The following is a 115,343-nucleotide window of genomic DNA, read 5'->3' on the forward strand; positions in this document are numbered from 1 at the left end:
CCTTCAGCACCGTGATCTCGCGCGGCGGTTCCCTGACTTTCATGGGAGGCGGTTCGGGGGCTTACACCACCCTCCTGCCCGGTGGCACCATGAATATCGGATCGGGCACGATATACGACAACCAGCACCAGACGTCCCTGGTCGCAACCTCGGGTGCCAGCTTCAATGTCTTCTCCGGTGGTGTCCTGTCGCGTGCCGATATCGGGGATGGAGGCACCTTGACGGTCAGTGCCGGTGGCGTTCTCCATGACGTCAATGTCACGAATGGCGGGGCCCTTTCCGTGAACTCGGGCGGAACACTCTCGGGCGCGACGATCGATACCGGCGGCACGGCCATTTTTGCCGCAGGCGCAGACGAGACGGGCGTGACGCTCAATGGCGGAACGATCAGCGCCTTCAATTCGCCGCCTTCCGTAATCTGGGGCAGTGGCGGAGGAACGCTGGTTCTGGAGAGCGGGTCGGTCGATAACGAGGAAAGACCGCTGGCAGGCGATGCCAGGATCGTGGTCAATTCAGGGGCAAGGCTTTCCAGCGCCGTCCTGCAGTCAGGCAACTCACTGATCGTCTCGGCTGGTGCCAGTGTCGCAGAGGCGAGCGTGTCCGGCGGAGCCACGTTCTCCGCAGCCAGCGGTGCCTCCCTTACCGGAGTCGTCACGCTCCAGGATGGCGGCACTGCCACGATCTGGGGCACCACGGGCGGCGCAATCAATCTGGTTGGCGATCGCAATAACGGCCTGACGATCTCGGGAATGGAAAACGGCGGCACGGTGGGAACGGCCATCATCGGCTGGAGCGGCAGCGGACCCGGAAATTCGGACCGGATCGCCCTGGCAGGCGTCTCCCCCGCAGGGGCGATCTATACCTATCCCTCCAACGATCAGGTCGTCATCACGCTGGGTAATGGCAAGACCGTCACCCTCACGATCCCCGGCGTCAGGAGCACCGGCTTCCTTCTCGTTTCCGACGGTTCGGGCGGCGCCTTTGCCGAGGTGTGTTTTCTCGCGGGCAGCATGATTCGCACAGAGGAAGGAGATGTACCGATCGAGACGCTCCGGATCGGTGACACCATCACGACCCATGACTGGCGCACGAATCGCCCCGCAACCCGCCCTGTCGCCTGGATCGGAAAGGCACGCTGCCAGATCCGCCCGCATCTTCCCGAAAATGCCGCCGGCTATCCCGTGCGCGTCCTGAAAGATGCCATTTCAGACGGCGTCCCTTACAAGGACATGCTGATCACGGCTGAGCACTGCCTCTTCTTCGAGGGGAAATTCATCCCTGTACGTATGCTCGTGAATGGCCGGTCGATCTTCTACGACACGTCGATCACCGCTTACGACTACTATCATGTGGAAACGGAAGATCATGCCGTCATCATGGCAGATGGCATGCTGACGGAAAGCTATCTCGATACCGGAAATCGCTCCGCCTTCCGACAGGAAAGAAAGATCGTCGCCTTCCCCGGACATGCGAAAACATGGGACAGGGATGCAGCCGCACCGGTCGCCGTCTCCCGTCCGGAGGTCGAGCCGCTTTTTCGCCGTCTGGAAAACAGGGCTCGCGATGCCGGTCTGGCGGCGGTCGCAGAGAGGCCGGAGCTCACGGATGACAGCAATCTTCATCTCGTGACGGAGGGCGGCGTCGTCATCCGACCGGCGCGCGAGTCGAACGGACGGGCAATCTTCCTGATTCCGTCGGATCTCGGAAGCGTTCGCATCGTCTCCAATGCGAGCTGCCCCAGCGACGCCATCGGCCCCTTTGTGGACGACCGGCGAACCCTCGGCGTCCTGATCGGTGAGATCACTCTGTTCGAAGGCGCAAGCGCGCGCAGGCTGACGGCACATCTGACGAATCCCGACCTCGCCGGATGGGAACGTGTCGAATCGCAAACCATGCGCTGGACCACGGGTTCCGCCTTGCTGCCGCTCGGACCTCGTTCGTGCAGCGACATCGCGGCTCTGGCGGTCGAGATCAGGGCTGCGGGCCCGTATCTCATTCAACCGGCCCGGGAGATGCGGAGGAAGGACGTCTCCTGAAGCTGCGCCCGGAGTCGAATGCCTCGGGAGCGGGCGCCTCCGGGCGAGGGGGAGGTTCTCCCTCGGGAGGGCGCCGCGTTCGTCACCCGGACAGGCGGATGGGTGCATCGCACCTCCGCTTTCCCGCCCCATCCCGTCAGGCACGACCGATCGGCCCGGATCGGATCGGGTCGGACAGTTCCGGCAAATTCCGTGACATTGCAGCCGGGCCCGACAGCGGAAACAGAAAAAGGGGGACGTTTCCGTCCCCCTTTTCCCTCGTCGATGACAGGACCGATCAGTTGCCGGACGCATCCTTCTCGGCGGCGGCTTCTGCGCTCTTCTTGTGATGCTTGTGCTTGTGCTTATGCTTGTGCTTGCCCTTGTGGCCGTGCTTGCCCTTGGAGGACATGGCCTTCTCCTCAGGCTGGGCGGCGGGTGCAGCCTCGGAAGCGGGCGCAGGCGGTGTCGCTTCCGGCGTGGCTGCCGTCGGCGCAGCGGCCGCGGGCGCCGGATCCTGTGCGGTCTGGGCGAAAGCGGGGGCGCTCAGCGACATGGCGAGTGCGGTGACACCGGTGAGAAGCCGACGATTGAAAACGAGCATGGAACGCGCTCCAGAAAAAAGATTCGGAAAGTCACAGCCTGCATCCCGACCGTAATCCGGAGGGGCGTTCTAATGACCGACCTGACGATATCAGTCTTTTTTCTTGCCGTCTCGAGGGAAAATTTGATGAAATGACGGTAATTACACAGTAAAGGCGCCATTTTGCCCTAATGCCGACATGTTGACGAAAAGGGCTGCCGGATCACTCCGGCAGCCCTTTTCGTTGAACACGGATATCGACAGGATCAGTTGTCGCTCTTGACCTTGGACATACGCTTGCGCTCGTTCGGGTCGAGATAACGCTTGCGGATACGCACGGCTGAGGGCGTGACCTCCACCAGCTCGTCATCCTCGATATAGGCAATGGCCTGCTCGAGGCTCATCTTGCGCGGCGGGATCAGCAGAAGCGCGTCGTCCTTGCCGGCAGCGCGGATATTGGTCAGCTTCTTTTCACGGATGGCATTCACTTCGAGGTCGTTCTCTCGCGAATGCTCGCCAAGGATCATGCCCGTATAGATCTTCTCGCCTGCCTCGACGAAGAGCGTGCCGCGATCCTGCAAGGAGAACAGGGCATACTGCGTGGTCGCACCGTCTTCCGCCGAGATCAGCGAGCCGTTGCGACGGCCGTCGATCGTGCCTGCATAGGGCTTATAGCCCGCGAACAGACGGTTCATGATGCCGGTACCGCGCGTATCGGTCAGGAACTCACCGTGATAGCCGATCAGGCCGCGCGACGGGATGAGGAAGGTCAGGCGCACCTTGTCGCCGCCCGACGGACGCATGTCCTGCATCACGCCCTTGCGGATCGACATCTTCTCGACGACCACGCCCGAATAGGGCTCGTCGACATCGACCAGAACCTCTTCGTAGGGCTCTTCCCGCTCGCCGGTTTCTTCGTTGTTCCGGAAAAGAACGCGCGGACGCCCGATGGTCAGCTCGAACCCTTCGCGACGCATCGTCTCGATAAGGACGCCGAGCTGGAGTTCACCACGACCGGCGACCTCGAAAGCCTCGCTTTCGGCGCTCTCGGTCACCTTGATGGCGACATTGCCTTCGGTTTCCTTGAACAGACGGTCACGGATCTGGCGCGACGTTACCTTCTTGCCTTCGCGACCGCCCAGAGGGCCGTCATTGATGCGGAAGGTCATCGACAGGGTCGGCGGATCGACCGGGGTCGAGGGCAGAGGCGCATCGAGCGACGGATCGGCGATGGTGTCGGGAATGGTCGCGTCGGACAGACCGGCCACGGCCACGATGTCACCGGCTTCGGCTTCATCCACCGGCACGCGGTCCAGACCGCGGAACGACAGCAGCTTGGTCAGGCGACCCGTCTCGACTATCGTGCCATCGGGACGCAGCACGCGCACCGGCATGTTCACGCGGGCGCGCCCCTGCTCGATACGTCCCGTCAGGATGCGGCCAAGGAAGTTGTCGCTTTCGAGAATGGTCGAAACCATGCCGAAAGGCGCATCCTTGTCGAGGCCCGGCGTGGGCACATGGCGCAGCACCAGATCGAACAGCGGCGACAGATCCTTGCGGGGGCCGTTCATTTCCAGATCGGCCCAGCCCTGACGGCCCGAAGCGTAGAGCATCGGGAAGTCGAGCTGATGCTCGTCGGCGCCCAAAGCTGCGAACAGGTCGAAGATCTCTTCATGAACCTCGTCGGGGCGTGCATCGCCACGATCGATCTTGTTCACGACCACGATCGGACGCAGGCCGCGGGCCAGTGCCTTGCCCAGCACGAACTTGGTCTGCGGCAGAGCGCCCTCGGCCGAGTCGACCAGGATGATCGCACCGTCCACCATGCTCAGGATACGCTCGACCTCGCCGCCGAAATCGGCATGGCCCGGGGTATCGATGATGTTGATGCGCGTCTCGTTCCAGACGACCGAGGTGCATTTGGCAAGAATGGTGATGCCGCGCTCACGCTCGAGATCGTTGCTGTCCATGGCGCGCTCGGCGACATGCTGGTTTTCGCGGAACGAGCCGGATTGCTTGAGAAGCTGGTCGACAAGGGTGGTCTTGCCATGATCGACATGCGCGATAATGGCGATGTTACGGATTTCCATGAAGCGGTCCTGATCGGGCTTGCAGGGTCGTGCCCTGCCGGATCGCTCCCTGGGAACGATACAAAGCCGGGACTGACGGATTGGCCGTGTTCTGCACAATTTCGCGGCGCAACGCAATCGAAGGTTCGATTACAACGCCGGGGAAGCGGCCAGGGGATGGATCGGATGGTCGATTATTCCCCTTTTGCGGAGGGAAACGCAAAGGCGACCGAAGCGGCGCGGATCGGGATCGCGACCGGGTCGACCCGACAGGATCGAACCCGGACACCGCATGCATTCCGGCCCGCAAGGCCTGCGTCAGCCCGTTGCGGACCGTGCGTCTTCAGACGCGCAGAGTGAATGTTTCCGACGGGCGGGCGCCCATATGGGTGATGATCGCGGCAGCGGCGCGATTGCCGAGCGCGGCGCAGGCCTCGAGCGTATGCGCGTTTGCCAGGGCGGCAAGGAAGCCCGCCGCGAACGCATCTCCGGCACCTGTCGTGTCCACCACCGCCACGGAATCGGTCGGCACGGCGCGGCTTTTCCCTTCCGAGATCACGACGGCGCCTTTCTCGCTGCGGGTGAGCACGACGAGCGCTGCATCCCGACCCGCCGCTTCTGCGGCGACATCGAAGGACTCGGTCTCGTACAGCGCGCAGATTTCTGCCTCGTTCGCAAAAAGGATATCGATATGACCGGCCACGAGCGCACGGAAGGCAGCGCGGTGACGCGCCACGCAGAATGTGTCGGACAGGGTCAGGGCAACGCGACGCCCGGCAGCATGGGCGGTTCTGGCAGCGAGAACGAAGGCCTCCTGGGCGCGCTCCTTGTCGAAGAGATAGCCCTCCATATACGTCACCGCAGCGCTGGAGACGGCATCGCGATCGACATCCTCGGGGCCGAATTCCGTGCAGATCCCGAGATAGGTATGCATGGTGCGCTGGCCGTCCGGCGTCACGAGAATGATACAGCGGGCCGTGGGACGATCGGCATTCTCGACCGGCACGGACGGATAGGCCAGCCCCTGGGCGGAGAGATCCGCTGCATAGCCGAGACCGGCCTCGTCTGCCGCTACCTTGCCCAGATAGCCCACCCGGGCTCCGAGACGGGCGGCGACCACCGCCGTATTGGCGGCGGAACCGCCTCCCATCACCTCTTCCGGCACGATCCGCGCCTCGATATCGGCGGCCTGCGCGGCGTCGATGAGCGTCATGCTGCCGGCAGGCGAGCCGAGTGCCGCCAGGGTCTCGTGCGAGACCGGCGCAAGGATATCGACGATGGCATTTCCGATGCAGAGAAGGTCGAGAGTTGGGGCTGTCATGAGGTCTCCGGAAGAGGGAAATTTCGACGTGGAACGGACATGCACGCCATGAAATCAACACGATCGCGCCGGAATGTTCCGGGTACGTGAATGACGGGTCCGGTGCCGATCGGAACAGGCCATGACACAAGACGCAGCCAGGGTCAAAAAACCGCGGGAAACCGCAGGAAACCGGCTTGTCGGTCCCGTCCCTTAACGTGTAAGCCGGGTTGGGGTGAAAATTGTTTTCACGATGATTTCACTCCGTAATCCAAGCCGCCAGCGGCACCCGAACCGCCAACACTCAAAGAACGCGCAGCGGGGTTAACTTGTTCAAAAGACGCAAACCAGAAGAGACAGCCCCTCCGGCCTCATCCGCCGGATCGATGGCCGGTGCCGGTCAGAAACCCTCCGCCTCAGGCCCGGGCGGCTCCTCGATCTTTCCCGAACGTCCGAACCAGTCGACGGACGCCTCTTCCCCCTCTCTCGCCAAGGACTCCGCCGCGATGGGTCGTACGCCGTTCCCTGCCCCTCCCTCTCCTGCCACACCGGCCACGCCAGCCCGCCCGGCGGCCTCGGCCCCCGCATCCGCCGCGCGGCGCGATGCAACGGAACGCCGGACACTGGTCGTCGGACGCGGCATTTCCGTCCAGGGCTCGATCCAGGACGCCGAACGGCTCGTCGTGGAAGGAACGGTCGAAGCGACCCTCCTCCAGGCCACCGAGCTCTCGGTAACCCAGGGTGGCGTCTTCCGTGGTGAAATCGAGGTCGAGGACGCCGATCTGGCAGGCACGATCGACGGTACGCTGACCGTTCGCGGCAATCTGACCGTTCGCGCCACCGGGCGCCTGATCGGCAAGACGCGCACCCGCCGCCTTCAGGTCGAGGATGGCGGTCAGATCACGGGTCATCTCGAAATGATCACGGGCGACATGCCGGAACGCGCCAAGCCGGTCGAGCCGGGCCTCGCTGCCCCGCATTCCGGCGCTTCGGAACCCGCCGAGGAAAAGACAGCCACCGCCTGATCCGGCCTCACACGAAGCACGAAAAAAAACCCGGCCTCGAACAGGACCGGGTTTTTTTTCATCTTTCGATCGGAACGATCCTGCCGGTCCCGGCCCCCGCTGGAGGCGCCGGAACGGGATCGCCTTTTCAGCCGTTGCTTTCGCGCCGATCGCGCAACTTCACATAGGCGATCGCACAATGCTCGGCGCAATACGGCTTGCCCGGCACGGGCCTCGCACCGCAGAAATGAAAACCCGGCGTGCCCGGATCCCCGTTCGGCCAGCAGCAGGAGGGACCGCGCCTCGGTGAGGTCTCTGTCGTGAGCGGACGGAGAAGAGGACGGAGCATGAGATCTGGCGCCATGGTCTTGGTCTCTGCTGGTTTGCGGGTCTGTGCGGCTTTGGGGGCGGTCGGCGCGGAGGAAGAGGCCGGTGCGGGCTGATCCTGAGCCGCGGCTGTGCCTGCGGCGGAGGGCGAACGTCCTGACGGCTCGGCAGAAGCGGCGTGCCCGGACGCCGGAGCCGTCTCGGCGGCCACCATCGGCTCGGCAGGGGCCATGACCGGCGCGCTCTCCCGGACCGGCGCCGTCATGACGGTTTCGGGCAGCTCCGTCCGGGCCTGGGGCGCGCCGGAAGCGTCTTCGGAGGCGACGGCATCCTGAGAAGGCGACGCAGCCCCTGCGTCCTTGCGGCTCTTTGCCATTGCCCGGATCGGCGAAGGACGGGGCGGAAGACCGAGACGATGGGCCTTGCCGACGACGGCGTTCTTGGTGATCGAGAGCTGACGACCGATTTCGGCCGTGGACAGTCCTTCCTGCCAAAGCGTCTGAAGACGGGTAATTATTTCGTCAGTCCATTCCATCGCCCGTGCTCCTCACTCAGTCCCGTATCGTAAAAACTGGGTCTCTCGACGCGTTGCGCAATCCGTCTCGCGGATTTTTCTTTACTGAGACTGGCCGATAAACACACAGCTCTTGTCCAAGTCAATCTGAACCCGCAAGAATTACCGCTTTATGAAGAAAATCTCAGTCATCGCGCCGGTCACTGCGGATCAAACGCACCGATCGCCCATCGACGGCCAGATGGATCTCTCCGCGGAGCAGGGCAAGCGCATCCTCGCCGAAGACCGCGCGCCGCCATCCCTGGAGTACCGCACCGTCGGTTTCTCCCAGTGCGAGGGCATCGAGATCCTCTCCGGTCGCGACGAGCTTGGGTGCCACGCGGTTGGCTTCGCAGGCGGCGGCAAGCACCACCTTGAGCAAGGCGACCAGAGCCGCTGACGGCTTGGCGCCCTCGGGTTTGCGCGGGGGGCGCGGAAGCTCTTTCTCGTCCAGCGCGAGACCGGTCTGGACCGCGGCGAGAAGACCGGGCGCAGCCTTGCCTTCGGCAAAGCCGCGGGAAACACCCCGGACCCGAGCGAGCGCTTCGGCATCCTGCGGACGCACGGCCGCGATTTCGAGCAGGCTCTCGTCGCGGATCAGGCGCTGGCGGGGGATGTCGAGGGCTTGCGCCTCCAGCTCGCGCCAGGCCGCGATCTCGCGCAATATACCCAGCATACGACGGTTGTTGGTGCGGGCCTTCAGTCGCTCCCACTGGCGGCGGGGATCGGGACGGAAAGTGGCCGGATCGTTCAGGATCGCCAGTTCGGCATCGGCCCAGTGCAGGCGGTTCTGCTTTTCGAGCTCCTGCCTCAGGGCGAGATAGACATCGCGCAGATGCGTGACGTCGGCGGCGGCATAGGCGATCTGGGCCTTCGAGAGCGGGCGGGCAGACCAGTCGCTGAAGCGGTGGGTCTTGTCGATCGTCGCGCCCGTAATGGCGCCGACCAGCGTGTCGTATCCCACCTGATCGCCATATCCGCCCACCATGGCAGCGACCTGCGTATCGAAGATCGAACGCGGCAGGACATCGAAGAGATGGAGGAAGATCTCCAGATCCTGCCGCGCTGCGTGAAAGACCTTCGTGCAGCTTTCCGTCGCCAGCAGATCGGCCAGAGGCGCAAGATCGAGTCCGGGCGCCAGCGTGTCGATGACCGCGACATCCTGAGCGCCGCCGAGCTGAACGAGGCACAGTTCCGGCCAGTATGTATGCTCGCGCACGAATTCGGTGTCGATCGTAACGAACGACTCCTGCTTGAGTCGCGCGCAGAGTTGCGCCAAATCCTCGGTAGAAGACACGATGGCTGGGGCTGGGAAACCGGCTTTGGTCAGTTGCATTTTCCTTCCATACATCAGGGCGGACCCTCATGACCACATCAGAGAACGATCTCGCCGGGCTGAGTCAGCTCGGCCGTCATACCGTGCAGCCGGACAATCCCGAAACCGCGACGCTCGAGAAGGTTCCGAGCCCGCATCGGGGCCGCGACTATGTCGTGCGCTTCACGGCGCCCGAATTCACCTCGCTCTGTCCGGTGACCGGCCAGCCCGATTTCGCCCATATCGTCATCGACTACATTCCTGACGAATGGATCGTCGAGAGCAAGTCGCTCAAGCTCTATCTCACGAGCTTCCGCAATCACGGAGCATTTCACGAGGATTGCTCCGTCAGCATCGCGACGCGGCTCGTCGAGGTCCTGAACCCGAAATGGCTGCGGATCGGCGCCTACTGGTATCCGCGCGGCGGCATTCCGATCGATGTGTTCTGGCAGACGGGAAATGCGCCGGAAGGCGTCTGGATTCCGGCACAGGACGTTCCCGGTTATCGCGGTCGCGGCTGAGACAGGCCAGAAAAAACCCGGCCTCCTTGCGGAGCCGGGTCTTTCGGGTCGGTGGGCCAGGATGACCCGGGCGGCCTGATAAGATCGATCCTGCGGGGCTGTCCCTGTCGGTCCCTGCCCCGCCCGGACGCGTCAATGCGTCGGGTGACTGATCTCGGCCGCCTCGATCTCCGCACGGGCGGACTGGATGCGGCGGGACAGGCTGTCCTGATGGGAGATGTCGTCGGCAGCCACATTGGTGAACTGCGTCTCGAGCCTCTCGAGCCGTTCCTGCGCCTCGCTGAGAACGATCTCGGTCACCGGGAGGGCTTCATCGGCCAGAATGGTACAACGCTGCGACGTGATGTCCGCAAATCCCCCGGAAACGAAAAAGCGCTCGGTGACCTGGCCGTTTTCATACAGGGAGACGACACCGCCGCGCAGCAGGAGCATGATCGGCGCGTGATCGGGCATTGCCGCGATATCGCCGTCCTCGCCCGGGAGCACTGCCATCTCGACTTCCTTGCGGAAGAGCAGCTTCTCCGGGCTGATGATTTCGACCTGGACCGGCATGATGTTACGCCGACTCCTTCATCTTTTCGCCCTTGGCAACCGCTTCCTCGATCGGGCCGACCATATAGAAAGCGCTCTCCGGCAGATGGTCATATTCGCCCGCCACGATCGCCTTGAAGCTGCGAACCGTGTCGTCCAGAGCCACCAGCTTGCCCGGAGACCCCGTGAAGACCTCGGCCACATGGAAGGGCTGCGACAGGAAGCGCTGGATGCGACGCGCGCGCGCCACGACCTGCTTGTCCTCTTCCGAGAGCTCGTCCATGCCGAGGATCGCGATGATATCCTGCAGACCCTTATAGGTCTGAAGGATACGCTGCACGTCGCGGGCCACCTGATAATGCTCCTCGCCGACGATCTTGGGATCGAGCGAACGCGAGGTGGAGTCGAGCGGATCGACCGCCGGGTAGATGCCCATTTCCGCGATCGAGCGATTCAGCACGGTCGTGGCGTCGAGATGGGCGAAGGTCGCGGCAGGCGCCGGATCGGTCAGATCGTCGGCAGGCACGTAAACGGCCTGGACCGAGGTGATCGACCCCTTCTTGGTGGAGGTGATGCGTTCCTGCAGGGCACCCATCTCGGTCGCCAGCGTCGGCTGGTAACCCACGGCGGAAGGAATACGACCCAGCAGGGCCGAGACTTCCGAACCGGCCTGGGTGAAGCGGAAGATGTTGTCCACGAAGAACAGCACGTCCTGACCTTCCTCATCGCGGAAATACTCTGCGAGAGACAGGGCAGACAGGGCAACACGGGCGCGGGCGCCCGGCGGCTCGTTCATCTGGCCATAGACCAGCGCCACCTTGGAACCGGCCGTCGAGCCGTCTTCACCGATCTTGATCACGCCGGCATCCTGCATTTCGAAATACAGGTCGTTGCCTTCACGTGTACGCTCACCGACACCGGCAAAGACGGACACGCCGCCATGGGCCTTGGCGATATTGTTGATCAGTTCCTGGATGATGACGGTCTTGCCGACGCCAGCGCCGCCGAAGAGGCCGATCTTGCCGCCCTTGAGATACGGGCAAAGCAGATCGACGACCTTGATACCGGTCACGAGAATCTCGGAAGCCGCTGCCTGATCCTCGAAAGACGGCGCCTTGCGATGGATCGGGTAATGCTTGTCGGACACAACCGGACCGCGCTCGTCAACCGGCTCGCCGATGACGTTGAGGATTCGACCGAGCGTTGCCGGACCGACCGGCACGGTGATCTGCGCGCCCGTATCCTTGACCTCGGCACCACGGACGAGACCGTCCGTGCTGTCCATGGCGATGCAGCGCACTTCGCGCTCACCGATTTCCTGGGCCACTTCGAGCACCAGGGTCTGGTCGCCGATCCGGACATGCAGCGCATTGAGAATATGCGGCAGCGTGCCTTCGAACTGGACATCGACCACGGGACCGCGGACCTGCGTCACGCGACCCACGACGTTGCTGCTGGCAGACGACAGAGTTTCGGACATCGTATTTCGGCTCCTGCGTAAAGGTCTCAGACGGCTTCAGCGCCGGAGATGATCTCGATAAGTTCTTTGGTGATATTGCTCTGGCGGCTGCGGTTGTAGCGCTGCGACAGATCGTCGATCGCCTTGCCTGCATTCCGTGTCGCGTTGTCCATGGCGGTCATGCGCGCCCCCTGCTCACCGGCCGCACTCTCGAGAAGCGCTGCGTAGAACTGGACCTGGATGTTACGCGGCAGAAGGCGAGCGAGCAGCTCCCCTTCGTCTGGCTCAAACTCGTATTGAGCGGTATTTTCGGTCTGGTTGTCGTTTTCCGGCACGGGAAGCGGTACCAGCGGCGCCTCTGTCGGCGTCTGGGTCATCGCATTGACGAAGCGGTTATAGACCAGCGTCACGCGATCGATCTCACCGGCTTCCAGCATCTGCGTCACGCGCGCGCCCAGATCGGCCGCCGTCTGGAAATGGACCTCCCGCCCTGCCGTTCCGGGCAGACGCTCGACCAGCTTCGTCGGGAAGAGACGCGCCATGGCATCGCCTCCCTTGCGCCCGACGGGCAGAACCTGAACGATCTCGCCGTCAGCCTCGAGCCGGGACACGATCTGGCGCACGCTGCGCACGAGATTGGCATTGAAGCCGCCCGCAAGGCCGAAATCGCTCGTGAGCAGCACGACGAGATGGGTCGAGCCGGAACCGCCCTGCATGAGACGCGGCAACTCGCCCTGCCCCGCCGTGGCGGCCGCGAGCTCGGACAGCATCCGGCGCATCGCATCGGCATAGGGACGCGAGGCCTCGGCGTGTTTCTGAAAACGGCGCAGCTTGGATGCGGCAACCATTTTCATCGCGCTCGTGATCTTGCGCTGCGATTTCACGCCCGCGATCCGGGCGCGCAGTTCCTTCAGCGAGGGCATGATCCGTCCTTAGGCTTCGAAGCGCTTGTTGAACGTCGTGAGCAGCTCGGTCAGCTTGGCTTCCGTTTCCGGCTTGATCTGACGATCGTTGCGGATGGCATCGAGAATGGGCTTGCCCGAGCTGCGCATCTCGGCCAGCAGGGCCGCCTCGTAGCGGACGACCTGATCGACCTTGACCACATCCACGAAACCGCGCGTTCCGGCAAAGAGAATCACGACCTGCTCCTCGACCGGCAGCGGCGAGGTCTGGGGCTGCTTCAGCAGTTCCGTCAGGCGGGCACCACGCTCGAGCTGCTTGCGCGTGGCGGGATCGAGATCGGAAGCGAACTGCGAGAACGCCGCCATTTCGCGATACTGGGCAAGGTCCAGCTTGATCTTGCCAGCAACCTGCTTCATCGCCTTGATCTGGGCGGCAGACCCGACGCGCGACACCGAACCGCCGACATTCACGGCCGGACGGATGCCCTTGTAGAACAGATCGGTCTCGAGGAAGATCTGGCCGTCGGTGATCGAGATCACGTTGGTCGGGATATAGGCCGCGACATCGCCAGCCTGGGTCTCGATGACCGGAAGGGCCGTGAGAGAACCGCCACCGAATTCGTCGGACATCTTGGCAGCGCGCTCGAGCAGACGCGAGTGCAGATAGAACACGTCACCCGGGAACGCCTCGCGGCCCGGCGGACGACGCAGCAGCAGCGACATCTGGCGATAGGCCACGGCCTGCTTGGACAGATCGTCGTAGCAGATCAGGGCGTGCATGCCGTTATCGCGGAAGAACTCGCCCATCGAGCAGGCCGAATACGGTGCGAGGTACTGCATCGGAGCCGGATCGGACGCGGTGGCGGCGACGACGATGGAATAGTCCATCGAGCCTTCTTCCGTCAGCGTGCGAACGAGATTGGCCACCGTGGAGCGCTTCTGGCCGACGGCGACATAGATGCAATAGAGCTTCTGCTTCTCGTCACCCGTGGCGTTGACGGGCTTCTGTGCGACGATGGTGTCGATCAGGATCGCGGTCTTGCCGGTCTGGCGATCGCCGATCACCAGTTCGCGCTGGCCGCGCCCGATGGGCACGAGGGCGTCGATCGCCTTGATGCCGGTCTGCATCGGCTCGCAGACGGACTGACGCGGCATGATGCCCGGCGCCTTCACCTCGGCGCGCTTCATCACGACATCGGTCAGCGGCCCCTTGCCGTCGATCGGGTTGCCGAGCGCATCAACCACGCGCCCGAGAAGCCCCTTGCCGACAGGCACCTCGACCACGGCCCCCGTGCGAGTGACGGTGTCGCCCTCGCGGATGCCGTCGCCGTCACCGAACACGACGATGCCGACGCTGTCCTGCTCGAGATTGAGCACCATGCCGCGATCGCCGGTGGCCTCGAAGGAGACCATTTCGCCCGCCATGGCATTGCTCAGACCGTAGACGCGCGCGATGCCGTCGCCGATCGACAGGACGCTGCCCGTCTCCGAGACCTGCGCTTCGTCATTGAAGGACGCGATCTGCTGCTTGAGGATGTCCGAAATCTCTGCGGGACGGATATCCATCACGCGGCTCCCTTCATGGCATTCTGGATGCGGGCCAGACGCCCGCGAATGGAGGTATCAAATAGCTTCGCGCCGATCTGCACGACGAGGCCGCCGATCAGCGCGGGGTCAACGTGCTCGACCATGGCGACACGGGCATAGCCCGCTTCGGCCAGACGGGCCTGCAGGGCGCTGCGCTGGGCAACGCTCAGCGGCTGCGCGCTGCGCACTTCGGCCACGGTCTCGCCACGACGCTTCGCGTCGAGGGCCAGAACGGCACCGAGGATTTCGTCGAGACGGGACAGACGACGGTTCTGTGCGATCACGCCGACGAAACGCTGGATGCTCTCGCCGAAGCCCTGGGCACGGAGAACGGCATCGAACGCCTTTCCGGCCTGACGCGATTCGAGGCTCTGATCGCCCAGAAAACGGCGGAGCTCGGCGCTCTCGGCCAGAAGCTTGCGCAGGGCGCGCACCTGATCCAGCACCTCGGGGAGCGCCGACCGGTCCCCCGCATATTCATAGAGGGCCAGAGCATAACGATGCGCTACACCGCCTGCCGCATTCGAGCTGACCTGCGGCGCTTCGGCTGTTTCGACCACTGTCACGTCCGGCGTTCCCACCCCAATTACACAAACTTCCTGATGACCACCCACGCCTGTCGGGCATGGCGCCCGTCACGGGACAACCGGTCATGACTCAGGTAACGAGACTGTTCGTCCCGATTCCGCAATAACGGATCAGGCCTCGCGGCGCGTCTAGCACGCAGGGCTTATCGAGCGCAACTGACACTGCCAGGAGCGCGCCGCAAATCCTGCGATCCGCGATCACGACCGTCGCCACGGGCGGACATGTCGGGCCGGACGGATGGAAGCGCCCTTGCGACTCCCGTCCGATGACAGCAATCCGGCCGCTGCCGGGCCAAAGACCGGAACAGAAACCAGGTCAGAAACCGGTACAGAAACCCGGGGATTTGCTTTTCGCGAGGCTTTTTTGGCAGAAGAAGCCCGCTCCTGAGAAAAACCATCGAAACAGAAAGCAGGTTCGACGCATGACCTTCCGTTCACGCGCCTTTCTTCTCCTTGCCCTGACCGGTCTCGCAAGCGCGACTCCGCTTCACCAGGCCCGCGCGGAAACCGATCAGCCCCAGCCGCCGAGCGTCTCCTACTGGGACAGCTGGACCGACACGCACGGTGTCACGCATCTGACGAAATGCAAGCTGAGCAATTTCTCGCTCTCGCGTCTCTCCCCGCATACGGACCCGCTCTGGACCAACCACGCCCAGAAGGGCATGGCGCGCATGGTGACCAGCGTCCAGCCGGCCCATTGGGAGGGAGGATGGCATGCCCCGGAGAACGTGCAGTGGATCATCCCGCTCATGGGGATCTGGTACGTCGAGACGATGGATGGAACGCGCGTCGAGCTGAATCCCGGAGACGCATTGCTGAGCGAGGATGTGAAGGCGATTGCCGACAGCAAGGGTCATGTCGGTCATCTTTCGGGCAATGTCGGAGACGGTCCCGTGGCGCTCATGATCACGCAATTCGCTTCGGCACATGCGCGCAACAAACCCTGCCTGACCCGCTAGAGCCAGGATACCGACGGTGGATTCGGCACGAATGGCGCCCTTCCGGCGGCGCCCCGCCCGCCGGTGCAGGACGCCACGTGTCCGGGGCGCGCGAAGCCGATCGTGTCGGAGCCGGGCGTGATGGAGCCGGGCGTCATGACGCCGACCGTCACGGGGAGCGCGTTGCGCGCAGGATGCAATATCGGAAATTTTCGGGGGAAGATCGACTGGAGCGGGCGAAGGGAATCGAACCCTCCTCAGAAGCTTGGAAGGCTACTGCATTACCACTATGCTACGCCCGCGCTCTGTCGATGGCTTTCCCTAGCGCCGATCGCATTCCGAGGCAAGATGCAGTTTCGGCAAATCGGAATGAAATGAGCTCTTGACTTCATCTCGATAGGGACGCATTACGCCGCAAGTGGTCTCGTCACGAGCCAGTCGCCCCGGTCCAAGGTCCGGATGGCTGGAATGGAGATGATGACTTCAGGGGTGTAGCTCAATTGGCTAGAGCGCCGGTCTCCAAAACCGGAGGTTGAGAGTTCGAGACCCTCCGCCCCTGCCACCACGCCGCAGCCGCTGGCCTTTGCGCCAGCGAGCGGAGTCGGGCGCGGTCCTCCGCCACGCGCGGCTTTTCACAGCATAGATGAGGATGACGGTGTCGGTCACACCCCCAAAACACGGGTCGCAGCAGTCTTCGCCCTCCAAGGGTGGCGCATCGAAAGAGACGCCCAAGCCGTCCTCCAAATCCGGCCCACGCTTCAATCTGGTCCAGTATCTCAAGGATGTCCGGACCGAAGCGACCAGGGTTACCTGGCCGACGCGTCGCAACACGCTGGTCACCACGGGCGCCGTGCTTGCCATGGCCGCCCTCACCTCTGTTTTCTTTTTCGTCGTCGACCAGGTCATCGGGCTTGGCGTTCGCGAACTTTTTGGCGTTGGAGGCTAGGACGAACAACCATGGCTAAGCGTTGGTACGTCGTACATGTCTATTCCGGATTCGAGAAGAAGATCGCGACCCATATCAAGGAACAGGCAGCCCAGAAGGGCCTGACGGATCAGTTCGAGGAAGTTCTGGTACCGTCCGAGGATGTCACCGAAGTGCGTCGTGGCCGCAAGGTGAATGCGGAGCGCAAGTTCTTTCCCGGTTATGTTCTGGTCAAGATGGAACTCACCGACGATGCCTGGCATCTGGTCAAGGACACACCGAAGGTCACGGGATTCCTCGGGACGCGCAATCGTCCCTCCCCCATCACCGAGGCCGAGGCCGAGCGTATGCTCAAGCAGGCGGAAGAGGGCGTCGAGCGTCCGCGTTCCGCGCTCACCTTCGAGGTCGGCGAGCAGATCCGCGTGGCCGACGGTCCGTTCACCTCGTTCAACGGCGTGATTGAGGAAGTGGACGAAGAGCGTACCCGCCTCAAGGTCAGCGTTTCGATCTTCGGTCGCTCGACACCGGTCGAGCTCGACTACACCCAGGTCGAGAAACTCTGAGCGATCCGTTCAGGGGCCTGTGTCGGGCCCGGTCGCATCTCCAAATAAAAAACCCGCCTTCGAAAGGCGGGTTTTTTTGTGCCTGTCTGCCGGATCGGGGCCATCCGGATCTGGCAAGGAAGAGGAAGAACGCCCCTGGAAGAAACGGAGCCCCCGATGAGCCCCCTCCAATGGTCGGAAGGGGATCCGGAAGCATCAGGGCCGGGAGCAGCAGGGCAGAACGGGCAAGGCCCGCAGTTTCGCCGCGGCCTGATCGGCCAGCTGGCCGGTAAGACGGCTGAGAGCCGCCACGAGCGTGTTGGTCCTGGCATCGGGCAGATGCGTCCGGAGCTGAACCGGATAAGCGAGATTCGGTCCTATACCGGATTTGTCTCCATGAACCGAGAGCGATCCGACGAGCGCGGCATTGCCGTTCTGGTCGGCATTGAAGGCAGTGACCGTCAGCTCGACATAAGCGCGCGGCTTTGTCGAAACGGCATCGTTCTGGGCGAAGACCGTCGTGCCCGGCAGACGTTGCGCGAGATCCTGCGTGAGAACCCGGCCGATCATATCGCCGATCGGTTCGCTCCACGCGGTCCCGTGTGCGATCCCGAGCTTGTAATCCTTGTCCTGCCGGACGATCTCGTCCCGGTCGAGACTTGCGGTCACGACAGGCGTACGCACCTCCACCACGACAGGACCGCCCGGCTGAACCTGGCCGGATACGGGCTGGATGGCATACAGCGTCGGATCGCTGCCGCACCCTCCCAGCCCTGCCGCCACGAGAACGGAAAGACCGAGAAGCGCTGCGTAGCGACGGGGCCGGTTCAGGCCGGCAGGGAGAAACATCTTCACGTCAGTGGCGTCCCGTAATCAGTGCCGAAGGGTGATGGTTGAGATAATCGGTGAGGAAGCGGATAGAGCGCGCGGCCTGACCCAGCTGCGTGATCATGGCCTGGAGATCCCGATGGAAATCGGTATCGCCGCCATAGCTCGCAAGCACGGTCTGCGCGTTCCTCAGCGTTCCCTCCAGCGCATCGCTCATGGCGGGAAGCTTCTTGAGGAAGGGCTTCATGCCCTGATCGGCGTTTCTGGTCAGCGCGGAAATATGGCGCAGCGAATCGCGCAGGGCGACAATCGACTGCTTTACCTCCGGGCTGGACAGGCGCTGGTCGGCATGGGCGAGGAGCCCGTTGAGATGCTCGCCGATCTGGGTCAGCGGCATGGCGGCGACCTTGTCCATGGTCGTGGCCGCCGAGGCCATGATCCCGTCGAGACCGCCCGGCTGGCTGGGCAGGATCGCGACATCCCCTTCATAGGTCAGCGTCGCGGGTTTCGCATGTTTGACGAACTGGAGACCGATCATCGATTCCCCGGTCAGGAAACTCGCGCTCTCGACCGAGGCGCGCATCCCCCGCTGCACGAAGGCGGTGAGCAAGGCGTGCTGCGACTCGCGCGACACCTCGTCGGAATTCATCACGCGTTCCGGCTCGAGTTCCATCTCGACGCGAACCCTGGCCGAACCCTCCTTCTCGTTCACCTTGAGAGAGACATCCGTCACGGTTCCGACCTGGATGCCGAACATGCTGACCGTGGCGCCCGATGTGAGCCCCTTGACCGAGCTGTCGAGATAGGTCGCCGCCTTGACGCGCTGATGATAGCGCGCGTTATCGGCATCGGCCTTGCTCGCATAGAGCCTGAAAACGGAATTTGCCGGTGCCTGCGGGGCGTCGATTTTCAGGCGACGGGCGGGCAGACCGAAGGCGACGCCTCCCGATAGCAGCGCCTGCAGCGAGGTGAGCTGGACCTTGAGTCCGCCGGCGCCGAGCCCGACCTGCACGCCGGAGACGTTCCAGAATCGCGTATCGGTCCGCAGATAGTGATCGTAGGGGGATTTGACGAAGACCTGCACCATGATCGGGCCTTCGCCCCCGGGTGGCATGGTGTAGCCCAGAACCTCGCCCACCGACATGTCGCGGAAGAAGACCGGCGCGCCCTCGCCGATCGAGCCGAGCGTCGGCGTCACCAGCATGAACGTCGAACCCGGCTGATCCGAGCGGACGCCGGGAGCGGTCTCGAGCCCGGTGAAGTTGCTCTCGTAGCGCCCGCCCTTCTCGCCGGGATCGATCGCGATATAGGCGCCCGATAGCAGGGTTTCGAGACCGGTGATGCTGGCACCGTTGATCCTCGGACGCACGACCCAGAAGCGGGTATGCTCGGTCAGGATATCCTCGGTATCGGCATTCATGCGGACATGGACGATCACGCGCCGCATATCGGGCGTGAGGCTGATATCCTGCACCGTACCCAGCGTGACCGCCTTGTTCTTGACCTGGGTCTGTCCTGCAGTCAGACCCGAAGCGGTATCGAAGGTGATCGTGATATCCGGCCCACGATTGGCAAGGCTGCGCCAGGCCAGCCATCCCGCGATGACGATGGCGAGAATCGGGATCAGCCAGATGATCGAGAAACGGGTCTTCCTGATCCCGGCCTTCTTCGGCGCAGGCGAGGAACTCCGGGATTGATCGTTTTGGTCGCTCACGCGCGCTCAGGCTCCATATCGTGAGGAGGAAAAGGATGAGAGGGCCGGGAGATGCCTCCCGCTTCGGAATTATCCTGCGCCTCGAGAGGGGCGTCCACCGGTCCGTTCTGGCCGGCAGCATCCCACATGCTTCTCGGATCGAAGCAATGCACCGCAAAGATCGTCACGATCACCACGATGGTGAAGAATACGACACCCGGATCGGCCAGGACATTGGCGAGAAAATTAAAATGTACGATGGCCACGAGAATCGAGATCATGAACACATCGATCATCGACCAGCGTCCGATGATATCGATGATCCGGTAAAGCTTCGTCAGGGGACGCAGGCCGCGCTTCTGCCCGAACCAGGTGCCGAGCACCATGACGGCAAGGGAGATGATCTTGAGCACAGGAACCGTGATCGATGCGAACAGCACGAGAAGGGCCAGAGGCACGAGCCCTGACTGCCAGAGCTCGATCACGCCATGGATGATGGTGCTGGTGTCCGGCTGACCCATCTTCGTATAGGTCATGACCGGCAGGAGATTGGCCGGAATATAGCAGATGATGCCGGCCACCAGCAGAGCCGCCGCATTGGTCAGGCTCTTCGTCTTCCGGCGCCGGAGAATCTGATGGCAGCGCGGGCAATCTCCCATATCCGCCTCACGCGGAACGACGTGATCGAACGCCATCACGAGGCCGCAGGCATGACAGGACAGCATATGCGTCACGGACGGCATGGTCTCGTCCGTCGCCGTCACATGCTCGACCGGCAGTTTGCGTCCCTGGCCGTCCTCCATCTCCTCGCGGATATCCCGGTTATGCCAGACGCGTTCGACATCCAGCGTCGAATCGGTTGCCGCCATGGTGATCATGAGTGCCGCGATGAGAAACACGCCCGCCTGGAGATCGACGATCGCGAGATCGATCAGCTTGGTATAGGCGACGAAAACGCCGAGAATATAGACCTCGATCATGGACCATTCGCGCAGACGCTCGTACCAGGACATCAGACGGGGCGTCCAGTCGGGCATGTGCCGTTTGCTGGCACCGAACAGGATCGCTCCCATCAGCGCTATCACCACGCCCGGCATGACGAGTGTCGTCAGTCCGACGATCAGCCCGATCTCGCCGAAGCCTTCCCGCGCGAGTTCGATCGGCCCGGTCAGGATGGTGACGGTATTGACGCGCCCGTGCACGTTGATCGTCAGGAGCTGGGTCAGAAGCAAGGCGAGATACAATGCCGCAGAAGCGATGCAGAACGCGGCCGGTGCTGCAATGGGCGCCGTACGTCGCCGACGCGCCAGCTGCGCATCGCATCGCGTGCAATACGCCACATGCCCGGGCTTGAGCCGGGGCACCGTCTGGAAGAGACCGCAACAGGGACATTCCCTCAACCCCTCGACGATCTGGAGCGTCGGGGTCGATGGCGCAGGCGAGGCCATCGTGACGGCATTGCGCCACAGACGCTTGTGGAAGCGATCAGACATGGAGACCAGTGTAGCCGGAGAATCGGGGAAGAGATAGGTGTTTGACCTGTTGCAGTCTCGGCCAGTCTCGGCTATAGCACCGCGCCAAGGACGCCGACATAGCTCAGGGGTAGAGCAACTGATTCGTAATCAGTAGGTCCTCGGTTCAATTCCGAGTGTCGGCACCATTCTCCCCACCCGAAGCGGTCACTTGCCGGAAAAGACGACGCCGCTGGAATATCGGCGTTCTCCGTCCGCGATGTACTCATGGCGGAGGAACGGCTGGCGGAGGAACGGCAGAACGGGTCCGTTTCCTACGCGGGATTGCCGGAAAGCGCCCCCTCTCACAATCCGTTCACGGTGAAGTCGCGACTGCCGTTCCACTCGAGCTCCCATTTTGCGCCCGGTCGTACATTCTGGATTGCCGAAGGATCGAACGCCACGAGGCACTGGCCGCCGGAATGGCGGACCGAAGGATAAATCAGTCCCCGCGCGCCCTCCCGTTGCAGGTCCAGGGCAAGCTTCTGACCGGCAGGATACCCCGTCCTTGCGTCCGGGGAGAGGCAGGGCGTATCGCGCTCATCGGTGATATCGGGAAACTCACCGATGAAATCGGCCAGAAGCTCGACATAACGGGTTTTGTCCCTGAAGACATTGATATGGGCGAGCTCCCTGGTCTTGTGGAAAGCGACCTCCTCGATGGCGGTCGGAAGGGTCCAGGCGCAATACCAGGCGCCGCGATCCTCCGCATTGAACCGGCTTCCGCCTGCCCGCGTGTATGTGAATGCCGCGTTGATATGACTGACTCCATACACGCGCAGGTCGTTGGCCCGACGCTGCCACGCAAGCTCCCGGCGATCCAGATGCCGGTTGCGTCCTGCCTCGGCAATCAGCCTGCCGCTGGTCATGGCCTCGATTTCTGTCAGAAGATCTGCCTCCGCATCCGTATCGACCAGCCCCCGGAGGATCGGCGGCTTGTGACAGGTGGCCGGTATCAGACGGATCAGACCGCGCTCGCAGATCGCGGTCGTCTTCATACGCCGCCCCTCAGGGCATCGAGATGACCGCGCACGCTCAGGAAATGCGGCAGACCGTATTCGATGAGCGAATCGACCGGGGCGCTGCCACCGAATAGCGGCCCTCCGTTCGGAAGCCTGATCCAGGACAAGGCCAGCTCGTCATCGAAATACAGCCTCAGCGATTTATAGATGCCGATGAGCGCGCTCAGCCTGAGCATCTGGTCGCGCGTGAGCTCGCCTGTGAAACCGGGTTTGCGTGCACGCTTCCACGTACTCTCGGACATGTCGCATAACTGCGCCGCCTTCGAAACGGGCATAGCCCACTCGGTCATGATGCGATTGACCGCCTTGAGGGCAACGCTGGTCAGGTCCCCGGCAGGGGCGGGAAGGGACAGGGCCGTCTGCATGAGAGCTCCTTGTGTCATCGGCCTATACTTCGGATCATATGGACCGGTTGACAAGTCCATATGATCCGAAATGCCGAAACGTTGTCGTTGTGCAGGGTTCGGGATGCAAAGTCTGTATCGCGTCGTCAGCGGATATCGGAACCGCCGCCGGTCGGAACGACCGCGCGCAGTGCCGGAGACAGCGCCAGGGACAGCGCCAATCATGAGCACCGGGAAAACCGATATCAGGGAAAAAAACGAGGACGCATCACTCTGATATATCTTCTAGCATGAAACGCCGTTTCTGGCACGTTCGGCCATGCTCCGGGATCCGGGGGCGGCATCGCAGACGCTGCGGTTGCGCCCCCGCTTCGGGATATGCGAGGTATGACCCTGCCTGCCGGATCCGTCGGGAAAGGAACGGCCAGTCCCTGTGCCCGCCTCGAGCTGCCTGCGATCGCCCTCTGTGCCGACGAGGCACGTCTCATGACGAACGAGACGGGACGCACGAAACAGGAAGAGACGCCCGTGACCTTCGGTACGAATGCTTTCACCCTGCTCACCCGCTACGCACTCTCCTACCAGATCGACGAATACGGATGGCGGATCGGTGCGCATAGCTACGGGACGCCACGCGTTCTGGAATCGGGAGAGGCCGGGCTGGAAATCGGCGATTACTGCTCGATCGGCCCCGAGGTCACGCTCATTCTCGGCAATCACGCCACCGATCTCATCACGACCTATCCTTTCCGCACCCTCTCCCGGTTCTGGCCTTCGGCCGCCTCGGGCGCGCCCGACCATGCGAGCCGGGGCGCACTGGTCATCGGAAACGATGTCTGGATCGGCGCAGGCGCGACGATCATGCCCGGCGTCACGATCGGTGACGGAGCCATCATCGGCGCGGCAGCGGTCGTCACGCGTCCGGTGCCGCCTTATGCCGTCATGGGGGGCAATCCGGCCCGGATCATACGCTATCGTTTTCCGGAACCCGTCATAGCGCGGCTTCTTGCCCTGGCCTGGTGGAACTGGCCCGAAGCGCTTCTCGAATCGCGCCTTCCCGATTTGCTGAGCGGCGACGTCGAGGCATTCCTGTCCCGCTACGAGGAGGCTCCTCCCGGCACCTGACCGGGCTTTCCTCTCCCCCGTATCGGCCCCGTGCCGACCGGTCCGGCGTCATCCGGGCTTACCTCCGGGCAGCGCTCACCCGAACTCGGCTCAGCGCGGCAGGCGACGCCACAGCACGCCCCCCGCGAGGCAGTAGAGCGCGAGAAACGACAGGGGGATCCAGTCTCCCCCGAGACACTGGGTGACCAGATCGGTCAGAACCGTGCCGAGATTCACGAGACAGGCCAGAATCGAGAGCACGGGAACCAGTCCGATCCAGTATTGGCCGAGAACGATCCCCGGGAAGGGAACACGGAAACGCGATGGCGGGCGTGTCGTCTCACGACGCAGTCGCATGACAGCCACCGCTATGAACAGAAAGCCGATCATCGTCCCGATACTCACCAGATCGGCCAGCAGCGTTATGGGCAGGAACGCGGCTGTCAGAGCCGTCAGCGCAGCGATCGTCACGATGGCCGGGACCGGCGCGCCGCTTCCGGGATCGACCTGCGCGAATCGTGCGGCGATCAACCGGTCCCGTGCGAGAATATGGCAAAGACGCGATTGCCCGTAGAGGCTGACGAACAGCACCGAGGTCAGCCCGATGACAGAGCCGAATTGCAGTACGAGACCGAGAAAGGGCATTCCGAGCGCCTGCACCGCGAGAGCGACCGGGCTTGCCACGCCGAGCTGACGGAACGGCACGAGGCCCGTCATGACCAGAGACACGGCGACATAGAGAACGGCGCTGGTGGCCAGGGCGCCGATGAGGCCGAGCGGGACATCCCGCCCGGGATTGCGTGCCTCGGATGCGGCGATGGAGATGGAATCGAAGCCAAGATAGGCAAAGGACACCACAGCGACTGCACGGAGCAGACCAAGCCAGCCGAAGGAAAACCCACCCTCGGAAGGCGGTAGAAACGGATGCCAGAGTGTCGGATCGACATGGCCGCAGCCGACGAGAACGAAAACGAGAAGAACGGCAAGCTTCAGCAGGACGAGACAGCCATTGGTCCAGCTGGCCTGACGGATCCCCCGCGTCAGTACGATCCCGAGAGAGACAACGAGCAGAAACGCGACGAGATTGACCTGGGGAACGAGATGGAATGCGCCACCCTGCCACTGGATCGTCGCGTTGATGAGACGCGCGGGCAATACGAGGCCGCATGACGCAAGAAAGCCGGAGAGATACCCGGTCAACCCGACCGATACGGCCGACCCGGCCAGGGAATATTCCAGAACGAGCATCCAGGCGACCCACCACCCGGCCCCGATCCCGAGAATGGCACGCGCATAACCGTAAGCGCCTCCCATCGCATCGGGCAGGGCGGAAGCGAGTTCGGCGTAGCACAGCCCGGTGAAGCCGCAGCTGATCGCAGCAAGAACGAAGGAGAGAGAGACAGCCGGTCCTGCGAAATGTGCCGCAGCGATTCCGGGCAGAACATAGATACCCGCGCCGACGACGCTTCCGATCCCCATGAGCAGCAGGCTGACCGGGCCGAGCTGACGGTGCAGGTCGCGGGACTCACCATTCGCCATCGTAAAGCGCACCTCTCTGAAAAACGACCGACGCGTGCCGCAAGAGCCTCTCGCCCTCCAGACGGAGAGACAAGGTAAGGATCTGATGCGACTCGGCAACGACGACCTCGCCGTCGGGGCAAGAGACCGCGTGTGCATTGCCTGCCACACTATCGTCTTTTGTTTTTTCGGATGATTTTCGGAAAACGCCGCTCCAGACATCCTGTGTGTCTGGAGCGGGCGATGGGATTCGAACCCACGACCCCAACCTTGGCAAGGTTGTGCTCTACCCCTGAGCTACGCCCGCGTTCCGTTGGACGGGTGAATACTGCCTGAGGCGCTGCGGTGCAAGGGGGTTTTTTGAAAAAAATCCATTTCTTTTCATATTCCTTGCCGCCCGGATGCGCGGGCTTGCGCGCGCACCGCTTCGGAACGATCTTGTGGGCATGATCGAAGACGGCAGCGCTTCGTCACGTCGCTGCCTCGGGACACCGCCTCAGGACAGGGAAACCATGGAATACATCATCGGCCAGAACCGCCCCGCGCAGAATCAGACCGCCCCCCGGGGATCGGGCGCCGCTCCGATCGTGAACGGGGCGGAACCCCACGGTCTGCAAAATACCGGTCCGGGGAATGCCGGTCTAGGGAATGCCGGTCCACGGGAAGGCGCCCTCATCGTGGATGCCGACCAGAGAAGCTTCATGCCGGAAGTTCTCGAGGCGAGTCGCCAGATCCCTGTGCTCGTCGATTTCTGGGCTCCATGGTGCGGCCCCTGCAAGCAGCTCACTCCGGTGCTCGAGCGTGTCGTGACTGCGGCAGGCGGTCGGGTGAAGCTCGTCAAGGTCGATATCGAAGCCAACGCCGCCCTCGCGGCCCAGCTCGCCCAGATCGGCCTGCCGATCCAGTCCATCCCGCTCGTGGCCGCGTTCTACAAGGGCCAGATCGTCGATATCATGCAGGGCGCGCAACCCGAGAGCGGAGTGCGTCGCTTCGTCGAGCAGATCGTCAAATCTACGGGCGCCTCGCTCCCGAGCGCGGATATCCTTGCCGCGGCTCATGCAGCATTTCAGGACGGACAGACGGAAGAGGCAGCGGGTCTTTATGCGTCTCTCCTTGAGATCGAGCCGGAAAATGCCGAGGGCTGGGGAGGAATGATCCGCGCCCTGACTGCCCTCGGTGATACGGAAGGTGCCGAGGAAGCCCTGAGTCAGGTGCCGCCGAAACTCGCCGGGCATCCGGCCATTTCGGGCGCCCGCGCCGCACTCGCCCTGCAGGGGGAAAGTGCTGCCGCAGCTGCCGCTCTGGACGGATTGCGTGCTGAGGCCGCCTCTGCCCCCGACGATCTCTCAGTTCGCCTGCGTCTCGCAGGGGCGCTCAACGGGGCAGGCCACAGGGAAGAGGCTGCGGAAACGCTGCTATCCATCATCAGGGCCGAGCGCGACTGGAACGAGGGCGCCGCCCGCGCGGAGTTGCTGCGGTTCTTCGAGGCCTGGGGACATACGGATCCCGTGACCCTTGCAGCCAGACGCAAGCTCTCCGCCCTTCTCTTCTCCTGATCCGGTCGTACCGGATCCCCTTGTTTCTGCACGCGAGATCGAGAACGACATAATGGCCCAGGACATCGACCCCCGTCTGCTTTCCATGCTTGTCTGCCCGGTAACCAAGGAGGCCCTGATCTACGATCGGGACGCCCAGGAGCTGATCAGCAAATCGGCGCGCCTCGCTTTTCCCGTTCGGGACGGCATCCCCATCATGCTCCCAGAAGAAGCACGAACCCTCACCGATTGAGTATCGGCGCCCCGGCGTTATCGCGATCCGGGCGCGCCGTATGAGACTTCTGCATCCGGCACGGCATATTCGGGCTTGACCTCGCGTGTGACCGTCTCTGTGGCGAGACCGGGCAGGGTCGGCGGTCCGAACTGCCCGTCAGCGCCGGGCATGGCCGGAGGCAGGAACGCATAGGCGCGCGCCCCGCGATCCCGCCCGGGAGGACGACCCGGAGGATGACCGGGCGGCCCGTCGACGGCGAGATCCGCTTTGGGGGGGCCGAAAGCCTCTGCGGAGCAGGCGGTCAGAACCGTCAGGGCGACAAGGATCAGGCTTCGGCGCATGAGTCTTTCTTAACAACCCCCTTTCCCGGCGGCAATTGACGGATGCAAGCGTGTGCGGCAGGCAGCTCCGGTCGTCTCAAGGAGCATCAGCCGTGTTCGAAGGTCCTCTCGTTTCTCCCCGTGACCGCCGGAAGGCATGGATCGACAGCCTGTTCGTCGATCATGCGATTTTCCGTCTTCCCTGGACCAATCTCGCTCCGGTGGTGCCCGGGAAAGTCTGGCGGTGCAACCATCCGACCCCGGCGCGTCTGGCACGGCTCAAACGTCGTCTGGGCCTCAGAACGCTCGTCAATCTGCGCGGCCATCGTCGTTGCGGGTCGGATGCACTCTCCCGCAACGCCGCGGAAAAACTGGGGCTCGCCCATGTGGATATGGCATTCGAGAGCCGCGGCGCCCCGCATCGGGACCGGATCCTGCGTTTTTTCTCCCTGTATCGCCAGATCGAAACGCCGATGCTGATGCATTGCAAATCGGGCGCGGATCGTGCCGGGCTCGCCTCAGGCCTCGTTCTCATGTTCGAAGGCGGACGCGCCGAAGACGCGCTGCGGCAGCTGCACTGGCGGTTCGGCCATTTCAACCGCTCGCGAACGGGCATACTCGACGCGTTCTTCCTGCGTTACCAGACCGATGCGGAGGACAGAATGGGTTTTCTCGACTGGGTCGAGAACGAATATGACGAATCCCGCCTCAAGGCCGATTTCGTCGCGGGCAAGCTCTCTTCCTTCATGACGGATCGCGTGCTGCGCAGGGAGTGACGCTCTCCTGTCGCCCCGGGCCGTTACCGGAGAGGCGCCGCGTTACGCAGCCCCCGAGAGTGTCCGGACGAGATCGAGGATCTGGCGCTTGATACGGGGATCCTCGATGCTCCGGTAAGCGCGCAGAAGCTCGAGCGTGTCGTCATCGAGCTGCGCCTCGGGATCGTAAAGATCGTGCTTGCTGCCCGATGGCTTGAGCAGGCCGAAACTCGGGACGATCTCTGCGAAACCCGTCGGCTGCCCGCCGACGCGCGCACCCGCACGCCCGGCGATATCGTCGAAAAAGAAACCGATCGGAACATCGAGAACCCGGGACAGCTCGTAGAGGCGGCTTGCACCGACCTTGTTCGTGCCGCGCTCGTATTTCTGCACCTGCTGAAACGTCAGCCCGAGCGCTGCGCCCAGCTTCTCCTGGGACATGCCGAGAAGAGTCCGGCGCAACCTGATTCTCGCCCCGACATGGGCGTCGATCGGGCCTGCCGCCGAGGCGCTTTTCGCAACGCTGTTCATTTATGTGGACTCGCAAAGGTTTATTTCGAGAATCGAAAGCAGAAAATTAACCTTCTATTATCATCCGACGCCGACGCCCAAGCGAAACCGTCACAAGAACGACCACCATACACAGAGAAAAAGGCACGATACGACCGAGGCGTGAAAAAACGGTGGGCACGCGAGGCGGAGGAACGGAAAGAACGAGGCTGTCCGGCTTGCCCCAGGGCAGACGCGCGAGTTCGTGTCCGGACGAGTCGAAAGCTGCCGTTATCCCCATATTCGCCGCCTGGACGACCGGCAGCCCCTCCTCGACCGCACGCATCCTGACGGTCGCAAGATGCTGTCGCGGCCCCGCACTGTTCCCGAACCAGGCATCGTTCGTGATATTGGCGAGCCAGTCCGGGCGCTTCTTCCCGGTCACATGGCCCGAAAAGATGATCTCGTAACACACCATGGGCCCGACCGAGCCGAGGGCGGGAAGCGTCCAGGTTTCAAGCCCCTTCCCGGGAGTCAGCTGTTCGGGCAGCAGATTGAACGGTATGAAACGCGGCTGATATTCGCCGAATGGAACCAGAGTGGCCTTGTCGTAGGTCGCCCGCACCCGTCCCGATTCGTCGAGTGCCATGATGCTGTTATAAAAACGCCCCTGCGCGTCCCGTCTGTCCGAGCCGATCATTCCCCAGCTGCCATCCGCGGCCCGGGCGATCAGATTCCGCGCCGCCTCGTCCTCGTCGAGCAACCCTGGGAAACCCGATTCGGGCCAGAGATAGACGACATTCCGATCGGGAGCGTCCTCCCGCGCCTTGGCGACCCCCTCGGCCGTCAACCGCAGATACAGACGGAACGCCTCGATGGCGCCCTCTCGCGACAGAATATCCTGTTCGCGGATATCGCCCTGGATCAGGGCCACTTCCGGATTGACGACAGGCAGAAGATCCGGATGGTCGAGCCGGAACCAGCCCCCCGCACCCCAGGCCAGAAGACCGAGCGCGACCGCGACCCGGGCACGATGGCCATGCCAGACGAGAAGCCCGAAAAACACGACGAGAAAACCCAGACCGTCGACACCGATCAATGCGGCAGGCTGTATCAGGATATCCCCGGCCAGACCCGGGAGTTCGAGCGTACTCCCTGTCGGGTTCCAGGGAAAACCGGTGAAGATGAAGACGCGCGCCATGTCGGCCAGCGTCCAGCTTGCGGCAAAAAGCCCCATGCGCGCGATACCGGCCGGCACGAGAGCCGCAACGAGCACGGGTACCATGATGAACGGCGCCAGAATCAGCGCACAGCCAGGGGCTGCGATCGGCACGGCCCACCAGAAATCGTGAGCGCGCGTCAGTATGGCGTTGGTCAGCCAGGAAAGAGCGGCCGTATGATAGCCCAGGCCGAAAAAGAAGGCATGTATGCCACGTTCGCGCGCGCCCGAGGCATCGTCGATACAGCGATAGAGATAGAGCAGTCCGACAGCCAATGCGGGAACGAAACAGACCGGCGGCAGGGCAAGCGTCGAAAACGCGCCGATGACGAGATCGGCCAGGACCATCTTCCAGAAGGAAAGCGGAAGCCGGCCCGGCGAGCCTGATCCTCTCCGAAGCCGGAACATCACATTGTTCTCCCGATGATTCGAGGGGTTCTCCCGATTATTCGAGGGCGTCTCTCAGACGACGCTCGTAATGCCGATAATACTTGTCGGCCAGCAACTCGCTCTTCACGAGGACAGCGACATCGGTCGTGTTGAACTGCTCATCCACGACCGCCCCGTCACCGATGAAGCCGCCCAGGCGCAGATACCCCTTGATGAGGGGCGGCAGGCGGGAGAGGCATTTCCGGTGATCGAGCTGATGCGGATCGCTGCGCTGCATGTCGACATAGCGATGCGGCAGTGCCCGGATACGCAGCGCGGGCGGTGCGAGATGGTTGTGATAGAGATAGGTGAGTTCATCGCCCATCGCTTCCGGATCGGTGCCCGGCAGGCTTGCACACCCGAAAAGAACGTCGATCCGGTGGAGGAAGATATAGGACGCGATTCCCCGCCAGAGGAGCTGCATGGCGGAACGACCGCGATACCGGCGATCGACACAGGAGCGACCGACCTCGAGCAGGCGTCCCGGAAACTCGGTCAGCGCGGAGATATCGTATTCGTTGGAGGTATAGAAGCGGCCGATCTGGGCCGCCTTGTCGCTTGTCAGCAATCTGTATGTGCCGACCACGCCCTCAGCCCCCGAGGACACGGCGTGATCGATGACCAGAAGATGGTCGGCAATCTCGTCGAACTCGTCGCAATCGCGTTTGAGCCGTGCGGTTTCCTGATCGGCATGGGCGCCCATCTCCTCGAAGAAGACACGGTAGCGCAACGCCTGGGCTGCTTCCCTTTCCGCCTTCGTGGTCGCGATGCGCACCCCGAGCTGTCCGCCCCTGAGCTCGGGGAAGCGCTCGCGTGCCAGTTCGAGCGTCGAGAGGGACTGCCCGCTTTGCGTCGGCTCGGCACCGTCGGTAACGAGAAGGCGGAAGATATCTGCGTGAGAGGGTTTGGTATTCATCCGTCCTGACCTGTCGGTTCCCCCGCCTTGACGGGCAGCCGACGACCGAAGAGTTCCAGACGATGCGAAACGAGATCGAAACCCAGACGACGCGCCAGGGTCTCCATCAGGGCGGCGTGGTCTTCGTCCTCGAATTCCACGACATGCCCGGTCTCGACATCGATGAGATGATAATGATGCTGATGTCCCGGCTCGCTGGCCTCGTAGCGCGCGCGTCCGCCACCGAAATCACGACGCTCGAGAATGCCTTTCTCCTCGAGCAGTCTGACGGTGCGATAGACGGTGGCGATGGAGATGCGATGATCGAGGGCGGAGGCTCTCCGATAGAGCTCCTCCACATCGGGATGATCCTCCGCATCGGAAAGCACGCGCGCGATGACACGGCGCTGCCCTGTCATTTTAAGGCCCCGTTCGATGCATAATTGTCCGATACGGGACTCTTCCTGAGCCCGCCCGCTTCGCCTTGCGTCAGCTTTCGCTTCAGATACCATGAAAGATGGCGTAGCCGAAAAAACGACGTTTTGCCAACGCAAAGTCGCGAACGGAAACCGGGTTTCTCACCTGATGCCCTTCAACGCCGATGACCGAGGCCGATCTTGCGCGCGAGATTGGAACGGTGGCTCGCATAATTCGGTGCCACCATCGGATATTCAGGCGGCAGATCCCAGCGCTCGCGATATTGCTGGGGGGTCATATCATAGACCGTCTGCAGGTGACGGCGCAGCAATTTGAGCTTTTTTCCATCCTCGAGACAGATGATATAATCCGGAAACACCGATTTCTTGGGGGGAACGGCCGGGACGGGCTTGGTCGCTTCGGGCTTGGCGGAAGCAACGCTGGAAAGGGTCTGATGGACGGTACGAATAAGATTGGGCAGATCCTGACCCGTTACTTCATTATGCGCGACATAAGCGGAAATGATCTGCGTCGTCAGCTTCTGCAGGACCAAATTATCGGGTTCGTCAGACATCTATTATTCCCCAGCTGGATGAATCCCGTCTTATATATAATGATATTTCAATTTTTCTCAAGAAGTATGTCAATGATTCCCAGTCGAGGAGAAGCATAGTTTTGCATACCGTCGATATAACGCAACAGACATGCCCCATGACCACGGTATATGTTCGCCTTGCGCTCGACAGAACGCCGGTTGCCCAGACTCTCGAAATCGTTCTGAAAGGAAAAGAGCCGCATGACAATGTCATCCGGCTTCTCAAAACATTGCAGCAAGAAATCGTGCAGGAAGCCGTGCTCGACGAGCAGGAACTTCTTTATCGTATAATAGTTAACAAATCGTAGCGGAGAAGTCTAGCATCGCTGCCATCCGGATAATAATGTCGCCTTATCCCGCAGGACATGAATCCCGCCCGCTCATACAAGGAACAGGCCGGGCGATTGTTTACCGACACTTCAAGAAAAAGAGATGTAGCATCCTGCTCTTTCAGCGTCCTTATACAGGCGTCAAGGAGATGTCGGGCGATCCCTTTCCGGCGCGCATCGGGATGCACCGTAAGCGTCAGGATCTCCGCTTCGTCGAGACAGAGCCGCGCCATCAGGAAGCCGACCGGTACGGAACCGCAGCAGGCCATCGTGACCTGTGTGCCGTTCATTGCCATGAGCGCGCGGAACGCTTCCACGTCCCATCGCTCCCCGATGGGGAAACCGGCCTCGTGCAGGGCCGCGAGAATGTCCAGATGGGCCATTCCGGCGGGATGCAGGGTGATCGGCCCGCTCATACGGGCGACGGGCGCAACCCCTGCGACGGGAGCCTGGCCTCGGGCGCGTCGATATAGAGCGGCTGCAGCGAGGGCCGATCGTCGGCGTGACATGCCGCGCGATAGATATCGCGCGGATCGGGAGAGGTGCAGTCCGCACGGATGAGCGTCTCATGCTGCGGCAGATCCAGCATCGAGACCCCGTTGCCCACGACGAAAGCCCGCGCCGGAAGGGCGATCGCTCCGGAAGGCCCTGCCCAGACTGTGCCGTCCGGCCGCTCCATGAAGAGACGATCGCGACGCGCCCGGGTGATGCAATAGGCCTCGCTCCACCCCTCCCGGGCCCGGTAGGCCTGACCGAGCGTGACCCCGCAAAGGGAGGCGGAATAGCCCAGAGCCAGGCCCTGGGCGAGAGCGAGGGTCGCCCTCAGCCCCGTGAAGGAACCCGGGCCGGTAACCGCGACGATACGCCCGGGTCCGTCTTCCCACCCTGCTTGCTCGAGAAGCACGCGACAGAGCGAGGCCATTCCGGCCGTGGCGGAGAGGCCCTCGAGCGCGGCTGACGAGAGCGGATGCCCGCCGGAAAACAGGGCGAGCACGCCCGAACCGGTCGCGCCGAGCGTTGCACCGTTCAACACGAGGCAGCGGGCTCCCTTGTCCACCGCCATCACAGGACCAGGCAGGCTTCGTCGAAACCCAGACGCATGGCACGGGGGGGCGAAGGGCCCTCTTCCGGATAGCCGAGCCCGACGATGAAATTGATGCGCCAGCCCGTCTCTTCGAGGAAGGTCTCTTCCACCGCAAACGAATCGAAACCGGAGAACGGCGCGACCCCCAGACCGAGCGCGCGCGCGGCCATGATGAGATAGGCGCCCTGGAGCGTTCCGTTACGAAAGGCGGTCTCATCCGAAAGCCCGACATCGGCAGCGAACCAGTCCCTCAGGCCCGGCTCGCTGTTCAGCCGTGGCAGATGTTCGAAAAACAGGGCATCGTGACAGACGAGCGCAATGACAGGCGCGCTGAGACACGGCTCCAGATTCCCCTGGGACAAGGCGGGACGCAGACGCGCCTTCATGTCGTCGGAGGTCAGGAAGACGAAGCGCGCGGGCGTGGTGTTGCCCGAGGTCGGCCCCAGCTTGACGAGATCGTAGAGAGAGGCGAGCAGGGCTGTCCCGACCGGACGCGACGACCAGCGCCGGGTCGTACGAGCCTCGCGGAACAGGCGATCGAGTGACGCTTCATCCAGGGCTTCGGGGATATTCTGCTCTGGAGAAGGGTCACTCACGTCTCAATCCTCGACCTGTTCGACTGCGACGACTTCGGGAACGTAGTGACGCAGCATGTTTTCGACACCGTGCTTGAGCGTTGCGCGGGAAGACGGGCATCCGGCGCAGGCTCCCTGCATGGTCAGGCGCACGACGCCATCCCGATACCCCCTGAATACGATATCCCCCCCGTCACCCGCAACGGCAGGTCTCACCCGGGTGTCGAGCAATTCGCGAATCTGGGCCACGACGGCTTCGTCTTCAGGCGCGATCGTCTCTTCTCTCGTCTCTGTCGCGAGATCGAGGCAGGGACGCCCGGATTCGAAATGGGCCGTCATCGCCGCGAGGAGGAGAGGCTTGAGCGCGGGCCAGCCGAATTCGTCGTTCTTGGTGACCGATACGAAATCCGATCCGAGAAACACGCCAACGACGCCATGCACGTCGAAAAGTGCCGCCGCCAGAGGCGAGCGGGCCTCGGCCGTACGGGAATCGGCGAAATCCGCCGTTCCGCGATGCCCTGTCACGGCACGGCCGGGCAGGAATTTAAGGGTGGCGGGGTTGGGGGTATCCTCGGTCTCGATGAACATCACGGCTCTCAGCATTCAGTTATGGCCTCGAGATGTGCCATCAATCGCGACTGCGCAAGTCCCTATTGCTGAAAACTGCGCCGCCGTTCAGCCCTGTGCGGCACCGAGCGGCAGGGAAACCCTCACTCTCAGGCCACGCCCGGGAACGTTGTCGAGCGCAACCTGACCGCCTGCCCGGGCGACCTCTCGCGTGACGATGGCCAGCCCGAGCCCCATGCCGCCGGTCGCACGCGAACGCGACCCCTCGACGCGGTAGAAGGCGGAGAGAACCTTCTCGAGCTCGGCTTCCGGGATGCCGGGGCCGTCATCGACGACGGAAATCACCGCGTTGCCGTCCTTCGCCTCGAGCGTGACATGCGCATCGCCCCCGTAATTGCAGGCATTGTCGATGAGGTTGGCAAAGACGCGCTTGATGGCAAGCGGACGCACGCGGGCCTGACACCGGTCGGGGCCGGTATAGCTGGTTTCCCTGCCGCGGTCGCTCTGCGAGTCCAGCAGGGTGTTCAGGATGGCCACGAGATCGACCTGTTTGATGGGCTCCGGATCGAGATCCCCCGCCAGATAGGCGAGCACGCCGGTCACCATGGCCTCCATCTCGGTGATGTCGTCCTCGATAGCCGCCTGGGTTTCTGCATCGTCCATGAAACCGGCCCGCAGCCGCAGCCGCGCCAGAGGCGTACGCAGATCGTGAGACACCGCCGCGAGAATCTCGGTCCGGTCGTTGATGAGGCGCTTGATGCGATCCTGCATCGCATTCAGGGCACGGGCGAGGCCACGGACTTCGCGCGGGCCACGCTCGTCAAGGACGGTCCATCGCATATCGTCGGATTTGGCGATGCTGTCGGCAACCTGGGCCAGGGCACGCAACGGCGTGGACAGCGATCGCACGATCATCGCGGCAGCGAGAGCTACCGCCCCGGCCGTGATCGCAGCGGAGGCGAGCCCGCCCGTCATGTGCCGGTGCTTGAGAATGCCCGGCACGCTGAAGGCGAGACGACTGCCATCGGCCAGAAGCAGGGTGCCGTGAATGCTCGACGAATCCGCCCGGTCGGCCCAGACCCTGATATCGGCCCGACCCAAATCGCGATCGTTCAGGACCAGACTGTCCTCGACATGGCGGAGCCGATGCGGCTGCTCGAGATCGACCGGCTGATTGGCCGGACGCCATGAAACGGTAATGCCGTTATCGGAAAGCAACGCGCCCAGAAGCCCACGCTGGCTGATCGGCGTGGTCCGCAGGACGCGAAGATCCGTGCTCAGCTCCTCGGCGAGCTGGGTGATACGGGTATCGTCGTCGATATAGGTCTCGGCCTCCTCGTAGAAGAAGGCGCTGGCCAGGAAGACGAGCACCACCGCCGCGAGAAGAACCATGCTGACCCGCCCGACCAGCCCGACAGGCCACAGGCGGATCGTCCGCGTATGCGCCTTGCTCCCGATGGTTAACGGCATGATATGCCTAGACGCGTTCGACTTCGGCGACGAAAATGTAACCGAGACCGCGAACGGTCCGGATGAGCGAATCGGCATCCGCGCCGAGCTTGCGACGCAGGCGGCTGACGAGCACGTCGATGCTGCGATCGGACACATCGCCAAGACGCGTACGGGACAGCTCGAGCAGACGGTCGCGCGCAATCACGCGCTGGGGATTGTCGAGAAAGCTCGTGAGAAGATCGTGCTCGGCCCCGGAGATATCGACCACGGCCCCCGACGGGTCGGTCAGCTCCCGACGACGGAGGTCGAGCTTCCAGCCTGCAAACAGGATCGTCTCCTTGCGGGAGACTTCGGCCGCAGGGGCGGACTGACCGCGGCGCAGGACGGCTCGGACGCGCGCCAGCAGCTCGCGCTGTCCGAACGGCTTGGCGACATAGTCATCGGCGCCGATCTCGAGCCCGAGAACCCGATCGCGCTCCTCGCCACGGGCAGAGACCATGATGATCGGCGTCTGGGCGAGCGGCAATTCGCCGACATGGTTCGTGCCCTGACCGTTGCGTATCGCACGGCAGAGCTCGATACCGCTGGTCTTCGGCAGCATGACGTCCATCACCAGCAGATCGACGGGTCCGACTGCGAGGGCATCCCACATCTCATCACCCGAAGCGACGCTGCGGACGCGGAACCCGTCACCCTGGAGCGCGCGCTGGATCAGGGTGCGCATGCCCGGGTCATCTTCGACTATGAGGATACGGGCAGGCAGGTCAGGCGTGGTGTTTGCTGTCGTCATCATCCCATCGATCATGCTGTAGTAAACCAGATTTGATACAATCTATGTCTGGTTGGAAGCAAGAACAACGATTTCAGCAACGTCCGACGCCAGATTACCTCATTTTGATGGTTTCGTTATGAGAAGGGTCCAGAGCTGGGCGAGATCCTGCGAACCGTGATCGCCATGGACGGTCTCGAGGGTCTTGACGGCGTCGCTCTTGCGCCCGCCATCCATCTCCGCCATGCCGTACTGGAGCTTCGCCCCTTCCGGCGCGGTCGGATGTTTCGCGAGCCCCTCGCGCATGAGAGCGAGCCCCTCATCCACCTTCCCGTCGAGCACGAGATTATATCCTGCGGTGAGCGACGGCGCCGCATTGGGCATCTTGCGCGCTGCAGCGGCTTCCTGGGCAAGCTTCGCCCTGGTCTCGGCCACGCGCTTGACCACGAGCGCCTTGAGGCGGGCCTCTCTTGCCGCACCGGCATCCTTGCCGAGGGCGCCGGAGGCATAGGCCTGGTTCATCAGGTTCAGCCCGAGCTGGGGCAGACCGGCCTGAACCGCGCGCTCGACCATGTCCATGTAGTCGGACGGGTCTTTCAGCACGCCCGTCGCCATGCGCAGACGCTCGAGGTTGAACTGGAGGGAATCCGGCATCTGGTTGTCGGCGGCCAGATTATGGATCAGCATCGCCCAGTAATTCGGCTTCGAATAATATTTGGCCAGAAGCACATAGGCGTGCGTCTCGTTGGCCGTGTCCTTCATCTCGTGATAGCAGGTGGCGAGAAACTGCAGCTGGTTCTCGCTCGGGACCTTCTTCGCCTTGATCTCGGCGTTGATCTGGTCCTGCTGCACGCGTGCCGCGTTCTTGTAGTCCTTCTGCAGATAATAGGACTGCACGAGCAGTGCCTGCATCTGCGCATTGGGGCCCGCCGCCTTCAGGTAACGTTCGATCGCGGGGACAGCGCGCGCGTAATCCTTGGCGTTGTAGGCCATGGTCGCATTGGCCATCATCATCTGATGCTTTGCCGCACCTGGTGTGCGCGGTGAGGCGATCAGCACGTCATAGGCCTTCGACGCAGCCGCGACATCGCCGGATTGTGCCGCAACGGCCGCGCGCATCTGCGCCACGGTATAGGTCTCGTAATCGGTCTTCCCCGAAACCGCATCGGCCGCGTTGACCGCGCTCATGGCCTTTGCGTAGTTCTTCGCGCTCAGAGCCGACTGGGCCTGCTGAAGAGGCTTGCCTACCTTGGCGCTGAGTTCGTCGGCCGCATGGGCGGCAGGAAGGACGAACGGCGTCAGAGCGGGAACGGAGGAGGAGATCGCCAGCAGGGAGCCGGCGACGAGGAGGGCGCGAGGACGACGGGGAAAACGCACTTATTGTCCTTCCATGAACTGGTCTTGGCCGACAATGCCGAGCTTCGTGATACCGAGACGCTGCGCGTCGGCAAGCACGTGGGCAACAGTCTTATAATCCGCCAGTCGATTGGGGTGAATATGCATCTCGGGCTGATCGGGCATGTTGGCGGCGTTCATGAAACGCGCCTGAAGATCGGCCTCGGAAGAGACGGGCTCGCCATTCCAGCTGATGGAGTTGTCGAAATCGACCGCAACGGTCACGACTTTGGGCTGTTCGGTGCTCGGTGGAGGATTGCCCTGCGGCAGATCGAGCGCGACGGAATGGGTCTGCAACGGAATTGTGATGATCAGCATGATCAGCAGCACGAGCATGACGTCGATCAGGGGCGTCGTGTTGATATCGACGATGCCCTCGTCTTCATGCGTGCTGTCGGATCCGACGCTCATGGCCATGAGAGAACTCTCCAGCAGGCGGAAGGCCGGCGCGTGCCGGCATCCGGAAAAAAGGAGCCGGAGCCTCCTGCCGTCACGTGGCGGCAGGAGGCTCCTCGACTGGAATCCTGACCGGGATCAGGAGTGGGGCTGCTCGGTGATGAAATCGATGCGATAAATGCCAGCTTCCTGACATGTCGCAACGATCTTGCCGACCGCCTCGTACCGGGCCTTGCCGTCACCCCGGATCTGGATCTGGGGCTGAGGCTTGATGACTGCGATCTTCTCGAGACGATCGAGCAGATCCTGGTGACCGCGCAACGGAATCTCGTTCCAGTATGCCTGACCGTTCGCCGTGACCGCCAGGACGACATTGCCTGGCTTGGTCTGGGTCGGCTGGTTGGCATCGCGCGGCAGCTGCACCTTCACGGTATGCGTCGCAACCGGGATGGTGATCAGGAAGATGATGAGGAGAACAAGCATCACGTCGACGAGCGGCGTCGTGTTGATCGCCGAGACGACTTCGTCCTCTTCACCACCCCCACCGACGTTCATTGCCATGATCAGGCAACTCGCGAGCTGGTGGTCGTGGTCGTCGGGCTGTTGTCGGGCGTCACGGTCGGCGCGACACCATGGCGGAAGCCACCCAGAAGGACCGACTGGACGTCTGCCGCAAAGTTGCGCACGCGATCCATCGCGCCCTTGTTGCGGCGGACCAGCAGGTTGTAGCCGAGCACGGCCGGAACGGCGGTGGCGAGACCGATAGCCGTCATGATGAGCGACTCACCGACCGGACCGGCAACCTTGTCGATCGATGCCTGGCCGGCAATGCCGATGGCCGTCAGAGCGTGATAGATACCCCAGACGGTGCCGAACAGACCGACGAACGGCGAGGTCGAACCCACGGTGCCGAGGAAGGCAAGACCGCCCTGCAGACGCGTGTTGATGGTGTCGACCGAACGCTGAACGGACATGGCGGTCCAGCTGTGCAGGTCGATCGAATCGCGCATCGATCCTTCATGATGCTCGGCAGCGACGATGCCCGTCTCGGCAATATAGCGGAACGGCGAGGCAGGCTTCAGCGCAGCCGCACCTTCCTGCACCGTCGGCTTCGTCCAGAACTCGCGAGCGGCTTCCTTGGAGGCAGCAAAGACCTTGGACTGCTCGAGGAACTTGGTGACCATGATGATCCAGGTACCGGCGGACATGATCACCATGATCAGCAGAACGCCGCGCGCGATCGCATCGCCGTTCGACCAGAGCGCGCTCAGGCCATACGGGTTTTCCTGTGACTTGGTCGCAGGCGCTGCATCGGCGGCAGGCGCGGCAGCCTCGCCCTGATCGGCCGCGGGAGCCGCCGCGTCAGGGGCAGCTGCATCGGGAGCTGCGGGCGCTGCCGCATCCGGGCCGGCCGGCGCAGAGGCATCGGGGGCGGCTGCGTCGGGGGCAGCTGCATTCGGGGCGGCGGCATCCGGGGCCGGAGCGGCCGCGTCAGGAGCAGGGGCATCCGGTGCGGGCTGCGTAGCCTGCGCTTCCTGGGCAAGAGCAACGGTCGGCACGACCACACCTTGCGCCACGGCAAGCGTGACTGCCAGGGCCGGGGCGGCGAGAGCGGGAAGGCGGAACAGTCTCGTCATTAACTCCAAATCCTCTGAAAAAGAGCCCCTCGAAACGTAACAGGACTCTGGCAGTACCGCCCCGCTTGCGGGCGAGGTCGGCTTGGTTTTCGGTCTCGTCGCGATCGTACAGACTGCCTGCCTGACGATCGCAACCGGGAAGACCGCCTTCCGGCGGAGCCTCCCCTCTTGTCTGGTTCCCCCCCTCCCGGAAGAGGAGCGGAGACTCACATCAATCGTCACCCAGGGTGAAGTTGATGTGCAGCGTATGGTGATGCTCGACCACAGCCTGACCGTTCTGGACCGCAGGCTGGTAACGTGCCTTGCGCAGGAACTCCATGGCTGCCTCGACGAAAGCGTGGCCACCCGAGGAATTCGTGACGTTACAGTTCGAGGTCCTGCCATCGGTTCCGATATCGCAGGCCACGGTCACGCTGCCTTCACGGTTCTCCTCGAGCATCTCTTCCGGGAAGACCGGTCGAGCCCCGTTGATCGGGGTTGCACCGGCCGAGTGATCCGGCACCGGAGGACCCTTGGGCGCAGCAGGAGCCGGCGGCGCATTATTGGCCGGCGGAACGGGTGCGGGCGGCTTCTCGTGCGTCACCTGCTTGATCACATGCTTCTGCGGCGGCGGCTGAATCTGGATCTTCGGCGGCGGGATATACGGCGGCGGCGGCGTCGTCATCTGCGGCGGCGGCGGCGGCGGCGGCGGTGGCGGCGGCTTCTTCGGCTCCGTTATGATCTTCGTCTTGATCGGCGGGTGGAACTGCTCGACGATCTTCGAGCCCAGCCCGTTCACCAAGGCCCAGATCACAACGACATGGAAAACCACAGCGATCGCGATGCCGACGATGTACTTCGTCGGGCGTCGCTCCTGCTCGGCGTAGTTCATCGGTTGTGTCACTCCAAACCCTCTGTCCTGTGCCCCACCCCTCTCATGGAGAGGAGGCGGACCGACTTGAAATATTCGCAACCGCCCCATGCGACTTGCGTTCCGGTCAGGCGTCAGTCTGGCCGACACATCCCGAAATGTTTACCATGCTCCCAATGCATGGCACCCGTGCAAATTGGGCAAAGGTAGGGCATCTCTGTCAAGTCAGTTTCGTTTCAACTCTGCCGTTTTCAGGGGGGAGCAACACTGCGTCCCGTCGCACGGCACCGTCGCCCACACTGAAACGGAACATTAATTCACTGCAAGAGTAATATTTGTGAAAGCGGCAAAAACCCTCCTCGCCGCGCTGCGGGAGGAGGGAAAACAGGTAACGATCTCCGTCGCTTACTGAGCCGTGGCGCTGGCCTCCGACCGCGTCGCCCCCACACGCTGGGCCAGGGCCGCAGACATGAACTCATCCAGGGCACCATCGAGAACCGCATCGGGGTTGCCCTTCTCGACGCCGGTCCGCAGATCCTTGACCAACTGATACGGTGCCAGAACGTATGAACGGATCTGATGCCCCCAGCCGATATCGGTTTTCGCCGCCTCGGTCTGCGCGGCAGCCGCCTCGCGTTTCTGGAGCTCCGCCTCGTACAGCCGCGCCTTGAGCATCTGCATCGCAGTCGCGCGGTTCCGGTGCTGGGACCGGTCGGTCTGGCAGGCCACGACGATCCCGGTCGGGATATGCGTGATGCGAATCGCCGAATCGGTCTTGTTGACGTGCTGACCGCCCGCGCCGGAAGCCCGGAACGTATCGACCTTCAGATCGCCGTCATTGACCTCGATCTCGATCGTGTCGTCCACGACCGGATAGACCCAGACGGAAGCGAAAGAGGTCTGACGCCGTGCCGCCGCATCGAAAGGCGAGATACGCACCAGACGATGCACCCCCGCCTCGGTCTTGAGCCAGCCATAGGCGTTCGCCCCGCTGACGAGAAGCGTCGCGGACTTGATGCCCGCCTGCTCTCCTTCGCTGGTCTCCATCATCGTGACCTTGTAGCCGCGCTGCTCGGCCCAGCGCGTGTACATCCGCAGCAGCATCTCGGCCCAGTCCTGAGCCTCGGTCCCGCCAGCGCCCGCATTGACCTCGATATAGCAGTCATTGCTGTCGGCCTCACCCGAGAGCAGGCTCTCGATCTGGCGCGCATGAGCCTGCTCGGCCAGCTTCCTGAGTGTCGCGACGATCTCGGCAATGGTGTCCTGATCCTGCTCGGCCTCCGCAAGCGCGACGAGCTCGATCATATCGGCAGTATCCTGCTCGATCTTCTCGACGCCCTCGATCTGGGTGGCCAGAAGCGTACGCTCGCGCATCAGCTTCTGCGCGGCCTCCGCGTCGTTCCAGAGATCCGGATCCTCTACGCGGTGATTGAGCTCCGCAAGACGTGTCTGTGCAGCATCCCAGTCAAAGATGCCTCCTCAGCAGTGCCACCGACTGCTTGATCTGCTCCGATAGGGCCTCGGTTTCGGCCGACATGTTTCATGCTCCTGCGTGTTCGTTGCGTCTCAATAAAGCCCGCCCATGCCGATGTCACCCTGTGGCTGCGCATTCGGGGCCTGAAGTTTCTTCGAGTCCCCGGATGTCTCGCCACCGGAATCCGTGGACATGGCGGTACCGGATCCTCCTGCCATATCGCTTTCCGAATCGTAGAGATCCGTTCCCGTATCGGCGGCGGTCAATGCCTCGGTGCCTGCACCGAAGCCATGAAGCGCGATGCTCATGCCCGGAACCTGATCGGCCTTGAAGCCATCGACCGCCATGAGGCGTCCGGTGTCGTAGCGGGCGAGGGTTATTCCCTCCGGAACCCGGAAATGCAGCTCAGGACGTCCCGCCAGCGCCACTTTCATGAAGCGGTTCCAGATGGGACCTGCGATTCGCCCACCCGTCTCGCTCTTGCCCAGGGATTGCGGCGTGTCGAAACCGACCCAGACCACAGTCACGATATCGGGAGAGAACCCGGCGAACCAGGCATCCCGGAAATCCTGGCTCGTTCCGGTCTTGCCGGCGATCTCGCGCGTGATGTCCTTTCCGGCGATGGAACCGGTGCCACGCTTGATCACGTCCTGCATCATCGCGACGATCTGATAGGCGCTGTCCGCACTGGCGACCTGACGTCGCCCGTCGATCAGACGGGGCACCTCGATGCTGCCCGGAACCGGCTGGGCCTGAACGGGCTGAACCTGAGCGGGCTGAGTCCGGGAGCCGATGGGAGATGCCGGAGATGCTGCGGATGCGGGCTCCTTGCCGGGAGACGCCGGATCGCCTGCGCCCGGCTCTCCCGGGCGGGGGGCTTCCTCCTGCGAGGCCGGGGGCGGCTGCATCGCCGTCCCGAGCGTCAGCCCCTCCGGCTTCCACAGGACCGAGCCGTCCCGGTCGAGCACCGTGTCGATGAGGGAGGGCGTCACGAGATGCCCTCCCGAGGCGATCGTGGCATAGGCCGCCGCTTCCCGAAGCACGGTCGTTTCCACCGCGCCGAGTGCGGCGGGCAGAACATGCGGCATCTTCTCCACGAGGCCGATCGAGGTGGCCATGTCCGCAACCGATTTCATACCCAGATGCGCGGCAAGACGGATGGTCACGAGATTGCGGCTCTCACGCAGCGCGTCATGCAGCGTCGTCGGCCCCCAATTGTCCTTTTCGTAGTTTTTCGGATGCCAGTCGCCATAGGAAACCGGAGCATCGTCGAATTTCTCGGAAGGAGGGATCCCCTGCTCCATGGCATCGAGATAGACGAAGGGTTTGAAAGACGATCCGGGCTGACGCAGCGCCTGGGTCGCGCGGTTGAACTGGGATTCTTTGAACGACCAGCCCCCGACCATGGCCAGGACGCGCCCCGTTCGCGCATCGAGACTGACGAGCGCCCCCTCGACCTTGGGCACCTGACGCACCGCAACGCGATCCGATCCCGCCTGGGGTTCGATCATGACGACTTCCCCGGTCGAGATGGCGCCGTGTCCGTGCAGCCAGCCCATATCCTTCGCCAGAATCTGCCCTTCCCGCGGCGTTTTGCCCTCGAGCCAGCCGACACGGCCCTGACCGGGAGACAGAACGACCGCAAGGCGCCACTGATCGATCATCCCCGCAGGCGCTTTGACACCGGCCAGAGCGGTCGCCCAGTCCCCCATCGCATCTGCGGGCAGCGTGGCCACAGGCCCGCGCCAGTGCGCATGGCTGCGATCGTATTCCATCAGGCCCTGACGCAGGCTCTGGGTCGCGGCATCCTGCAATCTGCGGTTCAGACTCGTATGGACCTCCAGCCCGCCCTGCATGGCCTGTTCCGGCCCGTAGCGATCGATCAGCTGGCGCCGCACCTCGCTGCCGAACCATTCGGCATTCGCCAGCGGGCCGAATCGCTTCGCGTCGTGCGGAATGAGCGGTTCTTTCTGCCCGGCCTCCGCTGCCTCGCGGGAAATGGCATGAATCTCGGCCATGCGATCCAGCACCCAGTTGCGTCGTTCGATCGCGCGTTCGGGGTGGCGGTAGGGGTTGTAGTTTGCGGGCGATTTCGGCAGGGCGCCGAGAAAGGCCGCCTCGGCATCCGTCAGCTGGTCGAGACGCTTGTTGAAATAGGTCTGGGCCGCAGCAGCCACACCATAGGCGCCGTTCCCGAGATAGATACCGTTCAGATAGATCTCGAGAATCTTGTCCTTGCTGAGCGTCTGCTCGATCCGGAGCGCGAGAAGCGCCTCCTTTTCCTTGCGTTCGAGAGTCCGCGCATTGCTGTTGAGCAACATGTTGCGCGCGACCTGCTGGGTAATGGTCGAGGCGCCGAGCGCCCTGCGCCCGCGATGCGTCAGATTGGTCAGTTCGGCGCGGAGAATCGCCAGAGGGTCGAGCCCCCCATGGGTATAGAAGTTCTGGTCTTCCGGCGCGATGAACGCATTCTTGACCCGCTCGGGAATCGCCGAGATCGGGATATAGATCCGCCGCTCGGCGGCCAGCTCCGCCATGAGCCGGTCATCCGCGGTGTAGATACGGCTCACCGTGGGCGGCTGATAGGTCTTGAGCGTCTCGACGCTCGGCAGGTCCGAGGCGATCCGTTCGTATTCGTGCCAGAGGAACAGCCCTCCTCCGGCCGCGCCGATCAGGACGAGACCCGCCGCCACGGCAAGCCCCTGGCGCCAGCGGCGATATCGCGGGCCGCGGGGCGGACGGGCGCCACGACCGGATGACGACCCGCCTCCCCCTGCAGGACGGCCGGCACCGCCGCCATCCGACGCGGCGGAGAACCAGACGAGGGGAGAATCTGCTGTCGAAAGGGCAGTAGAGGCGCGGATCATGACGTCCTCTCTAGCATTGTCCTTTCAGCACGTCGCCCCCGCAATCGCGTCCCGGGATTTCGGGCGGCAATCGCGCTTCCGCAGGCGGACCGCCCGCCTCACGAGGGCGCGGCCCCCTGCACGCCGACCTGGAGCATGAAAAGGGACGACCCTGCACACATCACGATGTGATCCCGCTTGGGACCGGCGAAGGTGAGATTGGAGCATCCCTGCGGCAGGCGTATGCGTCCGATCAGCACGCCCCGCGGATTGAAGACGAAAACACCGCAAAGCCCGAGAGGACCGGTCACGCCACACCACAGATTGCCGAACACGTCCGCCCGGAAGCCATCCGGATTCATCTGGGCGCCCTGAAAGCGCATATCCGCAAATATCCGGCCGTTCGTCAGCGTATCGCCCTCTACGTCGTAGACATGGATCGCCTGATCGCCGCCCTTTTTCTGACCCGGCCCCGCAGGGGTCGACGCGATATAGAGCTTGCGGAAATCGGGCGAGAAAACGAGACCGTTCGGACAGGCGAGCGCGCGCTCGTCCAGAACGGCCTTCAATGTTCCGTCGGGCGCGAGGCGGAACACATGATCCTGCTGACGCCGTACGCCGCCGATCGCCCCGATCAGCTCACGCCCCACCTGCCACCTGATCCGGCCATCCGGATTGGTCGGCCCTCCCGGCTCGTCGGCATGACCTTCGCTGATATTCGTCCCGTAACCGGGATCGGTAAACCAGACGCTGCCATCGGGATGGGGCACGACGTCGTTCGGGGAATTGAGCCCCTTGCCCTCGTAACGATCCGCCAGGACGGTGACGCTGCCGTCATGTTCCCAGCGCACCAGACGACGGAAAAAACCCTCGCAGGTCAGAAGTCGCCCCTGATAGTCGAAGCAATTGCCGTTGGCAGAATAGCTGTCGGGACGGAACTGTGTGACCTCTCCCGTCTCCCATATATAGCGCAGCGCCCGGGACTGCACGACATCGCTGAAGACCAGATAGCGTCCCTCGCTGCTCCATGCCGGCCCTTCGGTCCAGTCTCCCTTGTTCCAGATGCGCCGTATGGGTGCCGCGAAATAGGTCAGATCGCGAAAGGCCGGATCGAGCGCGATCACATCGGGATCGGGAAAAAAAGCGGGTCCGGCCTGCGCGCCCCATTGTCGCGGCGGCTGGCTGATCACGGTCGGCGGACTGGCGCGCATTGTCTCCGTTGCCGCTTCCGCGTGCCTGACGGGGCCGAGAACACGGCCCACAGTCCCGCCGAAGGCACCTCCGAGGGCGGCAGTCAGGAGCTTGCGACGACGAAAGACCGATCCGCCTGGCGGATCCTGCGGAACAGGGGATGTCATGACTGTATCTCCGGAAAGCATAACCCTGCCATCATGCGCCAGCCGCAGCCGACCGACGATCAAGATTCTGTCAGAAAGTTCATCCCTGCCTCAAATCGACCGCCTTCATGGGTCATCTGACCGAAACCCCGGGATTGACTCGCCCTTTCGCAGCGGTTTCACCTGAAGAGATCCCACCGTTTTTCGATCGAGGACCGTGTTTCCATGACTTCCGTAAGCCCTCTCGCCGGCAAGACACTGCCACCGTCCGATCTTGCGGATATTCCGGCCCTGATCAGCGCGTATTACAACCGCAAGCCGGACCCGGCCATCGCGACCCAGCGTGTCTCGTTCGGAACGTCGGGGCATCGCGGCTCCTCGCTCCATACCAGCTTCAACGAGAACCATATTCTCGCCATCTGCGAGGCAATCTGCCGCCATCGCAAGGAACGGGGCATCGACGGGCCTTTGTTCATCGGCATCGATTCCCATGCCCTGTCCGAACCGGCGCAGCGTTCGGCGATCGAGGTCTTCGCCGCGCATGGCGTGGAGGTACGCATCGATGCCAACGGGCGTTTCACCCCGACCCCGGTCGTCTCGCATGCGATCCTCTCCTACAACAGGGGGCGCGATACGGGTCTGGCCGACGGCGTGGTCATCACCCCGTCGCATAATCCGCCAGTCGATGGCGGTTTCAAATACAATCCCCCCCATGGCGGTCCCGCCGATACCGACATCACGGGAACCATCCAGACCATGGCCAATGCGTTCCTGACGTCCGGCCTTCAGGATGTCCGCCGCCTGCCCTATGAGGAGGCGCGCCGCGCCGATTGCGTGCAGGGCCATGATTTCATCACGCCCTATGTCGAGGATCTGGGCGCAGTGATCGACATGGAGGCGATCCGCAACGCGCCGATCCGTATCGGCATCGACCCGCTGGGCGGTGCCGCTCTGGATTACTGGCCTGCGATCATCCGGCGCTACGATCTGAAGGCCACGATCGTCAGCGATGCGCTCGATCCGGCTTTCGGATTCATGACGGCCGACTGGGATGGACAGATCCGCATGGATTGCTCCTCCCCCTATGCGATGGCACGTCTGATCGGCATGGGGTCGCAATTCGATGTCGCTTTCGCGACCGATACCGATGCGGATCGGCACGGCATCGTCGCCCGTCCCGACGGGTTGATGAACCCGAATCACTATCTGGCCGTGGCCATCTGGTATCTCTTCACCCATCGCAAGGCCTGGCCCGCGACCGCCAGGATCGGCAAGACGCTGGTCAGCTCGGCCCTGATCGACCGCGTCGCGAACAGGATCGGACGCTCTGTCGTCGAAGTGCCGGTCGGGTTCAAATGGTTCGTCGACGGTCTTTATGACGGCACGCTCGGTTTCGGCGGCGAGGAGAGCGCAGGCGCCTCTTTCCTCCGGCAGGACGGCAGCGTCTGGTCGACGGACAAGGACGGGCTCATTCTCGGCCTTCTCGCTGCCGAGATCACCGCAGTCACGGGAAAGACGCCGGCAGAGCATTATCATGCCCTGACGGCCGAACTGGGCGCCCCCTTCTACCAGCGGATCGATGCGGCGGCGAACCCGGCACAGAAAGCCATCCTGTCGAAGCTCACCCCGGAGCAGCTTCCCATGACCCATCTGGCCGGAGACGCGGTGACCGCCAAGCTCACGCGTGCGCCGGGCAACGATGCGCCGATCGGCGGTCTCAAGGTCACCACGGAAAACGGCTGGTTTGCCGCGCGCCCCTCGGGGACGGAAGATGTCTACAAGATCTATGCCGAGAGCTTCGTCAGCGAGGCCCATCTGCGTCAGATCCAGACCGACGCCCAGTCGGCCATTTCCGCATTGTTCGCGCAAAAGACCGATGCGCGCCCGGAAAACTGACGCGCGCCCGGGGCGCCCTCCTTGCGCGCCCCCCTCCCGGCCTTCTCACCCGGGGGTTTTCGCAACCAGCGGATGACGAAAACCCCGGGAAGACAGAAGGCACGGGACAACGGACAGAAAGGGTCGGTATGCGCTTCTCGCGACATCTCGTCACGCTCACGGTACTCTCGCTTTTCGGCGCCCTGCCTCAGGGGCGAACCACAGCCCTCGCAGCCGTTGCGCCGCCCGGGCGGACGGACGGGCAATTACCGGGCCCGACGTGTGATAAAGAGATCGAGATCGACACGCGCGCCGCCGGGTCGCCCTTCGTTCACAGCTGGGAGAAAAGCTTCGGATCGGATCGCGCGGATATGGTCCTGACGGAAGGCTATCTCAGGAATGCCGACCGCGCGCGTGCAGCCACGGGTTTCGGTTATGTGCGGTTCCACGGGATTTTCGATGACAGCATGGGAATCGTGATACCGGACGGAACCGGTGGCGTGCGCTATAATTTCCGCAAGATCGATGCCGTCTATGACAGTCTCCTGCGCCATCATCTCCGGCCTTATGTCGAGCTTTCCTTCATGCCCAGCCTGCTCGGCAGCAATCCGCTTCGTCGCAATGGCGGTCTGGAACCGCTCACGAAAACCGGCGAGAACGAACCCGCAAGACCGGTCACCGATTTCAGCAAGGGAACGCTCTGGTATCGGGCCAATGTGACGCCCCCGGCACGCATGGCGGAATGGAACGCCCTCATCCATGCCTTCGTCACCCATCTCGAGACACGATACGGTCGGGAGGAAATCCGGCGCTGGCCGTTCGAGGTCTGGAACGAGCCGGATCAGGCGACATGGACGGGCACGCCGCGCATGGCCAGCTATTTCGCCCTGTATGACAATACGGCACGCACCATCAAGAGCGTCGATCCGGCCCTGAAGGTCGGCGGCCCCGCAACCGGGGCAATACACTGGGTCAGGGAATTCACCGACCATGTGGCCCGGGCGCATGTTCCCGCAGATTTCGTCTCGACCCATATCTATGCGAACGATCCGCCCGCTCTGCTTCGCCTCCCTTCCTCGCCCCGGAATACAGGCAATACCGTCTGCGATGCGACGCGCCACGCCCGGGAGATCGTCGATCGTTCCGCCCGCCCCGGCCTGCCGCTCTATATCTCCGAATTCGGTGCCGACTGGGACATTCACAACGGCAGCGCGGATCGTCCCTGGATCGCTCCCTGGCTGGCCGAGACGATCCGGGACTGCGACGGTCTCGCTCCCCTCATGTCCTACTGGACGTTTTCCGATGATTTCGAGGAGCAGGGCATCATGGAAAACGAGCTGCCCGGGGCCTATGGCCTGCTGAGCACGCATGGCATCCCCAAACCCGCTTTCAACGCTTTCGCCCTGCTTCACCGTCTGGGCACGCAGCGCCTGAAGACCCCCTCGAATGCCGATATTCTCGCAACGCGACGCAGGTCGGGCACACTCGCCCTGGCCTTGTGGAACCGTGACAACGCGCGAGAAAAGACGGTCGCCCTCAGGCTCGAGGGCGTGTCGGACACCACGCAGGCACGGATCGTGATTCTGGATCGCGATCATGGAACGGCCACTGCACGCTTCGACGCCATGGGGCGCCCCGACACCCCGACAGAGGCTCAGGCCCGAGCCCTGAGATCGGCAGCCCGTCTGCCGTCACCCCGGACCGCCCCCGAATGCAGGGCGGCGGATCGCTGCGTCGTGACCCTGCCACCGGAGAGCCTCGCCCTGCTTGAGATTCCCGCGCAGGGTTCTCGCCGGAACGTGTCCTCGCCTGACGCGACCGATCACTCCCGGGCCGATCACTCATAGGTTGCGGACAGACCGACGATCGCCGCGAAACCGGAGCCGATCTCATAGGTCGGCTGCGACCCGGCAAGCCGACTGCCGAACACGCCGCGCTGGGGTCTGGCCGCCGCCGTGTAGCCGTAAACAGACGAGAGATAATGCTGATCGGTCACGTTGATCAGGTTCAGCTGGAGAGAGGGCGCAACACGCCCGATCTTCGGCAGCCTCCGTCCGAGAGAGAGATCGGCCGTCATATAGGCGGGAATACCCTGATCGTTCATGAGCGTGGCGTATTGCGCATCGGAATAGCGGAAATTGAACGTTCCGAAATTGGCTCCGTCATCGTAACTCAGCCCGAAATTCGCTAGGAATCTGGGCGCGCCGGGCTCCTGCTTGCCTTTGGTCGGCAGATAGTCACCCTGATAGGCAATGTTGTTGCCGATCCTGCTTTTCATGAACTGGCCGGACGCATGCAGACTGAGCCCATGCCAGGGGCGCGTCCCCAGCTCGAGCTGCACACCGTCCGCCGACTGCCCGCCCGCATCGATCGCCTGTGAAATCAGGTTCGTCGTTCCGGGAACGTAGCTCGTACTCGTGATCTGGTGATGGGTCATGTTGTAGTGGAAATAGGCGAGATTGGCGATCAGGGCGCCGGAATAGCGATAGCCGATTTCCTCCCCGATCATGTATTCCGGCTCGTATGGGTCGAGCGGCCGGGATTGCGGCCTGCCCGTGAACACGGAATAGGTCGAGACCTGCGAGGACAGGGTATTGGGCATGCGATACCCTGTGGTCCCGTTGACATAGATCTGATGCGCGTCGGCGAAACGGTAGCTGAGCAGGATCTGGGGCACCGGGACGAAGACATTGCGCACGGATTTGTAGGGATCGGCTCCGGGCAGGTCCATCGTGTATTGTCGGCTGACCATGGCCGTTTTCAGCCCTGCATCCACGGTCAGCTTCCCGCCGAGAAGACTGATCCGGTCGTTGAGCGCGATGGCGTTGAGCTGTTGCATCGCATTCTGCGCGTCTTCGGTCAGGCGCCTTCCGCCGAAAACCGTCAGATATCCCGAAGACCGCGTCCATTGGCCCTGGGCGCTGAGCGGATAATAATAACGCTCCACCGCCTGGTTCGCATAGGAATACCAGTAGGAAACGCTGAGCGTATTGAAGGATTTCTGCCAGCGACCGACAAGGCTGAGACCCGATGAGATCGTGAACCAGGGATTGTTCACCACGGCCTGGATCCTCCGGGAGGAGGGCGGATAACCGTCGAGATGATCGTAGCGCTGCGTGCCCAGATACCCGTTCGATACGGGAACCGGCGTACCCCAGCTGTAAGGTCCGTTGAACCGGACCGAATAGGCGGTGGCGTCGAGCGAGAGACCATGAGCGAAGGCGAAATGGTTCTTGAGTGCACCGAAGACGGTGCCGGTATTGGATTTGTAGATCTGGTAATAGCCCGGCGACGTCGGATCGGTATTGGCCGTGTATCCTATGCCGTATTGCTGCCACTGCGCCTGGGTCGGATAGAGCCAGGATGTCTGGTCGGCCTTGGTGTAGCCGAAGACCAGCTCGGACTCGCTCTTGTGGCCCCATTGACGCGTCAGGGCAGCATCCATATGCCACCGGCTCACCGATCCGGGGCCACGCCAGAGATTGCCGCTGGAATACGAACCCGAGACGAAGCCGTAAACCTTGCTGTGTCCGATCTCTCCGGTATCGAAACGGACGAATTCCTTGTTCACGCTGCGCGTTCCGCCCGAGGCCTGACCAAAAAGCACCGGATGGGTCGCGGGCCGACGCAGGCTCATGCTGATCTGGGCTCCGACAGCATTATAGACCGGCGCATTCATATCGGACGATCCCTGCATGACCGAAATGGCCCCCATGTTCTCGGGATCGACCATGGACGTCGTATAGACGCTGTAGGTAAACGGATTGGCGGCAGGAATCCCCTCATAGATCACTCCGATCTCCGTCCGGTCCAGTCCGCGGATATGGAAGGATTCGAACGATGTCGTCAGAGGGCCCTGGCTCGAGGCGACGACGCCGGGCAGGTTGGCAATCAGCCCGGCAGGGGTAGACATGGGCGATTGCTTCGAGATGAAGTCCGAGGTCAGGGTGCTGACGGTCTTGGGCACGGTATGCACGACCATCATCCCTCCACCGGCCTGATGATGGCGTGCCGTGACCCGTACATGCTCGACCGGAGCCTTGTCGGCCGGACGCAGTGCCGGGGGAGGTTCGGAACCACGAGCGAGTGCAGAAGAAAGATACCCGAAAGCGAGTATCGTCGAAGAAAGAAAATATCTCATCGCAGAATCCGGCTGAACAGGAAAAACCCGGATTAGGCAGAAATATGCATTCCTTCTACCGATTCAGATAAATTTCATATCGGTGACAGTATAATATTCACGAACGACACATGAATATCATTTCGGTGTTTTTTTCTTTCCAACATCCCCTGCGAACATCATGCGCCGCATGACCCCGTCGCGTCGCACCAGACCGTGCCAGAGCGCCGCTCCCGCATGGAGTACGATCAGCGCGGCAAACATCCATCCGGACCAGCGATGCACGACCCCGAGCACGGGCTCGAACCGGATTGCGCCGGAGAGCGGCAGGAGCGGCCAGTCGAACAGGCCGAAAACGCCGATCGGCATGTCGGGATCGTCGATCGAGGCCAGAGCCCAGCCGGTCAGGGGGGACAGGATCTGGCAGACATAAAGTCCGCCATGAGTCCCCGATGCGAGCCGTGGGAGAAGCGACGGCACAGGCCCGGCATGGAAACAGGAGGACGGCAGGGCGGGAGGTCGATGGGTCAGGCGCCATGCGATGCGACATGCGACCAGAGCCAGAATCGTCACGCCCAGCGCCCTGTGGGTCAGGAAAACGGAAAACGACAGCTCGCCCGGAAGAGCGAGATGAACCATGGCGAGGCCGATGACGATCTGGGTCCCCACCAGGGCGGCGATGGCCCAGTGCAAGCCGATCGCCACAGCGGAATACCGCGCCATCGCGCTCACGGGACCCGTTCCGGCTCAGTGATGATCGACATCGTCGAAGAGCTTCGCAAAGCGCGCCTTGGCCGCACCGGGCTGGGAGACTGCCTTGAGCTTCGCCTCGTTATCGGCATTGTCCACCTCGACAAGCCCGACCATGCCCAGGAAATAATGGGGCAGGCATTTGTAGCCATACAGGCCGGGCTTCGTGAAAGTCACGTTCAGATCATGTCCGATCCGGCCGGAAAAACCCTGCGCGCCCTCCGGGATCATGCCCGGGATCGACTGGACGTTGTGCCCCGGATCGGCGGCGATGAAATGGACGGTATCGCCGGAATGGATATGGACGACGGCCGGGTCGAAACCGCGTCCGCCTTCTTTCGTGTGGCTGAGCATACGGACGTCCACCGTGGCGGCGTTGGCCGGAGATGCGGCCCCTGCAGCGACGAGAGACGCAAGAAAAAGGGAAGCGGAAAGCGCATGACGCATGATCGTGTGTCTCATGATGGGAGGCCCGCCTGCGTCCGGAAGAGGCAGGCGGGCCGGGTTTCGGGAGAGGATCAGTCGCGACGCAGGTCGAAACGATCGAGGGTCATGACCTTCGTCCAGGCCTTGGCGAAATCGTTGACGAACTTCTTCTGCCCGTCATCGGAGGCATAGACCTCGGCAACGGCGCGGAGTTCGGCATTCGCTCCGAAGATCAGATCGACCGAGGAGGCGCTCCAGCGCTTCTTGTCGGACTCGCGGTCGAAACCTTCATAGACCCCGGGCCGGGCAGAGGATTTCTGCCAGCGTGTCGACATGTCGAGCAGGTTGACGAAGAAGGCGTTGTCCAGCGTTCCCGGATGGGTCGTGAGCACGCCTTGCTGCGAGTGACCGCTATTCACGTCGAGAACACGCAGCCCACCGAGAAGCACCGTCATCTCAGGCACCGTCAGCTCGAGATTGCTCGCCCGATCGACAAGCATCTGGGTCGGCGATTTCTCGTCGGGCACCGAGCGGTAATAATTGCGGAAGGCATCCGCATCGAGCTCGAGCAGAGAGAAGGAAGCCTTGTCGGTCTGCGCGGCTGTGGCATCGACACGACCGGGCGCGAAAGGCAGGTCGAGTGTGACACCGGCCTTTCTGGCCGCCTGCTCGACCCCGACATTGCCGGCAAGCACGATGACATCGGCGAGCGAAACCTTCCGCCCCTGATGATCGCCCGCGTTGAAGCGCTTCTGGATCGCCTCGAGACGCGGCAGGACCTTGCGCAGTTCGGACGGATCGTTCACCGCCCAGTTGCTCTCAGGGGCAAGGCGGATCCGCGCCCCGTTGGCGCCGCCACGATGGTCGGATGTGCGGAAAGACGCAGCCGACGCCCAGGCCGTCTTGATCATCTCGCGTCCGGACAGCCCCGAACCGGCGATCATGTGCTTGAGGGTCTCGATATCCGCCTTGTTGACGGCAGCCCCCTGGGCGGCAGGCAGGGGATCCTGCCAGAGGAAATCGGCGGCCGGAACCTCGGATCCGAAATAGCGCGACTTCGGTCCCATGTCGCGATGGGTGAGCTTGAACCAGGCCCGGGCGAAGGCATCGGCGAACTGCTCGGGATGCTGCGCCCAGCGTGCGATGATGGCGTGATAGGCCGGATCGGTCTTCAGCGCGATATCGGTGGTGAACATCATCAGCGGATGCAGCTTGTTCGGGTCGCTCGCATCGGGAACGATGTTTTCGGCATCCTTCGGCTTCCACTGCACCGCGCCGGCCGGGCTCCTGGTCTTTACCCAGTCATGCCCGAGAAGATTGTCGAGATATTGCGAGGTGAAGTGGATCGGATCGGCCGACCAGGCGCCCTCCAGACCGCTCGTGATGGCATCCGTGGCCTTGAGCTTTCCCTTGACGCAATGATTCGCCCAGCCAAGCCCCTGCTGCTCGACCGGTGCACCGGCGGGTGCGGCACCGACGCATTTATCGGCGGGCGCGGCGCCATGCGACTTGCCGAAGGTATGGCCGCCTGCGATGAGTGCGACGGTTTCCTCGTCGTCCATCGCCATGCGTCCGAAGGCAAGCCGGATCATCTTGGCGGATTCGGCCGGATCAGGCACACCGTTCGGCCCTTCCGGATTGACGTAGATGAGCCCCTTGGTGGTCGAGGCGAGCGGCTTCTGCAGATGTCCGGCCGCATTGACGCGCGACGATTTTACCTGCGCATCGACGTTCGAGGTCATGAACCTGGTGCCCGGGCCCCAGTAGATGAGCTCCGATTCCCAGTCATCCGGACGACCTCCGGCAAAGCCGATCGTCTTGAATCCCATGGATTCGAGCGAGACGTTTCCGGTCAGGACCATCAGGTCGCCCCAGGAGAGGTTGCGACCATATTTCTTCTTGATCGGCCAGAGCAGACGACGCGCCTTGTCGAGACTTGCATTGTCAGGCCAGCTGTTGAGCTGCTCGAAACGCTGCTCGGCACCCTCTTCGCCGCCGCGGCCATCCATCGCACGATAGGTTCCGGCAGCGTGCCATGCCATACGGACGAAGAAAGGCGCATAGGTGCCGTAATCGGCAGGCCACCAGGGCTGGGACTGCGTCAGGATCTTGCGTATGTCGGCCTTGACGGCCTCGAGATCGAGCTTCTGGAAATCGCGCGTGTAATCGAAATCCGCGCCGTAAGGGTTGGATTCACTGTCATGCATCCGCAGCGGGGCAAGACTCAGGCGGGTCGGCCAGAAGAAATCGTTGGGTTTTTCGATACCATCGGCACGGGCGGCGTGCGGCGTGGCCGTAAGGGTCGTGGTCGCAATCAGTGCGGCCATACCGAATTTCAGAATTTTCATTTCCGGACTCCACAACAGGAAGCAGCGACCTCGAAACTCTATTGGCCACTACTGTTGCCCTCCTCCTAGATAGTCCCGACTTATTGCTCCAACCGTTTGTTTCTATATCTCTGACAGGAATTACCCCGTTGGAAACATGAGGACGAACGGTGTCGACAGACTCTCGGCGATATCCGCCCGCGCGGGGATCGCGTGACCGATCGTCACCGGTACGACCGCGGGAAAGAAAGGCTGGGAGAAACCCTGAAAAAAAACCGACTCATGAAACGGGAGCGCAAGCGCCAGAGACAGAGGCGCCAGAGACAGCGGCGCCAGAGGCAGCGGCGTGAGACACAGGGAGCGGAGACGACGGCCAGAAAGCACAGCCGGAGAGGGCGCCCGGAAAGCGAACCCGTTAACTGCGCCCGGAAACTGCGCCTTGGGACGGCAGCCGGGGACAGAAAGCCGGGGACAACGCAAGGCTACGTCACCGCCATTCGCGATCCATCCTGAGGCAGAACGTTACCAGCCGGGCTGTCCGATCAGGCGTGCGAACAAGTCCGGTGGCGTGTCGCGACGCAGGATGGCGGCCAGTTCGGCCCCCAGACCGGCCCCCTCTTCCGGCGCGCCGGACAGGGAGCGGCGCAGAACGAAACTGCCGTCTTCCGCCGCGATCAGACCGTGCAGGACGAGCTCACCCTTCACGATCCGGGCGAACCCGCCGACAGGCGTCCGGCACGACCCGTCCAGCCCTTCCAGCAATGCGCGCTCCGCCCTTGCCGCAAGCCGGCTTTCCCGGTCCTCGATAGCGGGCATCAGGGACAGGAGACCCGCATCGGACCGCCGCAAGGTGATTCCGATCATGCCCTGACCGCATGCAGGAAGCATGTCTTCGGGTTCGAAAATCACATCGGCACGCGCGCCCAGACCGAGGCGGTTCAGCCCGGCCAGAGCGAGAAACGTCGCATCGCAGGCCCCTGCCTCCAGCTTGGCCAGACGCGTCTGGACATTCCCCCTGATCAGACAGAATCGCAGATCGGGGCGCCGCGCCAGAAGCTGGGCCTGACGACGGATCGAGGCACACCCGATGACGGCGCCCGCAGGAAGGGCATCGAGCGGGTCGCCTCCCGGCCGCAGGGAGGCACGATCGCGCAAAACGAGCGCATCGCGCGGATCTTCCCGACGGAGGACGCATCCGAGAACCAGATCGTTCGGCAGGAAGGTTTCGAGATCCTTGAGACTATGCACCGCGAAATCGATTTCACCGGCCCGGAGCGCCTGATGGATCTCCTTGGAGAACAGGCCCTTGCCACCGATCTCGGCCAGCCGCCGGATCTGGTCGCGGTCGCCTTTGGTCGATATCCGCTGCTCGCGCAGGCCGCCGAAGAGCTCGAGAAAGGGAAAGCGCTCACCCAGCTGTGCCATGAAACTGCGCGTCTGGACCAGAGCCAGAGGAGAGGCGCGCGTGCCGATACGCAGCGTCTGTCCGAAAAGCGGGTGCCCCAGCACGTCGGGTGACAGCGTGGTCGCGCCATGCAGATCGTGTATCGGGGATCGGGCGGGCGATATCGTCATGGGTACGGGGATAACGCCGCGGCACTCTGCGGTATAACTGATAATTCCGTGCTCAGTTAACGGTTATCCCTGTCTCCGTTCCCGTCGCGTCTCCTCCCCGGGCGTCAAGGGCGGTCGAATCCCGGCAAGACCGGGGATCTGAGAGGGACAAGGGGGAAACGAGAGCGGAACGACACGCTCAGGCGAGAGCCTCGTGCAATCTGTCATGCCGGTTGCTGCGCGCGCGATTGCGCAGGGCTCTCTCGAGATGGACCAGATGATCGCGGGTGATGCGAAGCGCGGCGTCCCGATCGCCTCGATCCATCGCCTCGATGAGAGCCGCATGATCGTGACAGGATTGCTGGGCGTCCTCATCGGACTGGTAGAGGGCCGCGATCAGGACCGTGCGCGCCGTCAGGTTCTCCAGAATCGTCGCGATGACCGAGTTGCCGAGCACGTCGGCGATATGAACGTGAAAATGGCCGAGCAGATAGGATCGCCTGGCGAGATCCTGCCCCGCGAGAGCATTTTCCTGTGCCACGAGATGTCGGCGCAACCGGAGGATCGCCGTCCGGTCGACCCGCTCATGATCCATGATCAGCCCCGTCTCGACGGCGCGCCTCGCCTCGATCACCTCGCGCGCTTCCGGCACGCTCGGCTCGATGACGAACCAGCCGCGTCTCGGCGTTACATCCACGAGGCCCTTGCTGCTCAGTCGGATCATGGCCTCACGGACCAGCGTGCGCGAGACGCCGAAAATCTCGCAGAGTTCCTTCTCGCCGAAACGTTCACCGGGCGAGATCCGGCCCGAGAGCACCGCGCGGATGATCTTCTCCTCGATGACGAGGCCGCTCGCGCGCTCCGGTTCTGGTCTGGTGATGTCCATGACGTTTTTATGCGCCTCCCCGGGAGGCGCTGCAAGACGAAGGATCCTGCCCGCCTCGCATCGCGACCCTGTAATTTATTAACGAAACGGTTCATTTCGTTATGGCATGGAAACAGCAGGTATTCTAAGTAGTATACAAGATCGTCCATCAGGAGCCGCCCCACGGCCTCCTGCCTATGCCGGGAACCTCCGATGTCGCGTCAGCCGAAACGCTTTTTCCTGAATTCCTGCAGCCGCCCCACCCTCCTGGCCTCGATGACGCTTGGCATTACCGTCGTGCTCTCGCTCGCCGGGTCCGGCGGCGGGGCTCATGCCCAGGGCACGACAACGGGCATGCACCACCCGACCCCTCATCGTCAGACCGTACGCCCGCGTCATGTTTCCTCCGGCGCGCACAAGCCGATACCGGCCGGGGGTGAGACCGTTCAGGTCTCGGCGAGACGGGGCGTGACCAGCGCCGGCCAGCACAACGCACATTCCGAGACCGTTCTCTCTCGCCAGGAGTTGCAGAACCGGAACGTTCGGCAGATGACCGATATCGTCCGTGTCGCTCCCAATCTCACGATTCAGCCGAGCTTCGGCAGTGCGGCGCTCAATTTCGCGCTCCGCGGCGTCGGGCTGATGGATTTCACCCAGAACAACACGCCCTCGGTCATGCCCTATGTCGACGGGGTCGCCTATCCGGTCAGCATCATGACGACGGGCATATTGTTCGACATGGACGATGTCTCGGTCGCACCGGGTGCCTCTGGCTTTACGCACGGTCAGTCGACGACGGGCGGAGAAATCAATTTCCATACCGGAGACCCGACGGAACGTTTCCATACCGGACTGACCGAGGATATCGCCAGTTACGGCCGCAACCGGGTCGAGGGCTTCGTATCGGGGCCGCTCTCGCGCAGCGTTTCCTATCGCATTGCGGGGCAATCCCTCACCGGTGGCGGATTCCAGCACAATGCGCAGGGAACCGGCTATGGCAACAGCAATATCGGCGCGCTGCGCGGCAAGCTGCGCTGGCAGATCGACGAGACCTCTCGCCTCGATATCGGCGGTCACTGGACCACCGATCAGTCCGAATCGTCATCCGGGCATAATCTGTACAACTCCTACGGCGTGCCCGTCACCGGCGATATCTACCAGACAGCCTGGGGGCTCGATCCGCGTTTCGCGAAGATCATCGGAATCGATCCCGGCAATGCCAAACCGCGCGAGGACAATCTCTTCTGGGGCGCGAATATCCGTTATACCAAGACGTTCTCCTGGGCGCGCCTGTGGTCGCAGAGCGCCTATGAGATGGTCGACGAGCACGAGCTGACCAATCAGACCAACTCGGTCAGATCCTTCGGCAACATGTTCCGCAACAACCAGACCAATGTCTTTTCGCAGGAAGTGAAGCTGGAATCGCGCGATCCCAAAGCGCGCTTTCACTGGGAGACCGGTCTTTATTACAGTCGCGCGCGCATGGCCCAGAGCTTCTGGTACGACAGTTCGGATCGCCCCGGCACCACGCCCCTGAACGAGACCAGCTACCGGCAGAACCAGCAGAATTTCAACCAGTACGTTCAGCTCAGCTACCGCATCCTGCCGAAACTGACCCTGATCGGCGCGATCAATCATGAATCAGACGACCGGCAGATGCTCAATCTGACGAGCACCAATGTCAATCTCGATACAGGGCTTGCCTACGGGCAGACGAATTTCGGCAATTCCGGCGCCCTGACGAACCAGTTCGGCGGCAGGGTCGGTGCGCAGTACCAGTTTACGCCCAATGTCATGGGCTATGCGATCTTCTCGAAGGGATTCAAGCCCGGAGGCTTCTCGGCCAATATCACGCAGAACGCCAATCAGCTCCGCCCCTTCAAGCCGGAATCGGTCCTGACCTATGAAGGCGGGTTCAAATCGATGCTTTTCGATCGCCGCCTGCGTTTCAATGCGGCGGGATTCTATTACGATTATCGCGACCAGCAGATTCTCGGGAGCATCCTCGTGCCTCCCTACGGCGTTCTCGGCGGTTATGTGAACGCGCCGCGCTCCTACATCTACGGCGCGGAATTCGACATGGAAGCGCATCCCTTCCACGGTCTCGTCCTGACACAGAATTTCGGTTACCAGAATGGCGTCTTCACCCAGTTCCAGAGCCTGAACAGAAGCGCCACGACGGCGCAATTCGCCAATACGGGCCGATGGTCGCCAATCTATACCAACTATAACGGCTACAATATGGGGCTCGCCAATCTGACGCTCTCCGGTGCTGCGGTCTATAGCTGGCACGTTTTTCGCGATTACCGCATGACCTTCGACGTCGATTACAATTATCGTGGCGCCCAGACCCAGCCCCAGCATATCGGCGATGGCGGGATCTATCGTGCGCCAGCCTATTTCCTGGTCAATTCCTTCCTGACCTTTGCCGCGCCAAGACAGCACTGGGCGCTGACGGTCTACGGACAGAATCTCGCCGATCGCCGCTACTGGCTGTCGGGCGGCACACAGGCGACCTTCTATGGCGTCATTCCGGGTTTGCCCCGTTTCGTCGGCGCAAAGATCAACGTAACCTACTGACCGCCATCCGAAACGTCGCCCTGCCAGACACAGCCATTTTCCTGCCGGACCGGAGATCCCTCTTGAGCGCACGCGAAACCGCATCGGCCGCCCCGACCAGGCCGGGCATCTTCATCCAGGTCATCGTGGCAACCCTGGCCGGCATCCTCCTCGGGCTGTTCGCACCGCATCTCTCGCTGTCCTGCCGATGGCTGACCGACCTCTTCCTGCGGCTCATCCTCATGATCGTGGGGCCGCTCCTGTTCTGCATCGTCGTGACCGGAATCACAGGAGCAGGCTCGCTCGGCTCCGTCGGGCGGCTCGGGAGCCGTTCCCTGATCTATTTCGAGGCCATGACCACACTCGTTCTGCTTCTCTCCGTCGGGGCCGCCCTGCTGATCCATCCGGGGCGCGGCATGAACTATACGCCGAGCGCGGAAGATGCCCGGGCCGTCGCCAGCTATGCGGCAAACGCCCATGCCCTTCACGCCCAGGGTTTCACGGGTTTCATCCTGAATCTCGTCCCCCGGTCGCCGGTCGCGGCGTTTGCGGAAGGCAATATCCTCCAGATCCTGTTCTTTGCCGTGCTTCTGGGCTGCTGCCTCTCACGTCTCGGCGAGACCGGCGCGCCGGTCACCCGGCTGATCGAGAGTCTCTCTACCCTGTTTTCCCGCATGATGCGGGTCATCATCGCGACCGCGCCTCTGGGCGTCTTTGGCGCGGTCGCGACCACCGTCGCCGAATACGGGCTCGATGCGATCATTCATCTCGCAAGCTTCGTCGTTCTCTATTTCTCCGCGATCGGTTTTTTCATCGTGGTCATACTGGGCGGTCTGCTGGCCCTGTGCGGTCTCAATCCCCTGCGCTTCGCCCGCTATTTCCGCGAGGAGATCCTGATCGTCACCGCAACCACGAGTTCCGACTCCGTTCTGCCGAGCATCATGGCAAAGCTCGAAGCGCTCGGCATGACGCGTCAGGTCGTGGGACTCGTGGTTCCGGCCGGCTACAGCCTCAATCTCGATGCGCTCTCGATCTATCTCGGCTTTGCCGTCGTGTTTCTGGCAGAGGTCACCCATACCCCCCTGACCGTGACCCAGATCCTGTCCATGCTGGCCACGGCGCTCATCACCTCCAAAGGCGCGCACGGGGTTCCGGGCATCGCGATCGTGGTGCTTGCCGCCACCCTGGCGGCGGCGCCGTCGATCCCGCTCTCCAGTCTCGTCCTGCTGATTGCGGTGGACTGGTTCAGCGGCATTGCCCGGGCCGTGGGCAATCTCGCCGGAAACTGCGTGGCACCGGTCGTCATCGCCGCCTGGGAGGGGTCGCTCGACCGGGCACAGGCCCGTCGGGTAATGGAACAGGCAAACTCCTGAGACACAAGGCCCGATACGCCCCCGCCATGACCGATCCGAACCGATACGCCGCCCCGATTCTCGCGCGCGCCTGCCAGAAGAGACTGGAACAGGCCGGAGCCGCTCCGCAGGATGCTGCCCAGACCGTTCGTGCCCTCCTGCACGGTTCGATGCTCGGCACGGACAGTCACGGCGTCCGGCTGATCGGCTATTACGCCGACATGCTGGAAAACGGAGGGGTGAACCGCCATCCGGACAGGCATTTCGTCCGGACCGCACCGGCTACCGGACGCTACGATGCGGATTTCGGTCTGGCCCATGCGGCGTCCTACGACGCCATGGATCATGCGGTCGCCCTCGCCCGTCAGAGCGGAATCGGTGCCGTCACGGTCCATCGCTCCACCCATTACGGGGCAGGAGGCGCCTATGCCCTGCCTGCGGCAGAGCAGGGTTTCGTCGCTCTGGTTCTCAGCAACTCCGATCCGGCCGTGGCCCTGGCCGGAGGGCGCGGCGCCTTTCACGGCACGAACCCGATCGCGATGGCGGCGCCGGTGCGCGGCCGCAGGCCGTGGCTGCTCGACATGGCGACCTCCTCGATCCCGTTCAACCGGGTGAAGCTGTTCCGCAGTCTCGGCCTGACTCTCGATCCCGATGTCGCACTCGACGAGGAAGGGCATCCGACCCGGGACGCGCATCGTGCCCGGGTTCTCCAGCCACTGGGCGGCACGGCATTCGGACATAAGGGCGCGGCACTGGCAGGCGTGGTGACGATCCTCTCCGCGATCCTGTCGGGCGCCGATCCCGACCCGGTCATGGCCTCGACCTCGGACGCCCAGACAGGCCGGGCGCGGCAGAATGTCGGCCATATCATGCTGGCCATCGATCCCGCCCGTTTCATAGGGCAGGAGGCCTTCGAATCCGAAATGGACCGCTATCTCGCGCTTCTGCACGAATCACCCGGAACCGAAGCGGCGCACCCTCCGAGAGCCCCCGGCGATATCGAATGGGCGCATTTCGACGCACGCAGCGAGCACGGCATTCCGGTGGATCCGGATACGGAGCGGTTTCTCGGGCTTTCCCCCCGGAGCGAATGACGTTCCGCCCCGGGGCAGGAGCGCTCCCGGAAGAAGAGCTCCGGGGGAAGAGCCTAGGGGGGGGAGCCCTATCCTGCCTTCGTCCGGCGCCTGTCCCACAAGCGCAGCCCGCGCAATGCCAGATCGGCAATGCCGGGCAACAGACGAGGCTGCATCAGAGCGGGATCGAAAGCGGTCATGCGGCGGGCATTCTCGCGATAGCAATCCTCGACGAACCCGCGAAAGGAAAAGCCATCGAGAAAGAGATTGGTCTGGGTCACCGCGAAATCATGGCCGTCATTGGGCTGCTGCCCGCGACGTACCATACCGAGCAGGCGCCCGAGAGCGCGCATGTAGAAGCGGAAGGATTTGGCCGAACGCCGCGCCCGTCCGAGGCCACGGCGTTTTTCCCTCCAGGCCATATAATTGATGAAGAACACGATATGCCGCGTCTCTTCGAACATCAGAACGTCGAAGATCTCGAACATCGCCTCCGGAAGAAACTGCGACTGGCGGGCGCTCTTGAACGCCCCGAAACCGAGAAAGGCATCGAGACATTCACCGAAACCGAAATCGATGAACGCGGTTTCGAGATCGGCGGGGAAGCGTTCGATCGGCTGTTTGCGCGCATCGAGCCCGTAACGCTCGATCATGACGCGTATCAGCTCGGCATGACGTGCTTCCTCATACCCCTGGAGACGTACGGCTTCGCGAACGACAGGGTCGGAGATCTGGGGCGTGAAGGCATCGACGATCGCCCCCGCCCGGCGCTCCGTATGATAGACCTCCTGCCAGAAGGGAACGGCGCGGAGCCGGGCCAGCTCCTCTTCGGTCAGCTCGGGCCAGGGCAGCGTTTCAGGATCGAAAACCTGATGCGTGTCGAGAAATTGCTGACAGAAATAATGCTTGTGGTCTTCCGAACCCGGCTCGATCGCACTCATGCAGTCACGGGCTGCTTCGAACCGAGGCGCGACCGCAGAGCACCCGATGCCTTCTGCCACAGGCGATAGGCGCCCAGACCCGTCTTTACCAGATTCGGAGCAGTGGTCGGCCGCAACAGGCGGTGATCGTACCCCGAAAAGCGCCGGTCGTTCTCGTCCAGACAGAGCTGCATCAGCTCCGGCAGGGCGATATCCATATCCGTCATGTCCTTCGCACCGGTGACGGTGAAATTGTTGTCCTGGGTGTGCTCGTTGCCCTCGGCATCGATCGAGCGCGCCAGATCCATGCGCTCATAGGCGAGGAACGCCCAGACGCCCAGAACGCGGGCTTCGAACCAGGGACGCTTCCACCAGGGCATCGTCGCGCGATGCCAGGCGAGCCAGTTGGCGAAAAGCAGGATGTGACGGCACTCTTCCTGCATGACAGGCTCGAAGGTCTCGATCAGCTCCATCGGGAAAAGTCCGGCGCGTTCGGCGAGGGCGAACAGACCGAACGCGAAGAAGCTGTCCACGCATTCCGAGAACCCGGTGACGAGATAGGCCCATTCCGTGTCTTTCGGCTCGATATAGGGCGGCTCGGGTGCCATCGGGATCTTGTAGGCCTCGACGAGCTTCGAAAGCACTTCCTTGTGCCGGTTTTCCTCCCAGGCATTGCGACGCAGCGCGTCCTTCATGTCGGGATCGTCGATCATGTCGGCATAGGCCGCCATGCGCAGACGGGCCTTGCCTTCCGTCTGCACGGCAATGTCCCAGATCGGCAGGGAGGTGATGCGGTGCAGGGTCTGCGGATCGAGCGCGGGCCACTCGATCACGGACGGCTTGTAGGGATTGAAAGTCTCGCGGAACATGTCGGCCACGGCACGCTTGTGCTCCTCCGTGCCGGGCTTGAGAGGCCCGGGAATGGAGCTGCTCCAGTGACGTGCCTCGAAATCGGCCTTCGCCAGAGTTTTGTCCGACGGCGCATCGGGGAGATGGCTGTACAGCGCTTCAAGACGTGACATGAACGCGTGTCCTCTTCTTTATTCCTTGATGTCGCTCATTCTGGTGACGACGCGCGAAACGAGCCCGTAGGCAATCGCCTCCTCGGCGGACATCCAGTAATTGCGATCTGTATCCTTGGCGATCTTCTCGTAAGGCTGGCCGGTCTCGCGGGCAAACAGCCGGTTGAGGCGTTCGCGCATCTTGATGATCTCGCGCGCCTCGATATCGATATCGGTCGCAGGCCCACGCACGCCGCCCATCGGCTGATGCAGCAGGAAGCGCGTGTTGGGCAGACACAGCCGACGCTCCGGACGACCGGCCGCAAAGATCAGCGCCCCTGCGGAAGCTACCCAGCCGGTTCCGATCATGTTCACCGGTGCGACGGAATCGACAAAGCGGATCATGTCGTGAATCGTGTCGCCGCTCTCGACATGACCGCCGGGCGAATTGACATAGATATCGATCGGCTTGTCCGACGCCCCGGCGAGGGCAAGCAGGCGGCCCGTCACATCCCGGGCGACCTTGTCGTTGATTCCGCCGAAGATCAGCACCTTGCGCTGTTCGAACAGCTTGCCCTCGAGCTCCGCGACAGGCGCGTTCAGGGTCTTGTTGTCTCCCGGCTCCGTCGGCTCCGGCCCGTTGGGCTCGGGCACGTCCGGCGCGTGGGGATCGGGCTCGTCATCATCGAGGCGCGGTGCGAAACGGGTGGGATCCTTGGGCGTCGTGCCACGCATGCTTGTCTTCCTATGTCCGTGCAGCATGTTCATTGCCACTATGTTGCGCCTCCCATGCCCCGCTCACAAGAGGCCCCCGTGTTTTTGCTGTAGATCAAGCGCCGCGAGACTGGCATCTCGCCAGCTGCGACGAGACGCGTTACTCTCGCTTCGCATTGTCGTCCGGCGCGGACGAAACGGATCGGAAACAGGCCGGGTCTGAAACACGCCGGGTCTGAAACACGCCGGGTCTGAAACATGAGGATCGATCGGAAGATATGCGAAAAACAGGCTGGCTGCACACGGGCCTCGCCGTGACGGGCATGATGACACTGGCAGGGTGCGGGCAGAGAGATGCCGTCGATACGGTCGGCAACTGGTATCACCAATATCAGGGCGGCGCGATCGCGCAACAACGCCCCCCTGCCCCCGGTGCGCATGATCCGTATCCCCATGTCGGGCTGACGCCGACAAACGCTGTGGATCTTCCGAGTCCGCAGGCGCGTCAGGCCCTTACCGATCGTCTCGTCATGCAGCGCAATTACGGACAGAGACTGGCTGTGGCCGATGGCTCCCTCGCGATCGAGACCCCGCCCCCACCGCCCCGGCCGAAAACCACGGGCGACACGGACGGGTCCGGATCGTCCATGAGCGTCGTCGCCGCCGGACAGCACGATGGCCAAAGCGGGCGGGGCCAGAGCGGGCGGGGCCAGAGCGGGCCAGATCAGAATGGGCAAGGTTCCGGCGGGGGCCGCGCTCCCGGCGGAAATGCCGCATCCGGCGGGGCGGATGCCTCCGTCGTTGCGCAGCAGGGCACGCAGGACCGGGCGCAGGACACGGCCCTTCCAGCCGTGACGCGCTTCACGCCCCCTCCGATCAAACCGGGCGAGCTTCCGCAGATCCCTCCCTTGCCGCCCGAGGCTCCCGGATTCCCCGGGTTTTCGATCCCGCGCGACGCCTCCCTGCCCGACCCGGTAAGACCGGCCTACGATCTGAGCGATCCGCACGGCACGCTCATCCGGTTCGGTCAGGCCTCCGATCAGATCCAGCCCGGTCAGGACGGTGCGTTCGGAGCTGCCCTGCGGGGCCGCGGGCCGCACGATCCCGTTTACGTGCGCGGTTTCGGTGAGATCACCTCTTTCCGCCCCTCCGAACAGGCGGCCGGGCTTCGGCTCGGCCTGCTTCGCGCCCGCGTCGTCGCGCAGAGCCTCATTCTTCACGGTGTCCCGGCCGACTCCCTGCGCCTGAGCGCAGCGCCGCTGGGTCGCGGCGCGAGAATTGACCTGAAGCCGTATTGAGGGCGGTTCCGCCATCGGGGAAATCGCGTTAGGAAGATTATCGGAGCCATGCCGGCTTCGATAACTTTCTTTCAACCCTGTGCCCCCGAGCCGAATATGACCGAAGAGTTCCACCGCATTCGTCGCCTGCCGCCCTATGTCTTCGCCGAAGTCAACAAGGCCAAGGCCGCGGCCCGAGCGCAGGGCGAGGACATCATCGATCTGGGCATGGGCAACCCCGACAGCCCCACGCCGCCGCATATCGTGCGAAAGCTGGTGGAGACGGTCGCCGATCCGCGCAGTCATCGCTATTCCGTCAGCCGGGGTATCCCCGGATTGCGCCGCGCGCTGGCCGGGTATTACGAACGCCGCTTCGATGTCGGGCTGGACCCGGAAACCGAGGTGATCGCGACCCTGGGATCGAAGGAGGGTCTGGCCAATCTGTCCGCGGCCATCACGAGCCCGGGCGATACGATTCTCGTGCCGAACCCGTCCTATCCGATCCACCAGTTCGGCTTCATCATCGCGGGCGCCTCCGTGCGCTCCATCCCCGCAACGCCGGACGAGGACATGCTGCGCGCGCTCGAGCGCGCGGTGCGTCATTCCGTGCCCAAGCCTACGGCGCTGATCGTGAATTTCCCGTCCAATCCGACGGCGTTCACGGCATCGCTCGATTTCTACAAGGAGCTGGTCGCATTCGCCCGGCGCGAACAGATCTGGATCATGTCCGATCTCGCCTATTGCGAGATCTATTTCGGCGACGAGCCGCCGCCCTCGATCCTGCAGGTGCCCGGCGCGAAAGACATTGCCGTGGAATTCACCTCGCTTTCCAAGACCTACTCCATGGCGGGATGGCGGATGGGATTCGCGGCAGGCAATCCCCGCCTGATCCAGGCGCTGACCCGGATCAAATCCTATCTCGATTACGGCGCGTTCACCCCGATCCAGGTCGCTGCCGTGGCGGCTCTGAGCGGACCGCAGGACTGCGTGAGCGAGATTCGCGACATGTATCGCGAGCGTCGCGACGTGCTCGTGCGCGGCCTTCATGCAGCAGGCTGGGACGTGCCCTCGCCGCAGGGCTCCATGTTCGCCTGGGCACCGATTCCGGAGCGATTCGCCGAAATGGGCAGTGTGGATTTCAGCAAGCTTCTCCTCAGGGAGGCCGGCGTGGCCGTGGCCCCGGGACTGGGATTCGGTGAATATGGCGAAGGATTCGTCCGGATCGGTCTGGTCGAGAATACGCAGCGGCTGAGGCAGGCGACACGCGCGATCAGAACCTTTTTCAACAAACATGGCGTCAAACAGGCAGAGGCGGTTTCGTGAACGGTCAAACTCTTCATCTCGGTATCGCCGGTCTCGGCACGGTCGGCGCCGGTGTGGTCCGTCTCCTGCGCGAGAATGCCCAGGCGATTACCGCCCGGGCCGGTCGCGCCATCGAGGTCGTTGCGGTCTCTGCGCGTGACCGCACGCGTGACCGCGGCGTCGATCTCGAGGGGCTGACCTGGCATGACGATCCTCTCGCCCTCGTATCCGACCCGCAGGTCGATGTGGTGCTCGAGCTCATCGGCGGTGCCGAAGGCACGGCGCGGGGTCTGGTCGAGGCAGCCCTGAAGGCGCGCAAACCGGTCGTGACCGCCAACAAGGCGCTGCTTGCGATCCATGGGGCCGAACTCTCTGCCCATGCCCGGGAAAATGCCACCCCGCTGCTTTTCGAGGCGTCTGTTGCAGGAGGCATTCCCGCGATCAAGCTCGTGCGCGAGGGACTGGCCGCCGATCGTCTGCTGAAAGTGGGGGGTATCCTCAACGGGACCTGCAACTACATCCTGACCGCGATGCGTGAATCGGGGCGGAGCTTCGACGCGATCCTGAACGAGGCCCAGGCCCTGGGTTATGCCGAAGCCGATCCGTCCACCGACGTCGATGGCTGGGACGCGGCGCATAAACTGGCCATTCTGGCCGGTCTGGCATTCGGACAGCCCGTTCGCTTCGACTCGCTCCATGTCGAGGGCATCCGCAACATCGCCGCCTGCGACCAGGCCTTCGCCCGGGAGATGGGCTATCGCATCAAGCTGCTCGGCCTGGCCCGGCGCACGGAAGAGGACGGTATCGAAGCCTGGATGCGCCCCTGCATGATTCCGCATTCCGCGCCGATCGCCAATGTGGACGGCGTCTTCAATGCCGTGTCGACCGAAGGGTCTTTCAGCGGTCCCATGCTCATAGAAGGGCGCGGCGCCGGCGCCGGGCCGACTGCGAGTGCGGTTGTCGCGGATGTGATCGATCTCGCCCGCGGCACGACCCTTCCCGTATGGGGCATGGCGCCGAAAGCGGCGATTTCCTGTGCGCCACGCACAGCCCTGCGCGGGCAATACTACCTCCGCCTTCTGGTGCAGGATCGTCCGGGCGTCGTGGCAGACATCACGGCTGCCCTGCGCGAGTCCGGGGTCTCGCTGCGTGCGCTCTCTCAGCACGGCGCCGAACCCGCCGCGTCGGAAGATTCGACCAGCCCTGCGCAGGCCGCCTCACACAGCGTTGTACCGCTCGCTCTGGTCACGCATGAAACCAGCGAGGCGGCCATGCTTTCCGTCCTGGAGGCCCTGGAGCCCCTCGAAAGCGTCATGGGTGCACCGCTGCTCATGAAAATCGAGACTGTGTGATGTGGCAAAAGCGGCTCATACCGGCATAACAGGGCGTATCGCAGTCCCGGTGTGAGCCGGGTGGAAGTACGAATAGGAAAACCGGGATGCCTTTTTCGCCGAAATACAAAGTGACGGATCGCAACCTCGCACTCGAACTCGTTCGCGTGACCGAGGCTGCGGCCATCTCGTCATCGGCCTGGACGGGCCGTGGGGAAAAGAACGAGGCTGACGGTGCGGCCGTGCAGGCCATGCGGGCCGCTTTCGACACGGTGGCGATCGAGGGGACGGTCGTCATCGGCGAGGGCGAGATGGACGAGGCGCCGATGCTCTATATCGGCGAGAAGGTGGGCGCTGGCGGCCCGAAAATGGATATTGCCGTCGATCCCCTCGAAGGCACGAATCTCTGCGCCAAGGACATGCCCAATGCGATGACCATGGTGGCCCTGGCCGAGGGCGGCAATTTCCTGCACGCCCCCGATATCTACATGGAAAAGCTGGTGGTCGGCCCGAACCTGCCGCCCGATCTCATCGATATCGACGCGCCGATCGAGACCACGCTCCGTGATCTCGCGAAAGCGAAAGGCAAGGATATCTCGGCACTCACCATGTGTGCCCTCGACCGCGAGCGGCACGAGGAGCTGATCGCCCGCGCCAGGGAAGCCGGCGCGCGTGTTATGCTTCTCACCGACGGTGACGTGGCTGCTGCCATCGCCGCCTGCATGGATGAGAGCCGCGTCGATATCTATGCCGGATCGGGCGGCGCGCCGGAAGGCGTTCTCGCTGCTGCGGCCGTGCGATGCGTGGGCGGTCAGATGCAGGGCCGCCTTCTTTTCGAGGACGAAAGCCAGGTCGAACGTGCAAGGGAAATGGACCCGGGCAAGGACCCGACCCGCAAGCTCGGCCTGCACGACATGGCGCGCGGCGACGTGCTCTTTTCCGCGACGGGCGTAACGACCGGCACGTTGCTGCGCGGCGTGCGTTTCTACGGCCCCACGGTCGCCCGGACCCACTCGATCGTCATGCGGTCGAAATCGGCTACCGTCCGCTTCATCGAAGGGCGTCACGATTTCTCCACCAAGACATGGGCAGGTCACTGATCTCCCCTTATAACGGGGCGCATGTCCGATGCGCCCCGCCAGTTTTCCCCGGCCCCTGCCGTTCTCGACGTTCTTGAAAGCGGTAGTTCGCGACGGTGGATCTGGCGCGATGAGGGTCTGGCCGAGGAAAACAGCCGTCACAGCCTTGCTCTTGCGCAACGTGCCGGCATTCCGGAACTTCTGGGACGTATTCTCCACACCCGCGGCATAGATCTCATGCGGGCCGCCCAGTTTCTCGACCCGAAATTGCGGGACTGGCTACCCGATCCTTCATCTCTGCAAGGCATGGATGCGGTTGCAACGCGTCTGGCCGACGCGGTTCAGGCCAAAGAGACAATCGGCATTTTCGGCGATTACGATGTCGATGGTGCCTGCGGAACCGCATTACTGGCGGAGACGCTGGAAGAACTCGGCTGCCCGGTCCTGCATCATATTCCGGACCGGCAGAAGGAGGGATACGGACCGAACGGGCCCGCCCTCGCCGCGATGCGCGAAAAAGGCGCGACGCTTCTCATCTGCGTCGATTGCGGCACTGCTGCGGTGGCCCTTCTGAGTGAAATGGCGCTCTCGGGCGATATCGTCGTTCTCGACCATCACAAACCTGACGGCGCCATTCTGCCCGCGTGTCTCGTCGTCAATCCGAACCGTCTCGACTGCCAGTCCGGCCTCGGTCATCTCTGCGCGACCGGCGTGGCCTTTCTGACCATGATCGCGACCTGCCGGAGTCTCCGCCATCTCGGCTGGTTCGGCACACATGCCGAGCCCGCTCTCATGCGCAAGCTGGATCTGGTCGCTCTGGCCACGATCTGCGATGTCATGCCGCTTCGCGACCTCAACCGGGCCCTCGTCGCACAGGGTCTGCGCATTCTGGGGCGAGGCGAACGCCTCGGGCTGGCGACTCTGGCCTCGGTCGCCGGGGTCAGGGAGACGGCCAGCGCCATGGCGTGCGGTTTCGCACTCGGCCCGCGCATCAATGCGGGCGGACGTATCGCACAGGCCGATCTCGGCGTGCAGCTCCTCCTTTGCGACGATGCCTTCACGGCGCGTGCGCTTGCTGAAAAACTCGACGAGATCAATCGCCAGAGGCAGAGCGTCGAAGCCGATATTCTCACTGAAGCGCATCGGCAGGCTGAGCAGCAGCTGGAATCCGGTCATGCCGTCCTCTTCCTCCATGGCGCGGACTGGCATCCCGGGGTGGTGGGCATCGTCGCCGGACGTATCCGCGAGCGCAGCAACCGGCCTGTTCTCGTCGGCGCGAGTCAGGACGGGGTTCTCAAGGGATCGGCCCGCTCCGTACCCGGGCTCGATATCGGTGCCGCGATCATCGCTGCCCGTCAGGCGGGTCTGATCCTGACGGGAGGCGGTCACGCCATGGCGGCCGGATTTGCTCTTCAGGAGGACGGAATCGAGGCCTTCCACCGGTTTCTGGACGAAAAGCTCGCCGCGGCCCTGACACGCCCCCGTCACGACGCTCTGTGCATAGACGGGATCGTGAGCCTGCGCGGCGCGACACCTGAAATCGCGACCCAGCTCGCCCGGCTCGGCCCTTTCGGGCCGGGAAACGACGAGCCCGTCATCGCGATCACCCGGGTTCGCGTCGTCAAGTCCGAGCGCATCGGCAGGGACGGCAATACGCTGCGTGTCGTCCTTCAGGGCGAGGACGGAGGCCGGTTGCGCGGTCTCGTCTTCCGTGCCGCGGACAAGGCTTTCGCCGCAGTTCTGGAAGACAGGGCAATGCCGGTCCTGCATGTGGCCGGACAGCTCCGCTGCGAGCAATGGCAAGGGCGGGACATGCTGAGTTTCTTTATTTTGGACGCCGCCACACTTTAGGGTTGACCCCCAAAGCGCGCTGGGATACTCACCCGCTCACGCCTCCAGTCCCGTTCGTCTAGAGGCCTAGGACACCGCCCTTTCACGGCGGCAACACGGGTTCGAATCCCGTACGGGACGCCACGGCATTGACCGCAGTTTTCTGCGGGATGCAGCCGGTTAGAAGCAAAATCCTGATTTACCAAAATATCGGTTTCGCGCCATTCCTGAGCCAGTCAGGAAATACTGGCTCTTCGGTATCAGGGGCTTCGCATGAGCGAATCAGAAAATTCAGGCATCGGTCCGTCCACAGGTAAACCGCTCCCCAAGCACGTCTGATGCCGTGGACCCGGCCGATATCGGGCAGAAAAATGGTCGATGGCAAACGCCTGAGAAAGACCTTCGCATCCTCAGCTCTGGCTCGTCGCTGGCTCACTGAAAAACGCGCCGAGGTCGATCTGAGGCAGTTCAACGACACATCGTCCCTCGACAGGACACCTCTCAGACGATTGGTGGAACGCTATCGTGACGAATGCGTGACCCACCGCGCGGTTAGCGTCCTGTCGGGAATATTGCGTGAGTAAAAATCGATGCGCCTGTTCGTGACGGGGCCAACTGGCAGTGGGAAGTCAACACTGGCTGCAAAACTGGCTCAGAGGACAGCTGTACCGCTGTTCCCGCTCGATGAAATCCACTGGGTCCGCTGTCTCTCTGGGGATAGGCGGCGCGATCCTGCTGAACGCCTGTCCATGCTCGGAGAGATCGTGCAGCTCGATGCCTGGGTCATCGAAGGCGTGCAGTTCAGGTGGACTGATATAGCGATGGAACGAGCAAACCGTATCGTCATTCTCGATCCTCCACGTTGGCGCACCATAACGCGTATCCTGCGCCGTTTCGTCAATCGCCGACGCTTTTCCGGGGCGGGACACCGCGGAACGGTAAAGGCTCTATTGGAGGAGCTGCGTTGGTCTGCCGACTACTACGGTCATGAACGCAGGATGCTGTTCGATACGATTGGACAATGGTCCGATAAGATCATCGTCGTACGTGACGACAAGGGCGAACGCGCTTTGATCGAGGCTGTATCAGAGACTGCGTGAAGTCTTCGCTAAATCGGTACTGTCTGTCGCAGATTTCAGGATCAGTACGACGGCCACGCGTTTATACTGTCGGCTCCATTTCCATGGTCAATCTTGCGCGGACACTCGGCTGCTCCCCATTGCGGACCAGGAGTTCCTGAGTGGCATCCTGCGCTCCACCCTGCTTTCGTTTTCTCATTTTTCCGGAAGCAGGGGGCAGGCCGCGTATTGGCGGAAGAAGGGACGGAAAGCGCCTCTCAGAAACCGGAGCTGCGGGTTTCAGTATTCCCGTGGCGCAGCCCGTCCGCGCTTGATCCCCGCACGATGGGATTTGCCATCCATCCGGCGCGCGCGCGCCGCTCGTCCCGGGCGCGTGGGTACCCGGAACGCCGGACGGTGGGCGGCCTCGCGGATCATTATCGCCAGACGTTCGATCGCGTCCTCGCGATTGCGGATCTGCGTGCGAAAGCGTCGGGCCGTAATGACGATCACACCATCACGCGTTGCCCGATTACCGGCGATCTCAAGCAGGCGCACGCGCACCCGTTCGGGCAGGGACGCGGAACGCGCGGCATCGAAACGTAGCTGTGCTGCGGTTGCAACCTTGTTGACGTTCTGGCCGCCGGGCCCGGACGCCAGAATATAGCTGACTTCAAGCTCACTGTCGGAAAGGGACAGGCCGGGGAGGATGGGAATTGCCATGTCGCGCTCCATAGCATATCGCGCCGCGAAATACCCGCATGTGCCAAGCATGAAGCTGCCAAGCGCCTGCATGAAGAGGTCGATTACAGGGGTGGCTCCATCCGTTCGGACAGTTTGACGGGCCTGACAAGCTATAGCCGGTCGTTGTCATGCTGCCGCTTCGACGGCGTTGCTGTTGGCCCTCTGGTCCGGGATCAAACCCCGGACCAAAGGGCGTCGGCGCGTCGTGATACGCCCCATCGGGCGTTCGTCCAGCCAAAGACGAATGCGGACGCTTCCCGTTGTTATGCGCGATCCATGCCGCAAGGCCGGTCCGCAGTTCCGATCCGGTGTCAAAGACGTGGAGATAGACGCATTCATATTTGAGCGACCGCCACAGGCGCTCGATGAAGACGTTGTCCAGCCAGCGGTCGCGCTGCTCCTGGCCGGCACGGATCACCTGCGCAATCCCGGCCGCTACCTGCCGATGCTTCCGGGCTTCGTGCCGTGGCCGAGCGGGACGGTCGCCTTCACCGGCCTGTGCGAGATCGCGGGCGCGATCGGGCTGCTCCTCCCACAGACGCGGATGCTCGCCGGCTGGGCGCTGGCACTCTATTTCGTCTGCGTTTTCCCGGCGAACGTCAGGAATGCGCTTCAGGGCCTCGAGGCCGCCCATTTGCCCTCGGCACAATGGTATTACTGGTTCAGGCTGCCGTTTCAGCCGCTTGCGATCTGGTGGGCCTGGCTTGCCGGCGGTGCCATCCGCTGGCCCTTCCAGGCATAAGCGGGCGCCATCGCCCTTGCTCCGGTGACGCCGGACGCGGCCTGCCCCACTCGCTCGCGGCACCAGCATCAGGCTGCCCGTGGTCTTTCCCGTCTCCAGCGCATGGTGCGCCTGCGCGGCGTGCCTCAGCGGATATTCGTGAACGACCGTAATCCATCGATCTCCCTCGCTGCTGATCGCGGGATCGGACGATCCCGACAAGCGCTTACTCATGAAAACAGGTCATGACGCCATGCGCTCCGGCCCGGGTATCTCCGATGAGGGTCCTCCCCTAATCTTTCTCTTCGATATGACGCCCGCCCGTCCGAGCGAAGAGGAACGATCAACGATGTCCCCCGCCCCCCAGACAGACCATACCGGGGACAGACCAGCCTGCTGGGGTGGGGTGTTCGCCATGTCGCTCTGTGTCTTCGCGCTGATCGCATCGGAGTTCATGCCGGTCAGTCTCCTGACGCCGATCGCCTCGGACTTTCATGTCAGCGAAGGGCAGGTCGGGCAGGCCATCACCGCCTCGGGTGCCCTCGCCGTTCTCACCAGCCTGTTCATTTCCTCCATCGCTGGCGGACTCGATCGCAAGACGCTTCTCCTGATCCTCACGGTTCTCATGGCAGCATCCGGGACACTCGTCGCTGTCGCACCCGGCTACGGATCCTTCATGATCGGGCGCATGCTGATCGGAGTCGTGATCGGCGGTTTCTGGTCTCTCTCGGGCGCTGTCGCGATGCGCCTCGTCCCTGGGGCAGAGGTCCCGAAAGCCCTCGCCATCTTCAATGGCGGCAATGCTCTGGCCACGGTCATCGCCCCGCCCGCAGGGAGCTTTCTGGGTGCGATCGTCGGATGGCGCGGCGCGTTCTTCTCGCTCGTGCCGATCGCCGTCATCGTTTTCTTCTGGCAATGGATCAGCCTGCCCTCGATGAGCGCGCCGAACCGCTCGAAAACCCGTCATGGTCTTGCCGTGCTGCGAAACCCGATCGTCGCAACGGGGATGGCGTCGATCGGACTTTTCTTCATGGGGCAGTTCACGCTTTTCACCTATGTCCGCCCCTTTCTGGAGAGAACCACGCGCGTCGACGTCTCCACCCTCTCCTTCATCCTTCTCGGGATCGGTATCTCGGGCTTTCTCGGCACCTGTGTGATCGGCTTCTTCGTCAGAAACCGGCTCTACCGGACCCTGATCGTCATACCGGCCCTGATGGCAGGAATCGCCCTGACCCTCACCGCTTCCGGTCACGATCTGGCTCTGACTGCGGTCATGCTGGGATCGTGGGGGCTGATCGCGACTGCTGCACCGGTCGGATGGTGGACCTGGCTCGCCCGTGCTCTGCCTCAGGATGCCGAGGCGGGCGGCGGTCTGATGGTTGCCGTCGTCCAGCTCGCCATTACTCTCGGTGCGATGACCGGAGGAGTTCTCTTCGATTTCGGCGGATATCGGACGACCTTCTCCGCCAGCGCCATTCTTCTGGTCCTTTCTGCCGTTTTCGCATCATGGACCGCGAGGAGAGATCGGGACGATGCCCGGCCTGCGGCGTGATCGCTCCCTCAGGCTGACGCGAGACGCAGACGGCGCGCAGGCGAAATATCCCCCCTCCGAAGAGGGGGCAGCGCCTTCGCAACGAGAGGATTGCGGGCAGACGATGATGTGAACCGGCGATGACGGGGAATATCAAACCGGATGGAAGCGGACCCGCAAGCGCCTGTGCCGGGTTCCGGATCTGCTCCCCTGTCTCCCTGTTTTCGGCATAAGCCAGTCTGCCTTGCGATAACGGTCGGACAGGAAACCGACGATGTATGTCGTCACTCAACTTGTCGCCCGGTCTCCCCGATCGCACTGTCCGCGTGGTTTCGAATGGTTTGTCCCACAGGCGGGCTGCCGGGCGCCCGGACGTCAGCCCGACGACATCGTCATCATGGACGCGCCCCGCCTCACATGAACTTCCACGCGCGCAAGGTCACACGGGATCGAGCGCGGGAAGGGCGAGATCCGTACCGATGCTGTTGATCAGCGCGCCGGAGGCGATGAGCGCATTGGCGGCCTCGATATCCGGCGTGAAAAGCCGGTCCTGTGCGAAGAAAGGAACGACATCGCGCAGCAAACGGGCCGCAGAGACGAGCGGAACCGAAGAGGCGAGCGGCGCAAGGAAGTCGAGCCCCTGCACGGCAGAGAGATATTCGATGCCGAGGATCGTACGCACGTTCTCGTTGATATCGCCGACACGCCGTGCGGCAAAGGTCGCCATCGAGACGTGATCCTCCTGATTGGCAGAGGTCGGGAGACTGTCCACGCTGGCGGGATGGGCGAGGGTCTTGTTTTCGGAGGCGAGCGCCGCCGCCGTCACCTGGGCGATCATGAATCCCGAATTGACCCCGCTGTCATCGACGAGAAACGGCGGCAGGCCGCTCATGCCGGGATCGACCAGCAAGGCGAGACGACGTTCCGCAATCGCCCCGATCTCGGAGACGGCGATCGCCATGAGATCCGCAGCGATCGCCACGGGCTCCGCATGGAAGTTCCCGCCCGAGATCATCTCGTCCGTTTCGGGAAAGTGGATCGGATTATCGGAAACGGCATTGGCCTCGATCAGCAGGACCCGGGCAGCGTGACGGAGGGAATCGAGTGCAGCGCCCATCACCTGAGGCTGGCACCGCAAGCAATAGGGATCCTGAACCCGCTCGTCATCGCTCTCATGGGAGGCCCTGATGGCGGAGCCTTCCATGAGGCTGCGATAGATTGCCGCACATTCGATCTGGCCTTTCTGGCCGCGCAGTTCATGCAGGCGCGGGTCGAAAGGCGCGTCCGTGCCCCGCGCCGCATCGAGGGTGAGAGCCCCGGTAATCAGGGCGCTGCGATGCAGCGTCTCGGCCTCGAACAGGGCCATGAGTGCGAGGGCGGTCGATGTCTGGGTGCCGTTGAGAAGCGCCAGCCCCTCTTTCGGCCCCAGCTCGACCGGAACGAGTCCCGCACGATCGAGCGCAACCGCCCCGGGAAGGCGCTCGCCGCGATAGAAAGCCTCTCCCTCGCCGATGACGACGGCCGAGAGATGGGCGAGAGGGGCGAGATCGCCGGACGCGCCGACCGATCCCTTTTCCGGGATGACGGGAATGACGCCGCCATTGAGCATATCGATCAGAAGGCGCACGACCTCGAAGCGCACGCCGGAAAATCCCCGTGCCAGACCGTTGGCCTTGAGCAGAAGGATCAGGCGCACGACAGGCGCAGCCAGTGGTTTGCCGATACCCGCAGCATGGCTGAGGACGAGATTGCGTTGCAGATCGCGCAGTCTATCGTCGGGGATACGGGTTTTGGCGAGTTTGCCGAACCCCGTATTCACCCCATAGACCGCCTCTCCCCCCGCGACGATACGCTCGACCGAACGCGCCGCCTCACGCAGACGGGGTTCGATCCCGGGCGCGAGCGTCACCGGAGGGGCTTCCCGGAGGAAACGGCGCAGAAAGGGAAAATCGAGGGTTCCGGGAGTCAGAACGAGAGGAGAGGTCATGAGCGTATCCGCAGGGAAAATCAGTTTTCGGTCAACATGGGCAGGGTCAGCCCGGTTTCACGCGCGCAATCCCGCGCGATTTCGTATCCGGCATCGGCATGACGCATGACCCCTGTCGCGGGATCGTTCCAGAGAACGCGCCCGAGCCGTTCCGCCGCCTCGTCCGTGCCGTCCGCCACGATCACCATACCGGCATGCTGGGAGAACCCCATTCCGACACCGCCGCCATGATGAAGCGAGACCCAGGTCGCACCCGAGGCCGTATTGAGCAGCGCATTCAGGAGCGGCCAGTCCGAGACCGCATCCGATCCGTCCTGCATCGCTTCCGTCTCGCGATTGGGGCTGGCCACCGAACCGCTGTCGAGATGGTCGCGACCGATCACGATCGGCGCCTTGAGCTCGCCCCTGGCCACCATTTCGTTGAAGGCGAGACCCAGACGATGGCGATCGCCTAGGCCGACCCAGCAGATCCGGGCCGGAAGCCCCTGGAACATGATTTTCTCACGCGCCATGTCGAGCCAGTGATGCAGATGCGTATCGTGAGGCAGCAACGCCTTCACCCGGGCGTCGGTCCTGTAGATATCCTCCGGATCGCCGGACAGGGCGGCCCAGCGGAACGGTCCGATACCCCGGCAGAAAAGCGGGCGGATATAGGCCGGCACGAAACCCGGAAAGGCGAACGCATCCGCGCAGCCGACCTCGAAAGCCATCTGCCTGATATTGTTTCCGTAATCGAATGTCGGAACGCCCATGCGGTGGAACGCGATCATGGCCTCGACCTGAAGACGCATGGAGTCTTTCGCCGCGCGCTCGACGGCAGAAGGATCCGTCACCCGCATATGTGCCGCATGATCGAGCGACCAGCCTGCCGGGAGGTAACCGTTCAGCGGATCATGCGCCGAGGTCTGATCGGTCACGGCATCCGGACGGATTCCGCGACGCAACAATTCGGGAAAGATCTCTGCCGCATTGCCGAGCAACCCGACCGAAACCGGTCTGTCCGCCTTGCAGGCCGCATCGATCCATTCGAGCGCCTGGTCGAGGGAATTCGTGCTGCGGTCGAGATAACCGGTCTCCAGACGTTTCGCGATGCGGCCCGGCTCGCATTCCACCGCGAGCATCGAGGCTCCTGCCATGACGGCGGCAAGAGGCTGGGCGCCGCTCATGCCGCCCAGACCGCCGGTCAGGATCCATCGTCCGCGCAGCGAGCCGCCATAGGACTGACGCGCCATCTCGACGAATGTCTCGTACGTGCCCTGAACGATGCCCTGACTGCCGATATAGATCCAGGATCCGGCCGTCATCTGGCCGTACATCATCAATCCGGCCCGATCGAGTTCGTTGAAGCGCTCCCAGTTCGCCCAGTGGGGAACGAGATTGGAATTGGCGATCAGGACGCGCGGGGCATTCTCATGCGTGCGAAAGACACCCACCGGCTTTCCCGACTGCACGAGAAGGGTCTGATCGGACTCGAGCGCCGTCAGGGCACTGACGATCCCGTCATAGCAGGCCCAGTTGCGCGCCGCCCGGCCGATCCCGCCATAGACCACAAGCTCCGAAGGCTTCTCCGCAACCTCGGGGTCGAGATTGTTCATCAGCATACGCAGGGCGGCTTCGGTCTGCCATGACCGCGCCGTGAGCGCGCTCCCGCGTGCAGCGCGAACGACCCTGTCATTGCGCCTGAGCCGTGCGTTGTCGGGGGGAGGCGAGGCCGGACGATCGGAAGACGACGCTCTTTCAGTCATGGGTTCGATGCCCTTCACATGTATATACATGTGAAGGTGCGTCAGGGACGAATGTCCTGTCAACCGGAAAACCCGCTTGCGCGAAAAAGCTCGGTCATCGAGCGCCGGATGTGTCCGGAAACGGTCGCGCGACCGGGGCTTACGGCCTGTAGCGTCCGACGAAACTGTAGCGGCTGCCGGAATAGGTGAAGATGCCTTTCATCACCACACGTCCGCCGACCCAGGTGCGACGCATGAGTTGCAGGCAGGCTTCGGGTTCGTCCAGCTCGAGCAGCGCGCAGATTTCGACGCCGGGCGTGATCGCGAAAACCACATGCTCTATCTCTTCCGGCTGCGCGATCGCGGAGAGATGGCGGTGGGGATGCGCGAGCGTGAAGTCCTGGGTGAGATAATCGGGCGCGAAATGGGGCGAGACGAAACGCTCCTCGACCTGGAGCGGCGTATCGTCCTCGTAATGAACGATGATCGAGTGATAGAGCCGTGCTCCGGGGCGCTGGCCGAACGCCATGGCGAGATCGCTATCCGCGCGGATCGCGTCGAGTGTGACGATGCGCGTGGTGTGTTTGTGACCGTTCGAGACGATATCCTCGGCGATATCGCGCAATTCGAGCAGTTCGACGCGCTGTGCGGGCTCGGCGACGAACGTGCCGACGCCCTGTGCCCGGGTGACGACACCATCGGCCGTAAGCTCGCGCAACGCGCGATGGACGGTCATGCGGGAGACGCCCAGAAGCTCGACCAGCTCGCTCTCGGAGGGCAGACGGTCGCCCACGGCCCATTCGCCCGTCTCGATTCGCGCAACAATATAGGATTTGACCTGTTCGTACCGTGCCTCTGGCCGTACCTCTGGCCGTGCTGCTGGCCGATCCCTGCCGGAAATAATGGTCACCCGCTTTTCGCCTCTCTCTCTGGTCGCGCCGCTTTTCTATACTGCCAAAGGGGGCGATGTAATCCGCGCGCATGACGGTTCCGGATCCGGAATACCGGCAAAAATACGCCCGACGGGCTGGATACCGCCAATCCAGTACGCCAGCTCGTGCGGCGCTGCGACATCCCACAATGCCATATCCGCCGCCAGACCCGGGGAAAGCGCGCCGCAGCCGCTTTCCAGACCGAGCGCACGCGCCGCGTGACGGGTATGCCCCTCCAGAGCCTCGATGGGGGTCAGTCGAAACAGCGTGCAGCCCATATTCATGACGGCGGTGGGCGACAGAAGCGGAGACGTCCCGGGATTGCAGTCGGTCGCAAGAGCCATGGAGACGCCATGCGCACGAAACAGGCCGACCGGCGGCGTGCGCGTTTCCCGCACGAAATAGAAGGCGCCCGGCAAAAGCACGGCGACCGTTCCCGCCCTGGCCATCGCTTCTGCACCCCGGGCGTCGGTATATTCGACATGATCGGCCGAAAGCGCGCCGAAACGCGCAGCAAGCGCGGCGCCTCCCAGATCGGATAGCTGGTCTGCATGCAGCCTCACCGGCAGGCCGAGCGCGTGCGCCGCAGTAAAGAGACGCGCGATTTCCGCCGGGCTGAAAGCGATCCTTTCGCAAAACCCGTCCACACTATCGGCCAGCCCCGAACGGGCGATTTCGGGCAGGATATCCGTGCAAAGCGCCTCGAGATAGGCATCGCGCCGTCCCTCATATTCGGGAGGCAGGGCGTGAGCCCCGAGGAAACTCGTGCGGACACGCAAGGGAAGCATACGCGCGACGGCCCGCGCCACGCGAAGCTGCTTGAGCTCGTCCGCCAGGGTCAGCCCGTATCCCGACTTGATCTCGACCGTCGTCACGCCGCCTGCAATGAGCCGGCGCGCGCGCCCGAGCGCCATCTCCAGGAGAGCGGCTTCGCTCGCCTTGCGCGTCTCGCGTACGGTCGAGAGAATACCGCCGCCGCGACGGGCGATCTCCTCATAGGAGACGCCCTCGAGCCGTTCGGCGAATTCGGCGCTGCGATCGCCGGCATAGACCAGATGCGTATGGGGATCGATCAGCCCCGGCGTCATCCAGCAGCCACCGCAGGAGACGACATCCCGCGCCAGCGTCTCCGGACGGTCCGGAAGCGCGTCGCGCCGGCCGACCCAGACGATCTTCCCGTCCGAAGCGGCGATCGCTCCGTCCCGGACGATTCCGAGACGGTTTTCATCTTCCGCGCCCGCTTCGGGACAGAGCGTTGCGAGATGGACATCGATCCAGATCCTGTCCCACATGCGCTCGCCCCGCCTTTCATTCTTGACCCGACATATCTATACATGTCTAGTTGTCGTGAATTCAACGCGCAACGATTTTCATGACCCGAGGGGAAGGGAGAGCCGTCATGTCCCCACAGGATCGAACCCGTTTCCTCTTCGCTCGTCAGGCCCTGCTTCCCGGTGGGTGGCGCCACAACGTGCGTCTGTCGATCGCCGACGGGCAGTTCGTGCGTATCGAGGCCAACAGCGCGCCGGAACCGGGCGATACGCGCTGCGCGATCGCACTGCCTCCCTTGTCGAGTCTGCATTCCCACGCCTTTCAGCGCGCAATGGCCGGGCTTGCGGAATCGCGGCGCGATCCGGCCGATTCCTTCTGGACCTGGCGACGACAGATGTATGCCCTTGCTGCGCGCATCACCCCGGACGATATGCGCGCCATTGCGGCCCAGCTTTATCTGGAGCTTCTCAAATCCGGCTTCACGCAGGTCGGGGAATTCCATTATCTCCATCGCGCGCCCGACGGCTCTGCCTATGACACCCCTGCCGCCATGGCGCTCGCGCTCGTCGATGCCGCCCAGGAGACGGGAATCGGCATCACGATCCTGCCGACCCTGTATCGCCACGCGGGTTTCGGGCGAGCCCTGGCACCGGAGCAGAAACGGTTTGCAAGCACGCCGGACTTCATCGCCGGTATTCTGGAGACGATCGCAGCACGTCACGACGCGGATCCGCGGATCCGTCACGGGCTGGGCCTGCACTCCCTCAGAGCTGTGGACAGGGAGAGCCTCTCGCATATGCTCTCGATGGTCGGGGCGGATATTCCGGTTCATATCCACGTGGCGGAGCAGAAACGCGAAGTCACGGAGTGTCTGGACTATCTCGGACGCCGCCCGGTCGCCTGGCTGCTCGACGAGGCGCCCGTCGATTCGCGCTGGTGCCTCGTTCATGCGACCCATCTGGATGAGGACGAAACGCGACGCCTCGCGGCATCGGGGGCCACGGCCGGACTGTGTCCCGTGACCGAGGCCAATCTCGGAGACGGGTTCTTCCCGCTCAATGCCTATGTTTCGCAGGGCGGTCGATTCGGAATCGGTACGGACAGCAACTGCCTCCCCTCGGCGGCGGAAGAACTGCGCCTGCTCGAATACGGACAGAGACTGACGGCCCGGAAGCGCTGCTGCGCGCTTCCGTCGGACATGCTGGGTTCGGTCGGACGCTATCTCTATGACAGCGCCCTCGAGGGCGGAACCCGGGCCTGCGGCCATGCAGGCGGCAGGATCGCCCCCGGAACCAGGGCCGATCTCTGCATCCTCGACGAAGCGGCGATGGCGCTTCCCGATCTCGAACAGGATGCGATTCTCGACGGGATGATCTTCGCATGTCCGGTCGTTCCCGTGCGCGACGTGATGGTCGCGGGGGAGTGGGTCGTTCGGGACGGATATCATGCCGGTCAGGACCGGATCGCCGCAGCCTTTCGCGAAACCGTCCGGCGTCTGCGCAGCTGACAAGGATCCAGATCATGCCCCAATCCGTCTCCTTTTCCCTCCTGCAAGGCGAATCGCCCGTTCTCGTCTCCCTGCCTCATGCCGGTACGGATCTGATGCCCGGTCAGGAAGAGCGCATGACACCGACGGGCCGCGCGCGACCGGATACCGACTGGCATCTGACCCGCCTGTACGATTTCGCGCCCAGCCTCGGGATCGGCGTTCTTTCCGCGCGATATTCCCGCTATGTGATCGATCTCAACCGGGGACCGGACGATGCGACGCTCTATCCGGGCCGCCCGAAGACGGGCCTCGTGCCCTGCGAGAGTTTCGACGGGCTTCCTCTCTATCGTGAGGGAGAGCGACCGGATGCTCCGGAAACCGATAGACGACGCCAGACATACTGGGCGCCCTATCACGAGGCCCTGACGGCCGAGCTGAACCGCCTCAGATCACTCTGGGGATGGGCCGTGCTCTGGGATGGACATTCCATCCGGTCCCGCGTGCCCCGTCTCTTCGAGGGACGACTGCCCGATCTCAATCTCGGGACGAATGACGGCGCTTCCTGCGCGGCATCGCTGAGGGCGCTCCTCGCCGGGGATCTCGCGGCACAGCAACGCTTCAGCTTCGTGGTGGACGGTCGTTTCAAGGGGGGATACACGACCCGTCATTACGGTCGGCCCGGGAGCGGCATTCACGCCGTACAGATGGAAATGACCCAGTCCAGCTATCTCGATGCCGAAGCCCCGCCCTGGCCGATCAGCGATACCGGCTCGGACGCTGCGAAGACCCTGCTTCGCAGCCTGCTCCGGCGCGCCTCCCTCTGGCGGCCCTGAGACGCGTATCCGGGAGAAGGATCGGGGAGAGAAGCATCGGGGCGACAGATACTAGAGAAGATCCGGGCGGCTTCTCTCAGGCCGATATCCTGTCGCCATAGCCTTCTGGATGCGCCTCCCGCCATCGCCACGCCGTCTCCACGATCGCCTCCAGTTCCCGGAAACGGGGCGCCCATCCGGTATCCTCGTGAAACCGCCGCGGATCGGCCACCAGAACCGCCGGATCTCCGGGACGTCGCGGCGCGGGCTCCCAGGGGACGGATCGCCCCGTCACTCTCTCCACCGCACGGATCACGTCCAGATTCGAATAACCCAGCCCGTTTCCGATATTATAGGTCACGCTTCTGTCCTCGATGCGGGCCAGAACACGGAGATGCGCATGCGCCAGATCGGCCACATGCGTGTAATCGCGAATGCACGACCCGTCGGGCGTCGGATAGTCGGTTCCGAAGACCCTCAATGCCGGACGGCGCCCCAGAGCTGCATCGATGACGAGGGGGATCAGATGCGTTTCCGGCGCATGATCCTCGCCGGCTCTTCCGAGCGCGTCGGCACCCGCAGCATTGAAATAGCGCATGCAGGCGCTGCGCAGGCCGTGCACCCGATCGGCCCAGTGCAGAACGCGCTCCGTCTGCGCCTTGCTCTCGCCATAGGGAGAGCCGGGTATGACGGATGCCGTCTCATCGATCGCTTCCGCCCTGTCCGGCCCGCCGAACAGGGCCGCCGTCGAGGAAAAGACGAATTTACGCAGTTTATGGACAATGCAGGACTGGATCAGATTCAGTGACGCCATGCCGTTATGGCGGAAATATCCGAGCGGATCCTCCATGCTTTCCGCAACCAGCGATCGCGCAGCGAAATGCAGGACCCCATCCCAGGGACCGCGGGCCAGAACCGCATCGGTCGCTTCGGCGTCGAGAAGATCGACCTCGTGAAACGTGACCCCTTCGGGTATCGCCGCGCGATGACCGGTGGAAAGATCGTCGAGCACCTCCACATCGTGCCCGGCATCGCATAGCGCCAGCACGACATGACTGCCGATGAACCCGGCCCCGCCGGTCACCAGATAACGCATCCGAACCTCCCTCCCCTGCAGTTCCGGCGCGGTATTGCTCAGGTCCCACGAAGGGGACGGACATCCGGTCCGGCTCGGGAAATACAGGCAAACCGGGGCGGAGTAAAACAACCGGAAAGAGAGGAGAGGGAGAAAAGACGAACCGGGAGGGCGCCTTACCTCCCCCCCGGAGACGAAGATCAGGCCGTTTCGCGGCACATGGTCTTGTCGAGCGTATAGATCGCAAGGCTGTCGATCGTGAAACCGACGCCGGTCGTCTCGAGACGCAGAACGTCGAGAGGCCGCTCCGGATAGACCAGAGCCGTTGCGGTTTCGAGATGCTCGTTCGCATAGATCTCGAAGGCACAGCCATCGAGAACGAGATGCAGATCGACGCTGCGCGGGTTGGAATAGACCGCCCCGTTGATCGGCGCCGCGAAACGCCCGGTGAAGAACGGATGATCGAAGCCGCGAAGCTTGCCGCGATCGAGCCAGATCTGCGTGCTGGGCGCGTCATACCCGATCGAGAGTCGCTCGCCTTCCGCATTGGCGAAAGCGAGTTCGAAACGCTCGATGACCGGGCCGGAGGCGTTCGGATCCGTCTGTCGGGATTCGTCCGCCGTCAGACGGATCACGATCTCGATGGCCTTGCCGCGCGGCAGGGCGATCTCGCGCCTGCCATCCGCAGGCAGATAGGCGCCCTGCTCGGTGAGCATGGGATGACGCAGGGACTCGATGCCCCGGGGCACCTGCACCAGACGCAGATAGCCATTGGGGTCATGACGCAGGGTCATGCTGCGCGGCAGCGACATGGCGCCGCGCCAATCCTGCGTCGGCAGCTCCTGACAATACTGCCAGTTGCCCATCCAGGCGATGTTCACGGCCTCGCCGCCCGGCATGTTGCTCCAGACCTGGAGGGCATAGGCGTCCTTGGCGAAATCGGTCAGACGGAGAATGGCGTCATAGGGGCGGAACACCGCACCGTCGAACGTGCCGATGAAATACTGGGTGACGCTTCCCCCCATGGGGCTGCCCGGATTGATCGAAACGAAAAGCACCCAGTGCAGGGCGCCGGACTCGTCGCGGATCTGGATCAGGTTCGGACATTCGTAATTGACCGTGGGCAGACCCGCGGGACCGAAATTGCTCAGATGCGTCCAGTGGATCAGATCGTTGGACGCATAGAAGCCGATATTGTGCTGGTCCACCTGCGCGATCACCATCACCCATTTGCGGGTGGGCTCATGATAGACGACCTGCGGATCGCGAAAATTCGGGCTCTCGATATCGAGGACGGGATTGCCCGCATATTCCTCGAAGCTCTGGCCGTTATTGCGGCTCGTCGCCAGGAACTGGGTCTGTCGTCCGGGCCGCGCCCGTGTATAGAGCGCCGCGATATTATTGCCATGACTGCCCGCGAACAGGCCGGAGCTGTTATGCGTGTCGAGCACGGCGCAGCCCGTAAAGGCCTGTCCGTCGATCGTGTCGGGAACGGCGATCGGCTGATCCTTCCAGCTCAGCAGATCGGTGCTGATGGCATGGCCCCAGCAGATATTTGCCGAATACGCGGCATCGGGATTGTGCTGATAATAGAGATGATACTGTGTGCCGTCGAAAACGAGTCCGTTCGGATCGTTCATGAACCCGGTCGGCGGCGTGAAATGAACTGACGGCCGATACTGCTTGCCCGTCTTTTCGACGGAACATTCCGTTTTGCTCACTGTGCTTGTCTTCCTGGTTTCTGGGAAATGGACTGTCTGAAATCCTGCGGAGCATGTCGTCTCCACGGCTCTTTACTTAATGGCAAAATGCCAAAAAGTCAAGAACAGAAACAGGCCCGCACCCGGACGAGGCGAGAAACAGATGGGCAATCAGTCGGGAATCGTTCCGTCCTGCCGGAGTACCACCCCTGCGAGATAGAGACTTCCGCAGACGAGAAGCCGCCCCGGAGGGCCTTCGAGACGCGACATCACATCGGCAAGACGCGGCCCGGGTCGGGCATGACCGCCCGATGCGCGCACGATATCCTCGACGGGCAGGGCGAGATGCTGCCCCTCCTCGCAGATCGCGTGGATGCTGTGCGCATGACGCATGACCGGACGCAGGAAACCTTCCGCGTCCTTGCTCTGCTTCATGCCGATGGCGAGATGCAACGGTCGATCCGACCATTCCGACATGGCAGCGGCCAGCGCCTCGCCCGCATTCGGATTATGCCCGCCATCGAGCCACAGCTCCCATCCCTGAGGAAGACGCTGCGCCAGACTTCCGTGCAGACGCTGCAATCGCGCGGGCCAGCGCGTGGCGGAGATGCCCGACCAGGCGCTGTCGGGCAAGGCCAGACCGCTCGCGCGCAAGGCTGCAACGGCGAGTGCTGCGTTCTCTTCCTGATGGGGCCCCTTGAGCGCCGGTTCGGGCAGGGTGAGCTTCCCTTCCGGATCCCGATATGCGCGTGTTCCGCGCGCCGGAGACGCAGTCAGGAAGATCTCCTCGTCAACCGACCAGAGCGGCGCTCCGAGCAGCTGCGCCCGGTCGACGATCACCGCACGAACCTCCGGCTTCTGACGCGCGCTCACAACCGGGATGCCGGGTTTGATGATCCCGGCCTTTTCCGCTGCGATCAGCGCCAGCGTCTCTCCCAGAAAACTCTGATGATCGAGATCGACCGGGGTGATCACGCAGGCAGACGGCCTGTCGATCACATTCGTTGCATCCAGCTTTCCCCCGAGCCCGACCTCGACGATGGCGAGATCGGCACGGGTCCGGGAGAAGAGAAGGAATCCGGCAGCGGTCAGGACCTCGAATACGGTGATCGGCGCGCCCGCATTGATCCGCTCGATCTCCTCCAGGGTCGAAACGAGCGCATCCTCGCTGACCAGCCTGCCGGCGATCCTGAACCGCTCAGTGACATCGACGAGATGCGGGCTCGTCATGACATGCACCGACAATCCGGCCGCTTCCGCCACGGCCCGGAGATTGGCACAGGTGCTGCCCTTGCCGTTCGTGCCCGCGACATGAATGACCGGCGGAAGCATGCGCTCCGGATGGCCGAGCCTGGCCAGAAGCGTCTGGAGCCGCGTCAGGGAGAGATCGATCAGTTTGGGATAGAGCGCCTGGACCCGGGCGAGCACCGCCCCCGGACGACCGTCATACTCGTCGCTCAACTTTGCCGGGGCGGCCTGCATCGTCATGAAAACTCCGGAATTCGGCACTCGCGCGGCTCCGGGCGGGGCCGCGCGCTCGAGACGGAAATCAGGCGGCGGCTTCGGACGCGGTCGCCGGGCTGTTGGTCATCAGACCGATCAGCCGGGCAAGCGTCTCGTGCATTTCCGACCGCGCAACGACCATATCCACCATGCCGTGATCCCGGAGATATTCCGAACGCTGGAATCCTTCCGGAAGCTTCTCGCGCACCGTGTCCTGGATCACGCGCGGGCCGGTGAAGGCGATAAGCGCCTCCGGTTCTGCCAGCTGGACATCTCCGAGCATGGCGAAAGAGGCAGAAACGCCTCCCGTTGTCGGGTTCGTCAGCACCACGATATAGGGCAGACCGGCATCCTTGAGCATCTCGACCCCGATGGTCGTGCGCGGCATCTGCATCAGCGAGAGAACGCCCTCCTGCATGCGCGCACCGCCAGAGGCCGTGTAGATGACGAGTGCCGCCTTCTGCAGGACCGCCAGACGACAGGCGGCGACGAATGCCTCTCCCATCGCCGTCCCCATCGTTCCGGCCATGAACTCATAGGCCATGACGGCCACCACGGCGTCGCGACCGCCGATCTTGCCATGTGCGACCGCAAGGGATTCGTCGAGATGGCTCTTGGCCTTCGCATCCTTGAGGCGATCGACGTATTTTTTCTGATCCCGGAAGCCGAGCGGATCGGTCGGAACCTTTGGCAGCTCGATCCGGGTGTAGTGTCCGCCGTCGAACGTCCAGTCGAGACGCTCGGTCGCATTGGCCTTTCCATGATGGCCGCAATGCGGACAGACCTTCTGCGCGCGTTCCAGATCCTTGATCAGGATCATCTGCGAGCAGGAATCGCAGCTGGTCCACAGGTTTTCCGGAACTTCGCGTTGCAGAAGTCCGCGGATCTTGGGTCGAACGTATTCGGTCAGCCAGCTCATCTCGTTTCCATTCCCGCCTGTCCCGCCTGCGTGATCCGGACAGGATCACGGGGGCATCATGATCTGGAGGACTCCAGTCTCGTTGCCGCGCTTTTAGCGAGGTTCTCCGGGCAATGCCAGATCGGCACGCATCGCCAGTCGCGCGCCGGGCCGCAGACCCGGCCCGACGGATGGAGGATCTCAGGCGGCCTGTTCCTCTTCGTCCTCCGCGTCTTCCGACACGATGCGCGTGTGGCCCCGCGTCGGACGGAAGCGCTTTTCATGCAAGGCGAGCTCGATATCCTCGAGGGTCGCACCGGCCGTCTCCGGCACGAAGAAGAAGATGAACAGGACGGAGGCGAGGTTCACCGCGGCGTAGAACCACATCGTTCCGCCGAGGGTGATGAGATGAACGAGGGTGAGCGCCGTGCCTGTCACGAGCAGATCGGATCCCCAGAGCGTCGCTGCATGGAGGCTCGTGGCCTGACCGCGCATGGAGAGCGGGAACATCTCCGCGCCGAGAAGCCAGCCGCAGACCTGGATGCCACCCGAGTTGAACGCCATGAACAGGAGCAGGAACACGATGACGAGATACGAGCCGATGCTCCCCTGCGCCGGATGCGCGGCAAAGACGATACCGAGCCCGATAAGGCTCACGATCGAGCCTGGCCCCATGATGAGCATCAGACGACGGCGCCCGACCCGGTCAACGATGAGGCAGCCGATGAAGGTCATGATGCAATAGGTGATCGCAACACCGAGGGAGGCCAGCAGGGCGGAGGAATCGCCGAAGCCGGCATCGCGCAGGAAGGTCGGGGCGTAATAGATCATCATCTCGAGACCGCCGCACTGCGTGAAGAACGCGACACCGAGCGCGGCCACGAGCGCAGGCCTGACCCAGGGACGGAACAGCCCCTTCCAGCCCCGATTGCGCGGATCGGCACTCTCCGCGTTCTCGCGCATTTCGCGCACTTCCTTGCGGATGACCTTTCTTGAGGTACGGATCCGGCCAAGCTGGATGATGGCGCGTTTCATACCTTCGTTCTCGGCCGTCCAGCGCGGACTCTTGGGCATGAAGAACATCGAGAAGAAGACGATCGCCGCCGGGATCGCCGCAAGCCCGACCATCGGCCGCCAGCCCCAGGCCTCGCGCTGGGTGAAGCCGATGATATTGGCGAGCAGGATGCCGATACCGATGGCGACATTGAACATGGTGACGAGCGTGCCGCGTTTTTCGGCAGGGGCGAGCTCCGAAATATACATCGGCACCACCTGGGTCGAACCGCCCACGGCGAAACCCAGAAAGACGCGCGATACGATCAGCATCCAGACATCGGGAGAGAAGGCACAGGCCAGTGCGCCGAGAACGAAGATGCCGCTGACGACCAGAACGCAGGCGCGACGGCCGTATTTCTCGGAGAACGATCCCGCCGCAAGCGCCCCGAGAATGGCCCCGGCGAGAATCGCGGACGCGACCATCTCCTGCATCGAACTCCCCAGATGGAAATCATCCGAAATGAGGAGAAGGGCTCCGGATATGATACCCGTATCGTATCCGTAGAGCCCCCCGCAGATTGCCGCTACGATCGCCGCAAGAACGAGTATATATTTCGCATAGGGCGAGACCTCGATCGGATGATCGTCATGGTGTCTGGCCCCGGCGCCATGTGTTTCTGTATTATTCTTCATTCCTGTATAACCGGGAACGGGCGCTGCGGTTTAGGTCGCTCGCGCAAAAACCCAAGAGGACTCAAGAAATCGTGAAGTCATCTCCCAGACAGAAGCCCGACGTCCCGACGATCAACGTCCGGGAGCTGATCATCATGCATATCGTTCTGGCTCTGGTCATCGCCGGAATCGTGGCGATCGACTGGCATCTGAACTGACCCGTATCCGCAAGCCGGGCTAGGCCGGGGCGGCGCGATAACCCCTTGCGGCGAGATAGCAGAGTGCCGCGCCGGCGCTGATCCAGAACGAGACGGGCGCATCCGTATACCAAGAGAGCGCGAGACCGCCCCAGGCGAGCGCGAGAGCCAGAACCGCCGAGCCGAGCAGACCGGCCAGAGGGGCCAGCCCGAGACGGATCGTCGTGGCGGCCGGACCGACCAGAAGGCTGAAGACCAGGAGAATTCCGGTCGTCTCGGAGCAGACGGCTGTGGCGAGAGCGACCAGCACCATGAACGCGCAGGCCATCGTCCTGAGCGGCAGGCCGCGCGCCGCAGCGAGATCGGGATCGAGACTGGCAAAGAGCAGCGGTCTCGCGAGCGCCCCCAGCCCGACGAGGCAAAGCCCTGTGAGCAGGAACAGCATTCCGAGCGTCGCATGATCGATACCGAGGATATTGCCGAAGAGCAAAGCGGTCGCGCTGCTTACCGGCGCGTGCTGCCATTGAAGGAACACGAGACCGAGGCCGAGACTCGCGGCAAGAACCAGTCCGATCACGCTGTCCCGATGACCGGCACCGGCAGGATCCTTGCGCAGATCGCCCGTCGGCTCCCACCCCAGCACCACCCCGGCGAGAATGGCGGCGAGTGCCATGCCGGAAAGCGGCGAAAGACCGATCAGCGCCGCGCCGGTCGCTCCAGCGAATCCGATATGCGACAAGGCATGGCCGGCAAAGCTCTGCCCCCGCAGAACGAGGAACCATCCGACGAACCCGCAGAGAATTGCGACGCAGCCCGATGCAAGGAACGCATTGCGCATGAATTCATAATGCAGCATCGGACAGCTCCAGCGTCTGCCCGGCAATGGCGAGACGATAATCGGCACGACCGCGCACGGCGTCGAGACCGTGACAGGACAGAAGGATCGTGACACCGGAGCGCCGGCAGAGATCGTGGAGAAGAGCGACGATCTCTGCCTGCCCCTGTACATCGACGCCGCTGAGCGGCTCATCGAGAACCAGAAGGCGGGGCGACTGCAGAAGCGCTCCGGCCAGAAACACCCTCTGCCGTTCTCCACCCGAAAGCTGACCCAGAGGCCGGTCGGCCAGATGCAGCGCTCCGGCCCGGGACAATGCGCCGTCAACGCGCTGCCGTATCCGTCGCCCCCATCCGGGGAGGCCGGGACGCGTCCCGTTCCAGGACGAGGCGATCAGGGTTCGGCCGGTCATCTGCGGGGCGGGCAGGCGACGATCCTGCGGCAGATAGCCGATCGCCCCGCGCATCGTGTCCGGCATGCGTCCGAAAATCCGCACCTCGCCCTTACGCGGGGCATGCAGGCCGAGAATCGTGCGAAACAGGGTCGTCTTGCCATGACCGTTCGCGCCGGTAAGCACGGTGAGGCTTCCTTCCGGCAGGGAAAAACACGCGCCTTCCAGAAGAATCCGCGCACCCTGGGCGAGGGTGACATCGACGAAGGAAAGGGCCGGCGTTCCGGGCGAAGATCCGGGCGGAGATCCGGGCGAAAGCTCGATCGAAAGCCGGGGCGAAAGCCTGGGCGAAAACCCGGGCAAGAACCGGGGCGGGGCCGTCTCACTCATGCCGGTCGAGTGCCCTTTGCAGCCTGTCGATCCGGTCCGTCATCCAGTCCTGCCAGGAGAGACCGGGCGGCGGAAACTCGTCGAGGGACACGACCGGAATACCGGCCTCGCGGGCGATACGCTCAAGCCGGATCACGGACGGCACCCGCATGGCGGGATTGGTGACGAAGGCCCGGACCTCTCTCCCTCTCAGGGCGTCTTCCAGCCGGGCGACATCGCGCGGCGAGGGATCTTCGTGGCGCATCGTCGCCAGAGCGAAATCCGCATCGACGACCCTCAGGCCCAGAGCGCGAAAGACAGGTCCTCCCACCGGCTCGCCGACCGCTACCGGCAGGCCGGCATATCGTGTTCTGAGCGCATCGAGACGCCCGGTCAGCGCGTCGAACTGCCTGTCGTATCGCCGCTTTTCCCGGGCGATCCTCTCGATCATGACGGAATCCTCCGCTCCGGCCGGATGCCGGGAGAGGCGCGTCGTCAGGCTGGCCGACAGACGATCGATCAACGCCCTGGCCGCCGCCGGATCGTCCGCAAGATGCGGATTGGCGCGATCCGTATCCGGGACCAGATCCGCGATCGCGATATCCTGCCTGCCCGGGTCGGGCTGTGCGGCCAGAAGGGGGGGGATCCAGTCGTCGTAATGTCCGCCCGTCCAGATGACGATGTCGGCTGAAGCAAGAGCCCTCACCGTCACGGGCGTGACCTGGAAATCATGCGGGTCGACCGCCGGGGAGACAAGGATGCTCTCGGTCCGCACCGCATCGCCACCCAGCCCGCGCGCAAGATCGCACCAGAACGCCTCGGCGCAGAAAACCCTGACCGGCGCGGCGTGTACCGGAGCCGACAGGATCAGACAGAAAACCAGGAGGAGGAATATCTGGCGCAAAAATGTCGCCTTTAGTTATATTATAACGACGGACAGACGCGATATAGAGGCTCGACTCTGGTCAGGACAAGCCGGAAAAGGATTTTCTCCATGCTTACCACCGCGCCACCGACGGAACGGGACCAGTTTTCCCCCGGGACAAGACAGCTTCTCGATCGTGCCTCGGCATATTGCGCCGCTCATGCCGGGCGCCTGACCGAGACGCGGCGTCTCGTCCTTGGGCTTATCACGGAGGCGAGCAAGCCCGTCGGGGCCTACGATATCCTCGATCATCTGAGAAGCTTCCAGAAAAACGCGGCCCCTCCGACCGTTTACAGGGCTCTGGATTTTCTCCTCGCCCAGGGGCTCATCCATCGCATAGAGCGCCTGACCGCTTTCGTGGGCTGTGCCCATCGCCTCGATTGCACGCATGAGGGCGGATGCGGCCATCGCGCCCAGTTTCTCATATGCTCGGTTTGCGGCACGGTGAGCGAGCTGGAGGAGCCGGGCATCGCCCGCGCGATCCACGATGCCGCAAAGGCAATCGGTTTTCGCCCGAGCCATGCCACGGTCGAGATCGAAGGGGTCTGCGCCCAGTGCCAGACCCGCTGACCGCAAGCCGGATGGCGCGCTGCCCGTCGCCGGATACAGTCCCTGCGGAAATGCGCTTTGTCTCCCCATCGCGCCCGGGTCCCTGTCCTTTCGGGTCCCGCCCTGCGGTCGCGTCGATCCCTCCGGCCGAAATCCGCACCAGTCCGCCCGATAGCCCCAATCCGCCCGATAGTCGATGTCTCACGCCGATTTCCTGCCGCTGAAGGGCGGGACGCTTCGCTCCCGCGACAGGCGGGAACGCCGCACCTCCCCTTCCCGGATTCCGACTGCGGGCGACGATCAGCCGGATCTGTTCGATCCGCCTCCCCCGGCTGCTTGCCCGGAAGGCGCTGCGGGAAGCGTCCCAGACCCGGACTTTGCGCGCCCGCGCCTTTCTCCGGAGCGTCTCTCTCCCGATGAAGTCCCGCTTTTCGTCGCAACCGGACGTCAGTTCACCGAAAACGACCGGGAAGACGGATGGCTCTATATTGTCACCCGGCCGGAAGAGACGGCCGAACTTTTGCAGGACGGCCTTCCCTTTTGCGCTGAGCGCGGGCTCGTTCTGATGGAGCGTCCGGCCCTGTTTCCTCGCCTCGCCTTCATGGCCGCTCATGCCGCAGAAGCGCAGGAGGACGAAGCGGGTGACGCAGCCGGCTGGGATCTGCTCCGTCTGCGCAGACCGCTCGTGGCCCCCTGGCTGGAAACGGAACCGGACATGAGTGCACGATGGGGCGCGGCCTGCTATCTGCTGTGCGGCCCGGCCCCGCAAGGCTGATCCCCCGCAAGGCGACCGCGGCGCATATCCCAACCGAACACCACGCCCCCTCGAAGGCGCATCACACGACAAGGATCCGATCATGGACGATATCGCTCTTGCCGAAGTCACACGCGGCGGACGCGTCGAATCCCTTCATCTCGGGCGGATCGCCGTCACTGACGATACCGGTCGTGTGATACGCGGTCTGGGAGCGGTCGAAGCGCCAGTCTTCCCGCGCTCGACGGTCAAGGCACTGCTTGCCTTGCCTCTCGTCGAGACCGGCGCTGCGGACAGGCTGGGGCTGACCGATGCCGAACTCGCTCTGGCCTGCGCGTCCCATGGGGGAGAGATACCCCATGTCCGGACCGCGTCCCGGATGCTGGCTGCAGCCGGGCAGAGCGTGGCCTGTCTGGAATGCGGCGCGCACTGGCCGAGTTTCGAGGCGGCCGCCCGCGCCGTGGCTTCGGATGGAGCGGGCCCCACGGCGCTGCACAATAACTGCTCGGGCAAGCATGCCGGCCTGATCTGTCTCGCGGCCGATCAGGGTCTCGACCCGAAAGGCTATGTCGACCCCGCCCATGCCGTTCAGCGTCAGGTCACATCCGCCCTTGAGATGGCGACTTCAGTGCCGCATACAGAGCGCAACCGCGGTCTCGACGGGTGTTCGATGCCCACCTACGCCATTCCGCTCTCGGCGCTGGCGACAGGATTCGCCCGTTTCGGCACAGGAAGAAATTTTTCTTCCGGTCATGCGTCGGCTGCGGCGCGACTGCGTTCTGCTGTCGCGTCCGAACCGTTCATGGTGGCGGGAAGCGGACGCTTCGATACAACCCTGATGGCGCATTTCGGCCAGCGCATCTTCTGCAAGATGGGGGCTGAAGGCGTGATGGTTGCGGCCCTGCCCGAATGCGGTCTCGGGATCGCGATCAAGACGTCCGACGGTGCGAACCGCGCTGCCGAGGTCGCTCTCGCGGCCCTGCTGCTCGAACTGGGAGCCCCCCTCTGGTCCTCCGCCGATCAGGAGGTGCTCCACGGCCTGTCCTGTCAGGTGCTGAAAAACTGGAACGGAAGAGAAGTCGGCATGGTGCGTGCCGCTGGAAAAGGATAAAAAAGAACCATGGCGCTGGATACGGAAGCAGGGGTTGCGTCGATTTTCGACGCAACGAAATTCAAGATCATCGTTATCGGCGTTCTCGCAGCCCTGGCCGGTTTGATGTCGGGTCTCGATATCGGCGTGGTCGCCGGCGCCCTCGAATTCTTCGCCCGGCAGTTCGATGCCTCTACCGTCGCCCAGGAATGGGTCGTCAGCTCCATGATGGCCGGGGCTGCGATCGGCGCGCTCGCTGCGGGATGGATGGCCCATGTCCTCGGCCGCAAACGCTCCCTGATCGCTGGCGCCTCGATCTTCGTGATCGGCTCTCTGGGCTGTGCCCTGTGCTGGTCGATCCCCTCCATGATCGTCTTTCGCGTGGTCATGGGGCTTGCGGTGGGAATCTCGGCCTTCACTGCACCGCTCTACCTGTCGGAAATCGCAAGCGAGAACACGCGCGGCGCCATGGTCTCGACCTACCAGCTCATGGTCACGGTCGGGATCTTCCTTGCCTTTCTGTCCAACACCTATTTTTCCTATAGCGGAAACTGGCGCTGGATGTTCGGCGTCGCTGCCATCCCCGCCGCCCTGTTTCTCACGGGCGTCCTGTTCCTGCCCTACAGCCCACGCTGGCTGATCATCCAGGGACGACACAAGGAGGCACGCGAAGTGCTCCTGTCCCTGCGTGAAGACCCACTCGAGGCCGCCAAGGAGATCAGGGCAATCCGCGAGCAGCTCGAGGTCAAGCAGCACGGCTTCGCCCTTCTTAAGAGCAATCCGAATTTCCGTCGCTCCCTGGCTCTCGGGATCATGCTTCAGGCGATGCAGCAGCTCGCGGGCATCAACATCATCATGTATTACGCGCCGAACATTCTCTCGCGCGCCGGTTTCGATGCCACATCCCAGATGTGGTGCACGGCCATCATCGGCCTCGTGAACATGCTCGCGACCTTCATCGCCGTCGGTCTCGTCGATAAATGGGGCCGCAAACCCATTCTCTATATCGGCTTCACCGTCATGGCGCTCGGCATGGCCGCACTCGCCATGCTTCTCGCCACCGATATGTCGAGCCAGACCTCCCAGTTCATCGCCGTCTTCCTCCTGCTCATCTTCTGCACCGGTTTCGCAATGTCGGCTGGACCCCTGATGTGGGTGCTCTGCTCCGAGATCCAGCCCATGCAGGGACGCAATCTGGGCATCTCGGTCTCGACCCTGACCAACTGGCTGACCAACATGCTCGTCGGGGCAAGCTTCCTGACTCTCATGAACACCTTCGGAACGTCCGGCACGTTCTGGCTTTTCGCGATACTCAACGCCTCTTTCATCGTCCTGACGTTCCTTTTCGTACCGGAAACGAAAGGCATGTCGCTGGAAGTGATCGAAAAGCGCCTTCTCGACGGCGTGAAGCTGCGCAAGCTGGGCCGCTAGACGGCACCATGCGGTACGAAACCGGCTTCCGTGTTTCGTACCGCTCCCTGTTTCCCCACCATCCGGTACGAAGCATTCGCGCCCGGTAGCAATCCTGACCGGTCGCATGTGCCCGCCTTCCTTCGCGCCCCTGCGGTTCGGGCGATTCCACCCCGGACAGCGCGTCCCCCTCCTCACCGATGCGGCCGCCCTATGGTGCATGGATGACGGAACGGGCCGAACCCGGTCTCATCCGGGGCTGGAGCACGGGATGGGCACAGGTAAAGGTTAAAATTACGTTATAATAAAGAACATCTTTCTATTTGTCGGATCAGACTTGATTTGAACCCGATCGAGAGATCCGTTAAATACGAAGAAAGATCCCTGACATAGATTGCGAATACATAAAGATATTACACTTCTCTCATATTATGGGATGAATCTGTACATCCATATCAAGTTTATGTTACTTGATTATTGTCGATTTGCATAATTTTATTTCACAAATCTTCGATATCTGGATGGTGTTCATGGCTCATTACAACGCGCAGGTCGATGCGGCAACGCCCTGGTGTGACGGAAGTGTCTCCCGGGGCGACACGAAGACCATCGAGGTGCAGACCCTTGCCACCGCGTCCAATCCGGACTCGGCAGGCGGCATGATCTGTAATCAGGGCTTTCCCGCAAGACCGAACGGCCCGATGCATATCGATGGCGCACTCATCGTCCGGATGAACTACCCCCTCTCGACGATCAGGTTCGGCTACGGGGTCGGTTCGACACCCGAATATACCCGCCCTGTCATCAGTGCGACCGGTTCCGTCTCGTTTGCGGGCACGGGTGCCTATGACGGATCGAACTTCGTCGAGCTTGCGAATACCACGCATAATTATGGCGTGATGACATTCAGCAATATCAGTCTCTATTCACCCGATTCCGCCGGAGTCATCTCCGGCACCGGCACGCTGAACCTCGAAAACTGTCGTTTTTTCGGAAATAACAGGAACTATAATGCGTTCTGTCTCGACAGTATCAGCGGGGGGCAGGTCATCAATATGAACGGCTCCGATCTGTCTGTCCGGGTCATGCTCAGCGACGTGACGATCAACATGCACGGGGGAAGTAACTATCTCGCCCTGCGTCCGACCATGACGGTCCAGAACGTGACGATTTCCGGATTCGGTCGGGGCGACATCATCGATGTTCCGTTCACTTCGGCCGATGACAGCTGGGTTTACGACCCCGCGACCGGCATGCTCACGATCACGAGCACGGGCTTCAGTCAGACCGTCACGATCGGTCTCGGCTATGACCCGTCGAAATTCCAGTCCGTCCCGACCGGATTTCCCGGCATGAAAGGCGTCACCTATCTCGATCCCGCCCCCTGCTTTCTTCCAGGCACCCTGATCGCCACACCGGCTGGCGAGGTTCCGGTCGAAACCCTGCATATCGGCGATCTGGTCCGTCTGGCCGGAGACGAAGCACCGTGTCGCATCACGGGCATCCTGCGCGGGAAGATCCATACGCGTCTGATCAGCAATCTTCCCCCCGATCAGGCCGGATATGCCGTCTGCATCCGCAAGGATGCCTTCGACGACGGCGTGCCCCATCGCGATCTGCATGTCACATCCGAGCATTGCTTTCTTTTCGACGGGGCGATGGTACCGGTCCGGATGCTCGTCAATGGCGGCAGCATCGTCTATCGGACGGATATGGAGAGTTATGACTATCTCCATCTGCAATGCGAAAGACATGTCGCGATAATCGCCAATGGCGCCCGAACGGAAAGCTACAGACGCGACGGCACCGGATCGGCCTTGCCGCACGGGGAGCGGTATCCCGTCTGCACCGACCGGGCATTCGTGCAGCCCCTGTATGAGAGACTGGTCGCCCGGTCGTCACGCACGGGTTTTTCCGCGCCCCACCCCGCACCGACGACCCATGACGGCGATCTCCATCTCGGCCTGGGAGACGGCCGTATCACGCGCCCCCTGCGCCGGAACGGCAGACAGGTCCTGTTTCTCCTCCCCGAGGCGATCCGCACGGTCCGGATCATGTCGCGGGTTGCCCGCCCCTGCGATACGACCGGGCCTTTCATGGACGATCGGCGCCATCTCGGCGTGCTGATTGGCGAGATAAGCCTGTTCGACAGCGTCGACGCCCGGAAGATCACGACCCATCTCTCCGCAGATGCCCTGCCGGGCTGGGAAGCACGGGAGAACGGCTCGTGTCGCTGGACCAGAGGCAACGCGCTGCTGACCCTGCCGGAACAGGCGAGCGGAACCATGAGCATTCTCTCGCTGGAAGTCCTCTCGGAAGGCCCGTACGAAATCCTCGACACGGCAGAAACGCCCGGGATCGCGCGTTACGCCTGACAGATCGTCTGGAAACGGCCCACCCGTCAGACCCGCTTGCCCAAGCGGGTCTGAACCAACCCGCCATATCGTAAGAACCCGCTCCCTCCGGAAATCCGGACGCGTTCAGACGTGACAGATCCAATGATTTACGATGCGTGATTTCTGGTGCCGGGTGAGGGATTTGAACCCCCGACCTTCGGTTTACAAAACCGCTGCACTACCGCTGTGCTAACCCGGCCATCCTGATGGAAGGCTTTTTCGTCTGTTCTCGCGAGATCGTCAAGGGATTTCCCCGCGAGCCGCGTCCGGCCTCGATGTCGTTCCGCAGGCCCCGGGACCGACCATGCACGGCCCGGTTCTCCTTCCCGGCGTGCCGCGCCGTTTGCGGGAAAACGGGAGGGATGCGGCGCAAAAAAAAGCCCGGCACAATGGCCGGGCTTTTTTCTCGGATCAGACCGAGTAATACATTTCGAACTCGGCCGGATGCGGCGTGTGCTCGAATTTGTGGACCTCTTTCCACTTCAGCTCGATATAGCTCTCGATCTGGTCCCTGGTGAAGACATCGCCTTCCAGCAGGAACGAGAAATCGGCTTCGAGCGCCTGGAGCGCTTCACGCAGCGAACCGCAGACCGTCGGGATCTGGGCCAGCTCTTCCTTCGGCAGCTCGTACAGATCCTTGTCCATGGCTTCGCCCGGATGGATCTTGTTGCGAATGCCGTCCAGACCGGCCATCAGCATCGCGGAGAAAGCGAGGTAAGGGTTGGCGGTCGGATCCGGGAAACGGACCTCGATGCGCTTTGCCTTGGGGCCGACAGAATACGGGATGCGGCACGAAGCCGAACGGTTCGCCGCCGAGTAAGCGAGCAGAACGGGCGCTTCGAAACCCGGGATCAGACGCTTGTAGGAGTTGGTGGACGGGTTGGTGAAGGCATTCAGCGCCTTGGCATGCTTGATGATGCCGCCGATGTAATACAGCGCCTCTTCAGACAGCTCCGCATATTTGTCACCGGCGAAAAGCGGCTTGCCATCGCGCCAGATGGACTGATGCACATGCATGCCCGAGCCGTTATCGCCAGCGATGGGCTTCGGCATGAAGGTCGCGGTCTTGCCATAGGAATGGGCGACGTTGTGCACGCAGTACTTGTAGATCTGCATGAAGTCGGCCGACTGGACCAGCGTCGCGAATTTGGTGCCCAGCTCGTGCTGCGACTGCGCCACTTCGTGGTGATGCTTTTCGATCGGCAGACCCATCTCACCCATGGTGGAGAGCATCTCGGCGCGCAGATCGCCTTCGCTGTCGACAGGAGCGACCGGGAAGTAACCGCCCTTGACCACCGGACGATGGCCCATATTGCCTTCCGGATAGTCCTTCATCGAGGCATCGGGGCCTTCGATGCTGTCGAGCTGATAGGTGCCGTAATTGGGGCCCGTGCCGAACTTGACGTTGTCGAAGATGAAGAACTCGGCTTCGGGGCCGAAGAACGCCGTATCGCCGAGGCCGGAGGCCTTCAGATAGGCTTCGGCAGCCTTGGCGGTCGCGCGCGGGTCGCGGGCATAGAAATTGCCGGTGCGGGGCTCGACGATATCGCAGATCAGGATCAGCTGCGGCTTGGCCGAGAACGGGTCCATGACGGCCGTGGTCGGGTCGGGCAGGAGCACCATGTCGGATTCGTTGATGGCCTTCCAGCCCGCGATCGACGAGCCGTCGAACATGAAGCCTTCGACGAAGGTGTCTTCCTCGATGGTGGTGTGCCACTGGGTCGTGTGGTGCCACTTGCCCTTCGGGTCGGTGAAGCGCAGGTCAACCAGCTCGACCGAGTGTTCCTGCATCAGCTCGAAGACGCGCTTTACAGCGGCGCTGTCCGGCTTGCCCGGCTTGGCTGCATTCGTGGTGGACGCAGCCTTGGACGCCGCGGCTGGAGCTTTTTTCGCCATTTGTCAACTACCTGTTTCTGCCTCAAGGGGCCGCACTGATCGGCTGCAAAACGCTTAAGCGAGGATTCGCGAACTGTCGAGTATTACGAAGGCTTTTTCGCTCATGACGGGGGCGGAAAAACGTCGTTCTCCCCCCTCCCCGAGCCCGGGTACTCCCTTCCGGAAGCAAAATGATGCATGACAGCCAAACACAAATTGCATATCGGAGTAGAATAATCCTGTATTCCTGCTCTTTTCTGCATCTCACACGCCTGTGATCGTGTTTCGACCTGTGTCCAACGTTCCGAGCGGACTCTTTTTTCCCGCGCAGCGAAAAGAATCCGGGAGCAACGACGTACCGGATCGCGGATTCCACGAGGCGGTGCTTCTTGATATCCTTCCGCCACGCGCCCACGCCCACGCCCACGCCCAGAGCACTGCAGGTCCAGCATGAAATCACCCAACGCCTTTCTCGGCTCTCTGCCGACCACGATCTTCACGACCATGTCGCAGCTCGCAGCGGATCATGACGCCGTCAATCTCGGCCAGGGCTTTCCGGATGCCGAAGGACCCTCGCTCCTGATCGATGCGGCCTGCGCGGCGTTGCGGGACGGACGCAACCAGTATGCCCCGCTCACCGGCCTTCCGGAGCTGCGGGAAGCCGTCGCGCGTGCCAATGCGCGCGATTACGGGCTGGAGGTCGATCCGGCCCGGGAAGTGATCGTCACATCGGGCGCGACCGAGGCTCTTGCCGTGAGCCTGATGGCCCTGATCGAGCCGGGCGACGAGGTCGTCCTCATCGAGCCTCTCTACGACACCTATCTTCCCGTCCTGCGCATGCTCGGCGCCATTCCCCGCTGCGTACGCGTCGAGGCCCCCGACTGGCATCTGCCGCGAGATGCCCTGCGCGCCGCCTTTTCGGACCGGACCAAGCTGATTCTTCTCAACTCGCCCATGAACCCGAGTGGCAAGGTCTTTTCCGTCGACGAGCTGGATTTCATCGCTGACCTCGTGCGCGAGCACGACTGCTTCGCCGTATGCGACGAAGTCTATGAGCACCTTACCTTCGATGTGCGTCATATCCCGCTGATGACCCGACCGGACATGCGCACGCGCACCGTGCGCATCGGCAGCGCCGGGAAGAGCTTTTCCGTCACGGGGTGGAAAATCGGCTACATCACCTGTTGCCCGGCCCTTGCCGCCGTTATCGCCAAGGCGCATCAGATCGTCGCTTTTTCCTCCGCCCCCAATCTTCAGCGCGCCGTCGCAAAGGGGCTCGATCTGGGCGACGATTTCTTTCGCGATCTGGCGGCGAGCCTGAAATCCCGTCGCGATTACCTCGCCGCAGGGCTCGGCGCCCTCGGTTTTCCGACCCTGCCTGCCGATGGCAGCTATTTCCTCGTCGCCGATATCAGCGCCCATGCGGCAGGACGCGACGACGTTGCCTTCTGCCGGGATCTCGTCACGCAGGCCGGTGTCGCGGCCATACCGGTTTCGGCCTTTTACGCAACCGGCGGGGCAGAGCCGCCACGACATCTGATCCGCTTCGCTTTCTGCAAGAGCGAGGCCGTTCTGCGCGAGGCGCTCGACCGCCTCGGCAGAACGTTCGGTCAGGAGGGCTGAAAAGCCGTCATCTTCCGGGTCGGCACGCGATCGTCGAGCGGGGGCGGTGTGATCCCGTCCCGGGCCGAGGAGGGGTTTCCCGACCCTGCGGCTTTCGCGGGCGTCACGGGCGGTTGAGCTCCTGTTTCGACATCCCCTGCGGGTTTCTCGGGCGCCTGTCCCTGCGCCGGCGCAGCCGGGCGCGGCCCCACCGCGCTATAGGGATCGATCGGCGGCAGGGCCTCGATGGAGGCCTGGTTTGCGAGAGGATTGCGCTTGAGGATGCGGTCCGTCACCTCAGGATACCGGCGCATCAGCCCCAGAAGCGTCCCGTTGGTCCAGCCGAATCCGATCTGCATGGGATATTCGCCACCGCCCTTGCCGCCGCTGGCGCTGATGGTGGGAGAGGCAACGTCGTATTTCTCGAGCAGGACGCCCGATTTCTCATAGGTTCCGATCACGCGCGTCATCCAGCGCCGGGCGATCGTCTCGGCCAGATCGCTGATGCCGTAATTGTTCAGCCCCTTGATGGCCATCCATTCCTCCGGCGCCCAGCCATTGGGCGCGTCCCATTGCTGGCCGCTCTCCCGGTCTGTGGCCATGATTCCCCCCGGGCGCAGCAGGCGGGCGCTGATCGTGTCCGCAACCGCAACCGCCTGGGACTGGCTGGCCAGACGAAGAAACAGCGGCACGGCGGTCGCCGATGACAGCACATCGGTAAGCTTTCCCTTGCGCCAGTCATAATCGAAGAAGGCGCCACGCCGCTCATCCCAGAACACGCGCCTGATCGTCGCCGTCCGCTCGTCGGCACGCGCGCCGTAAAACTGGGCACGTTTGCGCTGTCCGGTCAGGGCATAGGCATGTTCGAGGGTCTGCTCGAGATGAACGAGCAGGCAGTTCAGCTCGATGGGGGCGAGATCGGTCGTATGGATCGTCGAGAGCGTGTGGCCATCCGCAAGCCATCTGGAAGAGAAATCCCACCCCGTTTCCGATCCGGCGCGCAGGTCACGATAGACCTCGGACGGCGCACGATCGCTGGCTTTCGACGCCGTCGCCACATCCTCCGGATAGCTCTCGTCCCGGGGTGTGTCGAGATCGTCCCAGTGACGGGCCAGAAGGGTCCCGTCATCCAGCCTCACCGCGTGGCGATAGGCGTCCCCGGGCTTGAGCCGGTCGGCCCCCTCCATCCAGTAATCGTATTCCTTCTGGAGCTGGGGCAGGAAGCGGCGATAGGCATCCTGTCCGTCATGCTGTGCGAGAAGATCGACCATCAGCGAGAAGAACGGCGGTTCCGAGCGGCTGAGATAATAGGTTCTCGTGCCGTTCGGGATATGTCCGTAACGGTCGATGAGTGACGCCATGTCCTTGATCATGCCCCGGAGCAGATCCCATTGCCCGCTCTCATAGAGCCCGATCATGGTGAAATAGGTGTCCCAGTAATACAGCTCCGAAAACCGTCCTCCCGGCACGACATAGGCATAAGGGAGCGGCAGGAGCGACGAATAGGGAAGAGGCTTGTCCGGCTGACGCGTCAGGACGCTCCACATGCCCTGGATGTAATCGAAGATGCTTTCATCCGCCGTTCGCCGATAGGATACGTCCCGGCGGATGGGCGGGGTGAAATGCTGCTCGTAAAACGCCTTGAGACTGAAGCCGGGTCGTTTGCGCTGGGTCTCCCAGTCCTGGAGAAGCGTCGCCGGGGCTTCATCCGGACGGGAATCGGCCACCGTCTTGAAATCGGGTGCCAGATGCGCACCACCGATCGCCGCAAAAAGCCCGCCAAGCGCGATGGAGGGCGAGCGCAGATCCTGCGGAACGGATGCGACATGCAGGCTCTGGGCGGCCTCGCTCGCAACGGTCTCACGGGGCGCAGGCGGGGAGTCGTCATCCCCGTTCCCGCCACCATGCCCATCCGTCGCCTGTGCGGACGTCGCCTGTGCTGGCGCCGATGCCGATGCGGGCTCTGCCGTAGGGGCCGGATGCCCGACAGGCCGCGAAGAAGCCGGATCCCGCGCGACCGGGGGCGATGCGGTCGACATGCCGGATACGGCGGCATCCTGCGCCCGGACGCAGGGCGCGGTAACGGCCAGTGCCGAGAGACCGGCCAACGGTATGCAGCCCATCATGAGCAGTCGGGAGAAGGAGGGGCCTGTCCTGGTCATGAAGTCTCCTGAATGGGGGGATAACGGAGAGGAACGCGCAGGATCGGGCCACGGGCAGTGCCGGTCATTCCGTTCGCGCTCTTTCCCGTTCGTACTCTTTTCGTCTGCACCGGTTTTGTCTGCTCTGGCATCACTTTGTCACCCCGAAGCGCGGGATCGGCTGTCATCACTCCGTCTGTACTCCGTCTGCGCTCTTCCGCCAGCCGGTCGGAGGAGCCGGTTCACAGGATGCACCATCGCAAAACCGGACGGAAAGACGGTCGGAGGGGCTTCGATGCACAACAGGTCAGAACAGAAGAGGTTGCAGAACAGCACCAGATGCGTCTTCTTTCTCACCGGTCTCGTTTTCGCTCTCTGGTCCTGTCTGGTGCCCGGGGTGAAGGATCATGCCCGGCTCGACGATGGCGGGCTGGGCCTGATGTTGCTGTGTCTGGGTGTGGGATCGCTCCTCGGCATGCCTCTCGCGGGGATGATGGTGGCACGCTACGGATGCCGCATCGTCGCGCTCTCGGGCCTCGGTATGGCCTGTATCGCGCTTCTGCCCCTGTCTTTCCTCGGCGATCTCCGGATGCTGCCGGTCTGCCTCTTCCTGTTCGGGGGTGGGCTCGGCGCGGTCGAGACCGCCATCAATATCCAGGCTGTCGCTGTCGAAGAGCGGGGGCGTACCCCCATGTTGTCGAATTTCCATGCGTTCTTCAGCATCGGCGGCGCTGTCGGCGCCGCCGGTTTCCCGGCCCTGATCGCGCTGGGACTGCCTCCCTCCATGGCGATCGTTCCCGGCCAGGTCGTCATCGGCATCTCGATGGCCCTCGCCGCGCGCGGTCTGCTCGCGCGCAGGCTTACGGAAGGGAAGACCGCCCAGGGCCTCGTCATGCCGAGCGGTCTCGTCTGGCTTCTCGGCCTTCTGACCTGCTTCGCCTTCCTTGCCGAAGGGGCCGTTCTCGACTGGGGGGGCGTCTATCTCTCGACCCAGCCACGGATCGTCCCGCTCCAGTCCGGCTGGGGGTACTCCGTATTCTCTTTCGCCATGACGGCCGCACGTCTGGCCGGTGACCGCGCGATCCTGCGTCTCGGTCGCGACCGCATGCTGCTTCTGGGCGGGCTCGGTGCTGCGCTGGGCTTCGGATTTCTGGTTTTCGCACCGGGCACCCTGTTCGTTCCCGCCGGTTTTCTGCTGATCGGTCTGGGATGCGCCAACATCGTCCCCATTCTCTACACCCTCGCCGGCAGACAGACTGCCATGAGCGCCCACGCTGCCGTCAGCGCCATGACCACCATGGGATATGCGGGTATTCTTGCCGGCCCGCCGCTGATCGGCGCCCTCGCCATGGGCATCAGCCTTCCGGCGGCATTTCTGCTCCTGTCGCTGCTCATGATCGCCATCGCCGCCAGTTTCTGTCTGGCGCGATAGGGGAAAGACCGGGGTAGGGGAAAGACCGGGGTTTTTTGCCGCGCTGCGCGGCTTTCCCTCTCGCATTCCCCCGAAGAACACGCCATGTCTTGCCCCAGACGTAAGGAGCCATCCGAACCCATGCCTTTCCGCGCCGACGAGACCTCTCTTTCCGCCCTCGCGGTCACTGACCGCCTCTTTTTCGAACGGTCCGGCAGTACCCTCACGCGGGACGAGGCCGAGGCTCTGGTCGGCAAAACCCTGAACGATGTCGATGACGGCGAATTGTTTCTCGAATATCGCGAAAGCGAAGGCATCGTTCTCGAGGACGGCGTGATCCGCTCGGCCAGTTTCAACACGTCGTCGGGTTTCGGATTGCGCTCTGTTCTGGGGGCCGAAACCGGCTTCGCGCATTCCGATACACTCAGTCGCGCGGCGCTTTCGCGTGCGGCGGAGGCCGTCTCCGTAGTCAGGCAGGGACGCAGCGGCACGCTCGCCCCGCCACCGGGCCCGACAAACCGGCGGCTCTACATGCCGGAATCGCCGCTCAGCGATACGGATTTTGCCACGCGTGCGGCAGTCCTCGGCGAAATCGACGCCTATGCCCGCGGGCTCGGCTCCGAGATCATGCAGGTTTCGGCCAGTATCGCGACCGAATGGCAGGCGGTGCAGATCCTCAAGGGTGGCGGGTTCCGCACGGCCGATCTGAGGCCTCTCGTCCGCCTCAATGTTTCCGTGGTGCTCGAGCGCGACGACAAGCGGGAAAGCGGCAGTCGCGGTCTCGGCGGGCGGTACAGCCTGTCGCGTATCCTCGGGCGCGAAACCTGGCAGGAGGCCGTCGACGAGGCCGTGCGTCGGGCACGGGTCAGCCTCGAGGCCGGACCGGCCCCCGCAGGGGAGATGGATGTGGTTCTGGGGCCAGGCTGGCCCGGCATTCTTCTGCACGAGGCCGTGGGCCACGGGCTCGAGGGCGATTTCAACCGCAAGGGCACCTCGAATTTCAGCACCATGATCGGCAAGCGCGTCGCGGCTCCCGGCGTCACGGTCATCGATGACGGCACGCTCGACGAAGCCCGTGGCTCTCTCACCATCGACGATGAGGGCACACCCACGGGCCGGACGGTGATGATCGAGGACGGAATCCTGCGTGGGTTCATTCAGGATCGCCTCAATGCGCGTCTCATGGGCGTCTCTCCGACAGGAAACGGGCGTCGCCAGTCCTATGCCCATGTTCCCCTGCCCCGGATGACCAACACGCTCATGCTCGGCGGCGATGCCACGACCGAGGAGATGATCCGATCGACGAAGCGCGGTCTCTATGCTGTCGATTTCGGCGGCGGTCAGGTCGATATCACATCGGGCAAGTTCGTCTTCGCCATGTCCGAGGCCTATCTGATCGAGGACGGCGTCGTGACGCGCCCGGTCAAGGGCGCGACGCTCATCGGAAACGGCTTCGATGCGATGAACAGGATCTCTATGATCGGTCAGGATATCGCGCTCGATCCCGGTATCGGAACCTGCGGCAAGGCCGGACAAGGCGTGCCCGTGGGCGTGGGCCAACCGACGCTCAAACTCGCCGGTCTGACCGTCGGCGGAACGGCCTGACCTTCCCTCCGTGACCGGCTCCCCGTCAGGAGCCGGTCACCGACGACGCAGGGCGCCCAGTGCCATGCCTGCAACCATGGCCGCATAGACGATCGTCATTTCCCTGCGGGAAAACACCAGCTCCCAGCCGGGCGTGAAACGGCGCGGCGTCGCCCGGTAATCGATCAGGGCCGCAACAGGGCCGAGAGCGAGCGTCGCAAGAAGGAAGCGCCGGTGCCTCCTCCAGGCGTCGGCAGAAACGGCACGGCTCCGTTCTCCCGTATCGGGCTTCCCTGCGGCAATCTGGTAGAAAACGCCCCAGAAAAGGATGGCCGCGCAATTCGTGGCGATGCCCACACCGGAATGACGCAGGTCGAAATGCCCAATGCGCGCGGCATCGTCGCCATCCAGCCAGTGTGCGGTGCAGTTCACGCCCGGTGCGGCATGACCGGTGCGCCGCTTCGCCAGAAGCAGCAATGCCGCGGTGGTCGTGAGGGAGCCGTAAAACGTGATCGCTGCAAGACGGGAGCCGGATTTCATCGACGGGGGTTCCTTTGCGGTTTTTCAGTACAGGGTCAGGCAGATTGCCCCGCCCACGATGCCCATGCTCCAGAAGATCGACACCACGATGCGGTGTCTGATCGCCCTGAGGGCCAGAAGACGCATGAGAGGATCGAGGGGTGCGGCCATGCCCTCCTCATCGACCGCTGCGACGATCCTGTCCTCGGCCCGGACATTGACCGCACCGAGCCAGCTTTCGCGCAGGGCATTCAGATCGACCCGTCGATAGAAGGGCGCCTCACGGATCGTCAGGGGGCGAGGGAGACAACGCAGAAGAGCGAGAATACGGAAAACACCCGGAGCCAGCCCCAGATAAGCGGCAGCGCTTGCCGGATCGAGCAGTTCCTGCAGGGGCAAGGCCCGCACGACCGTACCGTGGGCGCTCCCTTCGAGCCGATCCATGCTCCGTCCCCCGGTTGGCGGCAATGCCCGTCTGCATCGATAGTCGTGATGTGCGCGCGGCCTCGGTCGGCCCTGCTCGCTGAACGAAGATGACCCCGCGGCAGTTCAGGATTTTTCTTGCGAGTTCGTCGGATAGCTGGCCGCATCCCCTTTCGCAGGGAGGGTTTCGTACCGATATCATGATCGTACCCTCCCCCTTCCCGACCCCTCCTCCGGCCACGCCTCCGATCGTGCGGGAGCCGGTCGCGTCGCGCCGATCGCAGGGAGCCGGTGAAACAGCAGAAGGAAAGTCCGATCATGGCGACAGGCTGGGCTCCCGATGGAGCCGTTCAGGATCAGATTGACGACACGATTGCCGATGCGGTCAGCCGTGCCCGCGCGAACATGCCCCAGGGCGAAAGCGAAGCCGAGTGCCGGGAATGCGGCGAACCCATTCCCGAAGCCCGACGCCGTGCCCTGCCCGGGGTGAAGCTCTGCGTTGCCTGTCAGTCCGAACGGGACAGCCGTCCCGTCTTTACCGGCATCAACCGGCGCGGCAGCAAGGACAGCCAGTTGCGCTGAGCCCTCCCCCCAGGACGGAAGAGGAAGGAACGGGAGAGACCGGGGAGCGGGCCAACCGCGAAAACGGTTCGACCATCGCGGATAATGCTCCCCGGATTTCGGAGAAAAACTCCCCGGGAACGGATGTCAGAGAACAGGTGTCAGCAGGGGGCGCCCATCGAAAAACGCGGCGAGATTGTCGAAGACGAGCCGCCCCATGGCCATGCGGGTCTCGCAGGTGGCACTCGCCCGATGTCCCTGCAATACGACATTTTCCAGTGTGAAAAACGCCTCGGGCACATGCGGTTCATCGGCGAACACATCGAGTCCGGCACCCCGGATCGTTCCATCCTGCAAGGCCTGGAGCAAAGCCGGCTCATCGACCACGGAGCCGCGCGCGACATTGACGAGTATTCCGTCCGGCCCCAGCGCCGAGAGAATGCTCCGATCGATCATGTTGTGCGAGCGTGCCCCGCCCGAAACGCAGAGAATCAGGATATCGGCCCAGTCGGCGAGTACGTCGAGGGTGGGATAGAACGGATATTGCGGCGTATCGGTCTGCTCGCGGGAGCTGAAATAGGCGATCGTCATATCGAACGCAGCCGCGCGCCGCGCGACGGCCTTTCCGATGGCCCCGAAACCGACGATGCCGAGCTTCCGGTTCTTCAGGGTATGAGACAGGGGCTCGCTCTCATGACCCCATTTTCCCGCCCTGACGAAACGGTCTCCCGCGGAGAGACCGCGCGTCGCATCGATCATCAGACCGATGGCCATATCGGCTACGTCATCGGTCAGAACGCCCTGTGCAGTCGCGAGACGGATGGAGCGCCGACGGCACTCGTCGAGATCGATACGGTCGATTCCGACCCCGTTCACGGAAATGACCTTGAGATTGGGAAGCGCATCCATGATCGGCCGGGGGAGACCGCTGCCTCCCCCCGTGGCGACGCCTTCGATACGCTCTGCCAGATCCCCCAGGGCCTCGACCGTGGTGAACCGATGCAGTCTGAACGGCGATCCGAGCTGCTCGTTGAAACTGTCCGGCATCGGATCGATCAGCAGGATATCGGTTTTTCTGGCCATCGGTCTTCCATCATGCATGAGTGACACGACATCCGGACCGGTACGAGGCACCGATCGGACGCCGCCTGGGACGATAACGCCTGCAATGCGGCCCGCGTTTGAACACGATAGTCCAGACGCATCGGAAAACCTGCCGGGCAAGCCATCGCGACACCGATCCGGGGGCCGTCCGGGAGCGCCCTAGGCCCGGTAGGGCGCGCCGAGATGCAGTTCGACGGGGAAAAGCCCTTCGAAGGAGACGCATAGCTGTGCGGGACGATCGAGAAACAAAGTTCCCATGACCGAACCGGTCGTCACGATGTCTCCGGCACGGAGCGGATAACCGCGTTCGGCCGCATGATTGGCCAGCCAGGTCATCAGACGCAGCAGATCCCCCGCCTTGTTGCCTCCGCTTTGTTCGAACCGTATCTCGCCATCGACGAGCATCGTCACTGGCAGGGTATGCGGCGAAAAACGCTGCCATTCCGCGACACCGCGTCCGACGATCAGCGCGCCATGGCTGCCCTGATCGGCAAGATGCGACAGGCCGTGCTGGCTGTCCGGCGCGACGAAACGCGTATCGAGCAGTTCTATGGCACCGTGAATGGCCGCAATGGCATCGCTCACCTCATCGGCGCGCCACGGCGTCTCGCGTGCCGGCAGATCCCGGGCGAGAGAAAAGGCGATCTCTGCCTCGACGCCATGATAGCGACAGAACGAAGGGGTGAGATCGTGACCGCTGTCGAACACGGTCGAACGAAGCAGCGGCGCACAGACAGGGGTGGCCGTCGGCGTGGCGGCGCCGACCTTCCAGCCGACAATCTCTCCGCGCCCCGCTTCGCGCAATCGGGCGATGACGGCATCCTGCACCTGATAGGCAGCCAGGGCATTGATCGGGACGAGGGCTTCGGGAACGGTCTGGAGCGGCGCCCCGCCTTTTCTGACATCGAGAAAGAGAGAGGCCAAAGCGTGATCTGGAGTCTGGTCTTGCATATCGGGGCAGTCATATCCGGAGAAAATCGCATTCGGAGACAGGTAACGCATCTCCCGCGATGAAGATGACATATTCGTAAGGTTTTGCCTATCCGACCGGGCCGGGCATATGAGGGAACCGGCATACAGACGAAAAAAGGCGGGGCCGTCTCGACCCCGCCTCTCTCATCATCCGTCTTCCGAGCGATTATGCCGAAAGCGGAGCCGGAAACCCGGTCCGACCGGAAATCAGTTCGAATCGTCGTTTCCGTCGTCATCGCTATCGCTGCCGGCCGGAGCGATCGCGATGAAGAGCTGCTGACCGTCCCGCTGGATCCGCAGCAGAACGGGTTGCTTGGTCTTCAGGACATTGCGCACCGCCGTCATCACCGCTCTCGGATTCTCGACTGCCGTGTTTCCGACCGCCTGGATGATATCGCCGGGGCGGATACCGGCCTGATCGGCAGGCGATCCCTGGACCACCTGATTGACGACAGCGCCCTTGACGCTCTCATCCACGCCGAGCTGCTGGCGCATGTCGCGCGATAGCGGCGCAAGGGAGATACCGATCCGGCCATTGCCCGACTGGCTGCCGTCATCGCCGGTTGCCGATCCGGAATCCATACCATCCTTGGGCATGTTCCCGATCTTTGCGGTGATCGTCCTCGGCTTGCCGTCACGCAGAAGCGAGAGGGTGGCTGTCGTGCCCGGAGTCATCGACACCGTATGGACCACGAGATCGTGGACGCTCTTGATCTTGACCCCGTTGAGCGCGGTGATGACATCTCCGCTCTTGATTCCTGCCTTGTCCGCAGGGCCGCCGGGCGTGACCTGAGCGACGAGCGCGCCCTCGGGCGGGGCTCCGGGCTCGCTGGATTTCAGGCCGAGCGCCTGTGCGAGGGTCGGCGAAATGCGCTGCATCATCACACCGAGATAGCCGCGCGTCACATGACCGGTCTTGCGAAGCTGATCGACCACGCTCTTGACCGTATTGGACGGAATGGCGAAGCCGATTCCGATCGATCCCCCCGAGGGGGAAAGGATGGCGGCATTGACGCCGATCACCTTCCCGTCCTGGCTGAACAGCGGACCGCCGGAATTGCCGTGATTGATGGGCGCATCGATCTGGATGAAATCGTCATAGGGTCCGGCATTGAGATCGCGGCCGCGCGCCGAGACGATACCGGCCGTGACCGTGCCGCCCAGTCCGAAGGGATTTCCCACGGCGACGACCCATTCGCCCGGCTGGACATTGTCGGAATCCCCCAGCTCGATGAAGGGCAGCTTGCCGTTCGGCTTGATCTTGAGCAGCGCCACGTCGGTCTTGGGATCGCGACCGATGATTTTGGCTGGCAGCGTCGTGCCGTCATCGAGAGTGACCGAAACCTTGGTCGCGCCGTTCACCACATGGTTGTTCGTCACGACATAACCGTCGGACGAGATGATGAAGCCCGATCCGCGGGCCTCGACCGTCCGCTTCTGCTGCTGGGGCATCATCTGGAACGGGAAGGGAAAGGGGAACGGCATGCCTTGCGGCATTCCCTGCGGCATCTGCTGCGGTCCCCCCTCCTCGCGTGCGGCGACATCGGCGCGGATATGCGACGTGATGGACACGACCGCAGGCTTTACCTGCTTCACGAGACCGACGAAATTCGGCAGGGTCTGGAGCTTCGTGTCGGGCGTGATCAGCCCCTCGGCCCGCGCGGGAGCGCTGGCGCCGATCCCGATCGAGAGCGCGCTTGCCGCGACCAGAGCCAGGGAACGGAATCTGCGTGAAGGCAACGGACGTACAGGCATGGCGTCGGTCATGGTCTCTCCTGCTTTGGCACCCGCTGGAAGCGATGCGGTGCGGTGTGATGGGCTGAACTTATGAAGTGACCCGGACCGCGTCCAGAATTGGACGGTGTAAAAAGAAGGTAATCCATTTCGACGCTACAAATCCCGTCCGGGTCCGCTTCGCTCGAACGGGTGAAGATGCTTGCAAAAACAGAGACATACAGCGTCGTCTTTGCAACAGTATTCGATAAAGC

102 protein-coding genes, 6 tRNA genes and 1 pseudogene are annotated in these 115,343 nt (G+C 63.1%); 40 read left to right on the plus strand and 69 right to left on the minus strand.

Annotated features, from left to right (window positions below):
• Positions 1-2,036 (plus strand): Hint domain-containing protein (locus SSA02_RS08780; RefSeq protein WP_246103780.1); only part of this gene is annotated, 2,036 nt, incomplete at its 5' end.
• 277 nt (positions 2,037-2,313) lie between these two features.
• Here the strand turns inward: SSA02_RS08780 and SSA02_RS08785 are convergent.
• The 3 genes from SSA02_RS08785 to SSA02_RS08795 form a co-directional block, all read right to left on the minus strand.
• A complete protein-coding gene (locus SSA02_RS08785) occupies positions 2,314-2,619 on the minus strand; it encodes a hypothetical protein (protein WP_147093714.1) in 306 nt (101 codons plus the stop codon).
• A 245-nt stretch (positions 2,620-2,864) separates the two neighbouring features.
• Positions 2,865-4,688 carry a translational GTPase TypA gene (gene typA, locus SSA02_RS08790; RefSeq protein ID WP_147093715.1) on the minus strand — a complete coding sequence of 608 codons (1,824 nt, stop codon included), beginning with the start codon at positions 4,686-4,688 and terminating at the stop codon, positions 2,865-2,867.
• Positions 4,689-5,010: 322 nt separating this feature from the next.
• On the minus strand, positions 5,011-5,988 hold the full coding sequence (locus SSA02_RS08795) for an adenosine kinase (RefSeq protein ID WP_147093716.1): 978 nt from the start codon (positions 5,986-5,988) through the stop codon (positions 5,011-5,013).
• A 365-nt stretch (positions 5,989-6,353) separates the two neighbouring features.
• On the opposite strand from SSA02_RS08795, the gene SSA02_RS08800 reads away from it, so the two are divergent.
• Complete coding sequence (locus tag SSA02_RS08800) at positions 6,354-6,992, plus strand: bactofilin family protein (protein WP_246103781.1); 639 nt, start codon at positions 6,354-6,356, stop codon at positions 6,990-6,992.
• 127 nt (positions 6,993-7,119) lie between these two features.
• Here SSA02_RS08800 and SSA02_RS08805 read toward each other — a convergent pair whose 3' ends face one another.
• Positions 7,120-7,833, minus strand: a complete 714-nt coding sequence (locus SSA02_RS08805) for a GcrA family cell cycle regulator (protein WP_147093717.1) — start codon at positions 7,831-7,833, stop codon at positions 7,120-7,122.
• A gap of 163 nt (positions 7,834-7,996) precedes the next feature.
• On the minus strand, positions 7,997-9,187 hold the full coding sequence (gene rnd, locus SSA02_RS08810) for a ribonuclease D (RefSeq protein ID WP_147093718.1): 1,191 nt from the start codon (positions 9,185-9,187) through the stop codon (positions 7,997-7,999).
• A gap of 29 nt (positions 9,188-9,216) precedes the next feature.
• Between rnd and queF the strand changes: the two genes are divergently transcribed.
• Positions 9,217-9,687, plus strand: coding sequence for a preQ(1) synthase (gene queF, locus SSA02_RS08815; protein WP_147093719.1), 471 nt, complete (start codon positions 9,217-9,219; stop codon positions 9,685-9,687).
• A gap of 132 nt (positions 9,688-9,819) precedes the next feature.
• On the opposite strand, the gene atpC is transcribed toward queF, so the two are convergent.
• Genes atpC through atpH form a run of 5 tightly spaced genes read right to left on the minus strand, consistent with a single transcriptional unit; the run spans position 9,820 to position 14,732 of the window.
• The gene (atpC, locus tag SSA02_RS08820) at positions 9,820-10,239 is read right to left on the minus strand and encodes an ATP synthase F1 subunit epsilon (protein WP_147093720.1); all 420 of its coding nucleotides are present in this window, start codon (positions 10,237-10,239) and stop codon (positions 9,820-9,822) included.
• A 4-nt stretch (positions 10,240-10,243) separates the two neighbouring features.
• Positions 10,244-11,698, minus strand: coding sequence for a F0F1 ATP synthase subunit beta (atpD, locus tag SSA02_RS08825; protein ID WP_147093721.1), 1,455 nt, complete (start codon positions 11,696-11,698; stop codon positions 10,244-10,246).
• A 26-nt stretch (positions 11,699-11,724) separates the two neighbouring features.
• Positions 11,725-12,600 carry a F0F1 ATP synthase subunit gamma gene (locus tag SSA02_RS08830; protein WP_147093722.1) on the minus strand — a complete coding sequence of 292 codons (876 nt, stop codon included), beginning with the start codon at positions 12,598-12,600 and terminating at the stop codon, positions 11,725-11,727.
• 9 nt (positions 12,601-12,609) lie between these two features.
• Positions 12,610-14,145, minus strand: coding sequence for a F0F1 ATP synthase subunit alpha (gene atpA, locus SSA02_RS08835; RefSeq protein ID WP_147093723.1), 1,536 nt, complete (start codon positions 14,143-14,145; stop codon positions 12,610-12,612).
• Positions 14,145-14,732, minus strand: coding sequence for an ATP synthase F1 subunit delta (gene atpH, locus SSA02_RS08840; protein ID WP_186807743.1), 588 nt, complete (start codon positions 14,730-14,732; stop codon positions 14,145-14,147). The genes atpA and atpH overlap by 1 nt, the downstream gene beginning before the upstream one ends.
• Positions 14,733-15,175: 443 nt before the next feature.
• Between atpH and SSA02_RS08845 the strand changes: the two genes are divergently transcribed.
• Positions 15,176-15,712, plus strand: coding sequence for a cupin domain-containing protein (locus tag SSA02_RS08845; protein WP_147093724.1), 537 nt, complete (start codon positions 15,176-15,178; stop codon positions 15,710-15,712).
• A 207-nt stretch (positions 15,713-15,919) separates the two neighbouring features.
• Here the strand turns inward: SSA02_RS08845 and SSA02_RS08850 are convergent.
• Positions 15,920-15,993, minus strand: a tRNA-Gly gene (locus tag SSA02_RS08850).
• A gap of 183 nt (positions 15,994-16,176) precedes the next feature.
• Between SSA02_RS08850 and SSA02_RS08855 the strand changes: the two genes are divergently transcribed.
• The 3 genes from SSA02_RS08855 to nusG all read left to right on the plus strand — a co-directional run bounded on the left by SSA02_RS08855 (position 16,177) and on the right by nusG (position 17,179).
• Positions 16,177-16,253: transfer RNA gene (locus SSA02_RS08855), tRNA-Trp, on the plus strand.
• An 87-nt stretch (positions 16,254-16,340) separates the two neighbouring features.
• The gene (secE, locus tag SSA02_RS12755; protein WP_186807744.1) at positions 16,341-16,637 is read left to right on the plus strand and encodes a preprotein translocase subunit SecE; all 297 of its coding nucleotides are present in this window, start codon (positions 16,341-16,343) and stop codon (positions 16,635-16,637) included.
• Between the two features lie 11 nt (positions 16,638-16,648).
• Positions 16,649-17,179 carry a transcription termination/antitermination protein NusG gene (gene nusG / locus SSA02_RS08865; protein WP_147093725.1) on the plus strand — a complete coding sequence of 177 codons (531 nt, stop codon included), beginning with the start codon at positions 16,649-16,651 and terminating at the stop codon, positions 17,177-17,179.
• A 195-nt stretch (positions 17,180-17,374) separates the two neighbouring features.
• Here nusG and SSA02_RS08870 read toward each other — a convergent pair whose 3' ends face one another.
• From SSA02_RS08870 to SSA02_RS08880, 3 genes are read right to left on the minus strand one after another with little or no spacing between them, the layout of a single operon-like run.
• Positions 17,375-18,007 carry a PqiC family protein gene (locus tag SSA02_RS08870; RefSeq protein ID WP_246103827.1) on the minus strand — a complete coding sequence of 211 codons (633 nt, stop codon included), beginning with the start codon at positions 18,005-18,007 and terminating at the stop codon, positions 17,375-17,377.
• A 7-nt stretch (positions 18,008-18,014) separates the two neighbouring features.
• Positions 18,015-19,700 (minus strand): PqiB family protein, encoded by a 1,686-nt coding sequence (locus SSA02_RS08875; RefSeq protein WP_246103783.1) that lies wholly within the window; start codon positions 19,698-19,700, stop codon positions 18,015-18,017.
• Entirely contained in the window at positions 19,697-21,172 is a 1,476-nt protein-coding gene (locus tag SSA02_RS08880; protein WP_147093727.1) for a paraquat-inducible protein A, read from the minus strand. Before SSA02_RS08880 ends, SSA02_RS08875 begins: the two co-directional genes overlap by 4 nt.
• A gap of 92 nt (positions 21,173-21,264) precedes the next feature.
• Here SSA02_RS08880 and SSA02_RS08885 point away from each other — a divergent pair.
• Positions 21,265-21,339 (plus strand) — tRNA-Thr (locus tag SSA02_RS08885).
• 156 nt (positions 21,340-21,495) lie between these two features.
• Here SSA02_RS08885 and SSA02_RS08890 read toward each other — a convergent pair.
• Together SSA02_RS08890 and SSA02_RS08895 are read right to left on the minus strand one after the other, a co-directional pair.
• On the minus strand, positions 21,496-22,188 hold the full coding sequence (locus SSA02_RS08890) for an RES family NAD+ phosphorylase (protein ID WP_147093728.1): 693 nt from the start codon (positions 22,186-22,188) through the stop codon (positions 21,496-21,498).
• A complete protein-coding gene (locus SSA02_RS08895) occupies positions 22,185-22,577 on the minus strand; it encodes an antitoxin Xre-like helix-turn-helix domain-containing protein (RefSeq protein WP_147093729.1) in 393 nt (130 codons plus the stop codon). Before SSA02_RS08895 ends, SSA02_RS08890 begins: the two co-directional genes overlap by 4 nt.
• A gap of 507 nt (positions 22,578-23,084) precedes the next feature.
• On the opposite strand from SSA02_RS08895, the gene SSA02_RS08900 reads away from it, so the two are divergent.
• Entirely contained in the window at positions 23,085-23,681 is a 597-nt protein-coding gene (locus tag SSA02_RS08900) for a CatB-related O-acetyltransferase (RefSeq protein WP_147093924.1), read from the plus strand.
• Positions 23,682-23,771: 90 nt separating this feature from the next.
• Here SSA02_RS08900 and SSA02_RS08905 read toward each other — a convergent pair whose 3' ends face one another.
• Positions 23,772-25,199, minus strand: coding sequence for an APC family permease (locus SSA02_RS08905; protein WP_186807745.1), 1,428 nt, complete (start codon positions 25,197-25,199; stop codon positions 23,772-23,774).
• A 211-nt stretch (positions 25,200-25,410) separates the two neighbouring features.
• Positions 25,411-25,485, minus strand: a tRNA-Gly gene (locus tag SSA02_RS08910).
• A gap of 205 nt (positions 25,486-25,690) precedes the next feature.
• Here SSA02_RS08910 and SSA02_RS08915 point away from each other — a divergent pair.
• Together SSA02_RS08915 and SSA02_RS08920 are read left to right on the plus strand one after the other, a co-directional pair.
• Entirely contained in the window at positions 25,691-26,734 is a 1,044-nt protein-coding gene (locus SSA02_RS08915) for a tetratricopeptide repeat protein (protein WP_147093926.1), read from the plus strand.
• Positions 26,735-26,786: 52 nt separating this feature from the next.
• A complete protein-coding gene (locus tag SSA02_RS08920) occupies positions 26,787-26,966 on the plus strand; it encodes a Trm112 family protein (RefSeq protein ID WP_147093731.1) in 180 nt (59 codons plus the stop codon).
• Between the two features lie 17 nt (positions 26,967-26,983).
• On the opposite strand, the gene SSA02_RS08925 is transcribed toward SSA02_RS08920, so the two are convergent.
• Positions 26,984-27,289 carry a hypothetical protein gene (locus SSA02_RS08925; RefSeq protein WP_147093732.1) on the minus strand — a complete coding sequence of 102 codons (306 nt, stop codon included), beginning with the start codon at positions 27,287-27,289 and terminating at the stop codon, positions 26,984-26,986.
• A gap of 92 nt (positions 27,290-27,381) precedes the next feature.
• On the opposite strand from SSA02_RS08925, the gene SSA02_RS08930 reads away from it, so the two are divergent.
• Positions 27,382-28,044, plus strand: coding sequence for a tyrosine-protein phosphatase (locus SSA02_RS08930; RefSeq protein ID WP_147093733.1), 663 nt, complete (start codon positions 27,382-27,384; stop codon positions 28,042-28,044).
• A 42-nt stretch (positions 28,045-28,086) separates the two neighbouring features.
• Here SSA02_RS08930 and SSA02_RS08935 read toward each other — a convergent pair whose 3' ends face one another.
• The 5 genes from SSA02_RS08935 to SSA02_RS08955 all read right to left on the minus strand — a co-directional run bounded on the left by SSA02_RS08935 (position 28,087) and on the right by SSA02_RS08955 (position 32,046).
• On the minus strand, positions 28,087-28,554 hold the full coding sequence (locus tag SSA02_RS08935) for a helix-turn-helix domain-containing protein (protein WP_147093734.1): 468 nt from the start codon (positions 28,552-28,554) through the stop codon (positions 28,087-28,089).
• A 46-nt stretch (positions 28,555-28,600) separates the two neighbouring features.
• On the minus strand, positions 28,601-30,079 hold the full coding sequence (gene lnt, locus SSA02_RS08940; protein ID WP_246103787.1) for an apolipoprotein N-acyltransferase: 1,479 nt from the start codon (positions 30,077-30,079) through the stop codon (positions 28,601-28,603).
• A 97-nt stretch (positions 30,080-30,176) separates the two neighbouring features.
• Positions 30,177-31,076, minus strand: a complete 900-nt coding sequence (locus SSA02_RS08945; RefSeq protein ID WP_147093736.1) for a GNAT family N-acetyltransferase — start codon at positions 31,074-31,076, stop codon at positions 30,177-30,179.
• Positions 31,073-31,567 carry a Fur family transcriptional regulator gene (locus SSA02_RS08950; protein ID WP_147093737.1) on the minus strand — a complete coding sequence of 165 codons (495 nt, stop codon included), beginning with the start codon at positions 31,565-31,567 and terminating at the stop codon, positions 31,073-31,075. The genes SSA02_RS08945 and SSA02_RS08950 overlap by 4 nt, the downstream gene beginning before the upstream one ends.
• 80 nt (positions 31,568-31,647) lie before the next feature.
• A complete protein-coding gene (locus tag SSA02_RS08955; protein ID WP_147093738.1) occupies positions 31,648-32,046 on the minus strand; it encodes a MucR family transcriptional regulator in 399 nt (132 codons plus the stop codon).
• 137 nt (positions 32,047-32,183) lie between these two features.
• On the opposite strand from SSA02_RS08955, the gene SSA02_RS08960 reads away from it, so the two are divergent.
• A complete protein-coding gene (locus SSA02_RS08960; RefSeq protein WP_147093739.1) occupies positions 32,184-32,375 on the plus strand; it encodes a sulfurtransferase TusA family protein in 192 nt (63 codons plus the stop codon).
• On the opposite strand, the gene rimI is transcribed toward SSA02_RS08960, so the two are convergent.
• The 14 genes from rimI to SSA02_RS09030 form a co-directional block, all read right to left on the minus strand.
• Positions 32,348-32,812 carry a ribosomal protein S18-alanine N-acetyltransferase gene (gene rimI, locus SSA02_RS08965; protein ID WP_246103788.1) on the minus strand — a complete coding sequence of 155 codons (465 nt, stop codon included), beginning with the start codon at positions 32,810-32,812 and terminating at the stop codon, positions 32,348-32,350. The genes SSA02_RS08960 and rimI overlap by 28 nt on opposite strands.
• Positions 32,809-33,429, minus strand: a complete 621-nt coding sequence (locus SSA02_RS08970) for a tRNA threonylcarbamoyladenosine biosynthesis protein TsaB (RefSeq protein ID WP_186807746.1) — start codon at positions 33,427-33,429, stop codon at positions 32,809-32,811. The genes rimI and SSA02_RS08970 overlap by 4 nt, the downstream gene beginning before the upstream one ends.
• 29 nt (positions 33,430-33,458) lie before the next feature.
• Entirely contained in the window at positions 33,459-34,049 is a 591-nt protein-coding gene (locus SSA02_RS08975; RefSeq protein ID WP_147093930.1) for a malonic semialdehyde reductase, read from the minus strand.
• A 30-nt stretch (positions 34,050-34,079) separates the two neighbouring features.
• Entirely contained in the window at positions 34,080-34,643 is a 564-nt protein-coding gene (locus tag SSA02_RS08980; protein ID WP_147093931.1) for a NifU family protein, read from the minus strand.
• A gap of 87 nt (positions 34,644-34,730) precedes the next feature.
• Positions 34,731-36,092 carry an ATP-binding protein gene (locus tag SSA02_RS08985; protein WP_147093741.1) on the minus strand — a complete coding sequence of 454 codons (1,362 nt, stop codon included), beginning with the start codon at positions 36,090-36,092 and terminating at the stop codon, positions 34,731-34,733.
• Positions 36,093-36,099: 7 nt separating this feature from the next.
• Complete coding sequence (locus tag SSA02_RS08990; RefSeq protein ID WP_246103829.1) at positions 36,100-36,864, minus strand: response regulator; 765 nt, start codon at positions 36,862-36,864, stop codon at positions 36,100-36,102.
• Positions 36,865-36,963: 99 nt separating this feature from the next.
• Positions 36,964-38,175, minus strand: a complete 1,212-nt coding sequence (locus SSA02_RS08995; protein WP_147093932.1) for a tol-pal system YbgF family protein — start codon at positions 38,173-38,175, stop codon at positions 36,964-36,966.
• Between the two features lie 45 nt (positions 38,176-38,220).
• Positions 38,221-38,655 (minus strand): ExbD/TolR family protein, encoded by a 435-nt coding sequence (locus SSA02_RS09000; RefSeq protein ID WP_147093743.1) that lies wholly within the window; start codon positions 38,653-38,655, stop codon positions 38,221-38,223.
• Between the two features lie 117 nt (positions 38,656-38,772).
• Positions 38,773-39,195, minus strand: coding sequence for an ExbD/TolR family protein (locus tag SSA02_RS09005; protein WP_147093744.1), 423 nt, complete (start codon positions 39,193-39,195; stop codon positions 38,773-38,775).
• Between the two features lie 2 nt (positions 39,196-39,197).
• Positions 39,198-40,271 (minus strand): MotA/TolQ/ExbB proton channel family protein, encoded by a 1,074-nt coding sequence (locus tag SSA02_RS09010; protein ID WP_147093745.1) that lies wholly within the window; start codon positions 40,269-40,271, stop codon positions 39,198-39,200.
• A gap of 211 nt (positions 40,272-40,482) precedes the next feature.
• Entirely contained in the window at positions 40,483-41,142 is a 660-nt protein-coding gene (locus SSA02_RS09015; RefSeq protein WP_147093746.1) for an energy transducer TonB, read from the minus strand.
• Positions 41,143-41,526: 384 nt separating this feature from the next.
• Positions 41,527-42,658, minus strand: a protein-coding gene (prfB, locus tag SSA02_RS09020) for a peptide chain release factor 2 (RefSeq protein ID WP_147093747.1) whose coding sequence is annotated in 2 segments (ribosomal slippage) — positions 41,527-42,588 and positions 42,590-42,658 — 1,131 coding nt in all. Because the reading frame shifts where the segments join, the coding sequence is not laid out codon by codon here.
• 29 nt (positions 42,659-42,687) lie between these two features.
• On the minus strand, positions 42,688-45,462 hold the full coding sequence (locus tag SSA02_RS09025; RefSeq protein WP_147093748.1) for a penicillin-binding protein 1A: 2,775 nt from the start codon (positions 45,460-45,462) through the stop codon (positions 42,688-42,690).
• 98 nt (positions 45,463-45,560) lie between these two features.
• On the minus strand, positions 45,561-46,799 hold the full coding sequence (locus SSA02_RS09030; protein ID WP_147093749.1) for an SMP-30/gluconolactonase/LRE family protein: 1,239 nt from the start codon (positions 46,797-46,799) through the stop codon (positions 45,561-45,563).
• Between the two features lie 204 nt (positions 46,800-47,003).
• Between SSA02_RS09030 and pgm the strand changes: the two genes are divergently transcribed.
• A complete protein-coding gene (pgm, locus tag SSA02_RS09035) occupies positions 47,004-48,674 on the plus strand; it encodes a phosphoglucomutase (alpha-D-glucose-1,6-bisphosphate-dependent) (RefSeq protein WP_147093750.1) in 1,671 nt (556 codons plus the stop codon).
• A gap of 128 nt (positions 48,675-48,802) precedes the next feature.
• Positions 48,803-50,500, plus strand: coding sequence for a GH39 family glycosyl hydrolase (locus SSA02_RS09040; protein WP_147093751.1), 1,698 nt, complete (start codon positions 48,803-48,805; stop codon positions 50,498-50,500).
• Here the strand turns inward: SSA02_RS09040 and SSA02_RS09045 are convergent.
• The 6 genes from SSA02_RS09045 to SSA02_RS09070 all read right to left on the minus strand — a co-directional run bounded on the left by SSA02_RS09045 (position 50,491) and on the right by SSA02_RS09070 (position 58,716).
• Positions 50,491-52,794: a TonB-dependent receptor gene (locus SSA02_RS09045; RefSeq protein ID WP_147093752.1), complete on the minus strand. Its 2,304-nt coding sequence runs from the start codon at positions 52,792-52,794 to the stop codon at positions 50,491-50,493. The two genes, SSA02_RS09040 and SSA02_RS09045, sit on opposite strands and share 10 nt — an antisense overlap.
• A 117-nt stretch (positions 52,795-52,911) precedes the next feature.
• Positions 52,912-53,496, minus strand: a complete 585-nt coding sequence (locus SSA02_RS09050) for a cytochrome b (RefSeq protein WP_147093933.1) — start codon at positions 53,494-53,496, stop codon at positions 52,912-52,914.
• Positions 53,497-53,520: 24 nt separating this feature from the next.
• Positions 53,521-53,985 (minus strand): pseudoazurin, encoded by a 465-nt coding sequence (locus tag SSA02_RS09055; protein WP_246103792.1) that lies wholly within the window; start codon positions 53,983-53,985, stop codon positions 53,521-53,523.
• A 56-nt stretch (positions 53,986-54,041) separates the two neighbouring features.
• Positions 54,042-56,276, minus strand: coding sequence for a catalase/peroxidase HPI (gene katG, locus SSA02_RS09060; RefSeq protein WP_246103831.1), 2,235 nt, complete (start codon positions 56,274-56,276; stop codon positions 54,042-54,044).
• A 522-nt stretch (positions 56,277-56,798) separates the two neighbouring features.
• Complete coding sequence (gene hemC, locus SSA02_RS09065; RefSeq protein ID WP_147093754.1) at positions 56,799-57,851, minus strand: hydroxymethylbilane synthase; 1,053 nt, start codon at positions 57,849-57,851, stop codon at positions 56,799-56,801.
• Positions 57,852-58,029: 178 nt separating this feature from the next.
• A complete protein-coding gene (locus tag SSA02_RS09070) occupies positions 58,030-58,716 on the minus strand; it encodes a GntR family transcriptional regulator (protein ID WP_147093755.1) in 687 nt (228 codons plus the stop codon).
• Positions 58,717-58,908: 192 nt separating this feature from the next.
• Between SSA02_RS09070 and SSA02_RS09075 the strand changes: the two genes are divergently transcribed.
• The 3 genes from SSA02_RS09075 (at position 58,909) to SSA02_RS09085 (ending at position 63,700) form a co-directional block, all read left to right on the plus strand.
• The gene (locus SSA02_RS09075) at positions 58,909-61,275 is read left to right on the plus strand and encodes a TonB-dependent receptor (protein ID WP_246103793.1); all 2,367 of its coding nucleotides are present in this window, start codon (positions 58,909-58,911) and stop codon (positions 61,273-61,275) included.
• Positions 61,276-61,337: 62 nt separating this feature from the next.
• Positions 61,338-62,627, plus strand: coding sequence for a cation:dicarboxylate symporter family transporter (locus tag SSA02_RS09080; protein ID WP_147093756.1), 1,290 nt, complete (start codon positions 61,338-61,340; stop codon positions 62,625-62,627).
• A 26-nt stretch (positions 62,628-62,653) separates the two neighbouring features.
• Positions 62,654-63,700 (plus strand): Ldh family oxidoreductase, encoded by a 1,047-nt coding sequence (locus tag SSA02_RS09085; RefSeq protein WP_147093757.1) that lies wholly within the window; start codon positions 62,654-62,656, stop codon positions 63,698-63,700.
• A 68-nt stretch (positions 63,701-63,768) separates the two neighbouring features.
• Here the strand turns inward: SSA02_RS09085 and SSA02_RS09090 are convergent, their stop codons facing one another.
• From SSA02_RS09090 to SSA02_RS09100, 3 genes are read right to left on the minus strand one after another with little or no spacing between them, the layout of a single operon-like run.
• Positions 63,769-64,620, minus strand: a complete 852-nt coding sequence (locus SSA02_RS09090; RefSeq protein ID WP_147093758.1) for a hypothetical protein — start codon at positions 64,618-64,620, stop codon at positions 63,769-63,771.
• Positions 64,617-65,621, minus strand: coding sequence for a ferritin family protein (locus SSA02_RS09095; protein ID WP_147093759.1), 1,005 nt, complete (start codon positions 65,619-65,621; stop codon positions 64,617-64,619). The genes SSA02_RS09090 and SSA02_RS09095 overlap by 4 nt, the downstream gene beginning before the upstream one ends.
• Positions 65,622-65,639: 18 nt before the next feature.
• Positions 65,640-66,335 carry an ATP-dependent Clp protease proteolytic subunit gene (locus SSA02_RS09100; protein WP_147093760.1) on the minus strand — a complete coding sequence of 232 codons (696 nt, stop codon included), beginning with the start codon at positions 66,333-66,335 and terminating at the stop codon, positions 65,640-65,642.
• A gap of 257 nt (positions 66,336-66,592) precedes the next feature.
• Here SSA02_RS09100 and SSA02_RS09105 point away from each other — a divergent pair, with 257 nt between their 5' ends.
• From SSA02_RS09105 to SSA02_RS09140, 8 genes are all read left to right on the plus strand, one after another.
• Positions 66,593-67,612, plus strand: coding sequence for an OmpA family protein (locus tag SSA02_RS09105; protein ID WP_147093761.1), 1,020 nt, complete (start codon positions 66,593-66,595; stop codon positions 67,610-67,612).
• A 96-nt stretch (positions 67,613-67,708) separates the two neighbouring features.
• Complete coding sequence (locus SSA02_RS09110) at positions 67,709-68,914, plus strand: LL-diaminopimelate aminotransferase (RefSeq protein ID WP_147093762.1); 1,206 nt, start codon at positions 67,709-67,711, stop codon at positions 68,912-68,914.
• Positions 68,911-70,245 (plus strand): homoserine dehydrogenase, encoded by a 1,335-nt coding sequence (locus tag SSA02_RS09115; RefSeq protein ID WP_147093763.1) that lies wholly within the window; start codon positions 68,911-68,913, stop codon positions 70,243-70,245. Before SSA02_RS09110 ends, SSA02_RS09115 begins: the two co-directional genes overlap by 4 nt.
• An 86-nt stretch (positions 70,246-70,331) precedes the next feature.
• A complete protein-coding gene (gene glpX, locus SSA02_RS09120) occupies positions 70,332-71,324 on the plus strand; it encodes a class II fructose-bisphosphatase (protein ID WP_147093764.1) in 993 nt (330 codons plus the stop codon).
• A gap of 21 nt (positions 71,325-71,345) precedes the next feature.
• Positions 71,346-73,154 (plus strand): single-stranded-DNA-specific exonuclease RecJ, encoded by a 1,809-nt coding sequence (recJ, locus tag SSA02_RS09125; RefSeq protein ID WP_147093765.1) that lies wholly within the window; start codon positions 71,346-71,348, stop codon positions 73,152-73,154.
• Positions 73,155-73,201: 47 nt separating this feature from the next.
• Positions 73,202-73,277 (plus strand) — tRNA-Glu (locus tag SSA02_RS09130).
• Between the two features lie 227 nt (positions 73,278-73,504).
• Positions 73,505-73,717 carry a hypothetical protein gene (locus SSA02_RS12930; protein ID WP_246103795.1) on the plus strand — a complete coding sequence of 71 codons (213 nt, stop codon included), beginning with the start codon at positions 73,505-73,507 and terminating at the stop codon, positions 73,715-73,717.
• A gap of 6 nt (positions 73,718-73,723) precedes the next feature.
• The gene (locus tag SSA02_RS09140) at positions 73,724-74,233 is read left to right on the plus strand and encodes a P-loop NTPase family protein (RefSeq protein WP_147093766.1); all 510 of its coding nucleotides are present in this window, start codon (positions 73,724-73,726) and stop codon (positions 74,231-74,233) included.
• Between the two features lie 258 nt (positions 74,234-74,491).
• Here the strand turns inward: SSA02_RS09140 and arfB are convergent, their stop codons facing one another.
• Together arfB and SSA02_RS09150 are read right to left on the minus strand one after the other, a co-directional pair.
• The gene (gene arfB, locus SSA02_RS09145; protein WP_147093767.1) at positions 74,492-74,914 is read right to left on the minus strand and encodes an alternative ribosome rescue aminoacyl-tRNA hydrolase ArfB; all 423 of its coding nucleotides are present in this window, start codon (positions 74,912-74,914) and stop codon (positions 74,492-74,494) included.
• A 147-nt stretch (positions 74,915-75,061) separates the two neighbouring features.
• A pseudogene (locus SSA02_RS09150) lies at positions 75,062-75,329 on the minus strand (integrase core domain-containing protein); the annotation flags it as partial.
• A gap of 51 nt (positions 75,330-75,380) precedes the next feature.
• On the opposite strand from SSA02_RS09150, the gene SSA02_RS09155 reads away from it, so the two are divergent.
• Both SSA02_RS09155 and SSA02_RS09160 read left to right on the plus strand, forming a co-directional pair.
• Positions 75,381-75,677, plus strand: a complete 297-nt coding sequence (locus SSA02_RS09155; RefSeq protein WP_246103796.1) for a DoxX family protein — start codon at positions 75,381-75,383, stop codon at positions 75,675-75,677.
• Between the two features lie 328 nt (positions 75,678-76,005).
• A complete protein-coding gene (locus tag SSA02_RS09160; protein ID WP_147093769.1) occupies positions 76,006-77,208 on the plus strand; it encodes an MFS transporter in 1,203 nt (400 codons plus the stop codon).
• Positions 77,209-77,626: 418 nt separating this feature from the next.
• Here the strand turns inward: SSA02_RS09160 and hutH are convergent, their stop codons facing one another.
• The 4 genes from hutH to hutI form a co-directional block, all read right to left on the minus strand.
• On the minus strand, positions 77,627-79,174 hold the full coding sequence (gene hutH / locus SSA02_RS09165) for a histidine ammonia-lyase (RefSeq protein ID WP_147093770.1): 1,548 nt from the start codon (positions 79,172-79,174) through the stop codon (positions 77,627-77,629).
• 20 nt (positions 79,175-79,194) lie between these two features.
• Positions 79,195-80,919 (minus strand): urocanate hydratase, encoded by a 1,725-nt coding sequence (gene hutU / locus SSA02_RS09170; protein WP_147093771.1) that lies wholly within the window; start codon positions 80,917-80,919, stop codon positions 79,195-79,197.
• A 139-nt stretch (positions 80,920-81,058) separates the two neighbouring features.
• Positions 81,059-81,808, minus strand: coding sequence for a histidine utilization repressor (hutC, locus tag SSA02_RS09175; protein WP_246103798.1), 750 nt, complete (start codon positions 81,806-81,808; stop codon positions 81,059-81,061).
• A gap of 36 nt (positions 81,809-81,844) precedes the next feature.
• The gene (gene hutI, locus SSA02_RS09180) at positions 81,845-83,122 is read right to left on the minus strand and encodes an imidazolonepropionase (protein WP_147093772.1); all 1,278 of its coding nucleotides are present in this window, start codon (positions 83,120-83,122) and stop codon (positions 81,845-81,847) included.
• 107 nt (positions 83,123-83,229) lie between these two features.
• Here hutI and SSA02_RS09185 point away from each other — a divergent pair, with 107 nt between their 5' ends.
• Together SSA02_RS09185 and hutG are read left to right on the plus strand one after the other, a co-directional pair.
• Entirely contained in the window at positions 83,230-84,609 is a 1,380-nt protein-coding gene (locus SSA02_RS09185) for a formimidoylglutamate deiminase (RefSeq protein WP_147093773.1), read from the plus strand.
• A gap of 14 nt (positions 84,610-84,623) precedes the next feature.
• A complete protein-coding gene (gene hutG, locus SSA02_RS09190) occupies positions 84,624-85,424 on the plus strand; it encodes an N-formylglutamate deformylase (RefSeq protein ID WP_147093774.1) in 801 nt (266 codons plus the stop codon).
• A gap of 76 nt (positions 85,425-85,500) precedes the next feature.
• Here the strand turns inward: hutG and galE are convergent, their stop codons facing one another.
• From galE to SSA02_RS09215, 5 genes are all read right to left on the minus strand, one after another.
• On the minus strand, positions 85,501-86,499 hold the full coding sequence (gene galE, locus SSA02_RS09195; RefSeq protein WP_147093775.1) for a UDP-glucose 4-epimerase GalE: 999 nt from the start codon (positions 86,497-86,499) through the stop codon (positions 85,501-85,503).
• A gap of 179 nt (positions 86,500-86,678) precedes the next feature.
• Positions 86,679-88,199: a glycoside hydrolase family 32 protein gene (locus SSA02_RS09200; protein WP_246103799.1), complete on the minus strand. Its 1,521-nt coding sequence runs from the start codon at positions 88,197-88,199 to the stop codon at positions 86,679-86,681.
• Between the two features lie 150 nt (positions 88,200-88,349).
• The gene (locus SSA02_RS09205) at positions 88,350-89,666 is read right to left on the minus strand and encodes a bifunctional folylpolyglutamate synthase/dihydrofolate synthase (RefSeq protein WP_147093776.1); all 1,317 of its coding nucleotides are present in this window, start codon (positions 89,664-89,666) and stop codon (positions 88,350-88,352) included.
• 61 nt (positions 89,667-89,727) lie between these two features.
• The gene (accD, locus tag SSA02_RS09210; RefSeq protein ID WP_147093777.1) at positions 89,728-90,600 is read right to left on the minus strand and encodes an acetyl-CoA carboxylase, carboxyltransferase subunit beta; all 873 of its coding nucleotides are present in this window, start codon (positions 90,598-90,600) and stop codon (positions 89,728-89,730) included.
• A 180-nt stretch (positions 90,601-90,780) separates the two neighbouring features.
• Positions 90,781-92,268, minus strand: a complete 1,488-nt coding sequence (locus tag SSA02_RS09215) for a sugar porter family MFS transporter (RefSeq protein WP_147093778.1) — start codon at positions 92,266-92,268, stop codon at positions 90,781-90,783.
• A gap of 71 nt (positions 92,269-92,339) precedes the next feature.
• On the opposite strand from SSA02_RS09215, the gene SSA02_RS13015 reads away from it, so the two are divergent.
• A complete protein-coding gene (locus SSA02_RS13015; RefSeq protein WP_264884108.1) occupies positions 92,340-92,465 on the plus strand; it encodes a hypothetical protein in 126 nt (41 codons plus the stop codon).
• 19 nt (positions 92,466-92,484) lie between these two features.
• Here SSA02_RS13015 and SSA02_RS09220 read toward each other — a convergent pair whose 3' ends face one another.
• From SSA02_RS09220 to SSA02_RS09230, 3 genes are read right to left on the minus strand one after another with little or no spacing between them, the layout of a single operon-like run.
• Positions 92,485-93,300: a metal ABC transporter permease gene (locus SSA02_RS09220; protein ID WP_147093779.1), complete on the minus strand. Its 816-nt coding sequence runs from the start codon at positions 93,298-93,300 to the stop codon at positions 92,485-92,487.
• Positions 93,287-94,060, minus strand: coding sequence for a metal ABC transporter ATP-binding protein (locus SSA02_RS09225; protein WP_147093780.1), 774 nt, complete (start codon positions 94,058-94,060; stop codon positions 93,287-93,289). Before SSA02_RS09225 ends, SSA02_RS09220 begins: the two co-directional genes overlap by 14 nt.
• Positions 94,053-94,943: a metal ABC transporter solute-binding protein, Zn/Mn family gene (locus SSA02_RS09230; protein ID WP_147093781.1), complete on the minus strand. Its 891-nt coding sequence runs from the start codon at positions 94,941-94,943 to the stop codon at positions 94,053-94,055. Before SSA02_RS09230 ends, SSA02_RS09225 begins: the two co-directional genes overlap by 8 nt.
• 90 nt (positions 94,944-95,033) lie before the next feature.
• On the opposite strand from SSA02_RS09230, the gene SSA02_RS09235 reads away from it, so the two are divergent.
• The 5 genes from SSA02_RS09235 to SSA02_RS09255 all read left to right on the plus strand — a co-directional run bounded on the left by SSA02_RS09235 (position 95,034) and on the right by SSA02_RS09255 (position 101,142).
• Entirely contained in the window at positions 95,034-95,534 is a 501-nt protein-coding gene (locus tag SSA02_RS09235) for a transcriptional repressor (RefSeq protein ID WP_147093782.1), read from the plus strand.
• Between the two features lie 175 nt (positions 95,535-95,709).
• Complete coding sequence (locus SSA02_RS09240; protein WP_147093783.1) at positions 95,710-96,288, plus strand: hypothetical protein; 579 nt, start codon at positions 95,710-95,712, stop codon at positions 96,286-96,288.
• 82 nt (positions 96,289-96,370) lie between these two features.
• The gene (locus SSA02_RS09245) at positions 96,371-97,378 is read left to right on the plus strand and encodes an asparaginase (RefSeq protein ID WP_147093784.1); all 1,008 of its coding nucleotides are present in this window, start codon (positions 96,371-96,373) and stop codon (positions 97,376-97,378) included.
• 9 nt (positions 97,379-97,387) lie between these two features.
• Positions 97,388-98,788 (plus strand): sugar porter family MFS transporter, encoded by a 1,401-nt coding sequence (locus tag SSA02_RS09250; protein ID WP_147093785.1) that lies wholly within the window; start codon positions 97,388-97,390, stop codon positions 98,786-98,788.
• 509 nt (positions 98,789-99,297) lie between these two features.
• Positions 99,298-101,142, plus strand: a complete 1,845-nt coding sequence (locus SSA02_RS09255; RefSeq protein WP_186807747.1) for a Hint domain-containing protein — start codon at positions 99,298-99,300, stop codon at positions 101,140-101,142.
• A 145-nt stretch (positions 101,143-101,287) separates the two neighbouring features.
• Here SSA02_RS09255 and SSA02_RS09260 read toward each other — a convergent pair.
• Positions 101,288-101,362, minus strand: a tRNA-Thr gene (locus SSA02_RS09260).
• Between the two features lie 212 nt (positions 101,363-101,574).
• On the minus strand, positions 101,575-103,059 hold the full coding sequence (glnA, locus tag SSA02_RS09265) for a type I glutamate--ammonia ligase (protein ID WP_147093787.1): 1,485 nt from the start codon (positions 103,057-103,059) through the stop codon (positions 101,575-101,577).
• Between the two features lie 429 nt (positions 103,060-103,488).
• Between glnA and SSA02_RS09270 the strand changes: the two genes are divergently transcribed.
• On the plus strand, positions 103,489-104,661 hold the full coding sequence (locus SSA02_RS09270) for an aminotransferase (RefSeq protein WP_147093788.1): 1,173 nt from the start codon (positions 103,489-103,491) through the stop codon (positions 104,659-104,661).
• Here SSA02_RS09270 and treF read toward each other — a convergent pair.
• The gene (gene treF / locus SSA02_RS09275; RefSeq protein WP_246103801.1) at positions 104,649-106,802 is read right to left on the minus strand and encodes an alpha,alpha-trehalase TreF; all 2,154 of its coding nucleotides are present in this window, start codon (positions 106,800-106,802) and stop codon (positions 104,649-104,651) included. The two genes, SSA02_RS09270 and treF, sit on opposite strands and share 13 nt — an antisense overlap.
• 274 nt (positions 106,803-107,076) lie before the next feature.
• On the opposite strand from treF, the gene SSA02_RS12760 reads away from it, so the two are divergent.
• Together SSA02_RS12760 and tldD are read left to right on the plus strand one after the other, a co-directional pair.
• Positions 107,077-108,213, plus strand: a complete 1,137-nt coding sequence (locus SSA02_RS12760; protein WP_186807748.1) for an MFS transporter — start codon at positions 107,077-107,079, stop codon at positions 108,211-108,213.
• Positions 108,214-108,333: 120 nt separating this feature from the next.
• On the plus strand, positions 108,334-109,797 hold the full coding sequence (gene tldD, locus SSA02_RS09285) for a metalloprotease TldD (RefSeq protein WP_147093791.1): 1,464 nt from the start codon (positions 108,334-108,336) through the stop codon (positions 109,795-109,797).
• 36 nt (positions 109,798-109,833) lie between these two features.
• On the opposite strand, the gene SSA02_RS09290 is transcribed toward tldD, so the two are convergent.
• The gene (locus tag SSA02_RS09290) at positions 109,834-110,316 is read right to left on the minus strand and encodes a hypothetical protein (protein WP_246103802.1); all 483 of its coding nucleotides are present in this window, start codon (positions 110,314-110,316) and stop codon (positions 109,834-109,836) included.
• A gap of 24 nt (positions 110,317-110,340) precedes the next feature.
• A complete protein-coding gene (locus tag SSA02_RS09295; RefSeq protein ID WP_147093792.1) occupies positions 110,341-110,739 on the minus strand; it encodes a hypothetical protein in 399 nt (132 codons plus the stop codon).
• A gap of 297 nt (positions 110,740-111,036) precedes the next feature.
• Here SSA02_RS09295 and SSA02_RS09300 point away from each other — a divergent pair, with 297 nt between their 5' ends.
• Positions 111,037-111,300 (plus strand): DksA/TraR family C4-type zinc finger protein, encoded by a 264-nt coding sequence (locus SSA02_RS09300; RefSeq protein WP_147093793.1) that lies wholly within the window; start codon positions 111,037-111,039, stop codon positions 111,298-111,300.
• A gap of 126 nt (positions 111,301-111,426) precedes the next feature.
• Here the strand turns inward: SSA02_RS09300 and SSA02_RS09305 are convergent, their stop codons facing one another.
• The 3 genes from SSA02_RS09305 to SSA02_RS09315 all read right to left on the minus strand — a co-directional run bounded on the left by SSA02_RS09305 (position 111,427) and on the right by SSA02_RS09315 (position 115,122).
• Positions 111,427-112,362 (minus strand): 2-hydroxyacid dehydrogenase, encoded by a 936-nt coding sequence (locus SSA02_RS09305; RefSeq protein ID WP_147093794.1) that lies wholly within the window; start codon positions 112,360-112,362, stop codon positions 111,427-111,429.
• A 180-nt stretch (positions 112,363-112,542) separates the two neighbouring features.
• A complete protein-coding gene (locus SSA02_RS09310) occupies positions 112,543-113,334 on the minus strand; it encodes a 2-keto-4-pentenoate hydratase (RefSeq protein ID WP_186807749.1) in 792 nt (263 codons plus the stop codon).
• A 228-nt stretch (positions 113,335-113,562) separates the two neighbouring features.
• Positions 113,563-115,122: a DegQ family serine endoprotease gene (locus SSA02_RS09315; RefSeq protein ID WP_147093796.1), complete on the minus strand. Its 1,560-nt coding sequence runs from the start codon at positions 115,120-115,122 to the stop codon at positions 113,563-113,565.
• Positions 115,123-115,343: the final 221 nt, after the last annotated feature.

This window comes from Swaminathania salitolerans (assembly GCF_007988945.1).
Taxonomy (GTDB): domain Bacteria; phylum Pseudomonadota; class Alphaproteobacteria; order Acetobacterales; family Acetobacteraceae; genus Swaminathania; species Swaminathania salitolerans.

Coding starts and splice junctions, on each gene's coding strand:
- SSA02_RS08785 (WP_147093714.1), bottom strand. CDS start 2,619: ATGCTCGTTTTCAATCGTCGGCTTCTCACCGGTGTCACCGCACTCGCC.
- typA (WP_147093715.1), bottom strand. CDS start 4,688: ATGGAAATCCGTAACATCGCCATTATCGCGCATGTCGATCATGGCAAG.
- SSA02_RS08795 (WP_147093716.1), bottom strand. CDS start 5,988: ATGACAGCCCCAACTCTCGACCTTCTCTGCATCGGAAATGCCATCGTC.
- SSA02_RS08800 (WP_246103781.1), top strand. CDS start 6,354: ATGGCCGGTGCCGGTCAGAAACCCTCCGCCTCAGGCCCGGGCGGCTCC.
- SSA02_RS08805 (WP_147093717.1), bottom strand. CDS start 7,833: ATGGAATGGACTGACGAAATAATTACCCGTCTTCAGACGCTTTGGCAG.
- rnd (WP_147093718.1), bottom strand. CDS start 9,187: ATGCAACTGACCAAAGCCGGTTTCCCAGCCCCAGCCATCGTGTCTTCT.
- queF (WP_147093719.1), top strand. CDS start 9,217: ATGACCACATCAGAGAACGATCTCGCCGGGCTGAGTCAGCTCGGCCGT.
- atpC (WP_147093720.1), bottom strand. CDS start 10,239: ATGCCGGTCCAGGTCGAAATCATCAGCCCGGAGAAGCTGCTCTTCCGC.
- atpD (WP_147093721.1), bottom strand. CDS start 11,698: ATGTCCGAAACTCTGTCGTCTGCCAGCAGCAACGTCGTGGGTCGCGTG.
- SSA02_RS08830 (WP_147093722.1), bottom strand. CDS start 12,600: ATGCCCTCGCTGAAGGAACTGCGCGCCCGGATCGCGGGCGTGAAATCG.
- atpA (WP_147093723.1), bottom strand. CDS start 14,145: ATGGATATCCGTCCCGCAGAGATTTCGGACATCCTCAAGCAGCAGATC.
- SSA02_RS08845 (WP_147093724.1), top strand. CDS start 15,176: ATGACCTTCCGTTCACGCGCCTTTCTTCTCCTTGCCCTGACCGGTCTC.
- secE (WP_186807744.1), top strand. CDS start 16,341: ATGACGGTGTCGGTCACACCCCCAAAACACGGGTCGCAGCAGTCTTCG.
- nusG (WP_147093725.1), top strand. CDS start 16,649: ATGGCTAAGCGTTGGTACGTCGTACATGTCTATTCCGGATTCGAGAAG.
- SSA02_RS08870 (WP_246103827.1), bottom strand. CDS start 18,007: ATGTTTCTCCCTGCCGGCCTGAACCGGCCCCGTCGCTACGCAGCGCTT.
- SSA02_RS08880 (WP_147093727.1), bottom strand. CDS start 21,172: ATGTCTGATCGCTTCCACAAGCGTCTGTGGCGCAATGCCGTCACGATG.
- SSA02_RS08890 (WP_147093728.1), bottom strand. CDS start 22,188: ATGAAGACGACCGCGATCTGCGAGCGCGGTCTGATCCGTCTGATACCG.
- SSA02_RS08895 (WP_147093729.1), bottom strand. CDS start 22,577: ATGCAGACGGCCCTGTCCCTTCCCGCCCCTGCCGGGGACCTGACCAGC.
- SSA02_RS08905 (WP_186807745.1), bottom strand. CDS start 25,199: ATGGCGAATGGTGAGTCCCGCGACCTGCACCGTCAGCTCGGCCCGGTC.
- SSA02_RS08915 (WP_147093926.1), top strand. CDS start 25,691: ATGGAATACATCATCGGCCAGAACCGCCCCGCGCAGAATCAGACCGCC.
- SSA02_RS08920 (WP_147093731.1), top strand. CDS start 26,787: ATGGCCCAGGACATCGACCCCCGTCTGCTTTCCATGCTTGTCTGCCCG.
- SSA02_RS08925 (WP_147093732.1), bottom strand. CDS start 27,289: ATGCGCCGAAGCCTGATCCTTGTCGCCCTGACGGTTCTGACCGCCTGC.
- SSA02_RS08935 (WP_147093734.1), bottom strand. CDS start 28,554: ATGAACAGCGTTGCGAAAAGCGCCTCGGCGGCAGGCCCGATCGACGCC.
- lnt (WP_246103787.1), bottom strand. CDS start 30,079: ATGGTCCTGGCCGATCTCGTCATCGGCGCGTTTTCGACGCTTGCCCTG.
- SSA02_RS08945 (WP_147093736.1), bottom strand. CDS start 31,076: ATGAATACCAAACCCTCTCACGCAGATATCTTCCGCCTTCTCGTTACC.
- SSA02_RS08950 (WP_147093737.1), bottom strand. CDS start 31,567: ATGGTATCTGAAGCGAAAGCTGACGCAAGGCGAAGCGGGCGGGCTCAG.
- SSA02_RS08955 (WP_147093738.1), bottom strand. CDS start 32,046: ATGTCTGACGAACCCGATAATTTGGTCCTGCAGAAGCTGACGACGCAG.
- SSA02_RS08960 (WP_147093739.1), top strand. CDS start 32,184: ATGACCACGGTATATGTTCGCCTTGCGCTCGACAGAACGCCGGTTGCC.
- rimI (WP_246103788.1), bottom strand. CDS start 32,812: ATGAGCGGGCCGATCACCCTGCATCCCGCCGGAATGGCCCATCTGGAC.
- SSA02_RS08980 (WP_147093931.1), bottom strand. CDS start 34,643: ATGTTCATCGAGACCGAGGATACCCCCAACCCCGCCACCCTTAAATTC.
- SSA02_RS08985 (WP_147093741.1), bottom strand. CDS start 36,092: ATGCCGTTAACCATCGGGAGCAAGGCGCATACGCGGACGATCCGCCTG.
- SSA02_RS08990 (WP_246103829.1), bottom strand. CDS start 36,864: ATGACGACAGCAAACACCACGCCTGACCTGCCTGCCCGTATCCTCATA.
- SSA02_RS09000 (WP_147093743.1), bottom strand. CDS start 38,655: ATGGCCATGAGCGTCGGATCCGACAGCACGCATGAAGACGAGGGCATC.
- SSA02_RS09005 (WP_147093744.1), bottom strand. CDS start 39,195: ATGGCAATGAACGTCGGTGGGGGTGGTGAAGAGGACGAAGTCGTCTCG.
- SSA02_RS09010 (WP_147093745.1), bottom strand. CDS start 40,271: ATGACGAGACTGTTCCGCCTTCCCGCTCTCGCCGCCCCGGCCCTGGCA.
- SSA02_RS09015 (WP_147093746.1), bottom strand. CDS start 41,142: ATGAACTACGCCGAGCAGGAGCGACGCCCGACGAAGTACATCGTCGGC.
- SSA02_RS09025 (WP_147093748.1), bottom strand. CDS start 45,462: ATGATCCGCGCCTCTACTGCCCTTTCGACAGCAGATTCTCCCCTCGTC.
- SSA02_RS09030 (WP_147093749.1), bottom strand. CDS start 46,799: ATGACATCCCCTGTTCCGCAGGATCCGCCAGGCGGATCGGTCTTTCGT.
- pgm (WP_147093750.1), top strand. CDS start 47,004: ATGACTTCCGTAAGCCCTCTCGCCGGCAAGACACTGCCACCGTCCGAT.
- SSA02_RS09040 (WP_147093751.1), top strand. CDS start 48,803: ATGCGCTTCTCGCGACATCTCGTCACGCTCACGGTACTCTCGCTTTTC.
- SSA02_RS09045 (WP_147093752.1), bottom strand. CDS start 52,794: ATGAGATATTTTCTTTCTTCGACGATACTCGCTTTCGGGTATCTTTCT.
- SSA02_RS09050 (WP_147093933.1), bottom strand. CDS start 53,496: ATGGCGCGGTATTCCGCTGTGGCGATCGGCTTGCACTGGGCCATCGCC.
- SSA02_RS09055 (WP_246103792.1), bottom strand. CDS start 53,985: ATGAGACACACGATCATGCGTCATGCGCTTTCCGCTTCCCTTTTTCTT.
- katG (WP_246103831.1), bottom strand. CDS start 56,276: ATGGCCGCACTGATTGCGACCACGACCCTTACGGCCACGCCGCACGCC.
- hemC (WP_147093754.1), bottom strand. CDS start 57,851: ATGACGATATCGCCCGCCCGATCCCCGATACACGATCTGCATGGCGCG.
- SSA02_RS09070 (WP_147093755.1), bottom strand. CDS start 58,716: ATGGACATCACCAGACCAGAACCGGAGCGCGCGAGCGGCCTCGTCATC.
- SSA02_RS09075 (WP_246103793.1), top strand. CDS start 58,909: ATGTCGCGTCAGCCGAAACGCTTTTTCCTGAATTCCTGCAGCCGCCCC.
- SSA02_RS09085 (WP_147093757.1), top strand. CDS start 62,654: ATGACCGATCCGAACCGATACGCCGCCCCGATTCTCGCGCGCGCCTGC.
- SSA02_RS09090 (WP_147093758.1), bottom strand. CDS start 64,620: ATGAGTGCGATCGAGCCGGGTTCGGAAGACCACAAGCATTATTTCTGT.
- SSA02_RS09095 (WP_147093759.1), bottom strand. CDS start 65,621: ATGTCACGTCTTGAAGCGCTGTACAGCCATCTCCCCGATGCGCCGTCG.
- SSA02_RS09100 (WP_147093760.1), bottom strand. CDS start 66,335: ATGCGTGGCACGACGCCCAAGGATCCCACCCGTTTCGCACCGCGCCTC.
- SSA02_RS09105 (WP_147093761.1), top strand. CDS start 66,593: ATGCGAAAAACAGGCTGGCTGCACACGGGCCTCGCCGTGACGGGCATG.
- SSA02_RS09110 (WP_147093762.1), top strand. CDS start 67,709: ATGACCGAAGAGTTCCACCGCATTCGTCGCCTGCCGCCCTATGTCTTC.
- glpX (WP_147093764.1), top strand. CDS start 70,332: ATGCCTTTTTCGCCGAAATACAAAGTGACGGATCGCAACCTCGCACTC.
- recJ (WP_147093765.1), top strand. CDS start 71,346: ATGTCCGATGCGCCCCGCCAGTTTTCCCCGGCCCCTGCCGTTCTCGAC.
- SSA02_RS12930 (WP_246103795.1), top strand. CDS start 73,505: ATGGTCGATGGCAAACGCCTGAGAAAGACCTTCGCATCCTCAGCTCTG.
- SSA02_RS09140 (WP_147093766.1), top strand. CDS start 73,724: ATGCGCCTGTTCGTGACGGGGCCAACTGGCAGTGGGAAGTCAACACTG.
- arfB (WP_147093767.1), bottom strand. CDS start 74,914: ATGGCAATTCCCATCCTCCCCGGCCTGTCCCTTTCCGACAGTGAGCTT.
- SSA02_RS09155 (WP_246103796.1), top strand. CDS start 75,381: ATGCTTCCGGGCTTCGTGCCGTGGCCGAGCGGGACGGTCGCCTTCACC.
- SSA02_RS09160 (WP_147093769.1), top strand. CDS start 76,006: ATGTCCCCCGCCCCCCAGACAGACCATACCGGGGACAGACCAGCCTGC.
- hutH (WP_147093770.1), bottom strand. CDS start 79,174: ATGACCTCTCCTCTCGTTCTGACTCCCGGAACCCTCGATTTTCCCTTT.
- hutU (WP_147093771.1), bottom strand. CDS start 80,919: ATGACTGAAAGAGCGTCGTCTTCCGATCGTCCGGCCTCGCCTCCCCCC.
- hutI (WP_147093772.1), bottom strand. CDS start 83,122: ATGTGGGACAGGATCTGGATCGATGTCCATCTCGCAACGCTCTGTCCC.
- SSA02_RS09185 (WP_147093773.1), top strand. CDS start 83,230: ATGTCCCCACAGGATCGAACCCGTTTCCTCTTCGCTCGTCAGGCCCTG.
- hutG (WP_147093774.1), top strand. CDS start 84,624: ATGCCCCAATCCGTCTCCTTTTCCCTCCTGCAAGGCGAATCGCCCGTT.
- galE (WP_147093775.1), bottom strand. CDS start 86,499: ATGCGTTATCTGGTGACCGGCGGGGCCGGGTTCATCGGCAGTCATGTC.
- SSA02_RS09205 (WP_147093776.1), bottom strand. CDS start 89,666: ATGACGATGCAGGCCGCCCCGGCAAAGTTGAGCGACGAGTATGACGGT.
- accD (WP_147093777.1), bottom strand. CDS start 90,600: ATGAGCTGGCTGACCGAATACGTTCGACCCAAGATCCGCGGACTTCTG.
- SSA02_RS09215 (WP_147093778.1), bottom strand. CDS start 92,268: ATGAAGAATAATACAGAAACACATGGCGCCGGGGCCAGACACCATGAC.
- SSA02_RS09220 (WP_147093779.1), bottom strand. CDS start 93,300: ATGCTGCATTATGAATTCATGCGCAATGCGTTCCTTGCATCGGGCTGC.
- SSA02_RS09225 (WP_147093780.1), bottom strand. CDS start 94,060: ATGAGTGAGACGGCCCCGCCCCGGTTCTTGCCCGGGTTTTCGCCCAGG.
- SSA02_RS09235 (WP_147093782.1), top strand. CDS start 95,034: ATGCTTACCACCGCGCCACCGACGGAACGGGACCAGTTTTCCCCCGGG.
- SSA02_RS09240 (WP_147093783.1), top strand. CDS start 95,710: ATGTCTCACGCCGATTTCCTGCCGCTGAAGGGCGGGACGCTTCGCTCC.
- SSA02_RS09245 (WP_147093784.1), top strand. CDS start 96,371: ATGGACGATATCGCTCTTGCCGAAGTCACACGCGGCGGACGCGTCGAA.
- SSA02_RS09250 (WP_147093785.1), top strand. CDS start 97,388: ATGGCGCTGGATACGGAAGCAGGGGTTGCGTCGATTTTCGACGCAACG.
- SSA02_RS09255 (WP_186807747.1), top strand. CDS start 99,298: ATGGCTCATTACAACGCGCAGGTCGATGCGGCAACGCCCTGGTGTGAC.
- glnA (WP_147093787.1), bottom strand. CDS start 103,059: ATGGCGAAAAAAGCTCCAGCCGCGGCGTCCAAGGCTGCGTCCACCACG.
- SSA02_RS09270 (WP_147093788.1), top strand. CDS start 103,489: ATGAAATCACCCAACGCCTTTCTCGGCTCTCTGCCGACCACGATCTTC.
- treF (WP_246103801.1), bottom strand. CDS start 106,802: ATGACCAGGACAGGCCCCTCCTTCTCCCGACTGCTCATGATGGGCTGC.
- SSA02_RS12760 (WP_186807748.1), top strand. CDS start 107,077: ATGCACAACAGGTCAGAACAGAAGAGGTTGCAGAACAGCACCAGATGC.
- tldD (WP_147093791.1), top strand. CDS start 108,334: ATGCCTTTCCGCGCCGACGAGACCTCTCTTTCCGCCCTCGCGGTCACT.
- SSA02_RS09290 (WP_246103802.1), bottom strand. CDS start 110,316: ATGAAATCCGGCTCCCGTCTTGCAGCGATCACGTTTTACGGCTCCCTC.
- SSA02_RS09295 (WP_147093792.1), bottom strand. CDS start 110,739: ATGGATCGGCTCGAAGGGAGCGCCCACGGTACGGTCGTGCGGGCCTTG.
- SSA02_RS09300 (WP_147093793.1), top strand. CDS start 111,037: ATGGCGACAGGCTGGGCTCCCGATGGAGCCGTTCAGGATCAGATTGAC.
- SSA02_RS09305 (WP_147093794.1), bottom strand. CDS start 112,362: ATGGCCAGAAAAACCGATATCCTGCTGATCGATCCGATGCCGGACAGT.
- SSA02_RS09310 (WP_186807749.1), bottom strand. CDS start 113,334: ATGCAAGACCAGACTCCAGATCACGCTTTGGCCTCTCTCTTTCTCGAT.
- SSA02_RS09315 (WP_147093796.1), bottom strand. CDS start 115,122: ATGACCGACGCCATGCCTGTACGTCCGTTGCCTTCACGCAGATTCCGT.